Here is a 115343-nt window from a genome sequence, read left to right on the forward strand (position 1 = left end):
GCGCCGCCAGCGCCCGTGCGGACAGGTTGGCCCTGCCGTACAGCACGCAGAACACGACGGCCAGCAGAGCGCCCATCGCGACACTGAAGATCAGGACGCCGAGACCCATGCCGATGTTCGACTGCACACCGCGGGTGAACACCTCGGCGCTCTCGCCGCCGCCGTGCGAATGCCCACCGGCGCCATGTGAATGTTCTGCCGCCTCATGCGCTGCGCCGGCACTGTTCTCGAAGTCGATCGCCCGACCGATGATCGGTTCGATCAGCAGCTTGGCCCAGATGAAGGCGAGCACGCCTGCTAGGGCGCCGGCCAGAATGCCGCGCCCGATGATCTGCTTTTCCATTTTGTTCGGTATCTCCGCTGCGTATCAGTGGCAGGGGAAACCGAGAAGGTGGCGGGCGTCGTGCACGAACTCGTGCACGTAGGTGTTGTTGCCAAGGACCGAGGTCGCACCCTGGTCCATCCCGACGAAGTAGAGGGCCAGCAGCGCGATGAACGCCGTCAGGGTCAGCCAGAGCACCGCCTTGGTGGCCGACAGGTCGATCGCGGGGGCGTGGCTCTTGCGTGCCTCAGTGGGAGTCATACCGGTCCTTTCCGGGAATTCGCGTCCCAGTCCGTGTCGTGACAGGTAAGGGTCTGACTGTTAACAGTGGCGCGGCCGCCCTGGATTCTCACCAGGTTCCTCTGCCTGTCGATTACAGCAGCATCCTAACCACCGCGCAGGAGTTCTCTGCATCGGCAGGTATGAAACGGATATGAAAAATGCCCCCGCCATTGCGGCGGGGGCATTTTTCGTCTTGGACCTTATTCCGCGGTGGCTCCGGCCTTGGCCAGATCCGGACCGTCGGAGCCGGCTGCCTTGGGCGCACCGGAGAACGTGAACTTCGCGTCCTCGCCGGTGCCTTCGCCGTCCCAGCCCTCGACATCGACCGTGACCAGCTGACCCGGGCCGAGCTCTTCGAAGAGGATCTTCTCGGAGAGCTGGTCCTCGATCTCGCGCTGGATGGTGCGCCGCAGCGGGCGGGCACCGAGCACCGGATCGAAGCCACGCTTGGCCAGCAGGGCCTTGGCCTTGTCGGTCAGCTCCATGGCCATGTCCTTGGCCTTGAGCTGGTTTCCGACCCGGCCGATCATCAAGTCGACCATCTGGATGATCTCGTCCTGCGTCAGCTGGTGGAACACGATGATGTCATCGATGCGGTTGAGGAACTCAGGCCGGAAGTGCTTCTTGAGCTCGTCGTTGACCTTCTGCTTCATCCGCTCGTAGTTGTTCTCCCCGCCGCCCTGGCTGAAGCCGAGTCCGACAGCCTTGCTGATGTCGGAGGTTCCCAGGTTCGAGGTGAAGATCAACACCGTGTTCTTGAAGTCGACCGTGCGGCCCTGACCGTCGGTGAGACGTCCGTCCTCCAGGACCTGCAACAGGCTGTTGTAGATCTCCTGGTGGGCCTTCTCGATCTCGTCGAACAGCACGACCGAGAACGGCTTGCGACGCACCTTCTCGGTGAGCTGGCCGCCCTCTTCGTAGCCGACGTAGCCCGGAGGGGCACCGAACAGCCGCGACGCGGTGAAGCGGTCGTGGAACTCGCCCATGTCGATCTGGATGAGCGCATCGTCGTCGCCGAACAGGAAGTTGGCCAGCGCCTTGGACAGCTCGGTCTTTCCGACACCGGACGGGCCGGCGAAGATGAACGAACCGGAGGGACGCTTCGGGTCCTTCAGGCCGGCGCGGGTACGCCGGATCGCCTTGGAGACTGCCTTGACGGCGTCCTCCTGGCCGATGATCCGCTTGTGCAGCTCGTCCTCCATGCGCAGCAGGCGCGTGGTCTCGGCCTCGGTCAGCTTGAACACCGGGATACCGGTCCAATTGCCGAGCACCTCAGCGATCTGCTCGTCGTCGACCTCCGCGACAACATCGAGATCGCCTGAGCGCCACTGCTTCTCACGCTCACCGCGCTGGGCGACCAGCTGCTTCTCGCGATCGCGCAGGCTCGCGGCCTTCTCGAAGTCCTGCGCGTCGATCGCGGACTCCTTCTCCCGGCGGGCGTCGGCGATCTTCTCGTCGAACTCGCGCAGGTCTGGCGGAGCGGTCATCCGGCGGATGCGCATCCGGGCACCGGCCTCGTCGATCAGGTCGATCGCCTTGTCCGGCAGGAACCGGTCGTTGATGTAGCGGTCGGCCAGGGTGGCCGCGGCCACCAGCGCGCCGTCGGTGATCGAGACGCGGTGGTGCGCCTCGTAACGGTCGCGCAGACCCTTGAGGATCTCGATGGTGTGCTCGACGGTCGGCTCGCCCACCTGGACCGGCTGGAAACGACGCTCCAGGGCGGCGTCCTTCTCGATGTACTTGCGGTACTCGTCGAGCGTGGTGGCGCCGATGGTCTGCAGCTCGCCACGGGCCAGCTTCGGCTTCAGGATCGACGCGGCGTCGATCGCGCCCTCGGCAGCACCCGCACCAACGAGCGTGTGCAGCTCGTCGATGAACAGGATGATGTCGCCGCGGGTGTTGATCTCCTTGAGCACCTTCTTGAGGCGTTCCTCGAAATCACCGCGGTAACGGCTGCCTGCGACCAGTGAACCCAGGTCCAGGGTGTACAGCTGCTTGTCCTTGAGCGTCTCGGGGACCTCGCCGTGCACGATGGCCTGCGCCAGGCCCTCGACGACGGCGGTCTTGCCGACGCCGGGCTCGCCGATCAGCACCGGGTTGTTCTTGGTGCGGCGGCTCAGCACCTGCATGACCCGCTCGATTTCCTTCTCACGGCCGATGACCGGATCGAGCTTGCCCTCCATGGCGGCGGCGGTCAGGTTACGGCCGAACTGGTCGAGGACCAACGAGGTGGACGGGTTGCCCGACTCGCCGCCACGACCACCGGTACCGGCTTCGGCGGCCTCCTTGCCCTGGTAACCGCTCAGCAGCTGGATGACCTGCTGGCGGACCCGGGTCAGCTCGGCGCCGAGCTTGACCAGCACCTGCGCGGCCACGCCCTCGCCCTCACGAATCAGACCGAGCAGAATGTGCTCGGTGCCGATGTAGTTGTGGCCCAGCTGCAGCGCCTCGCGCAGGGACAGCTCCAGCACCTTCTTGGCACGCGGCGTGAAGGGGATGTGGCCGGACGGCGCCTGCTGTCCCTGGCCGATGATCTCCTCGACCTGGCTGCGCACGCCTTCCAGCGAGATGCCCAACGACTCCAGCGACTTGGCGGCTACGCCCTCGCCCTCGTGAATCAGACCCAACAGGATGTGCTCGGTCCCGATGTAGTTGTGGTTGAGCATCCGGGCTTCTTCTTGCGCCAGGACGACGACCCTGCGGGCACGGTCGGTGAATCTCTCAAACATCGGTGGTTACCTGCTCTCCATCGCTAGCGATACCCGCGTACGGCTGCATTCTGTCGGTTTTCTCGTAGCCCGCACGTAGTACCTACCGTCCACTCTAATGGGCGGCCGTCCCGGGCGCGGAGGTTGGCGGTCCGTTCCGGCGGCGACGCACCCAGTACGAGCTGTCCACATCTACTGCTGCAGATGAGCAACGCCGCCGGTCGGCGAATCGTTTCCGAAAAACGCCGCTTTCGGGTTCGCCACTAGCGAAAAACTCCGGACCGGGAATTCTCACCGGTCCGGAGCTGGCAACTGTCGGTTAAGTTGCGGTCGTTTATGTGGCGGCGTGGAAAGCGTCGATGACGTCTGCGGGGATACGGCCACGCGTCGACACGTTGTGCCCGTTGCGGCGGGCCCATTCGCGGATGGCGGCACTCTGCTCGCGATCGATGGCGCCGCGGCCACGGGCCGGGCCTGCCGCCCGTCCGCGCCGGCGCCCGCCGACCCGGCGTCCGGCCTCCACCCACTGCTTCAGGTCGTTACGTAGCTTGGTGGCATTCTTGGAGGAAAGGTCGATCTCATAGGTGACACCATCGAGGCCGAATTCGACCGTCTCATCGGCGGTGGCCTCACCGTCGAAATCATCGACCAACGTGACGGTCACTTTTTTCGCCATTACCCCGCACCGAACCCTTCTGCATACGCATTGGTGACTACGCCTGAGTATCCTGCACCTGCGCCCCAATGTGCCACAAAAACGCACACATTTCCAACGACGCGTGGATCGCGGCAAGTTCAGTTAGTCTGGCGGCGAACAATCGGGAACAAAACCGTCTCCCGAATAGACAACCCCGTCAGCGCCATCAACAAGCGATCGATACCCATTCCGGTGCCGGTGGTGGGCGGCATCGCGTACTCCAATGCGGCGAGGAAATCGTCGTCGAGAACCATTGCTTCGTCATCACCCGCTGCGGCCGCACGGGCCTGGGCTTCGAATCGTTCCCGCTGGATTACCGGATCGACGAGTTCGGAATATCCCGTCGCGAGTTCGAAACGCCGTACGTAGAGGTCCCATTTCTCGGTCACCCCGGGAATGCTGCGGTGAGCCCGCGTCAGCGGCGAGGTCTCGACCGGGAAGTCGCGGACGAACGTCGGGGCCCACAGCTTCTCCCCCACTGTGTGTTCCCAGAGTTCCTCGACCAATTTTCCGTGCCCGTAGCCACGGTCACGTGGAATCTCCAGCTCGAGTCCGTCGGCAATACGCCACAAGTACTCAACTGATGTGTCGGGCGTGATCTCCTCACCGAGAGCCTCCGACAGCGAGGGATACATTTCCAATGTGTCCCATTGCCCGTCGAGATCGTAGATAGTGCCATCGGGCAATGGCACCTGGCGCGTACCGATCGCTTCGTCGGCAACTTCTTGAATAAGTTCACGCGTGACTACCGCGGAATCGTTGTAGTCGCCGTACGCCTGATATGTCTCCAACATCGAGAATTCCGGTGAGTGTGTGGAATCGACACCTTCGTTTCGAAAGTTCCGATTCAACTCGAAAACCCGGTCAAAACCACCGACGATGCAGCGTTTGAGGAACAGTTCCGGCGCAATCCGCAGGTACAGATCGACATCGAGCGCATTGGAGTGGGTGATGAACGGCCGCGCCGCCGCCCCGCCGGCCAGCGTCTGCAGCATCGGCGTCTCGACCTCGAGGAAGCCGCGCCGTTCCAGCGCCGAACGCACCGCACGCACCACCGCGACCCGCTGCCGGGCGATGCTGCGCGCCTCCGGGCGCACGATGAGATCGACATAGCGCTGACGCACCCGGGTCTCTTCGCTCATTTCCTTGTGAGCAACGGGCAATGGCCGCAGGGCCTTGGCCGCCATCTGCCAAGAGTCGGCCAGCACCGAGAGTTCACCGCGCTTGGAGCTGATCACCTCGCCGTGGACGAACACGATGTCGCCGAGGTCGACGTCGGCCTTCCACGCGTCCAGCGACTCCTGACCCACCTGGGCCAGGCTGATCATCGCCTGCAGCTGGGTGCCGTCGCCCTCCTGCAGCGTCGCGAAGCACAACTTGCCGGAATTCCGGGCGAACACGACCCGGCCCGTGACACCGACGACCTCGCCGGTCTGGGTGTCCGCGGCCAGGTCCGGGTAGGCGCTGCGCAGTTCGGCCAGTGAATGTGTGCGCGGAACGGTTACCGGATAGGGCTCGCGGCCCTCAGCCAGCAGCCGCTCCCGCTTGGCCTGACGAATCCGGAACTGCTCGGGAAGGTCGGCCTGGGACTGGGACGCGTCGTCGCGATCGGCTGGGCTCACAAAATGCCAGCTTAAATGAACTCGCGGGCGGGCAATTGCATGCCGACAAGCCCGGCGGCCCTCGGCCACGAGCCAATGGACCGGCGGTTCAAGGGCATACCCGCGTCCCGGTGGGGTCAGGCTGCGACCCAGGTGTGCACAACCTCACACCGGGTCACCTTGCCGGTTTGAGCCGTCCACGTTGGCTGTCCCGATTGCGCTCGAACACCAGCCGCAGGCCGTCGAGGGTGAGATGGCGGTCGTAGTGCTCGACCGTGCGCAGGTCCGGCAGCACCAGCGGCGCGGTGTGGCCGGTGGCCACCACCGCGACGTCACTGCCCGAGAAGCCGTCGACGTCATCGCGGATCCGGCTGACCAGTCCGTCGACCAGTCCGGCGAACCCGAAAACCGCACCGGCCTGCATGCATTCCACGGTGTTCTTTCCGATCACCGAACGCGGCCGGGTCAACTCGACCCTGCGCAGCGCGGCCGAGCGGGCGGCCGCGGCGTCGGAGGACACCTGCACACCGGGTGCGATCGCGCCGCCCAGGAACTCCCCCTTGGCCGACACCACGTCGACACAGATCGACGAGCCGAAGTCGACGATGATCGCCGCGGTGCCGTATTTATGGTAGGCGGCAAGACAATTCACGATCCGGTCGGCGCCGACTTCCTTGGGGTTGTCGACCAGCAGCGGGATGCCGGTACGCACGCCCGGCTCGATCAGCACGTGCGGCACCGTCGGCCAGTACTGCTCGAGCATCAGACGCACCTCGTGCAGCACCGAGGGCACCGTGGACAGCCCCGCGGCTCCGGTCAGGCGCTCGGAATCGTCACCGATGAGGCCGTCGATGGTGAGCGCCAACTCGTCGGCAGTCACCTCGGATTCGGTCCGGATCCGCCACTGCTGCACCACCTTCGCGTGATCACCTGTACCGGAGATCAGCCCGACGACGGTGTGGGTGTTGCGGACGTCGATGGCGAGCAGCATCAGCGGGGCGACACCAGTTCGGACACGTCCTCTGGGACGTACGCCGGATCATGACCGTGTTCGCCGAGATCGATCTGTTTGTTGTCCCCGTCCACGAACACGATCCGCGGCTGGTAGGCGCGGGCCTCGGCATCCTCCATCACCCCGTAGGCGATCAGGATGACCAGATCGCCCGGGTGAATGAGATGCGCTGCGGCACCGTTGATCCCGATCACACCGGTGCCACGCTCGCCGGTGATGACGTACGTCACCAGCCGGGCACCGTTGTCGATGTCGACGATCGTCACCTGCTCGCCTTCGAGCAGATCGGCGGCCTCCATCAGGTCGGCGTCGATGGTCACCGAGCCCACATAGTGCAGGTCGGCCTGCGTCACCGTGGCGCGGTGAATCTTGGATTTCAGCATGGTGCGCTGCATCAGTTCCTCCAGGGCAGTTCGTGATTGTCGCCGTCGCCGACGCGAGGGTGTCCGTCGATTCCGGCGGACGCTCCGATATCTACAGAGATGTTGTCCAGCAGGCGGGTTCGGCCCAGCCGGGCCGCGACCAGCAGCCGGGCCTGACCCTCGCCCGGCGCGGGGCCCAGCATCGGGTCGCGCACCTCCAGGTAGTCGACGTCGATGGCGGGCACCTCGTCGAGCACGCCCCGGGCCGCGTCGATGGCGGCCGCCGCCCCGCCCGCCGCGGCGTACTTGCCTGCCAGCAGGGCCGCCGAGAGCGCTCCGGCCTGCTCCCGCTCGTCGGCGTCCAGGTAGCGATTGCGCGATGACATCGCCAGGCCGTCGGACTCCCGAACGATGGGCACCCCGACGATCTGCACGTCGACGTTGAGATCGGTGACCATCTGCCGGATCAATGCCAATTGCTGATAGTCCTTCTCGCCGAAGAAAGCACGGTCGGGCCGGACGATCTGGAGCAGCTTGAGCACGACGGTCAGCACGCCGGCGAAATGGCCGGGGCGCGAGGCCCCTTCGAGCTCACCGCCGACAGGCCCGGGCTCCACGCTGGTCCGCGGACCGTCCGGGTACATCCCTGAACCGGTTGGGGTGAAGGCGATCTCGACCCCTTCGGCACGCAGTGCGGCCAGGTCCTCGTCGAGCGTGCGCGGGTAGGCGTCGAGATCCTCCCCCGCGCCGAACTGCAACGGGTTGACGAAGATCGACACCACCACGACCGCGCCGGGAACGCGCTTGGCCGCGCGAATCAGCGTCAGGTGGCCCTCGTGCAACGCACCCATGGTGGGCACGAGGGTGACCCGGCGCCCGCTGGCGCGGAGGGCCCGGCTGACCGCCGTGACATCGGCCGGTGCCGAGTAGACGTTCAGTTCACCGGCGACGAACTTGGGAGAGTTGCTCTGGGTCATCCTTGACTCGTTTCAGGGCTGGTTTCCGGGCCTGTATCTGAGAGCACCGCGAAGACGTCCATGGGCGCATGTGCGCGTTGGGCGGTACGCAGCGAATCGGCCCGATATGCCTGGGCCAGTTGGGGATCCAATGCGCGCAGGGCTCTCAGGTGAGCGCCCACCGCTGCCGCGTCGCCGCGGGCAACGGGTCCGGTCAACGCCGCCTGGCCGCGTTGCAGCGCGTTTTCCAGCGCGGCCCGGGCCAACGGGCCCACCACCCGCTCGGGCAGACCGCCGGGCGCATCGCCGACGAGTTCCTGGCCGAGCAGTTCCTCACCGCGCAGTGAGGCCCGCAGCGTGTCGACGGCGTCGAGCACCAAGGTGACCAGGTGGTTGCTGGCATGCGCCAGCGCCGCGTGGTACTGCGTCCGCGCGTGCTCGGGCACCCGGAACGGCTCCCCACCGATCTCCAGCACCAGCGACTGACCGATCGCGTAACCGACTTCGTCGGTCGCGGTGATGCCGAAACATGTATCGGGCAACCGCGCGAGGTCCTCGTCGGATCCGGTGAACGTCATCGCCGGATGGATGGCGAGCGGGATACACCCCTGCTCGGTCAGCGGGGCCAATACCGCGACCCCGTTGGCACCCGAGGTGTGCACCACGATCGTGCCGGGCCGCACCACGCCGGTGGCAGCAAGACCGGACACCAGCGATGCCAGCTCCGCGTCCGGAACCGTCAACAGCAACAGCTCAGCCCGCTGCGCCACGTCGGGGACGGGAAGGATCGAGGTATCGGGCAGCCGGCGCTGTGCCCGCAGCCGGGAGGCCTCGGAGATGGCACTGCAGGCGACCACCACGTGCTCGACGCGTTCCAGGGCATAGCCGAGCGCCGTGCCCACCCGGCCCGCCGAAATGATGCCGACGCTGAGCCTGGCAGGACGCAATCCCTCAGGAGGGGACCACCCGTTTGCAGGGGGCTGCTCCATCGCAGACGACCTCACAGGATGAATAGGTTTCAGTCGTTCCAGTCCCGCGTTGCGGGTACCGGACGGTCGTCACGAGACTAGCTCACTCCTCGCGGCGCCTGCGACGCCCGCCTTCGGCAGGGGCGGACTGAAACCGTGCCAGCAGCTCATTCACCGACTGCCCGTCGGCATGGTGCCCGTTCGCCGGCTCGGGTTCCGGTTCGCTGCGGTGCCGTGATCCCCGCCGGGGCGGCTCGGGCGGTTGCGACGATTCGGTGGCCAAGGCCGGCGACGGCTGGGCCGGCGCGGGCCGGCCGGGATCGGAGGTCTCGGCCGCGGCGGAGTGCCGGCCACGAGGCGGCGGCTCGGGAGCCTGGCCTGCCGACATCGCGGGTGCCGGCGCCGGGGCCGGTTCGGGGGCCGCTGTCAGGACCGGTTCCGGGGCCGGTTCGGGGGCCGGCGCCGAGGTTTCCTCGGGTGTCGATTCGGGGGCGCGGCGCCTGCCGACGTACTCGGCCGAGGCTCCGTTCTGGGCCACCGGCGCGGCCCAGTTGCTGCCGGGGGCGCCCGCGGGGATCCACTGCCCCTCGGCGGGAGCCGGTTGCCAACCCGTGGCCGCGGGTTCGGCAACAGGCGCGGGTGCACTGACCGGCTCCGGTTCGGGGGCCTCGATCGTCGGTGACGGCTGCATCGGCGGCATGGCCGGTGGCGGTGGCGGTGGCGCCCACGTGGACGGCGGCTCGGGCTGCCTACGGGCGGCCGGTTGCTGCTCAGGCCTGGGCTGAGGCTGCGGTTCCGGTCGGGGCTCGGGCCGAGGCGCAGGTTGCGGCTCCGGCCGGGACACGGGTTGCGGCTCAGGCCGAGGCTGGGGTTCCGGCTGACGCGGGGGTTCCGGCTGGCGGGCAGCGTCCTGCTGACGCCGGCGGCGACGGGGCTGTTCACCGGCAGGCATCGGTCGCGACGGCAGGCGATGCGCACCACCCGAGGTCGCCCAGTCGTTCTCCGGCGGATGCGGCTCGGCCGGAACGTCGATGATCGGGCTTTCCTCGGTACGCGACGTCCGAATGTCGGTGACCTCGACGGGCGGCACATCCAGGCGGCTGGCGGTCACCCGGCCCGCGGTACGCACCGTGCTCTTGTCGGTCTCGATGGCCGGCCGGTGCACCAGGTCCGTGTCGAACAGGATTTCCAGGTTCGCCCGCAATGCGGCCAGCTCGGAACGCAGCGCGGCAACCTCGTCGGCCGCCTGCGCGCGCAGTTCGGAGGCCAGCTCCCGGCGCAGTTGGGTCTCGACGGTCAGCTCGTACTCCCGCCGCGCCGAGATCTCCCGATCCAGCTGCAGGTCGTAGACGAACTTCAGATCCCGGGCCTTGGCCTGGTCCAGGTCACTCTGACGCCGGTAGATGACGGAGACGAAGGCCGCCACCACGGCAGCCCACAGGGCCAGGATGACTGCGAGCTTCAGCAACTCGACGCGATCGGTGAACACCAATGCGGAACTGGCCAGAATGGCGAGTACCAGCAATACCGTTAAGAGCAGCCAGCCTGGCCTTCGGCCGCCGCGCCGTGGCCGACCACCGCGGGGCAGAACGGTCATGCGCCGACTGTACCCGTCACCGGTCATCCAGCCTGGCGACCACTACGGCGATTCGGGCAACTACCTCACACAATCCGTCACTCCGGCGCGGTGTCCCCGTTGTCCGGCGGTTCCTCGGGGGACTTGCAACAGTGCTGCAGCCACACCGCCGCGACGGCCAACGCCAGAGCACTGACCGCGGCCACCGCCGCGCCGGGGGTGTCCTCGCCTGCCACCCGCAGTTCGCCGCGCCGGGGCAGCAGGTACACCAGCACGCCGATCCACCAGCCCGCTACGACGGCGCCAACCCAGGCCGAGGCCTTGGCGATCACGACCGACCGGGCCACCGTGAGCGGGTGCAGCCGACCTGCGCCGACCCCGATCTGCCCGTCGTTGATCTTGGCCCGCACGTAGAACGCCCAGCCCGCCTCGACGAGCGCTACGGCCAGCAGCGAAAGCCCGGTCCACACCGTCAGCGGCGGGAACCACCGGTAGAGCACCCCGATCAGTACGTAGCCGACGATGGCGACGACAACGACCGCGCCGGCCAGGTCGCGCTTGCGGGTCGGACCCATCAGTCCGCCACGGGTTCCGTGTCGAAGTCCAGCGCCAGGTCGGTGCGCCTGACCCCGGCACGTTCGGCCGGGTCGATCTCCTCCAGCAGGTGCGCCACCCGCCGTGTTCGGCCGACCACCGTCAGCGTGGCATCCGGATCCACTGCCAACCACGGGATCAGGACGAAGGCGCGCAGGTGGGCCAGCGGGTGCGGCAATGTGAGGTCGTCGTCGCGGGAAAACACCTCGACGTCACCCTCGTGGCAGGTGACCAGGTCGACGTCGAGGGTGCGCGGGCCCCACCTCTGCTCCCGGACCCGGTCCGCCTCTTGCTCGAATTGTTGCCCCCGCCGCAGCCAGCCATGGCAGTCGAGGTCCGGGTCCTCGGCGATCAACACCGCGTTCAGGAACGGTCCCTGCTCGACTCCGCCCCAGGCGTCGGTCTCGAACACCGGCGACACCGCGCGCACCGCGGTCCCCAGCCCGTCGACCACCGACTGCAACCGGGCCAACCGGTCACCGAGGTTCGACCCGATCGAGAGCACTGTGGAAGTCACTGGCTGTTCCCCCTTCTCGAGCGCCGGGCCACCACCGCGACATCGTCGAACGTCAGAGGAATCGGGGCGCTGGGCTTGTGCACCACAACCTCGACCGCGTGCAGACGCTCGTCAGTCATGATGGCGTCGGCGATCTCGGCCGAGACCGTCTCGATCAAGTTGCGCGGCGGCCCCGCGACGATGTCCGCCGCCCGCTGGGCCAGCGCGCCGTAATCCAGGGTGTCCGCCAGCTCGTCGGTGGCCGCCGCCCGGCGCAGGTCGATCCACGCCGTGATGTCGACGACGAACTCCTGGCCATCGCGGCGCTCGTGGTCGAAGACACCGTGATTGCCCCGAACCCGCAAGCCGCGCAACTCAATTCGATCAGCCAACCCGACCTCCAGATTCCCAGGCTTCCAGCACGGCGAGCGCGTCGACGGAGGCCATCACATCATGCACTCGAACACCCCAGGCGCCGTGCTGGGCGGCCAGCATCGAGATCGCGGCCGTGGCGGTCTCCCGGCCGTCCGGTGGCCGCGGTGTCCCGTCCGCGCCGGCCAGCAAGGAACCCAGAAAACGCTTGCGTGACGCACCCACCAACACCGGGATCCCGGTGGCGATGAATTCGGGCAGCGCGTGCAGCAAGGCCCAGTTGTCTTGGGCGGTCTTGGCGAATCCCAGGCCCGGGTCGATGATCAGCCGCTGCGGGTCGACGCCCGCGGCGACCGCGGCATCGACGGCACTGAGCAGTTCGGCTCGGACCTCGGCCACCACGTCGCCGTAACCCGGGGCACGATGGGGCTGCTCGGCGCTGACCGAGCGCCAGTGCATCAGGATCCACGGCGCCTTCGCCTCGGCGAGCAGGGGTGCCATGTTCGGGTCGGCCAGGCCGCCGGACACGTCGTTGACGATCTGCGCGCCGCTTTCCAGCGCGACCTTCGCCACGTCGGCGTGCATGGTGTCGATGCTGACGGTGATCCCTTGGGAGGCAAGCGCTTCGATCACAGGAGCGACGCGGGCCGCCTCCACCGCGGGGTCGACCCGCACGGCACCGGGGCGGGTCGATTCCCCACCCACATCGATGATCGCGGCCCCCGCGGCGGCAAGCGCCAGCCCGTGTTCGACGGCGCGGTCGCGGTCGATGAACTTGCCGCCGTCGGAGAACGAATCGTCGGTCACATTCACCACGCCCATGACCTGCACGCGCGTTCCGCGAGGGACAATCGGGCCGGGTGGGTTCACTTCCGGAGGATGAGTTCCAGCGCCTCGGCCCGGGATGCCTTGTCGGTCTTGAACTGTCCCCGCACCGCGGAGGTGGTGGTGACCGCCCCCGGTTTGCGGACACCGCGCATCGCCATGCAGAGGTGCTCGGCCTCGATGACCACGATGGCCCCGCGCGGATCGAGCTTCCGCATGAGAGCGTCGGCGATCTGGGCGGTCAGGCGTTCCTGCACCTGCGGCCGCTTCGAGTACAGGTCGACAAGGCGGGCGATCTTCGACAATCCGGTCACCCGGCCGTCGACGCCGGGGATGTATCCGACGTGCGCCACCCCGTGGAACGACACCAGATGGTGCTCGCAGGTGGAGTACAGCGGGATCTGCTTGACCAGCACGAGCTCGTCGTGCTCCTCGTCAAAGGTGGTGTTGAGCACCGCGTCCGGGTCCGTGTACAGACCCGCCATCAGCTCCTTGTACGCACGCGCCACCCGAGCAGGGGTATCCAGCAGGCCCTGTCGGTCGGGGTCCTCGCCGATGGCGATCAGCAATTCACGAACGGCCGCCTCGGCTCGAGGTTGGTCGAACACCCGGGTGGCCGTATCGGTGTTGTTGTGATGCTCGCGCAGCGACTGCGACATCGAAGCCTCCGTTCTCGGATCAGCCGTGGGCCGGCGGGTTGGGCCGGTCGGCCCGCTCAGGGCCACCGTCCTGGCCCGCCTCATCATTCGGATTCGGCTGACCGGGATGAGGATAAGGCTGGTACGGGTACGGCTGGGGCTGTTGCCATCCCGACGGATGCGGCGGCGGGTACCAGTAACCCTGCTGTTGCTGGGGCGGCTGGTATCCGGGCTGTGACGGCGCGGGCGGCCAGCCCGGGGCGTGCCAGCCGGCCGGAGCACCGTAATCGGGCTGGGTCGAGCCATTCTGGTTCGACCCGTTCGGCGGCGCGCCGTTGGTCCCGGCCCCGTTGGTCTCGTTCACGCGCTCGGCCTCGCGGCTGGCGGCGGCGATGGCTGCCTTGAACGCGGGCTCCGGCACCGGCGGCGGCCACGGCTCACCGCGCTCGATGGCGATCTCGCCCGGGGTCTTGATCGGCGGCTTGTCGGACGGCACCCGGCCACCGAAGTCGTCGAACATGGTCAGCCGGGGACGCTTCTTGACGTCGGAGAAGATCGCCTCCAGCTCGGCGCGGTGCAGTGTCTCCTTCTCCAGGAGCTCACCGGCCAGCGTGTCGAGCACGTCGCGGTACTCGGTGAGGATCTCCCACGCCTCGGTGTGGGCGGCCTCGATGAGCTTGCGCATCTCGTCGTCGATGTCGCGGGCGACATCGTGGGAGTAGTCCGGCGTGGTGCCCATGGTGCGTCCCAGGAAGGGGTCGCCGTGCTCGGTGCCGTAGCGCACTGCGCCGAGCTTGGAGCTCATGCCGTACTCGGTGACCATGGCGCGGGCGATCTTGGTGGCCTGCTCGATGTCGGACACCGCACCCGTGGTGGGCTCGCGGAAGACCAGTTCCTCTGCGGCGCGGCCACCCATGGCGAACACCAGCCGGGCGATCATCTCCGAGCGGGTCATCAGGCCCTTGTCGTCCTCAGGGACTGCGACGGCGTGGCCACCGGTGCGGCCGCGGGCCAGGATCGTCACCTTGTAGATCGGCTCGATGTCGGGCATCGCCCACGCGGCCAGGGTGTGCCCGCCCTCGTGGTACGCGGTGATCTTCTTTTCCAGCTCGCTGATGATGCGGCCCTTGCGGCGCGGTCCGCCCACGACACGGTCGACGGCCTCTTCCAGCGCCGCACCGGTGATGACGGTGCCGTTCTCGCGGGCGGTCAGCAGAGCGGCCTCGTTGATGACGTTGGCCAGATCTGCGCCGGACATGCCGACGGTGCGCTTGGCCAGCCCGTCCAGGTCGGCGTCGGGGGCGATCGGCTTGCCCGCCGAGTGCACCTTGAGCACCGCGCGACGGCCGGCCAGGTCGGGGTTGGACACCGGGATCTGACGGTCGAACCGACCGGGCCGAAGCAGGGCCGGGTCGAGGATGTCGGGCCGGTTGGTGGCCGCGATCAGGATGACGCCCTGGCGGTCGCCGAAACCGTCCATCTCGACCAGCAGCTGGTTGAGGGTCTGTTCACGTTCGTCGTGACCGCCGCCCATGCCCGCGCCGCGCTGACGGCCGACGGCGTCGATCTCGTCGACGAAGATGATGCACGGGCTGTTGGCTTTGGCCTGCTCGAACATGTCGCGCACACGAGAGGCTCCGACACCGACGAACATCTCGACGAAGTCCGAACCGGAGATGGTGAAGAACGGGACCCCTGCCTCGCCGGCCACTGCGCGGGCGAGCAGGGTCTTGCCGGTGCCGGGCGGGCCGTAGAGCAGCACGCCCTTGGGGATCTTGGCGCCCAGCGCCTGATAGCGGCTGGGGTTCTGCAGGAAGTCCTTGATCTCGTAGAGCTCCTCGACCGCCTCGTCGACGCCGGCAACGTCGGCGAAGGTGGTCTTGGGCATGTCCTTGCCGAGTTGTTTGGCCTTGGACTTGCCGAAGCCGAAGCCCATCCGGCCGCCGCCCTGCATGCGGGAGAACATCACGAACAGGCCGACCAGCAACAGCAGCGGCAGCATGTAGATCAGCATCGAGCCGAGGAAACTGCCCTGGTTGACCGTGGTGCCGAACTTGATGTTCTTGGCGCCCAGCTGATCGGCCAGCTTCAGGGCGTAGCCGGTCGGGTATTTGGTGATGACCTTGTCGGAATTCTCGGTCTCTTCTTTGCCGCTCTTCAGATCGAGACGCAGCTGCTGTTCGCGGTCGTCGATCTGGGCGCTGTTGACGTTGTCAGCGCTGATCTGGGCCACCGCCACCGAGGTGTCGACGGGTTTGTAGCCGCGCGTGTCGTCGCTGAAATAGAAAAACGACCAGCCCAGCAACAGCACGACCGCGATCACGGTCAGCGTACGGATCACATTTTTGCGGTTCATCGATCACTCGGCCGAGTTCGGCCCGGTCCTTCCAACGTGCGCAGTTGAGACATTCAAGGCTACCGCTAGACCAACGTCCGGCAGTTCCCGACGGTATCCAGCCCTACCACTGGCACCTGGAGTGCCCTCACTCGTGGACGATGCCTGCCACTTCCGCGATGACATCGCCGTACCAGCGGAAGAGTTTCAAGGGCTCGTCCTGGTTGTCTTGCAGCAGGTCCGACCAGCAATCCACGACCGCGGCCCGGGCCGCGCCACCGATCCACGGCTGCGGCAACAGTTGGGGTGGCAGCAGCGGGTCCGGCTCCACGGCTCGGGTGAACTCCGCGGCCAGCTCGATCGCGATGCTGAGCCGGGTCGCCCGGGCGGCCCCCTCCAGCTCCTGCGCCGCTCGTCTCGCCGTTGCCAGGAGGCGATGATGACCGTCGGCGATGCGGTCGAGCGGCCACAGGCCTTCGGCGAGCGCCCGGGCCTCGCTGACACCACCGACCGTGAGGTCGGTCGTGGTGAGGGTGGTGACGCGATCGGCGACGCCGAAACGCTCGGCCGCGGCCTGCACGTATGGCTCCCATTCGTTGGGTGAGACGTACAGTCCGCCCTGCACGGGAGCACCGCCCAGGCGGAGGACGGCGTCGCGCATCGAGTCGCGCGCCGATCGCGCCGACTCGCCGATGGCGAAGGCCACCACGTGCCACCGGCCGTCCCAGTCGGCCTGCCCACGGTCCTGTGCGTACATGTAGCGGACGAACTCCAGATCCGGCTCAATGGTGCTGCGCATCTCCGGCGTCGCTCGCAACACCGCCTTGCGCCCGCGGCCGTCCTGGACGAACTGGCCTTCGGCCACCAGACGTTTGATGCACAACCGCACCTGCTGGTCGCTCATGCCGAGGGTGTTGGCGACGTCGTAGAGCTCGCCCGCGTCGACCGTGGCGTCCGCACGCAGCATGCTCTCGACCAGGATGCGGGTCGGGACAGCGTGGTCGGTGTCGGCGCGTACCTCAGGGCTCATCGGTACTCATGGTCCACCACGATCAGCGGTGGTGAACCGGTACGCCCGAGTTCGCGATCGAGGTCGGCGAAAAACCGGTCGCTGTCGATCACCCCGTCGGGCGGGTGCACGCCGGCCCGACGGGCGGTGCCGTCGGCGATCTGGGACATGCCGAGCGCCAACGGAATTCCGGTGGCGCGGGCCATGTCCGTCAACAACGCATCGATGCCGGCCGCCGGGTTGAGGTGGGCCAGCACGGCCGTGTCGCGGCCGCGGCGATCGCCGAACGCCGCGGCGAAGAAGGGTGGCAGGGTGCCCGGGCCCCTGGTGGTCAGGGCGCGCGGCAACGATCGGATGATGCCCGGGAGATCGGGTTTGGCTATGCGGCGGGCCGCGGTCTCGTTGGTGAGCCGGCCGCCGTCGATGCCCCGGCGCAGCACCTCGAGATAGGCGAGCGCCGACGGACTGATGACCATCAGGTTGGCTGATTCTCCGGTGGGTTTGAGGGTGCGTTGCAGCGTGACCGGTTCGGGGTGCCCGACGGTGTAGGCAGTGCCGCGGCGGCCGCCGGGGAGCTCGAGCGTCACGGGCCGCAGCGGCCGTTGTTCGGTCAGCGAGCCGGCCCGCACCGCGATGATGGTGCCGCTGCTCTGCTGCATCCAGTGCACGGCCGCGGCGGTCGGTGACCCGTCCGGGCCGATCAGTTGGTCGCGGCCGCCCTCTTCCCTTCCGGCTGTCACGTCGACCGGCCACGCGGTGTAGACATCGCGCACCGAGTCCAGCGGAGCGGCCGCCGCCGCGGCGAGCAGATTGCTCACCCCCGGGCTTGCACCCATGCCGATGACCGCGGTCACCCCCGCGGCACGGGCCGGTGCGTCCAGTTCGAGCATCTGCACGGTGGGTTCCCAGTCGTCGCAGATGTCGAGATAGTGCGTGCCCGTATCGATCGCGGCGCGCAACACCGTCAGTCCGAATCGGTAATACGGGCCGACGGTGTTGAGCACCAGGTCGGCCTCGCCGAGCGCATCGAGCAGTCCGGCTCCGTCGGTGACATCCACCCGGCGAGCACTGACCGGCACGGAGGCATCGGCCAACTCGCGGGCGAGACGCTCGGCCGCCGCGAGATCACGGTCGGCGATGACGATGTGCTCGACGCCGCCGCCGTACGCAGCGCTCCGAACGGCGACGGCGCCCATCGCTCCGGCGCCGCCCAGGGCGAGAACTCTCATGGCGTGGTCCTTTCGGGTTGTGTTTCGACAAACCGCCGGAGGGAGTCGAGGTAGCCGGGCGCATACAGCGAGCGCGGCGCGAAAACGGCCACCAGAAACGACCGGACGCCTTGGTGGTGGTCGAGCGGCGCCTTGGCGATGCTGTGCGAGGCATCGGCAAATGTCTGGACGGTCAGCTGGTTCGGTGACAGCCGCGCGCGGTAGACCCGCTCGGTTTCGGCCACGTCGACGTTCCGGTCCTCGGCTCCGAGCACCAGCAGGACCGGGACCTTGATCCTCTCCAACTGTGACGTCGCGTCAGACGTGTAGTTGGTGCGCACGAACCGCCACCGGTCGGCGGACATCGGCGGGTCGTCGATCCCACTCGCGACATACCGGCCGTAGTCGGCACCGGCACGCAGCAGCCGCACCGATTCGGCCCGGCGTCGCAGCGCGGCGGCGATCTCAGGGTCACCGGCGCGCTGCGCCCGCAGTTCGGCCAGCAGGTTGTACTCGCCTTGACGCAGCCAGTTGATCGCCGGTCCGACCAGGATCATGAACCGCAACTCGGGGTGGAGCGCGGCCACCTCGGGCAGCACCCAGCCGGCCTGGCTGATGCCCCACAACCCGATGCGGTGCGGATCGATGTCGCCGCGGCTGCGCGCCCAGGTCAGCACGGCCTCGGTCTCGACGGCACGGTCATGCATGCTCTGGTGCAGCCAATTGCCCTGCGCCCCTTCGACACCGGGCTTGTTCCAGGAGACCGAGGCATAACCGGCCCGGGCGAACGACTCCCACAGCGGCCGATAGAACGAATCGCGGGACGCGTCGGCCGGGCCGTCGCCGTGCACGAAGACCACCAGCCCGTGCGGCTTTTCCCCACCGGTCGGCAGGGCCAGGATCGCCTCGAGTGGCTGAGCCGAACCGGGTATCTCCACGTGCTCTTCGGTGATGGCGAAGTGGTTTGCGACGACGACGACGGCGCCGAGCGCGGCCGCGACGAGGCAGCAGACGGCGATTACCCGGAGGCAGACGCGGAGCATGTAACTATCATACTCAAAACGTCCGTTTTGCTTTCGATAGTTATTGATAGGCAGGCTTACGATGCCGCCGATCCTGTGCTTGGCTGAGACCGTGACCACACCGACCGAACGGTTAGTCGATACAAATGGCGTGACGCTGAAGGTGATCGAGGCGGGTGAGCGCGGAAATCCGGTGGTGGTGCTGGCCCACGGATTTCCCGAACTCGCGTATTCGTGGCGCCACCAGATCCCCGTGCTCGCGGCCGCCGGCTACCACGTTCTGGCTCCCGATCAGCGCGGCTACGGCGGATCATCACGGCCCGAAGACATCGACGCCTACAACATCGTCGAACTGACCGCGGACATCGCCGGCTTACTCGACGACATCGGCGCCGAACAGGCCGTGCTCATCGGCCACGACTGGGGTTCGCCCGTAGCGACCAACTTCCCGTTGTTCTACCCGGACCGGGTCAGAGCGGTCGTGGCCATGAGCGTGCCGCCGGTACCGAGAGCGCCCGCACCCCCGACGCAGATCTGGCGCAAGATCGTCGGAGACAACTTCTTCTACATCCTGTACTTCCAGGAACCCGGTGTCGCCGACGCCGCACTGGGCGCCGACCCGCGTGAGTCGATGCGCCGGGTGCTCTCGATGGAAGGCTTCAGTGCGCCCCCGGAAAGCCTGTCGGGACGACCGGTACCGCCGCTGCCGGACTGGATCACCGCCGACGAGTTCGAGCACTACGTGCAGGCGTACACCGAGAACGGCTTCACCGGGCCGCTGAACTGGTACCGCAACTTCGACCGGAACTGGGAGCTGACCGAAAACACTTCCGCAAAGACCATCACGGTGCCCACGTTGTTCCTGGCAGGCACCGCGGATCCGGTGCTGGGCTTCACCCCGCGCGACCGGGTGCACGAGGTGGTCACCGGCGATTACCGCGAGGTGCTGCTCGACGGCGCCGGACACTGGTTGCAGCAGGAACGGCCCGACGAGGTGAACGCGGCGCTGCTGGAGTTTCTGGGAGGCCTCAAGTGAGTCCTCTGAATTTCGGCGTGTTCATCACCCCCTTCCACCCCGTGGGCCAATCCCCCACCACCGCACTGCAATACGACATGGACCGGGTCGAGGCGCTGGACCGGCTGGGCTACGACGAGGCCTGGTTCGGCGAACATCATTCCGGCGGTTACGAACTCATCGCGTGTCCCGAGGTGTTCATCGCCGCCGCGGCGGAACGGACCAGACACATCCGGCTGGGCACCGGTGTGGTGTCGCTGCCCTACCACCATCCGCTCATGGTCGCCGACCGCTGGGTGTTGCTCGACCACCTCACCCGTGGCCGGGTGATGTTCGGAACCGGACCGGGCGCGCTGCCGTCCGACGCCTACATGATGGGCATCGACCCGGTGGACCAACGGCCGATGATGCAGGAGTCCCTGGAGGCGATCCTGGCACTGTTCCGCGCCGCACCCGACGAGCGGATCGACCGCAAGACCGACTGGTTCACGCTGCGCGACGCCGCCCTGCACATCCGCCCCTACACCTGGCCTTATCCCGAAATTTCCACCGCGGCAATGATTTCCCCATCCGGACCGCGACTGGCCGGGGCATTGGGCACGTCCCTGCTCTCCCTGTCGATGTCAGTGCCCGGTGGGTACGCCGCCATCGAGACCACCTGGGAGACGGTGCGCGACCAGGCCGCCAAATCCGGGCGGCCCGAACCGGACCGGAAGAACTGGCGGGCACTGGGCATCATCCACCTCGCCGACACCCGCGAGCAGGCCATCGAGGACTGCACCTACGGCCTGCAGGACTTCGCCAACTACTTCGGCGCGGCCGGCTTCGTGCCACTGTCCGAGAGAGTCGAAGGGACAGGTTCCCAATACGAGTTCGTGGAAAACTATGCGGCAGGCGGCAATTGCTGCATCGGCACCACCGCCGATGCCATCACCTACATCCAGGACCTGCTGGACCGCTCGGGCGGCTTCGGCACCTTCCTGCTCCTCGGCCACGACTGGGCGCCCCCGGCCGCCACCTTCCATTCCTACGAACTGTTCGCCCGAGAGGTGATCCCGCATTTCAAGGGTCAGCTCACCGCGGCCCGGGCGTCACACGACTGGGCCAAGGGCATGCGGGATCAGCTGCTGGGCCGCGCCGGGCAGGCGATCGTCAACGCGATCACCGAGGCTGTCACCGAGGACGCCTCCGGAGACGCCACCGAGGAGAAGAGTTGATGCGCGCCGCGGTCCTGCGCGGCGGACGGATCGTCGTCCGCGACGATGTGCCCGAACCGACGCCGGGCCCGGGCCAGGTGCTCGTCGAGGTGAAGGCCTGTGGAATCTGTGGCTCCGACCTGCATTTCGCCACCCACGGCGCCGACATGCTAGCCGCGAGCGCGGACCTGGAGGGCGTGCCCGACATCGACATCGACCTGGCCGGTGACGTCTTCATGGGCCACGAGTTCAGCGCCGAGATTCTCGACGCGGGCCCGGGCACCGAGGCGCCCGCGGCGGGCACCCTGGTGACCTCCGTGCCGGTGCTGATCTCGGCCGGCGGCGTCGCACCGATCGTGTACAGCAACACCACCCTCGGCGGATACGCCGAGAAGATGCTGCTGTCGGCACCGTTGCTGCTACCGGTACCCAATGGTCTGAGCGCCGAACACGCCGCGCTCACCGAGCCGATGGCCGTGGGCCTGCATGCGGTCAACGCGTCGCGCATCGAACCCGGCGAGGCGGCACTCGTCGTCGGCTGTGGCCCGGTCGGCATCGCCATCATCGCCGCGCTGAAGCTTCGGCACGTGGAAACCATTGCGGCGTCGGACTTCTCCCCCGCACGCCGTGAACTCGCCGCCACGATGGGCGCGCACGTGACGTTCGATCCGGCCGCCGATTCACCGTTCCATCAGTGCAAGCCCGCGGTGGTGTTCGAGGCAGTGGGCGCCCCCGGCGTCATCGACGACGTGCTGCGCCGGGCACCCGCGGGCGTCCGGCTGGTGGTGGCCGGAGTCTGCATGCAGCCCGACACCGTGCACCCGTTCTACGCGGTCACCAAGCAGATCAACATCCAGTTCGTGTTCGGCTACGACCCCGCCGAGTTCGCGGACTCACTGCGGGCCATCGCCGAGGGCGACATCGACGTCGCACCGATGATCACCGGGACCGTTGGCCTCGACGGCGTGGGCGCCGCGTTCGGTGAACTCGCCTCCCCCGACCGGCACTGCAAAGTCCTGGTGACACCGTGACGTCCCGGTAGGGTTTTGGTCATGCCGATCGCCGGAAATGCGAAATTGCGGGTCCTCGGCGTTGCCGCGGCGGGATTGATCGCCGTCAGCGCCAGCGCGTGCGACGCGACCTCAGGCCCCGCCGGGGGCGCACCGGACGGCGCCAGGCAGGTGACCGTCGTCGGATCCGGTCAGGTGCAGGGCGTACCGGACACCCTGACCGCCGACGTGGCGATGGAGTTCACCGCGCCGGATGTGTCGGGCGCGCTCAACCAGTCCAGCCAGCGCCAGCAGGCCGTGATCGACGCGCTGGTCGGATCGGGCATCGACCGCAAGGACATCAGCACCACGCAGGTCAGCGTGCAGCCGCAGTTCACCGACAGCAAGATCTCGGGCTACCAGGCCAGCAACGCGATCAAGGTCAAGATCCGCGACACCGCCAACGCCTCGGCGACCCTGGCACTGATCGCGAGCACCGGAGGCGACGCCACCCGCATCAACTCGGTCGACTACTCGATCGAGGACGACTCAGATCTCGTGCGCGACGCCCGCGCCCGGGCATTCGACGACGCCAAGAACCGCGCCGACCAATACGCCGGGTTGTCCGGAATGCACCTCGGCAAGGTGATCTCGATATCCGAGCAGTCCGGCGGTTCCACCCCGCCCACGCCCACTCCGATGCCGCGCGCGGCGATGGAAGCGGTGCCGCTGGAACCCGGTCAGCAGACGGTGAACTTCTCGGTGACCGTGATCTGGGAGCTGACCTGACCCCCGACTGATCCCCGTTGACTTTGAAACCACGCACACGGCTACCCGCAAAAATCCTGCGCCAGCTCAAAGTCAACAAGAAGTTTCTGCTCAGCCAGCAGGCGCGATGTCCACGGGGATGCCGTTGAGCACCGCGGTGCCCGACAGCGGGTCCAGATGGGTGCCGTCGTTGAGCTGGTTGACGTTCACGCCGGGCCGGCCGGCCGCGAGCTGCTGACCGGTACCGCCGCGGTCATGACCCCAACCGTGCGGCAGCGAGACCACGCCGCGCCGCATGCCGTCGTCCACTTCGATCGGGGCGAGCAGCTCACCGCCCGGGCCCTTGATCACGGCGATGTCGGTGAGCCCCAGATCCGCCGCGTCATCGGGATGGATCTGCAGCGTGCACCGGTTGGAACCGCCGGACAGCGCCGGGAGGTTGTGCATCCAGCTGTTGTTCGACCGCAGATGGCGCCTGCCGATCAACATGAACCCGCCTGCCGTGCGGCCGAGCGCCTCGCGCAGCCGCGCCACGTCGGCGACGATCGGCTCCGGCGCGAGTTCGATTCGCCCGCTTGGGGTTCGCAGAATTTCGGGGACCCGCGGTTTCAGCGGCCCCAGGTCGATTCCATGCGGGTTGGCCTTCAGCCGCTCCATGGTGAGCCCGTCGGGCTTGGTACCGAACGCGTCGCCGTAGGGCCCGAGCCGCAGCATCATGTCCAGGCGGCGTTCATAGCCGGGGCCGTCGTACAGCATCGAGGTGAGCTCCTCGACCTGGCGGCCCGCCACCGGTGAGTCAGTGTCGGCGACCTCTTTCGCCAGCGTTGTCGCGATCACCTGCGCGTCGACGAGCGCGGGATCACCATCGGCACCGATGCCGTAGAGGATCAGCGCGAGCCGGGACAGGATCTCGGGCTCGTCGGGCCGACCGTCGGTCGGCAGTGCCGGCGAGGAGTACCGGACGTTGTTGCGCACCGCGAGGTTGTTCAGTGCGACGTCGAAGTGCGCGCTGCGGGCCGGCGGGGGCGGCGGCAGGATGACGTCGGCGTGGCGGGTGGTCTCGTTGAGGTAGGGATCGATGGACAGCATGAAGTCGACGCGGTCCAGAGCCCGGTCGAGCCGGTCACCGTCCGGCGCGGACAGCACCGGGTTTCCGGCGATGGTGATCATCGCCTTGATCTGGCCCTCGCCGGCGGTGTCGATCTCCTCGGCGAGCGCGGCGGCCGGCAGCTCGGAGAGCACCTCCGGGTAGCCCGAGACCCGGCTGGCCCACCGTCCGGTCTTGAAGCCGCGACCGGGTTTCGGCGGCCGTGGTGCCGGCGCGGCGGCGCCGAGCGCGAACATCGCCCCGCCGGGCCGGTCGAGGTTGCCGGTGAGGATGTTGATGACGTCGACGAGCCAGCTGCCGATGGTGCCGAACTCGACCGTGGACGTGCCCATCCGGCCGTAGACGGCTGCCGTCGGGGCTGCCGCGAGCTCGCGGGCCAGTTCTCTGATCTCGTCGGCGCCCACTCCGCACGCCGGGGCGACCGCCTCGGGGGAGAACTCGTCAGCCAGCGCGCGGAGTTGTTCGACGCCGGTGACGTGGTCGGCGAGCCCACCGAGTGCGACGAGGTCCTCTTCGAACAGCACGTGCACGATGGCGAACAGGAGCGCCGCATCGGTACCGGGCCGGGGCGCGAGGTGGCGGTCGGCGAGTTCGGCGGTGCGGGTGCGGGCCGGGTCGATGACCGTGAGCCGGCCACCGCGTTTGCGCAGTGCCCTCAGCTTGCCGGGGAAATCGGCGGCGGTGGCCAGGCTGCCGTTGGACACCAGCGGATTCGCGCCGATGATCATCAGATAGTCGGTGCGGTCGAGGTCGGGGACGGTGAACGCGATCGGGCTGCCGAACGTCAGGCCCAGCGCGACGTGCTTGGGCATCTGGTCGAGCGTGCTGGCGCTGAACACCTGCCGGGTGCCCAGGGCCCGGATGATCAGTGGCGCATACAGGCTGCCTGCGATGGTGTGCGCGTTCGGGTTGCCGAGATACACCCCGACCGAGGCGCCGCCGTGCTCGCCGATCACCGCGCCGAGTCGCTCGGTGATGACGGCGTAGGCCTCGTCCCAGGTGCCCTCGGTCAGCACGCCGTCACGGCGGATCAGTGGTTGCGTCAGCCGGTCCGGATCGTTGTCGAGTTCACCGAAGCTGGCGCCCTTCGGGCAGATGAACCCGGCGCTGAACACGTCGTCCCGGTCACCGCGGGCGGCGGTCACCCGACCGTCGGTGATGGTGAGTGTCAGGCCGCAGGTGGCTTCGCAGAAGGGGCAGATCCGCAGGGCTGTGCTCATCCACGAATTCTGCGCCGGACCCCGGCCCTTTGTAAGCCCCCGGCTTACGGCGTTTCGTACACCTTTGGCTCGAGGGTGCCGATGTAGGGCAGGTCGCGGTAGCGCTCGGCGAAGTCCAGTCCGTACCCGACGACGAACTCGTTGGGGATGTCGAAGCCCACGTAGGCGACGTCGAGTTCGGTCTTGACGGCTTCCGGCTTGCGCAGCAGCGTGCACACCCGCAGCGATCGCGGGTGCCGGGTGGCCAGGTTGCGCAGCAACCAGGACAGGGTCAGCCCCGAGTCGATGATGTCCTCGACGATGAGCACGTCGCGGTCATTGATGTCGCGGTCGAGGTCTTTGAGGATGCGCACCACGCCAGAAGACGAGGTGGACGAGCCGTACGAGCTGACCGCCATGAACTCCAGCTGCGTGGGCAGCGGGATGGTCCGGGCCAGATCGGTGACGAACATGACCGCACCCTTGAGCACGGTGACCAACAGCAGGTCGTCGTTGCCCAGGTTGTCTCGGTATTGCTCGGCGATCATCTCGGCGAGTTCGACGGTGCGGGTCCGGATCTGCTCCTCGGACAACAGCACCGATTTGATGTCTCCCGCATACAGCTCTGCAGAGTCGACAGCCACTGCAACAGCGTGCCATGGGAGGGGGCCGCTTTCCAACGCGGATCGCTAGACCGGTTCGGTGTGCATCGTCAGCACGCCGTTGCGCCGCGCCGCGAACAACCGCTGTTTGCGCAGCCCGGAACCGACAGCCACGCCGCCCTGTCCGCGCCAGGCCGTCACCAGCCGGTCGACCCCGCGGATCTGGATGTCGGTCAGATCACACGCGCCGCCGTCCAGCAACCAGGCCCGGATCACCCGGCGCCGCAGCGCGTCGGGCAACGGCGCCAACCGGGCCGTGTCCAGTCCGGCCTCGGTACGCACCCCGGCCAGCGCCTCGCCGGCCAGCGCGTCGAGCGTCTCGGTGTCCTCGCGCAGCGCGGTGGCGGTGCGGGCCAGCGCCTCGGCCACGCCTCCGCCGAGCACGTCCTCCAGCAGCGGCAGCACCTCGTGCCGCAGTCGGACCCGGGTGAACCGGCGGTCGGCATTGTGCGGGTCCTGCCACGGGGTGAGGCCGAGTTCGTCACAGACCGCATGCGTCAGAGTGCGCCGGACCCCCAGCAGCGGCCGGTGCCACGGCGGGTCATGCGCGCGCATCCCGGCGATCGAGCGGGCACCCGATCCGCGGCCCAGCCCCAGCAGCACCGTCTCGGCCTGGTCGTCGAGGGTGTGGCCGAGCAGGACCGGCGCGCCGTCACGGGCCGTATCGAGTGCTGCGTAACGCGCTTGCCGGGCCGCGGCCTCGGGTCCACCGGAGCGGCCGACATCGACCGAAAGTACATGTGCCGCAACGCACCCCAGGGCCAGCGCTTGCCGGTGCGCGGTTTCGGCGACGGTGTCCGATCCGGCCTGCAGGCGGTGGTCGACGATCAGCGCGGTGGTGGGCCGCAGGCCGGCCGCGACCGCGGCCAGGGCCAGGGAATCCGGGCCACCGGACAGTGCCACACACCAGGCCGACCCGTCGATGCTCTGACCGGCGGCCGCCACCGCTTGCCGCAGCGCGGCTACAGCACCCGTTCGATCCATCGTTGCGGTTCGTCGATCTCGTCGGGCAGCGGCAGGGTGTCGGAGCTGGACCAGATCGTGTTGAAGCGGGCCATCCCGACCTCCCCCACCACGTGGTCGACGAATGCCTTGCCCCGGGTGTACTGGCTGATCTTGGCATCGAAGCCGAGCAGCGCGCGGACCACGCGCTGCAACGGAGGCTGCTTGCGCTGCCTGCGTTCGTCGAAGCGACGCCGGATGGTCGAGACCGTGGGCACCACCGCCGGGCCGACGGCATCCATCACGTGATCGGCATGCCCCTCAAGCAGCGTGCCCAGCACCAACAGCTGATCGAGCGCGCGGCGCTGCGGTTCGGCCTGCACGGCGCGCATCAGGCCGAGGACACCGCTCGAATTCGGGTCCGGGGCTGCCCCGTTGCGTTGATCGCGGACGAACTGCGCAAGCCGGCCCACCACCTCGGCGACGTCCTCACCGGCGTCCTGGGTGAGCACCGCCAGGGCCTGTGACATGTGGTCGGCCAGCCAGGGATTGGCCCGGAACTGCACCCGGTGGGTGACCTCGTGCAGGCATACCCAGAGCCGGAAATCAGCTGGGTTGACCCGCAATTGACGTTCCACCGCGATGACGTTCGGATACACCAGCAACAGCTCGCCACCGTCGGGGCCGAACGGATCGTACTGGCCGAGGATGCCCGAGGAGATGAACGCCAGCACCGCACCCGTCTGCGCCCCGGTCACCCGGCCGGTGATGAATCCCGGCTTGTGCTCGTCGCTTTCGTCACCGGGTCGGCTACCCGTGGTCATCACCCGCATCGAACGGGTGGCCGCGCGGATCCACTCGGGACGGTCCACGACGCGGGCCTCCGGCACTTCCGCGCCCTCGATCAGACCCGTCACCTCGCGCACCGGCAGCTCGGCGGCCTTCGAACTCTCCGAGAGCTGCTCGATCACCTGGTTGCGGGTGTAGTCGCTGGAAGCCGGGGCCGGCCGGGCCAGCTTCGCCCCGACCGTCGCCGCGAAATCCCAATCGACCGAGCGGCCCGCGGTCATGGTGACCCGGTCGCTCATGTCCCGCATCCACACGACCGCAGCACCGCGGCCAGCTCGTCGATCGCGGTCCGCCCGGTGGGCCCGGCGTTGTTGGAGATCAGCGCGAACGTCAGCACTCGCCCGTTGTCGTCGGTGACGATGCCGGCCAGCGCATTGGTGCCCGTCAGCGACCCGGTCTTGGCTCGTAGCCAGCCCGCGGCGTCGCGCCCGGCGTCGGTGTCGAGGTAGCGGTTGGACAGGGTGCCGCTGCCGCCCGCGATGGGCAGCAGGTCAACCAACGGCCGCACGGCAGGTTCGGTGTTGCCGGCTGCGATGTTGACCACCTCGTCGAGAATCCGGGCGGTCAGCCGGTCTTCGGTCGACAGGCCGCTTGAATCGACCAGCTTGGCGGCCGACATGTCGATGCCGATGCCTTCGAGTTGGCTCACCACCGCGTCGACACCCCCGTCGAAGCTCTGCGGCCGGTGTAGCTGGGCCGCTACCTCACGGGCGATCGACTCGGCCATCACGTTGTCGGATTCGTTCATCATCTGGCGCAGCCGCTCGATCAGCGGCGCGGACTGCACCGCGGCGATCTGCTTGCCGGAGACCGCGCCGGACAGAACGGTCACCGTCGCGGGGTCCACCTTGAGCGCGGCGGCCAGGGCCCGGCCGGCGTCGAGGGCCGGGGTGGTGGACCGCCTGGATTCGACCGTCACCGGCTGAATGCGCCCGCCGTCGAGCATCACCGATTCCATCGGCGCGATGTCACCGCCCTCGATGTCGGCGGGATCCCAGCCCGGCGCCATGGTCGGGCCGCTGTACTCGCTGGTGTCCACCCGGACCGCGGTGACCGTGATGCCGCTGTTGCGTACCTGCTGGGCCAGGTCACTGATGCGGGCTGCGCCCTTGTACCAGGTATCGGTGTCCTCGGGCGCCGCCGAGAGCGTGGTGTCCCCGCCGCCCTTGAGCACCACCAGGCCAGGCTGGGAGTCGACGGCCAGGACCGTGGTGGCCAGCCGGGCATTGCGGTCCAGCGTCAGCAACGCGGCCGCCGTCGTCAGCACCTTGTTGACCGAGGCCGGCTGCATCGGCACCCCGGAATTCTGTTCCCACAGTTCGGCACCGGTCTCGGCGTCGGTGATCCGGCCGGTCACCTCACCGAGATCGGGATTCGCCAGAGCCGGCGCCAGCGCGGCGGCCAGGCCGCTCACGGTGGGTGTGGGCGCCGACATGTCCACCGGGACGATCCCCGGGCTGGCGGTCGCGGCAGCGGGTGCCGGCGTCACCGCCTCGGCATCGCTGGACCGGTGCCCGGTGAGCACGGCAGCAACCGCGACGACGGCAGCGACCAGCACCAGGACCACGACGCCAACCGCCACATGGGTGGACTGCCGCCACCGTGTGGGCCGCATATTTCTCCTGCTCTGCCGGTGGTGGGGACGAGCCACCCGTTTAGGCCAGACTATCGCTCGATTAGGGTTGACCCGCGTCGTCGCCCGACGACCCAAGCCTGACCGCAGATGCGAAGGAGCCGCGACGGTGAAGTTCGACGTCGTCATCGAGATCCCGAAGGGTTCGCGCAACAAGTACGAGGTTGACCACGAGACTGGCCGGGTCAAGCTCGACCGCTACCTCTACACCCCGATGGGTTACCCCGCCGACTACGGGTTCTTCGAGGACACCCTCGGCGAGGACGGCGACCCGCTGGACGCGCTGGTCCTGCTGCCCGAGTCGGTGTTCCCCGGCTGCACCGTCGAGGCCCGCCCGGTCGCGATGTTCAAGATGACCGACGAGGCCGGCGGCGACGACAAGTTGCTGTGCGTGCCCGCCGGGGATCCGCGCTGGGACCACATCCAGGACCTCGGCGACGTGTCGCAGTTCGAGCTCGACGCGATCAAGCACTTCTTCGTGCACTACAAGGACCTGGAGCCGGGCAAATTCGTCAAGACCGCCGACTGGGTGGGTCGCGAAGAGGCCGAGGCCGAGCTGCAGCGTTCGGTCGAGCGGTTCAAGACCTCGGGTCACTAGATCTTCGGAGAGTTAGCCTCGCCGTAACACGGGGTAACGCCCCTGTGCCATACGCCTTTCATGCTTGACCAGGTGTTGATGCATCAGGGCGTGGGACTTGAGGCGTACAACGCACTGCCACTGCGGCGTGCGGTGCACGCTGTGTACGAGTGCTGCTACAGCGTGGTGCTCGCGACCGATCTGGCCGGTGGGCGCCCGTTTGCCGACCACGACTCGCTGTTCCGGCAGGCCGACGCCCTGCTGTTCAGCCTCGGCGAGGATTCCATCGACCGCGTGCTGCAGGCCTATCCGCACATCGGCAGGCGTCCGCGCAGCCCGAAGTCGGTGTGCGAACAGTGCTCGGTGTGGGACGACGATCCCGCGGTGATGACACAGCTCAACAACGAGGTTCTGAACTATGCCGACCGGTTCGGGTTCGGCTTCGTGATGTTCGTCGAGGACTGCTGCGCGCACCGGGCCATGGCCGGGATCGTCGACCGGCTGCACAACGACCGCGAGACCGAACGCAAGGTCGTCCGCAACGAACTGGCCCGCATCAACCGGGCCCGGCTGGAGCGCATGCTCGGCCCGGAGGGCGGCTACTACAACTGGTAGCCGTCGCTACACGGTGATCTCGCGTGCGGAACCCGGATGTGTGCTGACCGTGACCGCCACCCCGACCATGGCCTCGGCGCTGGTGGTTCCCGAGCAGCCCGGAAACACCCTGACCTGGGTGTCGTCGAAGTGGGCGTAACCCGCGGCCGACGCGGGAGACGCGCACACGACTGGCGCGAGGACGGACACTCCGAGCGGTACCGCGATGCCGGCTGATATTGGCGTCCCCTCCTGAATCGCCTACTCCCCTATGGGCTATCGAGGCGACGTCGGGGCGTGTTACACACCGTGCCGTATCGTGATGCAGCAGAACCGATTTCATCGCCAGACGTGCACCGACCGAGGACATCCATGCCCATTTCCGCACACCGCGTCCTGCAAGTCGGCCCGCTGAAGCCGTCACTGGCGGTGACCCTGCGTACCGACTACCAGGCCTACTCCCTGCCCAACGGAGACGAGCGCGATGCGTTTCTGGCCGAACACGCGGCCGAGATCACCGCGGTGGTGGTCTCAGGCGTCACCCGCGTCGACCCGGATCTGATGGCGGCATTGCCGAATCTGAAAGTGGTGGTGAACTTCGGCGTCGGGTACGACAACATCGACGTGGATGCGGCCGCGGCCCGCGGTATCGGGGTCAGCAACACCCCCGGCGTGCTCGACGACTGCGTTGCCGACACCGCGGTGGGCCTGCTCATCGACACCATGCGCCGGTTCTCGGCCGCCGACCGCTACGTGCGGGCCGGCCGCTGGCCGGCGGACGGGAACTATCCACTGACGCAACAGGTTTCGGGATCCAACGTGGGCATCCTCGGGCTGGGCCGGATCGGTGGGGCGATCGCCACCCGGCTGACGGCGTTCGGCTGCTCGATCAGCTACCACAACCGCAGGCAGGTCCCCGACAGCCCGTACCGCTACCTGGACTCGCCGGTCGAGCTGGCCCGCCAGGTCGAGGTGCTGGTGGTCGCCGCGGCCGGCGGCGCCGGCACCCGTCACCTCGTCGACCGGGAGGTGCTCGATGCACTGGGGTCCGACGGCTACCTGGTCAACGTCGCGCGCGGCACCGTGGTCGACCAGGACGCCCTCGTCGAGGCCCTGACTCACGGCCGGTTGGCCGGTGCTGGGCTGGATGTCTTCGCCGACGAACCGAACGTCCCCGCCGCGTTGACGAAACTGGACAACGTGGTGCTGCTGCCCCATGTCGGCAGTGGCACCGTGGAAACACGGGCAGCCATGGAGGCGCTGGTCCTGGCCAACCTGAACCGGTTTCTGCAATCCGGTCAGCTGGTCACGCCGGTTCGGTGAAACGGGGCCTCACCGCGGGTGGTGGCGGATCAACCTGCCTCAATCGCGCCCGTGACGGGTATCGGTGCGGCCATGATGTGCCGATGGATGACCTCGTGCACGGCCACTGTGACGACCGCTTTCACGCAGTACGCGACGCCCTGGCAGACGCGATCGCCGCCGGAGAGGAAACCGGCGCCGCCATCGCGATCGACATCGACGGTGTACTCGTCGCCGACATGTGGGGCGGGCACGCCGACGCCGCGCGTACCCGACCATGGGACGCCGACACCATCGTCAATGTGTTCTCGTCCACCAAGACCGTGACGGCACTGGCCGGGCTCATGCTGATCGACCGCGGACTGATCACCGCCGACGCCCGGGTCGCCGATTACTGGCCCGAGTTCGCCGCAAACGGCAAGCAGGACATCGAGTTCCGTCATCTGTTGACGCACAGCTCAGGCTTGTCGGGATGGGACCAGCCGTTCACCATCGAGGAAAGCTACGACTGGGAGAAGTCCACCGCCGCGCTGGCGGCCCAGGCACCGTGGTGGGAGCCGGGTACCGCGTCGGGGTATCACGCCCTGACCCACGGGCACCTCATCGGCGAGGTGGTGCGCCGAGTCACCGGCAAGTCGCTCAAAGATTTTGTCCGCGAAGAGATCTCGGAGCCGCTGGGCGCCGACTTCCAGATCGGGGCCGGCCCCGGGGACGCGCACCGCATCGCCGACATCATCCCGTCCGACGAACCGCTCGATCTGCCGTTGGACCAACTGTCCGAGATCGCGCTCAAGACGTTCATGGGGACGCCGTCACCGGCAATCGCGAACAGCCCCGCCTGGCGGGCCGCCGACATCGGTGCGGCCAACGGACACGGCAATGCGCGATCGCTGGTCCGGATCCTCTCGGCGATCTCGTTGGGCGGCACGGTGGACGGGGTGCAGCTGCTGCGGCCGGAGACCGTCGAGTCGATCTTCGAGCTTCAGCTCGACGGCCCCGACGTGGTGCTGCTCGGACACCCGCTGCGCTGGGGACTGGGATTCGGGCTGCCGCAGACGCAGACCGTGTCCTATGTCCCCGACGGCAAGATCTGCTTCTGGGGCGGCTGGGGCGGATCCTGGGAGACCTGCAACCCCGATCACCGCGCCACGTTCGCCTACGTGATGAACAAGATGGGGCCGGGCGTCGAAGGTTCCGCGCGCACCGCCCGCTACCTGAACCTGTTCTACGAGGCTCTGGCTGACGAGGTCGATCGGCGGCCTGCCGGGCGGGCTGCAACCGGCTGATTGGGCTCACAACGCTAGTATTTTGTCGACGCGTCCTTGGACACCGTCTCCATAGGCGCACGAACCACGTCGGAGGTAACCGGATGACCAGCCAACCGGACCCGGCAGGCTGCTCAGTAAAAGAGAGCCGTGTCGGTCAGGTCAGTGTGGTGACAGTGGCCGGAACGGTCGACATGCTCACCGCGCCCCAGCTCGAAGAGGCGATCAACTCCGCCGTAAAGAGCTCAGCCCCGGCCATCGTTGTCGATATGAGCGCCGTGGAGTTCCTGGCCTCGGCCGGGATGGGCGTCTTGGTGGCGGCACGGGAACAACTTGGAGACACCGCGCGGTTCGCGGTTGTCGCCGACGGACCGGCCACCAGTCGACCGCTCAAACTGGTCGGGATCGCCGAGGTCGTTGATCTGTTCGCGACGCTCGACGAGGCATTGGCCGCATTGAAGACATAGCGCAGGCGACTACGGGGTAGCCATTAGGTCGACATGACACACGCAGGCCAGTCAGCTCAGTTCGCCAAGGATGTGACGGCCGCACCCGAGGCTGCGGCCCAGATACGCCGTGAGTTCTCCAGTTGGCTGAGCACGCATTTCACGCTCGACCCAACCAAGGCCAATGATGTGGTGCTGGCCGTGAACGAGGCGCTGGCCAATGCCGCCGAGTTCGCGTACATGAATGCCCAGGCGCCCGGCGTGATGCACGTGCGCGCCGATTACGACGGGGACACCGCGGTACTCACCGTCACCGTCGCCGACGAGGGCGTCTGGCGCATCGATGAGACCGGCCAGAAGAACCCGGCCCGCGGGCGGGGGATCCCGTTGATGCGCGCGCTCACCGATCACGCCATGATCGACTCGAACCACGCAGGTACCGAAGTCCGCCTGCAATGGCGTCACATCGATCAGGACTGCGGAAGCCGCACCACCTGAACAAAGAACTCGTCGATCTGACGGACCGCGCTCATGAACTGGTCGAGGTCAACGGGTTTGGTCACATAGGCGTTCGCGTGCAGCTTGTAGCTGCGAAGGATGTCCTCCTCGGCAGAGGAAGTGGTCAGCACCACGATCGGGATGTAACACAATTCGGAGTCGGACTTGATCTTCTCCAGCAACTGCCTGCCGTCGTATTTCGGCAGGTTCAGGTCGAGCAGGATCAGATCCGGGCGCGGCGCGTCTTCGAAGGCGCCACGCCGATAGAGAAAGTCCAGGCCTTCCTCGCCGTCCCGAGCGACGTGCAAGTTGTTCTTGATCTTGTTGTGCTCGAAGGCTTCCCGGGTGATGAGTTCGTCACCGGGGTCATCTTCGACCAACAGGATGTCAATGGCTCGGTTGACCGATGCGGTCACTGTGGAGTTCCTTCCAACTGGGCTTTTGGCACGACGTCGGGCACGGTCGTGGGTGTCTCGGGCAGGGTGAACATGAACCGGGTACCGGGCGAGTATGCCGTGTCGATCCAGATGGATCCGCCGTGGTGTTCGACGATCTTCTTGCACAGCGCGAGTCCGATACCGGTGCCGCTGAAGGCGTCGCGTCCGTGCAGGCGTTGAAAAATCACGAACACCTTGTCCACGAACTCCTCGCCGATGCCGATCCCATTGTCCGAAACACTGAATACCCAGTTCTCTGCCAGTTCACCCGTACCGGGCCGGCAGTCGATGACGATCCGGGGCACAACCCCCTCGCGACGGAACTTCACCGCGTTGCCGATCAGGTTCTGCCACAGCATGGCCATCAGCGTGGGATCACCGTCTATCTGCGGCAACGGCTCATCCGGTCGTTCGATCTCGGCGCCCGACTCCCCGACCGCCGTCGCCAGGTTCTTCAACGCGCTGTCGAGTGCCTCGTCGAGGTTCACCTCGGTATGGGTGGCGTTGAGCCGGCCCACCCGCGAGAACGTCAGCAGGTCGTTGATCAGTGATTGCATACGCTTGGCACCGTCGACGGCGAAGCCGATGTACTCGAGTCCCCGCTCGTCCAGTTTGTCGCTGTAGCGCTTCTCCAGCAGCTGACAGAACGAGGCGACCTTCCGCAACGGCTCCTGGAGATCGTGCGATGCGACGTAGGCGAACTGCTCGAGTTCGGCATTGGATCTGCGCAACTCCTCGGCCTGCTGATCGAGGGCTTCCCGGGCAGACCGCGATGCATCGAGTTCATCGACAACCCGCTGCCGCATATCCTCGACGTCGGCGGCCATGGCCCGAATATCCTTGGGGCCCTTGGGGATGATGCGTTCGGAGAAGTTCCCCTCGGTGATCCGGCGACACGAGGCTGCCAACGCGGCAAGTGGCCGGGTGACGGCACTGCGCACCAGCATCGTCAACAACACCGCCATGATGAAGAAAGCCGCGATCATCGCGATCACCACGCCGTCACGCCAGCCCCGAACATGGGCCAGCTCATCCACGCTGGCCTGCCTGGCCTGACTGAGGTTGGTGTTCTGCACATCGAAAAGCCCACGCAGGCCGTCGAATTCCCTCTTACCGCGATCCGCGGAACGGGTGTCGACGACCGTGGGCCGGCCGACCTGGATGCCGGCGACGAGCGGCTCTGCATAGTTGGCCCGCCATGCCGCCGCCGCCGTCTCGATCGAGTCCAGATCGGCCAGCAGATCGTCGTGGCCGGCCAGGTAACCGCGGATGTCCGCTGCCGCCGCCGCTTCGGCGCCCTGCCCGTCGCCGTAGGGCTCCAGGAACCGAGGGTCGGCGGCAATGGCGTATCCACGCACGGCCGTCTCCTGGTCCCGCAGGGCGGCCTGCAGTTGGTACGCAGCAACCCGAGCGGGCTGAATGTTGGCGATCAGCTCTCGCGATACGGCGTCGGTGCGGCTCACCAGCGCGATACCGGCGACCGCACCGGTCAGGACGATCACACACATCACCGACACCAGCAGGTTCTGCCAGCCTTGCACCGTGAGTTTCATACCGGTGAACGCTCCACTCTGATCAGCGCGATGTCATCGCTGAGACCGCCGTGCGGACGCGCGCGGGATTCGACCTCGCCGATCAGTGCATCGATGAAGTCGCGTCCGGGCAGCTCCGCCAGCGAGTTCGCCAGTTCGAGCAGGCCTCCTTCACCGAGACGTTCGCCGCCGGGGCCCGCGTGTCCCTCGAACAATCCGTCGGTGAGCAGCACCAGACCGTGTCCTTCAGGCAGTGCCAGCCGGTTGACGGGCCACTCCTTGGCCCCCAGCCCGAGCGCGGAGCCCGCGGTGGGCTCAATCCATCGCACGGCATTGCCGCCGTGTAGCAGCAGACCCGGATGTCCGGCCCGAACCACGTCGTACTGCCCGCTGTCGGGATCGAGCGCCACGCTGAGCAGGGTCGCGAAGATTCCCGGTCCGTGGCGCTCGGTGGTCAGGATACGGTCGAGCTGACGCATCCGCTCGTTGCCCCGCAACCCGGCGAATGTGAGTGCGCGCCAACCGATCCGCAAAGCCACGCCGAGGGCGGCCTCGTCGGGGCCGTGTCCGGCGACGTCGCCCATCATCACGTGCACGGTCCGGTCGGGGGTCTGCACGATGTCGTAGAAGTCTCCGCCCAACAGCGCATCCCGACGGCTGGGCAGAGACTTGGTGACGATCTCGACACCCGGATCGTCCAGGAGCAACGCCGAGGGCAGCAGGCCGCGCTCGAGGCGAGCATTCTCCCGTTCACGCAGCCGGCTGGCGTGCAGGTCCACCGCCGTCAGCTCGGCGCGCTTGCGCTCGATGGCGTACACCAACGCACGTCGCAGCATCTCCGGATCGACGCGTCCCTTGACGAGATAGTCCTGCGCGCCCGAAGCGACCGCGGATACGCCGAAATGCTCGTCGTTGAGACCGGTGAGCACGATGACCGGAATAGCGGGGTCCAGTCTGCCCAGCCGGTGCAGCGCATCAATGCCCTGCGCGTCTGGCAGATTCAGGTCGAGCAGTACACAGTCGGGGCGGTCATCGACCAACACGCGTTCGGCGGCCGCCATGGACTGCACCCAGGCCAGGTCGATGTCAGCGGTGTCGGCCAGATCGGCGATCTGCTCTTCGACCAGCAGTGCGTCACCACGGTCGTCCTCGACCAACAACAGAGACAATCGCCGTCCCAGAGCGGGACCGGCGAGTGTGGCTGAGGGATACGGCTGCTCCGCGCGCATGGGATCACGTCCTTCACTCACTGAGGCCGCCCGGTCGCGCTGACCTCTGCATTAGTGACGACGTGGTCGAGAGTACCTAGACGCGGGCGTCAATTCCCCGGCAGTCGACCAATTACGGGCTTGAGATCAGGAGGCCCGGGCCTGCGAGCGCAGCTCCAGCCTGCGCAGCACGTCGCCGCCCAGAACCCGCGCATCCTGGCCCGGCGTGGCCGGGATGAGGGTGACGCCGTCGGCGACCTCGGCGGCCTCGATGTCGGCGATCAGACCGGTCAGGCCGTCAACAGTCCCGACGTACCGCACCTCGGCCTCGGGTCCGGCGACCGTCAGGCTGCAACGCGCTGAGCGGTAGTCCCCGGCCACCGCGACGGTGACATCGAGGATCACGGAGAGGGCCTCGTCCTCGGACTTGAGACCGGACCGGATCCGGCGCGCCTGGGCCAGGTCGGACGCAGAGATGCGCGCCGTCGGCTCGTCGCCGTCGGTCAGCTCGGTCCAGGTCTCGTCGTCCGCCACGAATATCCGCACCCCGGCCACGCTAAGTGCAAATACCGCACCTGCCCAGAGTTACGTTCAGGCGGAATGCAAGGAACTAACGCGCGTCCCGCACCCGCGTCTTGTACAGACTCGCGACGGTGGTGATGGCCAACGTCACCACGATCACGCCGAGGCTGGCCAGCGTCGGGATCTCCGGGACGTGCACCGGCTCGCCGCCGTTGATGAACGGCAGTTCGTTCTCGTGCAGTGCGTGCAGCACCAGCTTGACGCCGATGAAGGCCAGGATGAACGCCAGCCCCTGCGACAGGTACACCAGCCGCTTGAGCAGGTCACCGAGCAGGAAGTACAGCTGCCGCAGGCCCATCAGGGCGAACACGTTGGCGGTGAACACCAGGTAGGGCTCCTGGGTCAGCCCGTAGATCGCCGGGATCGAGTCCAGCGCGAACAGCAGGTCGGTGGTGCCCAGCGCGACGATCACCAGGAACATCGGCGTCATCAGCCGCTTGCCGTTCTCGTGCACCCACAGCTTCAGGCCGTCCCACTGGTCCGTGGTGCGCAGGTGCTTGCGGGCGAAGCGCACCACGCCGTTGTCGCCGTCGTCGTCGTGGTCGGTGTCACGGACCAGGTTGATCGCGGTGTACACCAGGAATGCGCCGAAGATGTAGAACACCCAGGAGAACTGGTTGATGGCCACCGCGCCGAGCGCGATGAAGACACCGCGGAAGATCAGCGCCAGGATGATGCCGACCAGCAGGGCCTGCTGTTGATACACCCTCGGCACCTTGAAGCTGGCCATGATGATCAAGAAGATGAACAGGTTGTCGACCGACAGGCTGTATTCGGTGAGCCATCCGGCGAAGAACTCCAGCCCGAACTGGCTGCCGTGGAAGTACCAGACCCATACGCCGAAGGCCACCGCCATGCCGATGTAGATCGACAGGTACGTCGCAGTCTCACGTGTGGTGGGTTCGTGTGGGCGCCGCCCGATCACGATGACGTCGAACAGCAGAACGGCGATCGTCACAGCGAGGGTGACAATCCATTCCAGCTGGGTTACCTGCATCAAAAATCCTCCGGTCGTCAGAACGCCGGAGGTCTCTTCCACCGGAAACACGCACCGGTCCGCGACACCGATCGATCATTGACGACCGACGTGATGACGACATCGCAGCGAAGGAATACTCCCCTCCGCCGACCAGTCTGCCTGACGGATCCCACGAACCGAAATCGAACCGGCACGCCGGGCCGACCCGCCGTGCGCCACTGGGCCGTCGCGGCGGGGGCTTAGTAGTTTGTACTCGTGACAGCTCCCGCCGGTCCGCACGAGATTCCTCCGCAGTACGTGCTATCCCCACTGGCCCCCGAGCCGCGCACGCTCGTCGACATCCTGCACGACACGGCCCGGCGTTTTCCCGACGCGCCCGCCCTCGACGACGGCGCCGTCCAGCTGACCTACGCCGAGCTGATCGCCGACGTCGCCGACAGCGTGGCCTGGCTGGCGGCGCGTGGAATCGGCCGCGGCGACCGGCTCGGAATCCGGATGCCCTCGGGCAGCTATGCGCTGTACGTGGCGATCCTGTCGGTGCTGGCCTGTGGTGCGGCCTACGTCCCGGTCGATGCCGACGACCCCGACGAACGGGCCGAGCTGGTGTTCGGCGAGGCCAATGTGGTCGGCGTGATCACCGAGGCCGGCCTGGTGCGCGGGCCCGGTTCGTCGCGGGGCTGGCGAGCCGCCGAGCCGCTGGGGCGCGATGACGCCTGGATCATCTTCACCTCGGGATCGACGGGCACTCCGAAAGGTGTGGCCGTCACCCATCGCAGCGCTGCGGCGTTCGTCGATGCCGAAGCACGAATGTTCCTGCAGGACAACCCGATCGGCCCGGGAGACCGGGTACTGGCCGGACTTTCGGTCGCCTTCGACGCGTCCTGCGAGGAGATGTGGCTGGCCTGGCGGCACGGCGCCTGCCTGGTGCCCGCACCGCGGTCACTGGTGCGCAGCGGCATGGACCTGGGCCCATGGCTCGTCTCGCGGGACATCACGGTCGTCTCCACGGTGCCGACCCTGGCCGCATTGTGGCCGGCCGAGGCGCTGGAAGCGGTACGGCTCTTGATCTTCGGAGGCGAGGCCTGCCCGCCCGAGCTGGCGGCCCGGCTCGCGGTGGACGGCCGCGAGGTGTGGAACACCTACGGCCCCACAGAGGCGACCGTCGTGGCCTGCGCCGCACAGCTGGACGGCCAGGGACCGGTCAGCATCGGCCTGCCGCTGGCCGGCTGGGACCTGGCGGTGGTGGACAAAGACGGCCTGCCGGTGGCGATCGGCGACGTCGGCGAACTCGTGATCGGCGGAGTGGGTCTGGCCCGCTACCTCGACCCCGACAAGGACGCCGAGAAGTACGCGCCCATGCCGACGCTGGGCTGGAACCGCGCCTACCGCAGCGGCGACCTGGTACGCCTGGAGGCCGACGGCCTCTACTTCCAGGGCCGCGCCGACGATCAGGTCAAGGTCGGCGGCCGTCGCATCGAACTCGGCGAGGTCGACAACGCGCTCGTTCACCTGCCCGGCGTGAGTGGTGGCGCGGCGGCGGTACGCAAGACCGCCAGCGGCACCCCGCTGCTGGTCGGCTACATCGCCAGCACAGACCCCGATTTCGACCTGGCCGCCGCCCGGGCCGCACTGTCGGAGTCGCTGCCGGCCGCCCTGGTGCCCCGGCTGGTGCTGCTCGACGAACTCCCCACCCGCACGTCGGGCAAGGTGGACCGCAACGCACTGCCCTGGCCGCCGCCGGGAGATGCCGATCAGGACGCCCCGCAGCTCGACGGCACCATGGGCTGGCTGGCCGGGCTGTGGCGCGACGTGCTCGGCACGCCCGTCGAAGGGCCGGAGGCCGATTTCATCGCGCTGGGCGGCGGTTCACTGTCCGCCGCGCAGTTGGTCGCGGCGCTGCGCCAGCGCTACCCGCTGGTGACCGTCGCCGACCTCTACGACCATCCTCGGCTCGGCTCACTGGCCGGCTATCTCGACGAGCTCAGGCCGCCGCCGCAAATCCAGATCCGCGAGGTCAAACCGACGCCGCTGCTCACCCAGGCCGCACAGGTCGCGTTGTCGCTGCCGTTGGCCACCCTCACCGCCATGCAGTGGGTGGTCTGGCTGGCGCTGCTGAACAATGTGGCCGCCCAGACGGGGATCGTGTCCTGGGCGCATCCGCTCAGCTGGTGGTGGGTGTTGGCCGGATTCCTGCTGTTCGTCACTCCCCTGGGTCGCATGGGCATCGCGGTGCTGTTCGCCCGGATGCTGCTAACCGGACTAGAGCCCGGCACCTATCGCCGCGGCGGGCTGGTCCACCTGCGGGTCTGGATCGCCGAGCGGTTGGCCGATGCCAGCGGCGCGGAGAACCTGGCCGGTGCGCCGTGGATGGTCTACTACGCCCGCGCCCTGGGCAACAGCGTCGGCAAGGGCGTCGACATGCACTCGGCCCCGCCGGTCACCGGGATGCTCAAGATCGGCCACCGCGCCTCCGTCGAGCCCGAGGTGGACCTGACCGGGCACTGGATCGACGGCGACCTGTTCCACGTCGGACCGGTGTCGATCGGCAACGACGCCACGATCGGTGCCCGCACCACCCTGCTGCCCGGTGCGAGCGTCGGCAAGAACGCCGACGTCGCCCCCGGATCGGCCGTGGTCGGCAAGGTGAAGAACGGTCAGTTCTGGAAGGGCTCGCCCGCCGTGAAATCCGGCAAGGCCCGCCACCCCTGGCCCGACCACCGGCCGGGGCGCGCCCCGGTGTGGGTCGCGGTGTACGGCGTGTCCTCGCTGCTGCTGGCCGGCCTGCCGCTGCTGGCCCTGGCCGCGGGCCTGGCCGTGATCGTCTGGGGCGTGCACGACACCGCCTCACCGGCCGACGCCCTGCTGCCCGCGCTCGCGTGGACCCCGGCCGCGGCGGCCGTCGCGCTGCTGACCTACGCCGCGCTGACTGTGATCGGGGTGCGCATCCTGTCGGTGCGGCTCTCGGAGGGGTATCACCCTGTGCGCAGCCGGGTGGGCTGGCAGTTGTGGACCACCGAACGCCTGATGGACGCGGCCCGCAACTACCTGTTCCCGATCTATGCCAGCCTGCTCACCCCGTGGTGGCTGCGGCTGCTCGGCGCGAAAGTCGGTAAGGACACCGAGATCTCGACCGCCCTGTTCACCCCCAAGTTCACCGAGGTGCAGGACGGCGCGTTCCTGGCCGACGACACCATGGTGGCGTCCTACGAACTGGGCGGCGGCTGGATCCACGTCGCCAAGGCCACCATCGGCAAACGCGCCTTCCTCGGCAACTCGGGCATCACCCAGCCGGGCCGCAAGGTGCCCGACGACGGTTTGGTGGCGGTGCTGTCGGCCACGCCGCACAAGGCCAAAGCCGGCTCGTCGTGGCTGGGCAGCCCACCGGTTCGGTTGCGCCGCAACGCCACCGCCGCCGATGCGCTGCGCACGTTCCATCCGTCGCTCCGGCTCAAGATCATGCGCTCGGCAGTCGAGACCTGCCGGTTGATCCCGGTGATCGTCACCTTCGCGATCGGCGTCGCCGTGCTGGGCGCGATACAGGCGGTGACGATCCGGTTCGGCTTCCTGTGGGCCGCACTGTCCGGAGGTGTCGTGCTGCTGGTCGCCGGGCTGGTGGCCGGAACCATCGCGGTGATCGCAAAGTGGTTGGTGGTCGGCCGGATTCGCGCGGTCGAACATCCGCTGTGGTCGTCGTTCGTGTGGCGCAACGAGGTGTCGGACACCTTCGTCGAAACCGTCGCCGCACCCTGGTTCGCCCGGGCCGCCAGTGGCACCCCGGTGATGAACCTGTGGCTGCGCGGACTGGGCGCCTCGATCGGCCGCGGCGTGTGGTGCGAAACCTACTGGCTGCCCGAAGCCGACCTGGTGGCGCTGGACACCGCCGCCACCGTCAACCGCGGCTGCGTCGTGCAGACGCACCTGTTCCACGATCGCATCATGCGGTTGGACAGCGTTGTGCTCGAAGAGGGTTCGACGCTGGGGCCGCACTGCGTGGCGCTGCCCGCGGCCCGGCTGGGTGCCGGCGCCACGGTCGGCCCGGGTTCGCTGGTGATGCGCGGTGACGAGGTGCCGCCGTCGACTCGCTGGCAGGGCAACCCGATCGCGCCGTGGAACATGTTCGGCAAGAAGCGTGCGGCCGACAAGGCCGCCGAAAAGTCCGCCAAGAAGACAGAAGACCCCGCCGCGTGACCCGATCGAAGAAGGCTGCAAAGAAATTGGCACCCGCGCCGGTTATTGACCCGTATCTGCCGCGCAACGGCAATTTCGGGTACCGGGTGTCGCGCTACGAACTCGACCTCGAGTACAAGGTGGCGATCAACCGGCTGGCGGGGACGGCCACGATCACCGCGGTGACCTTGGCCGCGCTGCGCAGCTTCACCCTCGACCTGTCCGACGCCCTGGCGGTGTCGCGGGTGTCGGTGAACGGCCGCCGCCCGGCCCAGTACCGATGTTCGGGCGGGAAGCTGTCGATCACCCTGTCCACGGCATTGCCGGCCGGGGCCGCGATGACCGTCGTCGTCCGCTACAACGGAACCCCGCGCCCCATCGAGTCCTATTGGGGGGACGTCGGTTTCGAAGAACTGTCGAACGGGGCCCTGGTGGCCGGCCAGCCCAACGGGGCGGCTTCCTGGTTCCCGTGCGACGACCATCCCAGCTCGAAGGCGAGCTACCGGATCCAGATCAGCACCGACAGCCCCTACTACGCCCTGGCCAACGGCGAATTGATCTCCCGCAAGGCGCGCGCGGGGCACACCGTGTGGACCTACGAGCAGGCCGAACCGACGTCGAGCTACCTGATCACCCTGCAGATCGGCCAGTACGAGAGCCAGCGTCTGACCAAGACCCCGGTGCCGATGCACGCCGTGCTGCCGGCCCGGTTGCGCCGCGAGTTCGACCACGACTTCGAGCACCAGCCGCAGATGATGAAGTTGTTCATCAAGCTGTTCGGCCCGTACCCACTCGCCAGCGGCTACACCGTGGTGGTCACCGACGACGATCTCGAGATTCCGCTGGAGGCCCAGGGCATCTCGATCTTCGGGGCCAACCACTGCGACGGGCACCGCGGCGCCGAACGGCTCATCGCCCATGAACTGGCCCACCAGTGGTTCGGCAATTCGGTGACGGCGCGACGCTGGCGCGATATCTGGCTGCACGAGGGTTTCGCCTGCTACGCGGAATGGCTGTGGTCCGAGCATGCCGGCGGCCACACCGCCGCGGAATGGGCCGAGCACTATCACGAGCGGCTGCGCGACAAGCCCCAGGATCTCCTGCTGTCCGATCCCGGGCCGGAGGACATGTTCGACGACCGGGTCTACAAGCGCGGCGCGCTGACCCTGCACGTCCTGCGCACCCGGATCGGTGACCGGAATTTCTTTGCGCTGCTGAGGGATTGGACGGCCCGCTACCGGCACAGCACCGCGTTCACCGACGACTTCACCGGGCTGGCCGCCGGCTACACCGACGAGCCGCTACAACCGCTGTGGCAGGCCTGGCTGTATTCCAAAGAGCTGCCGGACCTGTGACCGACGCCGGCGGCGCCCCCGCCACAGGACCCATCACGCGCAGCAGCGTCGCCCGCGTCGGACTGGCGACGGCGATCAGCGCGCTGTGCGGTTACGCCGTGCTGTACCTGGCCGCGCGGGACCTCGAACCCGCAGGCTTCTCGGTGTTCAGCGTGTTCTGGGGCGCGTTCGGCCTGGTGACCGGGGCCGCCAACGGTCTGTTGCAGGAGGCCACCCGTGAGGTCCGCTCGTCTCGGCACCGGGATCTCAGCGGCGGGCCCACCACCCACCCGATGCGGATCGCCGGGCTGGTCGGTATCGCCGCGGCCGTGGTGATCGCGGTCAGCTCACCGCTGTGGAGCTCGCACGTGTTCGTCGAGTCACGGGGCCTGAGCGTGGTGCTGCTCAGCGTCGGGCTGGCCGGATTCTGTCTGCACGCCACACTGCTCGGAATGCTCGCCGGGGTGAACCGCTGGACCGAGTACGGGGCCCTGATGGTCACCGACGCCGGGATCCGGGTGGCCGTCGCCGCGGCGACGTTCGTGCTCGGCTGGGGGCTGGCGGGGTTCCTGTGGGCCACCGTGGCCGGGGCGGTGGCCTGGCTGATCATGCTGATCGCGGCACCCGCCGCGCGTCTGGCGGCTGGGCTGCTGACCGCGGGCAATCCCGCGACGTTCCTGCGCGGGGCCGCGCATTCGATCGCCGCGGCCAGCGCCAGCGCGATCCTGGTGATGGGTTTCCCGGTGCTGCTCAAGGCCACGTCGGGTGATCTGGGTGCGGCCGGCGGTGTGGTGATCCTGGCCGTGACACTGACCCGCGCTCCGCTACTGGTGCCGCTCACCGCGATGCAGGGCAATCTGATCGCGCACTTCGTCGACCAGCGCGACAAACGGCTGCGGGCACTGCTGGCCCCCGCGGCCGCGGTGGCCGCACTGGGCGCGGTGGGTGTGGCTGCCGCCGGCCTGCTGGGGCCCTGGCTGCTGCGGGTGGGATTCGGCGACGAGTACCGGGCGGGCGGCGCCCTGCTGGCCTGGCTGACCGCGGCGGCCGTCGCCATCGCGATGCTGACCCTGACCGGCGCCGCGACCGTCGCTGCCGCCCTGCACCGGGCCTACGCGCTGGGCTGGATCATCGCCACGGTCGCCGCGGTGGCACTCCTGTTGCTGCCGCTCGGATTGGAGGAGCGCACCATCATCGCGCTGCTGTGCGGACCGCTGGTGGGAATCGCGGTTCACCTGGGCGCGCTGGCGAAGCTGGCCCTCAAATGACCGTGTAGTTTGGTGCCCATCGACATGCGCTTTCAGGACGTTTGGATCGTCATCCCCGCCTTCAACGAGGCGAGCATCATCGGCGACGTCATCTCTGACGTGCGCTCGGTTTTCCCTAACGTGGTGTGCGTCGATGACGGCAGCCGCGACGACACAGCGGATCTGGCATTCGCCGCCGGCGCTCACGTGGTCCCGCATCCGGTGAACCTGGGCCAGGGAGCGGCGATCCAGACCGGGGTGGAGTACGCCCGCAGCCGGCCCGGTGCCCGGGTGTTCGCGACCTTCGACGCAGACGGGCAGCACCAGGTCAAAGACGTGATCCGGATGATCGATCGGCTCGATACCGACAATGTCGATCTGGTGGTGGGTACCCGGTTCGCCGGCACGGTCACCCACGTCCCGCCACTCAAGCGCGTCATCCTGCGCGCCGCGGCGTTTCTCAGCCCGCAGAGCCGCAGCCTCGGCCTGACCGACGCCCACAACGGACTGCGGGTGTTCAACAGGAATGTCGCCGACGCACTCAACCTGACCATGAACGGCATGAGCCATGCCGGCGAATTCATCGCACTGGCCGCTGAAAACCATTGGCGGGTCGCCGAGGAGCCGGTCGAGATTCTCTACACCGACTATTCGAAGTCGAAGGGACAGCCGCTGCTCAACGGCGTCAACATCGTCTTCGACGGGCTGTTGCGCAGGAGGATGTCGCGGTGAACTGGATTCAGGCTCTGCTGATCGTCTCGGTGCTGGCGCTATTGGCCTACCTGCTGGGATCCCGCCGCAGCGCACGGTCCAAAGCGTGGGTCAAGGTCGGCTTCGTGCTGTTCGTGGCGGCGGGCATCTACGCCATCCTGCGGCCCGATGACACCACGATCCTCGCGAATTGGCTTGGCGTGAAACGCGGTACGGACCTCATGGAGTACGTGCTCATCATCGCGTTCGTGTTCGTCACGCTGTCGACGTACCTGCGCTTCAAGGACATCGAGCTGCGCTACGCCCGGCTGGCCCGGTCCGTGGCCCTGCAGAACGTGCGAGTGCCGGAAGACACCTAGCGGCTGAGCAACGCCGCCAGCATTTCGATCCTGGCGTCCTCCAGCTCGGGCATCGGCAGAACGCGGCGCACCATGGCTGCCCCGTCGAATGTGTTGATCACGATGGTCAGCATCACGGCGAAAACATCCTCGGGGAACTGATCCATCCCGGGCGCGGCCTTGGCGATTTCGTAGATGCTGGCGATGTACTCGGCAAGCACGGTCTGCAGTGCGGCCCTCAGCTTTTCGTCGGTGCGCGCCGCCATGAGCAGCTCGTGCCACACGGTGTTGGTGTCACTGCCCGCGATGTCGCGCAGGATCCTCAACTGCGCCGGCAACGGCGGCTGCTCGGCGGCGATGTCCGCGCCCAACTTGCTGCCCAGCTCCAGCTGACGCCGTGCCACCTCACGGGCGGTGGCCGCCATGAAGTCGCTCATGGTGGGGAAATGCCGGAACAGCGCGCCGTCGGAAACCTTGGCCCGCTTGGCGATCACCGCTGCCGAGGCCTTGGCGTAGCCCACCTCGATGATGGTGTCGATGGCGGCGTCGAGTAGTCGTGCGACGGTTTCCTCGCGGCGCTGCTGCTGGGTTCTGGCCATCTCAGACCGGCGTATGGTCCAGTTGCTCAGCACCGGCCCGCAGGTAGCGCCCTGATTTCACCGACACACCGTAGCCCTCCCGGAACTCGCCGTTGCGGAACACCACCACGCCGTTGACGGCGGTGGCGACAACGGCGTCGTCGCTGCGGTTGACCATGCGGCTCAACCCGCCGTAGAACGGGACCGATTCCTCGTGATACGCCTCGACCGTGTCGTTCAGACCGGCGGGGTCGATCACCACGAAGTCGGCCCGGTCACCTTCGCGCAGCGTGCCGGCCGAGACGCCGAACCAGTCGGCCACCTCGGCGGTCAGCCGGTGGACGGCGTGCTCGGTGGTCATGAACGGCTTGCCCGCCAATTGGGCGTCGCGCACCCGCTTCAGCAGCTTCACCGAGTAGTTGTAGAACGCCATGTTGCGCAGGTGCGCACCGGCATCCGAGAAGCCCATGTGCACCGACGGGTCCTTGGCCAGCCGGTCGAGATACTTGGGACGGTTGTTGGCCACGATGGTCGTCCAGCGAACATTGCGCTCACCGTTGTCGACGAGCACGTCGAGGAACGCGTCGAGTGGGTGGATGCCGCGCTCGTCGGCGATCTGACCGAAGCTCTTGCCGATCAGCGTCTTGTCCGGGCATTCGACGATCGTGGCGTCGTGGAAGTCGCGGTGCCACAACGTCGGTCCGAGCACGCGGCGGTCGAACGACTTGCGGAACCGGCGGCGGTACTCCGGGTCTGCCAGCAGCTTGTTGCGCTCGAATTGGTCCTTGAGGTGCAGTGCCGCGGTACCCGCACCGAACTCTTCGAACACCGGGAGATCGATTCCGTCCGAATACAATTCGAACGGCACGGGCAGATGCTGGAAACGCACATTGGCACCGAGGACGCGGTTGAGCAGTCGGACGCCCGGCCCCAGCACCCGCACCGCACCGGGCGAGGACTTCGCGTCGGCCGAGACCAGCAGACTCATCCGGACGCCCCGGCGACGGCCGAACAGGCCACTGCTCTCCAGGAAGAAGTTCAGCGCCTCATGGATTTTGGCGACGTTCGGCGCGCTCTGCAGCATCCGTCCACGCTTGCGCAGCACCTTGATCAGACGCCGGCGCTCACGCCAGGTCGCGAACGTCGACGGCAGCGCGCGGGACCGGAAGCGGTCCCCGTCGAGCTTGTCGATCGCCGCGTCCATCCCGGACATGCCGAGCATGCCCGCTTCGAGGGCCTCGTCCAGCCTGGCCGCCATGGTCTCCAACTCGGCGTCGGTCGGCATGACCCCGCGGGTGGTGGCCCGGTCCAGCCCCAGCACCGAGGCCCGCAGATCCGAATGCCCCAACAGCGACGCGATGTTCGGGCCGAGCGGCAGCTCGTCGATGACCTTCACGTATTCGGCCGGACCCGACCAGGTCTTGTGCTGCTGCAGGGCGCCCAGCACGAACTGACGCGGGACCGCCTCGACGCGGCTGAACAGGTCGGCAGCGTCCTCGGTGTCGGAGTAGACCGTCGACAACGAACACATGCCGAGCAGGACGGTGGTCACGCCGTGCCGCACCGATTCCCGCAGACCCGGATCGAGCAGGATCTCGGCGTCGTAGTGGGTGTGCACGTCGACGAAGCCGGGCAACACCCATTTGCCGCCTGCGTTGATGACATCCGGGCAGTCGGTCTCATCAAGGGGTGTGGCCGACACCGCGACCACTACCCCGTCGCGAATTCCCAGCGTGCGGACCTGAGGCGGGGCGCCGGTGCCGTCGAACCACAGGCCGTTGCGAACGATGACGTCGTAGGACATGACGCAACGCTAAACGAGAAAGTGAGTACTCACAATCTTTTAGCGAGAATTACTCCGGAAGTATTCGACCGTCTTGGGGATACCCGCGGCCAGATCCACCTGCGGCCGCCAGCCCAGCACATCCCGAGCCCGGCGGATGTCGAGCTGGGAACGACGCAGGTCACCGAGTCGCGGCGGGTGCATCTCCGGTTCGTCTGCGACACCGACGGCCAGGGCGATCGCGGTGTGCATCTCGCGGGTCGAGGTCTCCACCCCGGTGCCGACGTTGAACCGTTGGCCGCCGCCGTCCGGCCCGGACGCCTTCACGAAGGCGTCGACCACGTCGTCGACGTACACGTAGTCGCGGGTATCGGAGCCGTCACCGAAGATCTTGGTGGGCCGCCCGGCCAGCAGCGCCTGGGCGAAGATCGCCACCACGCCGGCCTCGCCGTGTGGATCCTGCCGCGGGCCGTAGACATTGGCCGGGGCGATGTGCGAGCAATCCAGGTTGTACAGATTGCGGAACATGTTGAAGTACACCTCGCCGGCCACCTTGCTCGCCGCGTACGGCGAGGCCGGATTGGTCGGGGTGTCCTCGCCCGTCGGATAGGACGGCGGGGTGCCGTACACCGAACCACCCGAGGACGTGTGCACCACCTTGCGTACGCCGGCCTGACGGGCCGCCTCGGCCAACCGGACCACGCCCACCACGTTCACCGTCGAGTCCAGTTGCGGATCGTCCACCGACCGCTTCACCGAGATCTGGGCGGCCAGGTGGAAGATCACCTCAGGCTGGGTGTCCTTGAGCAGGCCCAGCAGATCCGCATCGACGATGTCGGCCTTGACGAAGTCGAAGTCCTTGTTGCTGTCGGCGCTCTGCAGATTGTCGATGCGGCCCGAGCTCAGGTCGTCGAGTCCGACGACGCTGTGCCCGTCTGCCAGCAGCCGATCGACCAGCGTCGATCCGATGAAACCTGCCGCTCCTGTCACCAGTGTTCGCACGGCCACACCATACCGACGGCAACTAGGGCCCCGCTGTGTCCGTACAGTCGGCAAGAGTGAACAAGGTCGCCCGCACTGCTGCTGCGCTGATCGCGCTGCATCTGGTGGTCCGGGCGATCCTCGCCTTCGGGGGCTATTTCTACTGGGACGATCTGATCCTGATCGGCCGGGCCGGGACCCAGAATCTGCTGTCACCGTCCTTCCTGTTCGACGATCACGACGGCCACGTCATGCCCGCCGCGTTCCTGGTGTCGGGGGCCGTCACCCGGCTCGCACCGTTCTCCTGGGTGCTGGCCGCGGTGAGCCTGGTGGTGATGCAGCTGCTGGCCTCGCTGGCGTTGCTGCGGGCACTTTGGGTGATCCTGGGCTGGCGGCCGGTGCTGCTGGTGCCGCTGACGTTCGCGTTGTTCACCCCGCTGGCATTGCCCGGGTTCGCCTGGTGGGCGGCGGGGCTGAACACACTGCCGATGCAGGCCGCGCTGGCATGGGTGGTGGGTGAGGCCGTACTGCTGGTGCGGACCGGGTCGTCGCGGCACGCCGTCACCGGTGTGCTGGTTCTTCTGGGCGGGCTGCTGTTCTTCGAGAAGGCCGCGGTGATCCCCTTCGTGGCGTTCGCGGTGGTGGCTCTCCTGGGATACGTCACCGGGACTTTCAGCGTGCGTGAGGTGTGGCAGCGCGGCCTTCGGCTGTGGGTCGCGTCCCTGGCCCTGATCGTGGCGTGGATCGGGGTCTACCTCGTCGTCGTCGATCAGAAGCGGTGGAGCTTCGACCTGGCCATGACCTGGGACCTGCTGAGCCGCTCGTTCACGCACGGCATCGTGCCCGGACTCGTGGGCGGGCCATGGTCGTGGCAGCGATGGGCGCCGGCCTCCCCGTGGGCCACGCCGCCGGTTTCCGTGATGGTGCTGGGCTGGGCGGTCTTGGTCGTCGCGGTGGCGGTGGTGCTGGTCCGCAAGACCCGCATCTGGCCGGTGTTGGTCGTGGCCCTGGGCTACGCCGTGGCCTGCCAGATCCCGATTTATCTGATGCGCTCGTCCCGGTTCACGGCGTTGGAGCTGGCGCAGACTCTGCGCTATCTGCCCGATTTGGTCGTGGTGCTGGCGCTGCTGGCTGCCGTGGGGTTCTGTGCGCCGAACCGGGATTCACGGTTCTCCTCCTATCTTTCGGCCTCGCGGGCGCGCACTGCCGTATGCGTCGGTCTTGCAGTGCTTTTCGTGGCAAGCAGCCTGTATTCGACCTCCACCTTCCTGAAGGTCTGGCAGGACAATCCGGTGCCGGCCTACCTGAACAATGCCCGAGCGTCGCTGGCGTCCACCTCATCGGCCGCTCCGCTGCTGGATCAAGAGGTCGATCCGCTGATCCTGCAACGCGTGGCCGCGCCGGAGAACCTGGCCAGCCACATGTTCGCCCTCGCCTCACCGCGCCCCGAGTTCGCTTCGGCGACAACCGATCTGCGGATGTTCGACCGTACCGGGACGCTGCTTCCCGCGAAAGTGACGTGGGTGCGCACCATCGTCGAGGGTCCGGAGCCCAAATGCGGATTCCTGGTGCAGCCCGACGAGCCCGTCGTCATGCCGTTGGACGGGCCGCTGCTGCCGGCCGACTGGACCACCGAGATCAACTACCTGGCCAACAGCGACGGCTCATTGACCATGGCCCTGGCCGAAGGGCCTGAAGTGAAGGTGCCGGTGCGGCCCGGGCTCAACCGCGTCTTCGTCCGCCTGCCAGGCGCAGGGCAGTCCATCACCGTGCAGGCCAACACCGCCGCCCTGTCGGTCTGCATCTCCCCCGGACCCGTCGGATTCCTGGCACCGAGGTAGCTCAGGTGCTGAGATACTGAGCGTTGACTATCGGGATTTGTCGAGGGGGACGCTTCTGTGGGCGCGCTTGATGGCTTCTATTCGACGTGGAGCAAAGCCAAGGACACCTTCGGCGTAGGCACCCCCACCGACGGCAGCCAGTACAACGGCAGCAGCTCGCAGCTGCTGAAGATGAAGTCCTCGATCGAATCGGCCCAGCCTGACGACCGCTGGCAAGGCAAGGGCTCAGAGGCCTATGCCGCGGCCAACAAACAACATGCCGCCATCTACGAAAAGCTGGCTGACCTCGACAAGAAGATGGCCGCCGAAGTCACCAACGCAGCCAATGTCGTCACCAACGGGCGCAATCAACTCGACACCACGAAGTCCTGGGTCGACAGCGCAGTCAACTCACTGCCCAGTTCCCTCAGCGCCCAGGCTCGCGAGAAGAGCCTGATCCCGATCGCCAAGGAAGGCATCACCCAGGTCAACAACACCGTCAGCACCGCCAACGGGGACATGCTCAAGATCGGCTTCCGCGTCACCGACCTCAAGAATGCGTTTGATGAGCTCCAGAATCAGAAGCTCGGGCCGGGGGACGTGCTCAAGGCTGCCGGGGATCAGCCTGACGATAAGAAAAAAGAGCCTCAGCTCGATTCGAAGAACGGCCGCACAGACGCAGAGGCCCTTCAGAACGGCGCGGGCCGGCTACTTAGTCCTGAATACCGCGATCGACTCATTGAGGCTGGGACTCTATCCGAACAACAGTTGGCAGACTTGGCCGCGGGTAAAGACGTCATTGTTGGCGCGGACCGAATGGCATACCTATACCAATTGTCCCAAGGCCTCAATGGAATGTCTCCCGAGGACGTTAAGGCCATGTCCGCGAGCCTACCGCCAGACGAACAAAAGGCATTGGCCCAAGGCTTGGCAATCATCTCCAATCACCACGCATTGTCCGGTATCCCTAACTCCGAAGGGGTTACCGATGCCACGCGCGATAATTTCATACCCGCCGCAGGGAGCTTGATCAACCTTCCGGACGGGATCCATCAGGAACTATCGCGCGACGACAGGGTGGTGGTTCAACCCGGACATACGGTCGGGACGGGAACTATGTTCCCTACACATGTGCCCGAAAGCACCAAACTAAACGGCGTGGGCGCAATACAAGATATCTCAGACATCTTAAAGCCAGGTGATGGCAGATACTTCAACGGCAGCGAAGCAACAAAGTCGATGCTTGACGCATCGTCGCAGTATGCCAACGCAGACGCCAAGCACAACGCTACATCTGGAGACGCTCTGTCGCGGCCCAGTATTACTTCCGATCACCACGGTAAAGATCTACCCGGAGCCCTCGCCGATGTTATCCAAGTGTCAGGCAACGACCATGTCGGAGTGCACGACCTGAGTACCAATCCTTCTACGAGAGATAATTTCCTTCACGGACTCACCGCCGAGAAATGGAACGAGCATTCGGGCCAAGTCGGTGATGCTTTCCGTTGGACGGGTTCCGATCCGGGAAATCCCATCGCAGCGGAAACTGCCAATTCGGTTGCGCACTACCTCTCTGATAGCGCGGATGATCACCTGCGGCATATGCCAGGTGGCGGCTTCTTCGGCGAAGTCAATGGCGGATTACTTCAGGCCATGGCGGACGGTACCTCGCCATATTTGGCTCAACTAGCAGGCGCTGGTCCTGAATCAGGGTTCACGTCGCCCGGTATCGACGGATTCAACAAAGCTAGCGACATGAGCGCTCTGTTTTCCGTGTTCGATCAGGACCACACAGCGGGCACAGTCGCCAACAACGCCGCCTTGCAACAGAAGTTCTTCCTCGAAGTCAACGCCGCTGAACACGGCGATGTGCCAGGGAACAGCGTCGAGGTCGCTTCTCGTCTCAGCGAGGCAATGGCAAACGGCGCGACAGATGCAAAGAATGCAGGGATCGCAAACCACGCTTGGCAATTGCACGAGGACAACCAAAAGGCTGGGGTGATGTTCGACACTGTCTACGGCGGACTCACCGCCGTAGAAGGACTCGTGCCGGGCGGACAGATCCCCGCTGCCGTTCAAACAGTCCTGGGACCCATGTTCAAGGATCAACTACTGCCTGAAACCGATCCGACGACCGTGCATGGAGACGACTTCTTCACTAACCAGCTCAGCGAAAATAGGTTCAGCAATACAACGTCGAATTACGCTGTCGCCTTGCAGGGCTTGATAAATTCCCATCCAGAAATTGCACACGACGCAGCCTTGAAGGACCTTATGAACGGCGGCCATGTCGATCTCTACAACGTTGCCAACAAGAGCCTGAATGCGGATGACATACTCAGCGACTGGTTTGAGGCTAACGGCGCTCGTTACGGGTATGACCAAAGCACCTGGACGACTCAACGCCATGATGGCACAACGAATGACAACTGGAGTTATTGATGCGCACGTGCACAACCATGAAGCGCACAGTTGCGGCGCTACTGGCTATCTCAGTAATTAGCACCGGTTGTACGCAGCCAGAGCCCGCCGCACCCAATACCAGCCCAGCAACCTCGAGCGCCCCGAGCGCCCCGAGCGCTGATGACATCTTGCAATACTCCAACCGATGGATTCAGAATCCAAACATCGACCTGATGTCCCCAGAAGGGACCTTTGTCCGAGCTGCAGTGGAATCGCTCGACCGTGTCGGATACGGTCGCGGTACCGGAATTGAGGCGATTACAGATGCCGGCTATCCCGGATTTGCTCACGCCTTTAACAATGTTCGAAATCCCGACACATTCGGACTCCCTGGAGGTAAAGACCGGGATGAGGTTGGGACAATGTACTGGGAAGTAGTCGCAACGCACCGCAGCGGTGACCTAATTACTGCGGGAGTATGCGCCTACGGGTCGATGATCGCCGCAAAGGAATACGGCGGCGGCTACCGGAGTTCGGGACGTCAGCTCCCGGCAGGAAGTGCCAGATGGATCACGTTCGGGCCTGATCAAGCTCTGCCCGACATCAAACAGGTTTCACCGCCCTCAAACCAGCGAGGCCCACGACGCACCCCCGTAGACAACGTTTTCGGCACCTGGGTACTCGCGGATTACAAGGTTCTCGGCGCCGATACCGACCTACCCCAGTGCGGCAACACTCTCGCTCCAGGCACACCACCGGATGCGCCAAACGACTATTTCGTCCAATCCGAGCCGCTGCCGACGCTGCCGCCCGACCCGGGTTGGCCCGAGTCGTAATTGTCACGCGCCAAGCTGCAGGCGTGACTGACAGACGTGAAATGGTATGCGAGTCCCGCTAACCGCCGTCCCAACCGCGACACCAAGAGACCGCCTCGCGGTGAGAGATTCATTGGGGCGCGCATACGACGCGATTGCTTCCTCGCCCGCCAGCGGTGACGTGGACGTGTGTGGCGCGTCCAAGATCCATACCTGCCCCCCTAAACTGCTCGGACACGTGCAGGAGATCATGCACTCGGTCGCTGAATCGCCAAAGCCCGCACATGCGCTTGTTCGAGCGATCGGTTCCGCCGTGGTACTCGCCGCGTCGGTTTTCGTTGGGGCCTGTCACAGCCGTGACGAAATCGCACCGATGGAAACTTCGATGCACGACAACCCAATTCGCCATGCCCCCGAGCCCCTGACCAAACGCTTCCCTGAAATCGGTAAGCCGATCTCAGCCACCTGGATGAGCGGCACACTCGGCGCACAATCAGACAGCCGGGTCACGGTGCCTGGGCCCTCGGTTTACTGGATCGAAGCAATCATCGAACTTGAACCAGCCACTACAGACACGCTGCGGTCGAAGTACGCACCCACGGCAAGCGGCGAGACTCCGAACCTCAACGGCAATCTTCGGACCGAAGTACCTGCCGGCACGTATCTGACCAGCACGGCGTTGGATACCGCACTCAGCAACGACGATTGGCGGTCAATCGCTTATCTCCACAGCGGTTCACACACGCTCGTACTGCGGTCGGTCGACGATTGATTCGGGCCAGGTGCCAAGCTGGCAGGCATGACTGACGACGTACGCCAACAGGGCCTGCGGGTCCTCCAAGAGCTGGTTCCGCATCTGTCGGAGAAGAACGTCGAACCCGACGGGTCCTTCGGCGACGAGCTCCTGGCGATCGGCGTCGACAACGTCTTCGGCCGGCTGTGGAGCCGTGAGGGCCTGAGCCGGCGTGATCGCAGCCTGGTCACCATGGGCATCCTGATCGCCCTGCGGGCCACCGATGAGTTCGAGTCGCACGTCAGGATCGGCCTGCGAAACGGCCTCACCGAGGACGAGATCGCCGAGGTCATCTACCACTCCAGCGGCTATGCGGGCTTCCCGAACGCCAACACCGCGATGAAGGTGGCCAAGCAGGTAATCGAAGGGCCGGACTCGCTGTAGCCGCTCTCCGAACACCTACGCCGACTAGGGCAAAAAAATGGAGCCACCCAGGGGAATCGAACCCCTGACCTATTCATTACGAGTGAATTGCTCTACCGACTGAGCTAGGGTGGCACGCTCGGCGAACCGGGCGGCACGAGTCTACGGCAGGCCCCCGCTCAGACCCAACTCACCCGCGCAACGCCTGCCCGACGGTCGCCACCATGGCATCGACCGCGAACTTCGGCTTGACGTTGGTGGCCAGCGCTTCGCGGCATTCCAGGACCGCCTCGATGCAGCGCAGCAGCCGGTCCGGCGGCACATGCGCGGCCATGGCCTCCACTTTCTCGGCCATGTCCGGGTGATTGGCGGTCACCGCCGTGGCTCCCGATGAGACCAGAAGCGCATCGCGGAAATAGGTGGCGAGGTCGATCAGGGCCCGGTCGAGCGCGTCGCGTGAGGCCCGCGTCTGCCGGGACTTCTGCCGCCTCTCCAGCTCCTTGAGCGCACCGGCGGTGCCGCGAGTGGTGGTCGCGGTGCCTTTTCCGGTCCCGCCGGCGCCCAGGGCCGTCTTGAGCTCCTCGGTCTCGGTCTCGTTGCGCCCGGCGGTCAACGCCAGCGCTTCGGCCTCGGCGACGGCCACCATCTCCTCAGCGGCCGCGAATGCCCGCGCCGGGGTCGCGGCGTCCCGGGCCAGTCCCAACGCGCGTTTACGGCGCTCCCTGGCCTCCGGATCGGTCGCGAGCCGCCGGGCCCGGCCCACGTGCCCGCCGCTGACCGAGGCCGCCCAGCGAGCGTCTTCCTCGGGCAGCCCGTCACCGGAGATCAGCACGTCGGCGATGGCATCCACCGACGGCGTGGTCAGCGCGACGTGCCGGCACCGCGAGCGCAGCGTGATCGCGATGTCCTCCGGGTCCACCGATGGCGCGCACAGCAGGAACACCGTCGAGGCGGGCGGCTCCTCCACCACTTTCAGCAGCGCGTTGGCGGCGCCTTCGGTGAGCCGGTCGGCGTCCTCGATCACCACGATCTGCCAGCGCCCGGTCCCGGGCCGGCGCGATGCGATCTGGACGATCTCGCGCATCTCCTTGACGGCGATGGACAGCCCCTCGGGCACGATCCGCCGCACATCGGCGTGGGTGCCGGCCATCGTCGTGGTGCAGGCCCGGCATTCACCGCACCCCGGAGTCCCCTCGGACGTGCACTGCAGCGCCGCCGCGAAGCACAGCGCCGCGACCGAACGCCCCGATCCGGGCGGGCCGGTGATCAGCCAGGCATGTGTCATGGTCCCGACGGTGGTGCCACTGTGTGGTGAATCACCCCGGGCCGCCAAGGCGGCCGCCACCAGCTCCTGTTCCACCGCGTGCTGGCCAACCAGCCGCGTAAAAACCCCGCTCATCGCCCCCAACAGTAGTGGTCAAGCCGACACAACCACGTCACAGCAGGCGCTGAACGTCCCTGCGGCCCGATACGGTGAACGGGTGACCGCGGAGGCAATCCCTATGAGGCGAATCAACGCATTCGTCCGGTGGGTGGCGCGTACCCCGTGGCCGGTGTTCACGCTGGGCATGCTGCAGGCCGACATCATCGGCGCATTGTTCGTGCTGGGCTTCCTGCGCTTCGGTCTGCCGCCCGAGGACCGCATCCAGCTTCAGGATCTGCCGGTGTTCAACCTGGCGATCTTCCTGGGCTACCTGTTCGTGTCGTTCACCATCGGCGCTTACCTGGCCCTGCGGCTGCTGATCCCGGTCATCCGCTGGCAGCGCCGCGACACCCTGTTGTCCAAGTCGGACCCCAGAATGACCGAGCTGGCCCGCGTGCGGGCGCTCAAGATGCCCTTCTACCGCACCCTGATCAGCGTCACGAACTGGTTCCTCGGCTCGATCGTGTTCATCGTGGCCAGCTGGCCGGTTGCCAGTAAGTCCGCGCCCGTCGTCCTGGTCGCCACGGCCCTGGGTGCGACCGCCACCGCGATCATCGGCTACCTGCAGTCCGAGCGTGTGTTGCGGCCGGTCGCGGTCGCCGCGCTGCGCGGCGGGGTGCCGGAGAACTTCCGCGCCCCCGGGGTGATCCTGCGCCAGGTGCTCACCTGGGTGCTCTCGACGGGCGTGCCGGTCCTGGCCATCGTGCTGGCCCTGGTGGCCAGCAAGTTCTCGATCCTGACAGCATCCGCCGACCGGCTGATCACCCCGCTGTTGCTGCTGGCCATCGCCGCGCTGGTGATCGGGCTGTCCGGGACCATGCTGGTGGCGATGTCGATCGCCGACCCGCTGCGCCAGTTGCGCTGGGCACTGGGTGAGGTGCAGCGCGGCAACTACAACGCTCACATGCAGATCTACGACGCCAGCGAGCTGGGCCTGCTGCAGGCCGGGTTCAACGACATGGTGCGCGAGCTGGCCGAGCGGCAACGGTTGCGTGACCTGTTCGGCCGGTACGTGGGTGAGGACGTGGCCCGCCGTGCCCTGGAGCGCGGCACCGAGCTGGGCGGGCAGGAACGCGACGTGGCGGTGCTGTTCGTGGACCTGGTGGGCTCGACGCATCTGGCGTCGACCATCCCGGCCGGCGACGTGGTGAACCTGCTCAACGAGTTCTTCCGGGTCATCGTCGACACCGTCAACCGTCACGGCGGGTTCGTCAACAAGTTCCAGGGTGACGCGGCGCTGGCCATCTTCGGCGCCCCCATCGAGCATCCCGACGCCTCCGGCGGCGCGCTGGCCGCGTCCCGCGAACTACACGACGAGCTGCTCAGCGTGCTGGGCAGCGACACCGAGTTCGGTATCGGGGTCTCCGCCGGACGCGCGATCGCCGGCCATATCGGCGCTCAGGCCCGTTTCGAGTACACCGTGATCGGCGACCCGGTGAACGAGGCCGCGCGCCTCACCGAGCTCGCCAAGCTGGAGGAAGGCCACGTGCTGGCCTCGGCGATCGCCGTCAGCGGCGCACTCGATGCCGAGGCGCTGAGCTGGGACGTCGGCGAGATCGTCGAACTGCGCGGCCGCACGGTGCCCACCCAGTTGGCCCGCCCGATGAACCTGGTGCTGCCCCGCGACCTGGAGCGCCAGGCCGAGAGCGACGTCTCCAGCTAGAAGGCTAGGCCTTCTTGGCAGCGGCCTTCTTCGCGGGAGCCTTCTTGGCCGGCGCCTTCTTGGCAGTCTTCTTCGCGGCCTTCTTGACCGGCCCACGGGCCCGGCGATCGGCCAACAGTTCCGAGGCCCGCTCGTCGGTGATCGACTGCACGTCATCGCCCTTGCGCAGGCTGGCGTTGGTCTCACCGTCGGTGACGTAGGGACCGAATCGGCCGTCCTTGATCACCATCGGCTTGCCCGACGCCGGGTCGGTGCCCAGCTCACGCAGCGGCGGGGCCGCGGCGGCCTGGCGCCCGCGGCGTTTCGGCTCGGCGTAGATCTTCAGCGCCTCGTCGAGGGTGATGGTGAACATCTGTTCCTCGGTGGCCAGCGAGCGAGAGTCGGTGCCGCGCTTGAGGTATGGGCCGTAGCGGCCGTTCTGTGCGGTGATCTCCTCGTTGTTCGACGGGTCGACGCCGACCACCCGCGGCAACGACAGCAGCTTGAGCGCGTCGTCGAGCGTCACCGTCTCCAGATCCATTGAGCGCAAGAGCGATCCGGTGCGCGGCTTGGGGCCGGTCGGCTTCTTGCCCTTCTTGGCCGTCGTCCCGGCATCCGGCTCCTCCGGCGGCTCGGGGAGGATCTCCGTCACGTAGGGACCGAATCGTCCGTCCTTGGCGACGATTTCGTGTCCCGACACGGGGTCGACGCCCAGCACCCGGCCCTCTTGTGGTGTGGCGAAAGCCTTTTCGGCCAACTCCAGGGTCAGCTCATCGGGAGTCAGCTCATCCTTGAGGTTGGCGCGCTGCGGCTTGAGCTCGCCGGGATTGTCCGGATCAGCGATCATCCGCTCCAGGTACGGACCGTTGCGGCCCACCCGGACCACCACAGCGCGACCTTCTTCATCGTCAAAGAGCTTGATGGAGTTGACTTCTCGCGCGTCGATGCCTTCGAGGTTGCCGCCGACGAGATGCTTGAGCCCACCGGCGCGGGCGATCGAGCCCTCAACGCCGTGCTCGCCGCCGAAGTAGAAGTTCGACAGCCAGTTGGTGCGCTGCTCCTGGCCATTGGCGATCTCGTCGAGCTCGTCTTCCATGGCCGCGGTGAAGTCGTAGTCCACCAGGCGGCCGAAGTGCTGCTCCAGCAGCCCGACGACGGCGAAGGCGACCCAGGACGGCACCAGCGCGCTGCCCTTCTTCTGCACGTAGCCGCGGTCCTGGATGGTCTTGATGATCGAGCTGTAGGTCGACGGACGGCCGATGCCCAGCTCTTCGAGGGCCTTGATCAGCGAGGCCTCGGTGTAGCGGGCCGGTGGGCTGGTCTGGTGGCCGTCGGCGGTCAGATCGGCGGCGTCGACGCGCTGCCCCTGGGTCAGGTTCGGCAGGCGGCTCTCGGCGTCGTCGGACTCACCGCCGGCCAGTTCGTCGATGCTCTCGACGTAGGCCTTGAGGAAGCCCGGGAACGTGATGGTGCGACCGGAGGCGTTGAAGACGACCTGCTCGCCACCCGCCGCGGTGCCTGCGATGCGCAGCGACAGCGTCGTACCGCGCGCGTCGGCCATCTGCGAAGCCACGGTGCGCTGCCAGATCAGCTCGTAGAGCCGGAACTCGTCGGTATCCAGCTGCGCGTGCAGCTGGCCCGGGGTCTGGAACACGTCACCGGCGGGGCGGATCGCCTCGTGCGCCTCTTGGGCGTTCTTGACCTTGCGGGTGTACTGCCGCGGCGTCGGGTGCACGTACTCCGAGCCGTACAGCTGGCCGGCCTGGTTACGCGCGGCGTTGATGGCCGACTCCGACAGCGTGGTCGAGTCGGTACGCATGTAGGTGATGTAGCCGTTCTCGTACAGCCGCTGCGCGATGCTCATGGTGCGCTCCGAGGAGAACCGCAGCTTGCGGGCGGCCTCCTGTTGCAGCGTCGACGTCATGAACGGCGCGTACGGCTTGCGCGTGTACGGCTTCTGCTCGACGGAGCTGACGGCCAACTGGGCACCGCGCAGCCCGGCGGCCAGGGCCCCGGCACTGGCCTCGTCGAGCACGAGCACCTCGTCGGGCTTCTTCAGCTGGCCCAGCGAGTCGAAGTCACGACCGGCGGCGACGCGGCGGCCGTCGACGGTGTTGAGCTTGGCGGTGAACCGCGGCGGGGTGGCCTGCGGATCGGAGACAGATGCGTCCAACTCGGCGCTGACGTCCCAGTAGCCGGCGCTGCGGAACGCCATGCGCTCCCGTTCGCGCTGCACGATGATGCGCGTGGCCACCGACTGCACGCGGCCTGCCGAGAGCTTCGGCGCGACCTTCTTCCACAGCACGGGAGACACTTCGTAGCCGTAGAGCCGGTCGAGGATACGGCGGGTTTCCTGCGCGTCGACCAGCGCGATGTCCAGGTCACGCGGGTTTTCCGCGGCGGCGCGGATGGCGGGCTCGGTGATCTCGTGGAACACCATCCGCCGGACCGGCACCTTGGGCTTCAGCGTCTCCAGCAGATGCCAGGCGATCGCCTCACCCTCGCGGTCACCGTCCGTTGCGAGGTAGAGCTCGTCAACACCCTTGAGCAGGTCTTTGAGCTCGGTGACGGTGCTCTTCTTGTCGGGGCTGACGATATAGAGCGGTTCGAAGTTGTCGTCGACGTTGACCCCGAGGCGCGCCCACGGCTCGGATTTGTACTTGGCCGGCACGTCGGCGGCATTGCGCGGCAGGTCACGAATGTGTCCGCGGGAGGATTCGACCACGTAATTGGAGCCCAGGTAGCCAGCTATCTTGCGCGCCTTTGTCGGCGACTCCACAATCACGAGTCGCCGGACATTTCCCTTGCTACCGCTGCCGCTATCGCCAGCCAACTGTGCTTACGCTCCACTTCTTTAGTTGCCGCGCCACGCCCGGCAACTGACAATTTCGCATTACGCGCGAGCCTACGCAAACCGGCTCTCCGCGTGTGCACCATTAAATACGTGGCCAATGCGCCAACGCCGCCGCCTCCCCGGGTGGTTCCCCTACGTTCTCCACCAGGCGCGATAAGCGACGCCGCCCACTGATCCGCAGGGCTGGATGTGAGCCCCTGGTCCCGATCAATGTCGGGGCGATCCCCACCCGCATCATGGCCGCGGCCAGCACGGCGTGGGTATCGGGAGCATGTGGGTCCAGTCCCAGCAGGTAGCGGTCGTCGGCCTCGGGCGTGCCCGCCGCCAGCGTCCAGGCCCGCAACTCACGGGCACCGGGCAGCCATCCGGCCGGCACCGTCTTGACCGCACCCCTGGTCCACTCCCCCGCGATCAGCATCAACTGCGGATCCAGCGCGGTGCGCACCAGCGGATTGTTCTCGTCGGTCCGGGAGATCTCCGACACCAGGCCGGCCTCGCTGATCATCTCGGCCAGACCGTTGGCGCGCCACAGCTCGTCGACGACCACCGAAATCCGGGCCGCCTGCTGGCCGCCGTGGCTCGCCAGCACAACCTGCCCTGGCCCGGCGAGAACCCCGGTCAGGTCGGCCACCGCGGGCGGCACCGACTCGGCCGAGAAGAAGGACAGCTGGCTCACGAATCGACACTAAGCCAGCGCGGCCCGCAAAAACGAGAACACCCCCGCGGTGTCCGATGCGGACTCACACGGGGGTGTCTCTTTGGGTTTGTTTGGCTCAGATGGCCCGAACACCCGTGGCCTGCGGCCCCTTGGGGCTCTGGCCGACCTCGAACTCAACCTTCTGGTTCTCCTCCAGGGTGCGGAATCCGCTGCCCTGGATTTCCGTGTAGTGGACAAACACGTCAGCCGAGCCGTCCTCCGGAGCAATGAAGCCGAAGCCCTTCTCCGCGTTGAACCACTTCACAGTTCCCTGTGGCATCTTTTGTTCTTTCCTTCTCTTTTCAACCGGGTGCGGTCCACCGACTTCCGATGTACCGGGCCCGTTCCGACCGCCATACCTTCGTGGAGTCGCCCGGAACTTAGACCCGACCTACAACCCTCGCAGGAACCGCGATCGCAACGACGATCCTGCGAGTGCGAGTACAAACACAGAAGCTGCGACCGTGATCAGTCAATCATGTCGAAGGCTGCTGCGACAGTCTCGGGATGCGGCGCGTGGTGAACAATTCGTTTACAAATCCGAGCCGATGTCGGCGGGGTAGATCGCAGGAGGACCAGTGGTGCTCGATCAGGGGTCAGATTTCGGCCGTGAGCTGCTGGCTTGCGCTGTCGACGGCACCCCTTCCGGCGAAAATCCGCTACGCCATGTCGCGGATATCCCTCCGCGACAGGGCAAACCACATGAGTGGCCGCAATGGGCCCATTCGGAGGTCGTCCAGGCGTTGGTCGACCGCGGGATCGCCGCGCCGTGGTCGCACCAACTCGCCGCCGCCGAGTTGGCCCACGACGGGCGGCATGTGGTCGTGTCCACCGGAACCGCGTCGGGCAAGTCCCTGGCCTATCAACTGCCGATCCTGACGGCGTTGGCCGAGGATCGGCAGGCGCGGGTGCTGTACCTGTCCCCGACGAAGGCGCTCGGCCATGACCAGCTGCGCACGGCACAGAGCCTCACCGAAACCGTCGCCGCACTGCGCGACGTGGCGCCCGCACCGTATGACGGGGACAGCGCGACCGAAGTGCGCCGGTTCGCCCGGGAACGCTCACGGTGGATCTTCTCCAATCCGGACATGATCCATCTGTCGCTGTTGCGCAACCACGCGCGCTGGGCGGTGTTCCTGCGTCACCTCAAGTTCATCGTGATCGACGAATGCCATTATTACCGTGGCATTTTCGGTTCGAATGTGGCCATGGTGCTGCGCCGGCTCCTGCGGTTGTGCGAGCGCTATTCCCCTGACCATTCCGGGCCGACCGTGATTTTCGCGAGTGCCACCACGGCGTCACCGGCCGAGACCGCCGCCGAGTTGATCGGTCAGACGGTCGCCGAGGTGACCGAGGACGGCTCCCCGCAGGGCGCACGCACGATCGCGCTGTGGGAGCCGGCCCTGCTGGACGACCTCACCGGCGAGAACGGCGCGCCGGTGCGACGTTCGGCCGGTGCCGAGGCCGCGCGGGTGATGGCCGACCTGATGACCGAGGGCGCGCGCACCCTGACCTTTGTCCGGTCCCGCCGCGGCGCGGAGCTCACCGCACTCGGAACCCGGGCCCGGCTGGAGGACACCGCACCCGAGCTTGCGGATCTGGTGGCGTCCTACCGGGCCGGTTATCTCGCCGAAGACCGCCGCGAGCTCGAACACGCACTGGCCGACGGACGACTGCGCGGTCTGGCCACCACCAACGCGCTGGAGCTCGGCATCGACATCGCCGGGCTGGATGCGGTGGTACTGGCCGGGTTTCCCGGTACCGTCACCTCGTTCTGGCAGCAGGCCGGCCGGTCCGGCCGACGTGGGCAGGGCGCGCTGATCGTGCTGATCGCGCGCGATGACCCCCTGGACACCTATCTCGTGCACCATCCGGCGGCGCTGTTGGACAAGCCGATCGAGCGGGTGGTGATCGACCCGACGAATCCGCATGTGCTGGGCCCGCAATTGCTCTGTGCCGCAGCCGAGCTGCCGCTGACCGAGGCCGAGGTCCGGCTGTGGAACGCCGATGCAGTCGCCGAGACCCTGGTCGACGACGGGTTGTTGCGCAAGCGTCCGGGCGGCTACTTCCCCGCTCCCGGGGTGGATCCGCACCCGGCCGTCGACATTCGCGGATCCAGCGGCGGCCAGATCGCGATCCTGGAGGCCGATACGGGCCGGATGCTGGGCAGCACCGGCGCGGGCCGGGCAGCGGCATCTCTGCATCCCGGCGCGGTGTATCTGCACCAGGGCGAGACCTACCTCGTCGACTCACTGTCTTTCGAGGACGGTGTGGCGTTCGTGTACGCGGCCGACCCCGGGTACAGCACGTTCGCCAGGGAGCTCACCGACATATCGGTCACCGGGCCCGGCGAGCGCAGGACGTTCGGCCCGGTCACCGTGGGTCTGGTTCCGGTTTCGGTGACCAACACCGTGGTCGGCTACCTGCGCCGCCGCATCGACGGCGAAGTCATCGATTTCGTGGAACTGGACATGCCGCCGAGCACGCTGGACACCATGGCGGTGATGTGCACCATCACCCCGGAAGCCTTACAAGACAGCGGCATTGACCCTCTTGCGGTGCCGGGGAGCCTGCATGCCGCCGAACACGCCTCGATCGGTCTGCTGCCGCTGGTGGCCAGCTGCGACCGCGGCGACATCGGCGGGGTCTCGACGGCTGTCGGACCGGTGGACGGTCTGCCGTCGATCTTCGTCTACGACGGTTATCCGGGCGGTGCCGGCTTCGCAGACCGCGGATTCCGCAATCTGGGTACGTGGTGGGGCGCGACGGCCGATGCGATCGAGGCCTGTGAGTGCCCGCAGGGTTGCCCCTCGTGCGTGCAGTCACCGAAGTGCGGCAACGGCAACGACCCGTTGGACAAAACGGGTGCAATGAAAGTGCTCCGCCTGGTGCTCGGCGCGCTGAGTACTTCCTCAGCGTGATCCCCCGACCGCGTTGACGACCGACCCCTCGACGGCCGACTACGCGGATCGACAACTACGTGGCTGCATTCGGCCACGCCGAACACACAGACGTTGCGACGAACGGTCGGACAACGCGATCCGTTCCCAATCCCGGAGGCCGGGCGCAGTGGCAAATTACGTGAACTCACTCATGTTTGCAACCCGACAGACGGTACTTCCGGAAACCCGTGACCGTAATCCGCAGTTTTCCGGTGCGGATTCCGTCGCCCTCGGCGTGACGGCAGCTATGGGCAGCGCCGGTAAAATGCCGCGCATGACCCACGACTGGCTGCTCGTGGAGACACTGGGTAGCGAGCCTGTTGTGGTCGCACGAGGTCTGCAGACAAAGAACCTCGTCCCGATCAGTGTGTTTCTGCGCCGAAATCCGCACCTGATGGCAATTCAGAGTGCCATCAGGGAAACCGTGCAGGCCGGCCAGGGCCTCAGCAGCATCACACCCAAGAACGACCGCGTAATCCGCACCGAGGTGGTGCGGATGTCCGACGGACACATCCACGGGGTGCATGTCTGGATCGGGCCGGCCGATGCCGAACCGCCGCAACGGCCGGTTCCCGGCCCGCTGGTCTGGGATCTGACCGCGGGCGTGGCCACCGACACCGCCGAATCCCTGCACAACAGCGGCATGAACCCGGAGACCGAAGCCACGCACGACCGGACGTTCGCCGACGACCTGCCTGCCCGCGACCTCAACGGCACTGAGGCCAAGGTGCTGGCCATGACGATCAAGCCGGTGGTGGGCAACACCTTGTGCACCACCTGGGACGTCACCGATCATCGCGGGGAGACGATCACCGTGGGTTTCGTGGCCCGGGTGGTCACAGAACCGCACGACGACGGCTCCGACCGGCTGATCTGCCGGGCGATGAACTGGCGCAGTGAGCGCGAGACTCCCGTTGTCCGCCCGGATAACCTGGCGCAACGCATCCTCGACGGGCTCGCCCGGCCCGGCGTGCACCGGGCCCTGGTCGGCCTCGATGACTGGAAGCTGCTCAAGTGGCTCGACGAGCCCGCACCGTTCTTCGACTGGCGTAACCGCGACGGCGGGCCGGCCCGCATCCACCCGGCCGACGCCCGGCACATGGCCCGGATGACCACCGATTTCTCCGGCGGCGTCACCTCCGCCGTGCTGCGGATGCGCGCCGAGGACGGCGGCTGGCAACCGGTGCACATGACCATCAACCGGATCGAACTCGACGACGACACCTTCGCGGGGCTGATCGCCCTTCGGCTTCCGACCGACGACGAAGTCACCGCGGCAGATCTCGACGAACTCGACTAACCGGCCAACTCGGCTAGCCGGCGACCTCCACCGGCCCCGCGCGCGCGACCGCCCGGGCCGGACCAACTCCCCAACGACCGAGGCGGACCGGAACCGAAACCTCCAGCACCACATCGAGGCCGTCGATCCGGCAGTCCGCGAGAGCCGCCCGCATTCGGGCGGCAACCTGCGTGGCCTGTCGGCACGCCGCATCCGGACCGGACACCACCGCGCCCGCGGCGCCCAGGGCGGCCAGGTCCGCCGCGGCCTGCGCCCGGTGCCGGGCCGTCACCGCGGCACCGAGATAGGCGCCGCCGGCCGCGAACACGACCACCATGGCGATCATGGCCGCGGCCAGCAGCGTGGCCGATCCCCGCTCACCCGACGCCGGGTTCGGTGACTGCTGCCGCCTCGGCGGACACCGTGAACCCCGGCACCGCCGTGGCCGCACTGACCCGAGCCACCACCAAGCCGCCGTCCTGCCCGACGTGCACCACCGCGCCGGACGGGGCGACCCGGCGAGCGGCCGCCGCTGCCGCCTCACCCTCTCCGCGGGCCGCCAGGCGGGCGGCTTCGCGCGCGGCGTCGATGCAGCGGATCTGCATGCCCACCGCGCTGAGGCCGCCCACGCACAACACCAGGACCGCCACCAGCGATGCGATCGCGAAGGCGGCCTCGACGGTGACCGCGCCCCGGTCATCTAGACGTTGGTGTTCAGCGCCCGGCTGATGATGTTGGTCAGCGCGCTCACGATCGAGTCCCCGGTGACCACGGTGTACAGGATCGCCCCGAACGCCGCCGCGGCGATGGTGCCGATCGCGTACTCGACGGTGGACATCCCCGACTCGTCGAGCATCAACAGCGCCGCCTTGGCGTTCACCCTCCGAATCATGTTTCCTGCCATGGCCTTTCCTTCCTTTGCGATGTGTGTTCACAACAGACCCGAACCCAGCACGTCGCCGGCAAGGCCGGCGACCACAGGTATGACGCCCAGACACAGAAACGCCGGCAGATGGCACAGCCCCAGCGGGCCGGCCACCAGCACCGAGGCGCGTTCTGCCACCGCGTCGGCGGAGGTGGCGGCGTCGTGCCGGGTCTGGGCGGCCAGCTCGGCCACCCCGTCGGCCAAGGCGCTGCCGGAGGCGGCCGACCGGCGGGCCAAACGCAACAGGGCTTCGGCGTTCTTGTCCTTGGGCGCTGCAACATCTCCTGTGGCCCAGGCCGTGGCCGGGTCCGCCCCGAGTGCCAGGAGTTCGGCCGCGCGACGCAGCAGCGACGCCAGTGCCGGTGGAGCTGACGGGGTTACGGCCGCAGCCGCGGTCGACACCGCCATCCCGGCCGCCAGGCAGGCAGCGAACAGGTCGAACGTCGAGGCCGCGCCGAGCGGATCGTCAGCCCGCACCGGGCGCAGGCGTGCGCGAACGACTGGTCGGGGCGCGGCGCGGGCCCGCACACGGGCCGGATCTGCACCGACGAGCAGGGCGGCGGCGAGAAACACTGCTGCCCAGCTCATCTCAGGGTCCGTTCGGTGATCCGATCCGACCACATCAGCCCGGCACAGGCCAGCAGGACTCCGATGACCAGCAGCCAGCCACCCGCTCCCGCACCGCACAGGAACGCCAACGGCCGCGCCCCGATCAATTGACCCAGCGCAATCCCGGCCACCGGCAGCCCGGCGAGCACCGCCGCCGTCGCCCGCGGGCCGGCCATCGCCGCCTCGACATGCGAGGAAAAGCGTTCACGCTCAACGATGTCGCGTTGCGCGGTGCGCATCAGGGTGGCGATCGAGAGCCCATGCACGTGGGCCAGGCGCCAACACGCCGCGAGCCGTTCCCAGTGCATCGGCAACCGGGACGTTGCCGCAACATCATCCAGACCGGCCGCGACGTCGGCGCCCAGGCGCGCGCGAGCGGCCACGGCACTCATGCCCTGGCGCACCGAGCCGGAGATCTCGCCGGCCGCGGTGCCGAAAGCACTGACCGGGTGGGCTCCGGTGCGGAGTTCACCGACCAACACGTCCAGGGCGGCCTGCAGTGCCGCGGATTCCTGTTGTCGCCGAAGCCGGACAGCGCGGTGTCTGCGGCGTATCGCCACGGTTCCGGACACCACCGCCCCGGCGAGGGCGACCGGCAGCGGAACCAGCCAGGCCACAACGACTCCCACCACCACGATCGGTGTTGCCCGCACTCGACGCCGCCCCGGTGGGTCTGCTCTCCGCAGCGCGGCCGCCCGTCGGGGCGTGGCCGGCCACAGCAGAAGCGCGGCCGCCAGTGCCAGCGCGCTCGCTGTCACGACGCCGCCCGCTGTTCGATGAGGGCATCGAGAGTCTGCGCTCCGCAACCCAATCCACTGTCGGCATGCCATGCCGTCACCACCTCGAGATCGCCCCGGGTGGCTCGGCGCAGCACCGCGATCTCGACGAGCCTGCGCTGCCCGGCGCCGTCACGGCCGACGTGCAGGAGGACCTGCACGGCCGCCGCGAGCTGACTGACCAACGCGAAGCGGTCCAAGCCGCCGAGCGCACCGAGGGCCTCCAATCGAGCCGGTACCTCGGCCGGACTGTTGGCGTGCACGGTGCCCGCCCCGCCGTCGTGCCCGGTGTTGAGCGCGGCCAGCAGATCCACTACTTCGGCCCCACGAACCTCCCCGACGACGATCCGGTCCGGGCGCATCCGCAAGGCCTGCCTGACCAGGTCGCGCACCGTGATCTCACCGATGCCCTCGACGTTGGCACCCCGGGCCACCAGCTTGACCAGATGCGGGTGGGAGGGGGCCAATTCGGCGGCGTCCTCGACACACACGATGCGTTCATGGGCGGGGACGGCACCGAGCGCTGCGGCCAGGAGGGTCGTCTTGCCGCAGCCGGTGCCGCCCGAGATCAGGAAAGCCAGCCGGGCCCGGATGATCGCGCGCACCAGGTCGGCGGCCTGCGGCGGGATCGCCCCGGACCGGGAGAGGCTGTCGAGATTCTGCGTGGCCGGGCGCAACACCCGCAGGGACAGGCAGGTGCCCGCGGCGGCGACGGGAGGCAACACCGCATGCAGACGCACGGTGAACGGGCCGATGCCGGTGAGCTGACCGTCCACCCAGGGCTGCGCCTCGTCGAGCCGCCGCCCGGCCAACAGCGCCAACCGCTGTGCCAGTCGGCGGACCGCGGCTTCGTCAGGGAAACGTACTGTGCTGCGGTGCAATCCGTTGCCGTCGTCCACCCACACCGCGTCAGGTGCGGTGACGAGCACGTCGGTGGTCGTCGGGGCGCACAGCAGTGGCTCCAGGGCACCGGCACCGGTCAGTTCGGTCTCGAGCAGCCGTAGGTTGCTCAGCACCTCGGTATCGCCGAGCAGTCCGCCGGACTCAGCCCGGATTGCCGCGGCGACCGCACCCGGATTCAGTGGAGCGGCCTCAGCCGCGAGCCGTTCGCGGACCCGGTCGATCAGTGAGGCGCTCATGCCGCCTCCTGCACGGGATGACCGGCCAGGACCGCGAGCACCCGGCGCGCTGCCGCGCCCAACGGCGACCGCGGGCGCACCCGTAACCCGCCACGTTCCAGGACCTCCGCGATCCCGGCCTGTGCGCGCATCGCGGCCAGTATCGGCAGGTCCACGATGCGGGCCACCTCGGCCGCCCGCAGCCCGCCCGGCGACGGACCCCGCACCACGACACCGGCATTCGGGTTGCAGGCCAGCACCCACGGTCGCGCGGCTGCCGCCGCAGTGCACGACCGCACGTCGGCCGGTGTCACCAGGACCACCAGATCGGCGGCATCCAAAGCGGTTTCGGCCGCTTCGGTGGCACGTCGCGGCACATCGCACACGACCGTGACGCCACCGCGGCACCCCGCGTCGATGACGGCACCCAGCGGCCCGGCCTCGATATCGGCACCCGAGCGTCCGCTGGAGAGCACGCTGACCCCGTCACGACAGGGCAGCGCGTCGCGCAGCGCCGGATAGCCCAACCGACCGCCCTGCAGCGCCAGATCCGGCCACCGCAGGCCGGCCAGATCCTCACTGCCGGCCACCAGGTCGATCCCTCCGCTCCACGGGTCGGCGTCGACCAGCAGCGCGGACGGCGCAGATTGCGCCAGTGCCACCGCGAACACCGACGCCCCGGCGCCTCCTCTGGCACCCAGTACCGCCACTGCGGGACCTCGGCCCGCCTCGTCGTGAGAGGCGGCTTCGGACAGAGCAGCGACCAGCTCGGCGTCCTGTCCAGGAAGCGTCACCAGGTGTTGCGCGCCGATCGCGATGGCGGCCTGCCAGTCATCCGGCCGCGGGGCGTCGCTGCCTACCAAGATCACCCTGGTGCGCCTGGGCAGCGCCCGCGCGGCGCATCGCTGCGCGGACGGGGCATCGAGTACGACCGCGGCAGCCGCCATCCAAGCCTTCCGTCCCGAGGGTTCGTCGACGACGACGAGACCGACGCCGGCGGCAGCGGCCACCCGGGACACATCGTCACGCAGCAGTGGGTCGCCGACCAGTGCCAGCACCGTGCCGGTCGGGGTGATCGTGGGGTTCGGGACGGCCATATGCCCACCCTGCGGGCAACCACGGACTGGGCACCATCACCAATTCACGGATTGTGGATGAAGCGCGCGCTGGGGATGAACCACGGTCCGCGAACGTACCGCCGAGTTCAGGTGAAAATACGGTTCCGCAACCAATGCGGCCAGACGGCCAAGGATTCTTCCCCTGAAAAAGGGACGACCCCCGCCAGGGGGGGAGGAGGCGGAGGTCGTCGTGTATCAGCCCCGGGGGGTCGGGCTGATACACCCTCGGCATAAGCCGAGTAATGCTCACTATACACACGGAACTGCCAAAACATGCAAGAGACACCTGTGCGGGCTACCCAGCGGGTTTGCGTCGTCACCGCCCGGAAGAATGTGTCGTGAACTGCCATTTTGCGTCACCGGTCAGATAGCGGGGTGCACGTGCCTCTATGCTGGCGCTTGTGACCGCTTCCGATCGGGCTGCCGGGGAATTGATCGCACAGCAATCCGGGCCACACGACGGTCGACCAGTGCGTACGGCGGCCTTCTTCGACCTCGACAAGACCGTCATCGCCAAGTCCAGCACCCTTGCTTTCAGCAAACCTTTCTTCAACCAGGGCCTGCTGAACCGCCGCACCGTTCTCAAGTCGACGTACGCCCAGTTTCTGTTCCTGATGTCGGGCGCCGACCACGACCAGATGGATCGGATGCGCAGTTACATCACCAACATGTGCACCGGTTGGGATGTCGAACAGGTCAAGTCGATCGTCGGCGAGACCTTGCACGACATCGTCGACCCCCTGGTGTTCGCCGAGGCAGCCGAGCTGATCGCCGACCACAAGCTGTGCGGCCGCGACGTCGTGGTGGTGTCGGCTTCGGGCGAGGAAATCGTCGCGCCGATCGCAAGGGCACTGGGTGCCACCCACGCGATGGCCACCCGCATGGTGGTCGAGGAGGGCCGCTACACCGGCGACATCGCCTTCTACTGCTTCGGCGAGGGCAAGGTCGAGGCGATCCGCGCCCTGGCCGCCCGCGAGGGCTACGCACTGGACCACTGCTACGCCTATTCGGATTCGATCACCGACGTCCCGATGCTCGAATCCGTGGGTCACCCCACCGCGGTCAACCCGGACCGGGGACTGCGCAAGGAGGCCGCCTCCCGCGGCTGGCCGGTGCTGACATTCACCAGGCCGGTGTCCTTACGCGACCGGCTTCCGGCGCCGTCCGGAGCCGCGGTGGCCACCACCGCGGCCGTTGGGATCAGCGCTCTTGCGGCGGGCGCACTGACATATTCACTCCTGCGCCGCTTCACTTCCTGACCTACCGGATGCAGTAGCTGACACCCCGGCGTAACGATCAGAAGTCGGGTGCATTTCACCCTTGCTGTGACCGTGGTCACGTAGTACAAAGGAACCACGGAAGCTTGGATGAGGCCAAGAGTTAGCCGGAAGAGAAGGCTAGATCTCCCGAACCAGGCTCCCCAGCACGGGTCCCGGCACCCACGCGGAGCACATGCCGCGGAATAGGCAAAAGTGTTGCGGGCCTGCGTGATTGCGAAGAGCGGACGGCTACGACGGCCCTTTGGGTAGGGTTGCAGCCGAAGCGCATTGCAAGGACGCCGAGGCCACCCACGCAACCCATCTGGCACGCTTGGTAACCGGTATCCGTGCTAGCGGGCGACGAGCCGAAACTCGTTTCGGAACGTCGCCCGCTTTCGTTTGCTGAGAACCCTCTGACCGGGAGCGTCAGCCCGCTGCCGACTGGGCGATCTGCAACGCTTCCCGCGCTCCGCCCTTCAGTGCCTCGCTACTGAGCAGCAGCCATGCGGTCAGCCCGTCGGGCGTACCCGAGGCGAATCCCCGTGCGGCAGCCCGGTACTCCCCTGACTTCCGCATCCAGTGCACCTCGGGAACCCCGAGCCCGTGCGGATCCAGCCCGCTGGCGATGGTCACCAGGCGTGAGACCGCGCGGGCCACGACGCCGTCGGCGGTGCCGAACGGAGCCAGACTGAGTAGTTCGCCGTGGGCGACGGCGGCCAGGACCGGAGCGGGCACCTTGGAACCGCCGGCCAGGATCTCCGTCAGCAGCTCGAGGCGGCGGCCGACGTCGGGGTCGGTCCGCGGCCGGCCCAGGTGCTCTTCGTCGGTGAGGTCGGCGGCGGCCAGGGCGTGCAGCCGGGCCAGCGCCTGCATCGGGGCGCGCTGCCACACGCCGACCAGCGCGGTGGCGCCGCCTTCGAGTGCCTCGGCGACACGGATGGCGCCCGCCGTGACCGGATCGGGTTCACCGTCGGCGGACAGCTGGACGGCCCCGCCGTCGAGCACCGCCGAGGCCCGAGCCGCACGCAACGCCGCTTCGGCCGCGGTCTGCGGCCAGCCGCGCAGGTTGAACTTGTGTCGATGCGCCCGGCCCAGGGCCTCACGCGCCTCGTCACTGGCCGCAGAAACACCGGGCAGGTCGACCAGCGGTGCGAGTGGATCGGTCATAGGGCCAAACGCTAGCCGACCGCTGAACGCCGTCTCGCCGACCGTTGGGCGCATCAGGACAGCCGCCCGGCAACCGCCTTGTGAGCTCCCAACGCCGCTGCAACCTTTGGTGACTAGGCTCACACCCATGTCAAACGCGCCAGCGACGTCTACCGAAGTTCCGTCAGCCTATCCGCCGCCTGCCGATTTCGCGGCCAACGCCAACGCGACGGGCGAGTTGTACGCAGAGGCCGAGAGGGACCGGCTGGCGTTCTGGGCCGCCCAGGCCAACCGGCTGAGCTGGCAGACCCCGTTCAGCGAGGTGCTCGACTGGTCGCAGGCACCGTTCGCGAAGTGGTTCGTGGGCGGCAAGCTCAACGTCGCCTACAACTGTGTGGACCGTCATGTCGAGGCGGGCAACGGCGACCGGGTCGCGATCCACTGGGTGGGGGAACCGGTCGGCCCCGATCCTGCCCATGCCCGCGACATCACCTACGCCCAGCTCAAGGACGAGGTCAGCAAGGCCGCCAATGCGCTGGCCGCGCTCGGCCTGACCGCCGGCGACCGTGTCGCCATCTACATGCCGATGGTGCCCGAGGCGATCGTGGCGATGCTGGCCTGCGCCCGCCTGGGCGCCATGCACAGTGTCGTCTTCGCGGGCTTCTCGGCCAGTGCGCTCAAGGCCCGCGTCGAGGACGCCGCGGCCAAGCTCGTCATCACCACCGACGGCCAGTACCGGCGCGGCAAGGCGGCCTCACTCAAGGACGCGGTTGACGAAGCGGTCTCCGATCAGCCGTCGGTCGAGCATGTTCTGGTGGTGCGGCGCACCGGAATCGACGTGAACTGGACCGACGGCCGTGACCTGTGGTGGCACGAGACCGTCGATAACGCCTCCACCGAGCACACCCCGGAAGCCTTCGACTCCGAGCAGCCGCTGTTTTTGCTGTACACCTCGGGCACCACCGGCAAGCCCAAGGGCATCGTGCACACCTCGGGCGGTTACCTCACCCAGGCGGCCTACACCCACTACAACGTCTTCGACCTCAAACCCGAGACCGACGTGTACTGGTGCACCGCCGACATCGGCTGGGTCACCGGGCACACCTACATCACCTACGGCCCGCTGGCCAACGGCGCCACCCAGGTGGTCTACGAGGGCACCCCCACCTCGCCCACCGAGCACCGCCACTTCGAGATCATCGAAAAGTATGGCGTCACAATTTATTACACCGCGCCCACGCTGATCCGCACCTTCATGAAGCTGGGCCGCCAGATCCCGGCCGAGCACAACCTGTCGAGCCTGCGGCTGCTGGGCTCGGTCGGCGAGCCGATCAACCCCGAGGCCTGGCGCTGGTACCGGGAAGCCATCGGCGCCAACAAGACTCCGATCGTGGACACCTGGTGGCAGACCGAGACCGGGGCCATCATGATCTCCCCGCTGCCCGGTGTCACCGCGGCCAAGCCCGGCTCGGCGATGACGCCGCTGCCCGGCATCTCGGCCAAGATCGTCGACGACGACGGCAACGAGCTGGTGCCCGGCGCCGACGAAGCCGAACACGTCACCGGTTACCTGGTGCTGGACCAGCCGTGGCCGTCGATGCTGCGCGGCATCTGGGGCGACCCGGAGCGCTTCAAGGAGACCTACTGGTCGCGCTTCGCCGAGCAGGGCTGGTACTTCGCCGGTGACGGCGCCCGCTATGACGCGCAAGGCAACATCTGGGTACTGGGCCGCATCGACGATGTCATGAACATCTCCGGGCACCGCATCTCGACCGCCGAGGTGGAGTCGGCCCTGGTCGGGCACTCCGGGGTGGCCGAGGCCGCAGTGGTCGGCGCCAGCGACGACACCACCGGCCAGGCCATCTGCGCGTTCGTGATCCTGAAGGCGTCCGCGCACGGAGGCGCCGAGAACATGATCGACGAACTGCGCGCCCAGGTGGCCACCGAGATCTCCCCGATCGCCAAGCCGCGGGAGATCCACGTGGTGCCCGAGCTGCCCAAGACCCGCAGCGGCAAGATCATGCGCCGGTTGCTGCGCGACGTGGCCGAGGGCCGCGAGCTCGGTGACACCTCGACACTGGTCGACCCCAGCGTGTTCGAGGCGATCCGCGCCAGCAAGTAAGACGTCCGCCTAACCGACCGGGACGAAACCCGTTCCCGGTCGGTTCTTGGCGGTGATGTCGGCCAGCTGCGTGTTGAACGACATGGTCACGGCCGGCGTGTGCAGGGGCACGAACTTCACCACGCAGGTCGGCAATTCCTCGGTGTAGGCGCCGTGGAGCATGCCGACCAGCCGGTTGTTGACCGTGACGGGCGCGCCCGAGTCACCGGGCTGGCCGCAGACCTGGTTGACGATCGTGCCCGGGTCCTGTCCGGGACCCCAGGTAACACCGCACGAAGACCCCGTCGTGCGGCCCAGTTTGCAGGCGATGTCGCCGAACACCGGGTCCGGCCCGAGTCCGTCGATCTGGAATCCGTTCACGTTGTTGGTCGGAGTCACCTTGGCCGGATCGAACTGGATGACGGCGTAGTCCAGCAGATCGTTGCCGGCGACCATCGTGCCCACCACCCCGGCGCTCGGAGCACCTTCGGCTGACACCACGGCGCCGGGACCCCCGCAGTGCGCCGACGTGAAACCGATGAGGCGGCCGGCGCTGTCGTGCCCGATCGTGGTGAGCGTGCAGAACGCATCGCCGTTGACCACGATGCCCGATCCGCCGCCCAGGACCACCGGCGGATCAGCAAGCGCCGGGGCCGGGGTCAGCATCGCCACCACGGCGATGATCGGTGCGCCAATGAGCCACTGCCAGCGGCGTCTGCTCGTCAAGTGTCCTCCGATCGACGCGCCCGACCCGCGCAACTCAAGAATGCGGTCAGTCTACTAAGACGCGGATGTCGGCCGGGATCGTTAACGGCTTCGCCGCATGGCAACATGAACGCCATGAGCACAGGCGACCGCAGGGACGGCGTTCCGACGACGGTGACCTCGATTCCGCTCGTCGACCCGCATGCCCCCAAGCCGGACCCCTCGATCGGTGACCTGGTCAAGGACGCCACCGCGCAGGTATCCACCCTGCTGCGCGCCGAGGTGGAGCTGGCCAAGGCCGAGATCACCCGAGATGTGAAGAAGGGCCTGACCGGCAGCGTGTTCTTCATCGCGGCGCTGGTGGTCCTGTTCTACTCGACCTTCTTTTTCTTCTTCTTCCTGGCCGAGCTGCTCGACACCTGGCTCTGGCGCTGGGTGGCCTTCCTGATCGTGTTCGGGCTCATGGTGCTGACGACAGGGGCGCTCGCGGTGTTCGGCTTCCTGAAGGTGCGACGGATCAAGGGTCCTCAGCAGACCATCGAATCGGTCAAGGAGACACGCGAGGCACTGACGCCCGGCCACGACAAGGCCGCGCTGCCAGCTGTCCAAACCAGGCCGGCCACCGACCCGTCAGGCTGGTAATGCCCCCACCCGACCCGTCGATCACCAGGATCGAGGGGCCATGGCGGCATCTGCAGGTGCACGCCAACGGCATTCGGTTCCACGTGGTGGAGGGCGAGAGCGAAAGCCCGCAGCCCGACCGGCCGCTGGTGATCCTCCTGCACGGGTTCGGCTCGTTCTGGTGGTCGTGGCGTCACCAACTCACCGCACTGCCCGGCGCCCGGGTCGTGGCGGTCGACCTGCGTGGCTACGGCGACAGCGACAAACCACCACGCGGTTACGACGGCTGGACCCTGGCCGGGGACACCGCCGGGCTGGTGCGCGCGCTGGGGCACAAGACGGCGACGCTGGTCGGGCACGCCGACGGCGGCCTGGTGTGCTGGGCGACGGCCGTGCTGCATCCGCGCGTGGTCGACGCGATCGCCCTCGTCAGCTCACCGCATCCGGTGGCGCTGCGGGCCTCCACGTTGACCCGCCGTGACCAGGGCCGGGCCCTGTTGCCGTCGATGCTGCGCTATCAGGTGCCCGCGTGGCCCGAACACGCGCTGACCCGGCATGACGGCGCCGAGCTGGAACGCCTGGTCCGCGGCCGGGCCGGTGCCAAATGGCAGACCAGCCAGGACTTCTCCGACACCATCGGCCATCTGCGCCAGGCCATCCAGATTCCGGGAGCCGCGCACTGCGCGCTGGAATACCAGCGGTGGGCGGTGCGCAGCCAACTGCGCAGCGAGGGCCTGCGGTTCATGCACTCGATGAAACGCCCGATCAGCGTGCCCGTGCTGCACATGCGCGGAGACGCCGACCCGTACGTCCTCACCGACCCGGTGCACCGGACCCAGCGCTATGCACCGCACGGCCGATACGTATCGATCACGGGCGCAGGGCATTTCGGCCACGAAGAACAGCCCGAGGCGGTCAACGGGCAGCTGAGCCGTTTCCTGGCCCAGCTGCCCGCCAGGTGATCAGGAGTTGATGCACGTCCCGGTCGCCACCCGCTGGGTGTTGCCGACCTTGGCCAGCTGACGCTCGACTTCCTTGGCGGTCAGCACGAACCCGGTGTCCGCGTCGTCGACGGCCGCGCCGAACACCACGCCGAGCACCTTGCCCGCCCGGTTGATCATCGGCCCACCTGAATTGCCTTGCCGCACCGTGCCCCTGACCGTGTAGACCTCGCGGGTGACGGTGGTGCTCCGGTAGATGTCGGGTCCGTTGAGCTCGATGATCTCGCGCACGCGGGCCGGGGTGGCCAGGAAATCGCCGCCACCCGGGTAACCCATCACCACGGCGTCCGTGCCCTTCGGGGCCGGTTGTTCGGCGAACTGCAGCGGGGCGATCGGCAGATCCGGCACGTCGAGGATCGAGATGTCGGCGTTGGGGTCGTAGGACACCACGCCAGCGTCGTAGGTCTTGCCGTCGGCCTCGATGGTCACGCTGTCGGCGCCGGCCACCACGTGGGCATTGGACATCACCCGGTTGGGCGCGACCACGAATCCGCTGCCCTCCAGCACCTTCTGGCAGCTCGGCGCGATGCCGCGGATCTTGACCACGCTGGGCCGGCTCGTCGTCACGATGGGATCGGTGGCCAGCGCGGCGTCGGGGGCGTCGACGTTGACGATCGGGGTGCGGCCGAACGGTTCGAGCACATCGGGCAGCCCGGAAGTGTCCAGCAGTGCCGACAACCGGTTCGGCACCGAGCGCATCCAGTCCGGCGCCACCTTGTCGACCTCGGTGAGCACCCGCGAATTCTTCACTGCCGCAGCGAGATTGGGCTGATCCGAGGAGGTCAGCAGGCTACCCAGCAGCCAGGACGCCACCAGGACCGCGACCAGCATCAGGCTCACCCCGACCACCGAGTCCAACGCGCGGAACAGCCGGTTGCGGATGGTGCCGCGCACGGCACGGCCCAGCACCACGCCGGCGATCTCACCGATCACCACGAGCGCGAGGATCAGGAACAGCGTCGCGAACAGCTTGGTGCGGTCACCGCTCACGTGCGGGATCACGTGCGGCGCCAACAGCACGCCTGCCACCGCGCCGAGCACCACACCGATGAACGACAGCAGGGAGCCGAGCGCGCCGGAGCGCCAACCGGAGATGGCTGCGACGAAGCCGATGCCGAGGATTGCGAAATCGAGCCAGACCGAGGGTGTCATCTATATCCACTTCAACATGGGGCTTCACCGTAACCGTTGTCATGCCCGACGAGGGCCATTGCGTCATCGAGTCCGCGGACGTCCTCGGTGTTCCAGGGCTTGGCCCAGCCCGCGACGTCGAGGATCGCCGAGATGACCTGGCCGGTGAAACCCCACACCAGCATCTCGTTGAGCAGGAAGGCCGGTCCGGCGAACCGGCTGGTGTTGGCCTCGCGGTACACCATCAGCCGGTTCTCGGGGTTGATGAAGGCCCGCACCGGAACCCGCGCTACGACGGCGGTCTCGGATTCGTCGACGACGGCCACCGGGCCCGGGTCGGGCGAGTACGCCAGCACCGGGACCACATGGAACCCCGAGGGCGGGATGAACATCTTCTCCAGGGTGGCCAGCGGGTACAGCCGGCTGGTGTCGATGCCGGTCTCCTCCCACGCCTCGCGGAAGGCCGTGCCGACAGGACCCTGGTCGCCGGGATCGGTGGCGCCGCCGGGGAACGCGGCCTGCCCGGCGTGGTGGCGCAGTGTCGAGGCGCGGACCGTCACCAACAGGTCGGCGTCCTCGGGAAGCAGCGGGGGCGCGCCGTCCGGCGGGCCGGAGAACAGCACCAGCACCGCGGCGTCGCGGCGTGCGCCGGCCTGCGCGGCTTGATTGTTGGCTTCGACGATCCCGGCCAGCACGTCCTTGGGCACCCGCCGGCGGTAGGCGTCCGGCACCCGGTCGAGGTTGTCCACCAGTGGTTTGAGCCAGGCCGGGGCCGCATCCGGGAACAGCCCGTCGCGCGTCGATCTCACCCCGGGTGCTCCTATCGGCTAGAGCGGATCTTCTCGTCGACCGCCGCCGCGATCTCGTCGGCGCTGACGAACGAACGGGGGAGGGTCCCGGCCACGCTACCGTCCGCGCGCAGTACCACCGTCGCAGGCATGACGTTGGGCACCTTCAGCGCGGCCGCGACCAGTCGCCGGCCGTCCTGCAGCGTCGGCAGGTGCACTCCGAGTTCGGCCAGCCGCACCAACGCGGCCGTCTCGTTCTCGTCCTGGTGCACGGTCACCACCAGCACGTCGTCACCGACCCGGCGTTGGTATTCGGCCATCGCCGGGAGCTCGTCGGCGCACGGCCCGCACCAGTAGGCCCACAGGTTGAGCACCACGGTCCGGCCCGCGAGCGCGGACGCCACGTCGACAGGCTTCCCGTCACCGACACAGTCCAGGGTTATGCCGCGCAGCGGCCCGGAACCGGGAGCAGCGCCGGCCCCCTTGTCCTCACCGAGACAGGGCGCCAGATCCGCGCGGGCGCGAGGACCGGCCAGGGCCTCCGGGGTATCGGCGTCGCGGTGATCGCGCGACGTGGACTGCCCCGCCCCGGCCTGCGGCGCCGGCTCGTCGCGCAGTTCCATCCAGAAGGCGGTGCCCAATGCCACCAGGACCACGAGGACCACCACGGTCCAGCGGGCCGATCTACTCATCGTGCGTTCACAGCCCCGCCAACGCCAGCAGATGCTCGGTCTCGGGACCTTTGACCAGCGCGGCAGCGGTCTCCGGGTCGGTGGGCCCGAGACCGAACGACGGGCAGTCCTTGGCCAGCACGCACACCCCGCAGGCCGGCTTGCGGGCGTGACAGACCCGGCGGCCGTGGAAGATCACCCGGTGGCTGAGCAAGGTCCATTCCTTGCGTTCGATGAGCTCACCGATCGCGAACTCGACCTTGACCGGGTCCTCCTCCGTCGTCCAGTGCCAGCGGCGCACCAGCCGCCCGAAGTGGGTGTCGACGGTGATCCCCGGGATGTCGAAGGCATTGCCCAGGATGACGTTGGCGGTCTTGCGCCCCACCCCGGGCAGGGTCACCAGGTCGTCGATGTTGTCGGGCACCTCGCCGTCGAACCGGGCCACCAGCTCCTGGCCCAGCCGGATCAGCGAGTTGGTCTTGTTCCGGTAGAAGCCGGTCGGCCGGATCAGCTCCTCCATCTCGGTGCGATCGGCCTGCGCGTAGTCCAGCGCCGTGCGGTATTTGAGGAACAACGCGGGCGTCGTCAAGTTCACCCGCTTGTCGGTGCTCTGCGCCGACAAGATGGTCGCCACCGCCAGTTCCAGCGGATTGGTGAAGTCGAGCTCGCAGTAGACATGCGGAAATGCCCGGGCCAGTTCACGATTCATCCGGCGGGCCCGACGAACCAGGCCGAGGTGGGTTTCGTTGTCCCACTTCTTGGACCGGCGCGTTTTCCCAGTTGGGGCGGCAGTCGCAGTCACGTCAATCAGCGTACTGACCTCGCCGGACATTCTCCTGCGCGGACCGGTAATGATTCGTGACCCCGCTGAGACCTACGCCGTGTTAACTACTGCCTTGTGTCGTGGTTGCTGGTAGCGCTCACCCCGGGGTTGCTCATGCTGGCGGCGTTCGGGCTCGAGCGACTCGAATCGGGGTTGGACCGAAAACCGGCCCCGCCGGCGACCGTCATTCCACGCGTCAAGCCGGTGATCATCGACCTCGATAGTGAGCGTTTGCCGACGCGGTACTACGAGCCGCAGGCCATCAATACCGGGTTTCCTGCGTCTCGACCTGTCAATCGTGTGTAGCGTGGGCTAGTCGCGAAACCGCGTACCTCTAGACTGAGCAGGAAGTATCAGTAAGAGGACAACACACCCAATAGCTTAAGGGGCAACGTGGACGAGATCCTGGCCAGGGCCGGAATCTTCCAGGGCGTCGAACCGACCGCCGTTTCGGCGCTGACGAAGCAGTTGCAGCCCGTCGACTTCCCGCGCGGGCATACGGTCTTCGCCGAAGGCGAGCCCGGCGACCGCCTGTACATCATCATTTCCGGCAAGGTGAAGATCGGCCGCCGTTCGCCCGACGGTCGGGAGAACCTGCTGACCATCATGGGTCCGTCGGACATGTTCGGCGAGCTGTCGATCTTCGACCCGGGGCCCCGCACCTCGAGCGCCACCACCATCACCGAGGTGCGCGCGGTGTCGATGGACCGTGACGCGCTGCGCGCGTGGATCGCCGACCGCCCGGAGATCGCCGAGCAGCTGCTGCGCGTTCTCGCGCGCCGTCTGCGTCGCACCAACAACAACCTGGCCGACCTGATCTTCACCGACGTTCCCGGTCGCGTTGCCAAGCAGCTGCTGCAGCTGGCCCAGCGGTTCGGAACCCAGGAAGGCGGGGCGCTTCGCGTCACGCACGACCTGACGCAGGAAGAGATCGCCCAGCTCGTCGGCGCGTCGCGCGAGACCGTCAACAAGGCACTGGCCGATTTCGCCCACCGCGGCTGGATCCGGCTGGAGGGCAAGAGCGTGCTGATCAGCGACAGCGAGCGTCTCGCAAGGCGAGCCCGCTAAGCACGAAGGTAGTCCAGCTGGGCCTGCACCGACTTCTCGGCGGCATCCCACAGCTTCTGGTCGACGTCGGTGTAGACGTGCTCGACGACCTGTCGGGCCCCGGCGTCTTCTCCGAGTTCCCTCAGCGCTGCCCGTACCTGGTCCAACCGCTCCTCGCGGTGGGCCAGGTACATCGCGGTCACCGCGTGGAGATCGGGAAGGTCCGGTCCGTGCCCGGGAAGCACAGTGCGGGCGCCCAGCCCCTGCAGCCGGTGCAGGGATTCCAGGTAGTCACGCAGGCTGCCGTCCTCGGTGTCGATGACGGTGGTGCCGCGCCCCAGCACGGTGTCCGCGGTCAACACCGCGTCGTCGAGCAAGAACGACAGTGAATCGACGGTGTGCCCCGGAGTGGCCATCACCTTGATCCGCAGGCCGGCCGCATCGATCACCTCGCCGTCGGTCAATGGACCGCCCAGACCGCGCAGGAAGCCGCTGCCGACCGAGCGGACCACCGCCCCGGTGGCATCCACGAGCTTGTCGATCCCGCCGGTGTGGTCCTCGTGCTTGTGGCTGATCAACACCAGCGCGACGGTGCCCAACTCGGCGATACGCGCGATGTGGGCCTCGTCGTCGGGACCGGGGTCGACGACGACGATCTCGTCGCTGCCCGGGCCGCGCAGCACCCAGGTGTTGGTGCCCTCCAGCGTCATCAGACCCGGGTTGTCGCAGAGCAGAACGGACGCCGATACCGCGTCTGTTTCAATGACCGGCCGCAGCAGCCCGTAGGCCGGGTGTTCGGTCACGCTGTCACTCACGCGGTTTCGACGATGATCTCGACTTCGACCGGCGCGTTGCGCGGCAGTTCCGACACGCCGACGGCGGAACGCGCGTGTGCGCCTGCCTCGCCGAAGATCTCACCGAACAATTCCGAGGCGCCGTTGATGACGCCGGGCTGTCCGCTGAACCCGGGGGCGGAGGCGACGAACCCGACCACCTTGACGATCCTGACGACGGAATCGATGCCCACCAGCGCATGCACCGCCGCCAGCGCGTTGAGGCCGCAGATCCGGGCGAGCTCCTTGCCCTGCTCGGGGCTGATCTCTGCGCCCACCTTGCCGGTCGCCTGCAGCTCGCCGCCCTGGATCGGCAGCTGACCGGCGGTGTAGACCAGATTGCCGGTGCGCACCGCGGGTACGTAGGCGGCCAGCGGCGCGACCACGTCGGGCAGTTCGATACCGAGTTCGGCCAGCCGTGCCGTCACGGTCATTTCGGCCGCTTCAGGTAGGCGACGTGCTGCTCACCCGTCGGGCCCGGCAGCACGGAGACCAGCTCCCAGCCGTCCTGTCCCCACTGGTCAAGAATCTGTTTGGTGGCATGGGTCAACAACGGCACCGTGGCGTACTCCCACCGGGTTGGTTCGCTCATGGGCTGAGCTTATCGGTCGGACACACAGGCTTGGTTAGCATGCACTGGTGGCAACCACTGAGAGCGGCGCCAAACACGTCGGCTGGCCGTCGCGGCTGACCAAGGCCCGGCTGCATTTCGTAACGGGCAAGGGCGGCACCGGCAAGTCGACCGTCGCGGCGGCCCTGGCCCTGGCGCTGGCCGCAGGCGGCCGCAAGGTGCTGCTGGTCGAGGTCGAGGAGCGCCAGGGCATCGCGCAGCTGTTCGACGTGCCGCCGCTGCCGTACGAGGAAGTCAAGGTCGCCACGGCCGATGGCGGCGGTCAGGTCAACGCGCTCGCCATCGACATCGAGGCCGCGTTCCTGGAATACCTCGACATGTTCTACAACCTCGGCCTGGCCGGCCGGGCGATGCGCCGCATCGGGGCCATCGAGTTCGCGACCACCATCGCGCCCGGTCTGCGTGACGTGCTGCTCACCGGCAAGATCAAAGAGATCGTGACGCGGACCGCCAAGGACGCCAAGGGCAAGCGCGGTGTCTATGACGCCGTTGTCGTGGATTCTCCTCCCACTGGCCGTATTTCGCGGTTCCTGGACGTCACCAAGGCGGTCTCCGACCTGGCCAAGGGTGGGCCGGTGCACTCCCAGGCCGATGGCGTGGTCAAGCTGCTGCACTCCGAGCAGACCGCCATTCACCTGGTGACGCTGCTGGAAGCACTCCCGATCCAGGAGACGCTGGAGGCGATCGACGAGTTGACCGACATGGGGCTGCCGATCGGGAGCGTCATCGTCAACCGCAACATCCCGGCGTACCTGCCCGCCGGGGATCTGGCCAAGGCCGCCGAGGGCGACATCGACGCCGACGCCGTCCGCGCCGGCCTGGACAAGGCCGGAATCACGTTGGCGGACGATGATTTCGCCGGCCTGCTCACCGAGTCGATCCAGCACGCCACGCGGATCGCGGCCCGCGCCGAGAGCGCCGAACAGCTCGACGCCATCGACGTACCCCGCCTCGAATTGCCCGCGCTGGCCGACGGCGTCGACCTGGGCAGCCTGTATGAACTCGCCGAAGCACTCGAACAGCAGGGGGTCCGATAGTGAGTGCCAAACCGCCCGCCCTTGACATGCACGCGATCCTGTCCGATACCGCCAACCGCGTCGTAGTCTGCTGCGGCGCAGGCGGTGTCGGCAAGACGACCACCGCGGCCGCGATGGCCCTGCGGGCGGCTGAATACGGCCGCACCGTCGTGGTGCTCACCATCGACCCGGCCAAGCGACTGGCCCAGGCGCTGGGTATCAAGGATCTGGGCAACACCCCGCAGCGGGTTCCGCTGGCACCGGAGGTGACCGGCGAGCTGCACGCGATGATGCTGGACATGCGCCGAACATTCGACGAGATGGTGGTGCAGTACTCGGATCCCGGCCGCGCAGACGCCATTCTGGAGAACCAGTTCTACCAAACCGTCGCCACGTCGCTCGCCGGCACGCAGGAATACATGGCGATGGAGAAACTCGGCCAGCTCCTGGCCGAGGACAAGTGGGATCTGGTGGTGGTGGACACCCCGCCGTCTCGCAATGCGCTGGACTTCCTTGACGCCCCCAAGCGGTTGGGCAGCTTCATGGACAGCCGGTTGTGGCGCCTGCTGCTGGCGCCGGGGCGGGGCATCGGCAAGCTCGTCACCGGCGCGGTCGGCCTGGCCATGAAGGCCCTGTCCACCGTGCTGGGTTCGCAAATGCTTTCCGACGCAGCCGGTTTCGTTCAGGCGCTGGACGCCACGTTCGACGGTTTCCGGCAGAAGGCCGACAAGACCTACGAACTACTCAAGCGGCGCGGCACCCAGTTCGTGGTGGTGTCGGCGGCCGAGCCCGATGCGTTGCGTGAGGCGTCGTTCTTCGTCGACCGGCTCTCGAACGAGCACATGCCGCTGGCCGGGCTGATCCTGAACCGCACCCATCCCACGCTGTCCGACCTGCATGCCGAGAAGGCCGAGGAAGCCGCTGACGAGTTGGCGGCCGAGGATCCGGATTCGCTGGCCGCGGCGGTGCTGCGCATCCACGCCGACCGGGCCCACACCGCCAAGCGCGAGGTGCGGCTGCTGTCCCGCTTCACCGGGGCCAACCCGCATGTGGCGATCGTCGGCGTGCCGTCGCTGCCGTTCGATGTGTCAGATCTCGACGCGCTGCGCGCGATCGCCGATCAGATCACCGGAGAGGCGGCCGACGCCGCCTGACCGGTGTCCTCCAGATATCGGCGGATCTCGTTGCCCAGCAGCCCCATCGCCTCCAGACAGGGGTCGCGATGGTCTTCACCCCAGGCCCAGTTCGCCAGAACGGCGTAGCCCACGCGGCGTCCACTGGCAGCGTGCCCGACGCATCCGATGTCGATGCGCGCATCGGAGATGGTCCCGGTCTTGTTCCAGAGTTCGAAGCCGGCGTCGGGCTCGGTGTGGGCCAGTGGGTCCAGGCCGAATGCCCGCGCCACCATGGACAGATCGGTGTTGACGCCGAGCCATCGCCGCACCCGCTCGGACGCCGCGGCGCCGTGGATGTCACCCGCATGCAGACGTCCGACGAAGTCGCACAGTTCCGCCGCGCTGCCTGTTGAGAGGGTGAGCGGATCATCCTGGGATCGGTTCAGCCGCACCCGGTCCCGCAACCCGCTGACAGTGAACCCGAGGTCGCGGGTGGCGCGCTGGACCTCATCGAGTCCGAGCCGGCGAAGCAGCATGTTGGTGGCCATGTTGTCGCTGACCGCACCGATCAGCAGGCACAGGTCATCGATCCGGTGGTCCTGCTGCCGGAGCAGGTAGAGGATGCCGGAATCCGCCACCTGGTCCTCGGCCGTGGCGGCGACGACTTCACCGGGGTCCAGGGTCACGTCGTCGAACCGGCGTGCCACCTCGGCCAGCAGGAAGACCTTTCCCACACTCGCTGTCTTGAGCACGCGGTCGGGAGTGTGCTCCCACAAGGTCTGGCCGGTGCTCAGGTCCGTGACGCGGGCCGACCAGTTCGCCACGTCGGCCAGCCAGGACGAGGCCCAGGAGAAGAAGGCGCTCATGCCAGTTCGGCGACCTCGGCGTCGACGGGCACGCGCCCGAACCGCTTGCGCAGGACGTAGGCCACCACGACCACGACGAGGCTGAGCACGCTGGCCAGCAGCTGGACGCGCTGATCGACGTCGAACAGCATGGCAAGCAACACCAGGACGAAACACGCGATCACCACGATGGTCAGATACGGGAAGAACCACATCTTCAGCGTCAGCCTGGACGGGTCTTCACGTTCGATGGCCCGGCGCACCCGCAGTTCGGAGATGCCGATCATGATGTACATGAAGATCGCGACCACGCCGCACGAGTTCACCAGGAACAGGAACAGTGAATCGGGAGCGATGTAGGCGAGCACCACTGAGATCCAGCCGATGACCGTGCTGGCCAGTACGGCCCGGGTCGGTACGCCGCGGGAGTTGGTGCGCACCAACCACTCCGGCGCGTCGCCGTGTGACGCGAGGACCCGCAGCATGCGCGAGGACGTGTAGATCGACGAGTTCAGCACCGAGAGCACCGCGGTGAGGATGACGAAGTTCATGATCGCGCCGGCACCGGGAATCTCCAGTTTGTCCAGCGCGGCCACATACGGGCTGGACAGCACCGATGCGTCGTTCCACGGCAGGATGCACACGACGAGGAAGATCGACCCGACGTAGAACAGGATGATCCGCCAGATGACTCCGGTGGTGGCCCTGGCCACCGACTTCGCGGGCTCGGTGCTCTCCGCGGCTGCGATGGTGACGATCTCGGCTCCGCCGAAGGCGAAGATCACCACCACCACGGCGCCCAGGATCGCCCCGACGCCGTTGGGCGCGAAGCCGCCGTGGGACACCAGATTGCTCAGTCCGCTGGTATCGCCCGGCCACAACCCCAGGACCCACAGCAGGCCCAGCACGATGAAGGACACGATGGCGGCGACCTTGATGCCGGAGAACCAGAACTCGAATTCGCCGAACCACCGCACCGAGATCAGGTTGGTCACGGTCATCACGGCCATCAAAAGCATGGCCATGAGCCACAGCGGCAAACCGACCCAGACGGACAGGATCTTCGCCCCGGCAACGGCTTCCACCGCGATGATGATCACGTAGTAGTACCAGTACAACCAGCCGAGGGTGAAGCCCGCCCACGGCCCGATCCCCATCCGGGCGTAGTCGGCGAACGCACCGGTCCTCGGCTTTGCGACCACCATCTCGCCCAGCATGCGCAGGGTGCACAACACCAGCGCACCGGCCAGAACGTAGGACAGGATCGCGGCGGGGCCGGCGGTCTTGATGACCGCACCGCTACCGACGAACAGCCCGGCACCGATGGCACCGCCGATCGCGATCATCGTCATGTGTCTCGTTTTGAGCGACCTGGCCAGGCCGGAGCGGGGTTCGTCGGTGGAGGACGACTGGGATGTCGATTCGAGCATGTGGGCGGTCGCAATCAGTCGGAGGGTCAGGCGGACGGGAGCAGAGGCAACGGCACAAGAGACGGTTCGCCGGCCTCGGTGACGATCTGTTCGATCGTCTGGGCCCGACGGGCAAGCGACCAGCGTCGGTCGCCCTCGGCGTCGGTCCCCACGGTGTACACCGCGGGTCGGGGCAGCGCGTTGTACGAGAAGTGGGTGGAGAAGTAGTAGCCGCCGGTATCCGGAACGGCCACCAGGTCTCCCCCGCGGATGAACGGCAATTCGCGGCCGACGGCAAGCATGTCACCGGTGAAGCAGGCGGGCCCGGCCACGTCCTGTACTCGCATACCGCCGTCCCGGCGCCGCCCCTGCCGGTCGTAGATCTCGACCCGCAACGGCCACGCCTCGGGCGCGAAGATCGTGCGGGTGGCCACCTGCACACCGGCGTGGGTGATGGCGATCGGCCGGCCGCCGGTGACTTTCGTGTACTCGACGCGGGCGACGATGGTGCCGGCCTTGGCCGTCAGCGCCCGCCCGAACTCGGTCACCAAGGCGTACGTGCCGTCGAACAGTTGCGGCACCGCAGCCTCCAGCGCGGCGCGGTGATCGGCGAAACTTGGTGTGATGTCGTCGGATTCGAAGTTGACCGGCAATCCTCCGCCGATGTCGATCCGCTGGATCTGCCGGACGCCGACCCGTGCGGTGATCTCGGCGGCGAGCTCTGCCACCAGCCGTACGCCCTCGGCGGCGTGCGCGAGGCTCATGCCCTGCGATCCGCTGTGCACGTGCAGCTGGGTCAACCAGGGCCGGTCCGCAAAGGCGTCGACGATTTCGTCGCGATGGTCGGCCAGCCCGATCCCGAACTTGGAGGTGGTGGTGGCCGTGCTCATGGCGCCGATGGTGCCTGCGCCGGTCTGGGGATTCAGCCTCATCCCGATGACCGACCGATGCCCTTCCACCCGGGCGATCGCCTGATCGACCCGCGCCAGCTCCTCGAAGTTGTCGATGTTGAACGAGACCCCCAGTGCGAGGGCCCGCTCTATCTCGGTCGTGGTCTTGGCCGGAGAGTCGAACACGATGCGTTCTGCCGGGAAGCCCGCGGCCAGCGCCAGTTCGAGCTCACCGGGGCTGGCCACCTCGCATCCGAATCCCGCCTGGGCGAAACGCGCGAGCACCGGGCGCAGGGTGATCGCCTTGGCCGCGATGGTGTGCAACGCCGGCATGCTCGGCGGGTACGCCTCGGTCAGCGACCGCATCAGTTCATCGAGGGTGTCCAGGTCGATGACGCCGCACATCGGGTACAGGTCACCGATGAATCCCTGCCGAACCACACCGGCCACAATTTCGCCGCGCCGGCGCAGGAGCGTGTCCGGACCCGGCAGTGGTTGCCCGGTACGCAGTGGTGCATCAATCACAGATAAACCCTATGAACTCAGCCGTTGGTGGGGAGAGCCATGCGGGCTGAGGAATTTCGCGCGGATCTTCGTCGGATTCGGAGGAATCCCCCGAGACCCTGATGGCGGTATCTCCGAAATGCACTAACCGGATCCACGTTTCTTGTCGATGTCGACGGGCGGGTGGCCCGTGCGGACCTCACCGCGTCGTTCCCACACCAGCAGCCCCAGCGACGTGCGGAGCCGGGCAGCCGCCGATTGCAGGTCGATACCGGAGACCACACGGATCCGGTCCAGTCGGTACCGCAGCGAATTGGCGTGGATGCCCAGTTCGCGGGCCGCCCCGCTCAGATTGCCCGGGTGGTCGAGCACGGCCGCGACGGTGTCGATGAACGCGGTGCCGTGGTCGGTGTCGTGCCGGCGCAGGGCAGACAGCGGTTCGGCGATCGTGTCGGCCATCGGATCGAGCAGATCAGCCACCCGAACCAGGGTCAGCGCGTCCTGCACGTCGGCAGCGGTGAGCACAGGCCGCGGATCGCGCGGCTGGTGTGCGACGTCGAGTGCGGCTGCGTCGAGGACCTGACGGGCGACGATCGCGGAATTCCGCAAGTAGGCGATGGCGTCGACGACGGGACCGACCGCGACCGGGCCGGCGTGCGCAGCCGAGACCCGGGTCAAGTGCCTCGACAGGTTGTCAGCCAGATCCGCCTCGGCGGACTCGTCGTCCAGCACCGGGAGCACGGCGAGCAGATCGTCCCCGACCCGCGCCGTCCGGGCGCCGGCCCGCAGCGCCTGAACATGGAACATCAGGGAGCGCGACGCGGGCGTATCGGAGCCCAGCGCGACCACTGCATGTCTGCTGTCCGGTTGCAGCCCGAGCAACGCCGCCGGGACTCCGGGATCCACCCCACGCGAGAGCAGGTCGACCAGAGCCGACTCCTGGAGCCGGCGTTCGTATTGGTCGCGGTGGACTTCTCGCAGCATCATCGCCGCGGCGGTCTGACGCACCTGCAGCAGCAGCTGCCGTAGTTCTTCGCGATCGGTGTCGTCGTCCAACGCCGCCCAGATCGTGCCGAGCGTTTCGGTGCCCGATTTCATCGCGACCACCATGCGGGCCGGGTCGTCATCCTCGGCATTGCGCACGACCACGTCATCGGATCGCCAGACCGCAGGCAAGAACCCGGTGGACATCAGCCGCTCGACCCGCCACGCGGGTACCGCGCCACCCAGGATCGTCTGGTTCCGGATCGGGTCGACACCCGGTCCGACGACGGCGTACGCCAGGACCCGGGAATCCAGATCCTCGATCGTCACCGGAGCGCCGGTCTGGCTGCTGATCCAACGGGCCAGGGCCTGCAGGTTGTCCACCTGCGGGGCCGGGCTGACGATGCGGCCCGCACCGAGCAGCCGGACCAGGACCCGGAACAGCTCGCTCCAGCCCACCCATGGCGAACGCCGGAACAGTCTGGTGGAGTGGCTGGGCAACATCGACACGTCGGTCGTCGCGTCGGGTGGAAGCACAACGGCCGCAGCGGTTCCCACCTCATCGAGCAACGACCCGAGCGCGAAGCGGTCCTCGATGCGAGTGCTGACGAACACGATGGTGCCGGTGTAGTCCGCCGGGGTGCCGGGCTCGTGCAGGGCAACGTCGCTCAACAACGGATCGTCGCCGGTTTCCGCCGCGGGCAGCGGTATCAGCATGCCGGCGGCACCAGAAACCATCGCCGACAACGGAAGAACGCTGGCAGGCTCACTCACTGCTGCTGATTACCATGTGCCACAACCGAATACACTACCGTCGGCCGCACTTTGGCGCGCGCGGGCCAGTGAGCCCGCGTAAGGACACGGAGGCTAGACCGCGCTACGGTGGTGCTTGCGCTGGGCTGCGAAGAACTCGGACCAGGAGATGACTTCGGGATGCTGTTTGAGCAGGGCACGACGCTGACGTTCGGTCATCCCGCCCCAGACTCCGAACTCCACGCGATTGTCGAGTGCATCGGCACCGCATTCGAGAATCACCGGGCAGTGCCTGCAGATCACCGCGGCTTTGCGTTGTGCGGCACCGCGGACGAACAATTCGTCCGGATCGGCCTGACGGCACCTCGCCTGCGAAACCCAGGCGATCCGGGCTTCGCCCTCGCCTCGGTGGACCAGGTTGGCGGCTGGGGCGGAAGCGTTCATCTTGTCTGCGACAGTTCGTGTACCTGACACCAGCGATCCCTTCGTTCCAGCCATCTCCCCAGATGGCAGGCTTCGAACCTTCCGGTGTAGAACGCCGTTGCGATCTACGCCACATTGCGCCAGCCTGTGTTACCTGGATCGCACTGTGTGTCCAAGCTAGGTGGTCAGAGGGTATTAACGCAACAGTTTGCGAACCACTTTTTTGGGACGGCCGTGCCGTCTGACCCGCTTTCGGGCGCACCGCGGTATTTCTGCAGGCAAGCGCGATATGCCGGTGAGTCCCGCTCGCGGGAAGCCCGCCTCAACGAGATAGCTACTCTGTACCCATGCCGGAGCCGCCGACACGACCGCCCGCGCAGCCACCCCAAGCGGTCACCATCATCAAACTCGCATGGTGCTGCCTGCTGGCCAGCGTGTTGGTGGCCACGTTCATGTTCCCTGTCGTGGGTGGATTCGGCCTGATGTCCAACCGGGCCTCCGACGTGGTGGCCAACGGCTCGGCCGCCCTGGTGGACGGCGAGGTTCCGCAGGTCTCGACGATGGTCGACGCCAAGGGCAACACCATCGCGTGGCTGTATTCACAGCGCCGCTTCGAGGTGCCCAGCGATCAGATCGCCAACACCATGAAGCTCGCCCTGGTCTCGATCGAGGACAAGCGGTTCGCCGAGCACAACGGTGTGGACTGGCAGGGCACGCTCACTGGCCTGACCGGATACATGCGCGGCGACTCGGACACCCGCGGCGGTTCGACCATCGAGCAGCAGTACGTAAAGAACTACCAGCTGCTCGTCGTCGCCCAGACCGATGCCGAGCGCCGTGCCGCGATCGAGACCACACCGGCCCGCAAACTGCGTGAGATCCGGATGGCCCTGACGCTGGACAAGACGTTCACCAAGCCCGAGATCCTGACGCGCTACCTCAACCTGGTCTCGTTCGGCAACGGCGCGTTCGGCGTTCAGGACGCCGCACAGACCTATTTCGGTGTCAACGCCTCCGAGCTGAACTGGCAGCAGGCCGCCCTGCTCGCCGGCATGGTGCAGTCCACCAGCGCGCTCAATCCCTATACCAATCCCGACGGCGCCCTGGCCCGGCGGAACCTGGTGCTGGACACCATGATCGACAACATCCCTCAGGAGGCCGAGGCGCTGCGGGCCGCCAAGCAGCAGCCGCTGGGCATCCTGCCGCAACCCAACGAGCTGCCCCGCGGCTGCATCGCAGCCGGAGACCGGGCGTTCTTCTGCGATTACGCACTGGAGTATCTGGCCCGCGCCGGCCTGTCCAAGGAACAGGTCGCCAAGGGCGGTTATTTGATCAAGACCACGCTGGACCCGGATGTGCAGGGCTCGGTGAAGTCGGCGATCGACAGCATCGCCCGGCCGGATGCCCCCGGTGTCGCCAGCGTCATGAGCGTGATCAAGCCGGGTAAGGAATCTCATCCGGTCCTGGCGATGGGCAGCAATCGCACCTACGGCCTGAACACCGATGCCGGCGAGACCATGCAGCCGCAGCCGTTCTCGCTCGTCGGCGACGGCGCCGGGTCGATCTTCAAGATCTTCACCACGGCCGCGGCCATGGACATGGGGATGGGCATCAACACCCAGCTTCCGGTGCCCGGCTTCTTCCAGGCCAAGGGGCTGGGCAGCAGCGACACCCCGGGATGCCCGAAGGAAACCTGGTGCGTGAAGAACGCCGGCGGTTACCGGGGCTCGATGAGCGTCACCGATGCCCTGGCCACTTCGCCCAATACCGCCTTCGCCAAGCTCATCTCGCAGATCGGCGTGCAGCGGTCGGTCGACATGGCGGTCAAGCTGGGGCTGCGGTCCTACGCGTTGCCCGGCACCGCCCGCGACTACGACCCGGAGAGCAACGAGAGCCTCGCCGACTTCGTCAAGCGCCAGAACATCGGCTCGTTCACGCTGGGCCCCATCGAGGTCAACGCGCTCGAGTTGTCGAACGTGGCGGCCACGCTGGCCTCGGGCGGGACCTGGTGCCCGCCCAACCCGATCGGCCAGGTGCTCGACCGGCACGGCAATGAGGTGTCGGTGACCACCGAGACGTGCGAGCAGGCGGTGCCCGAAGGTCTGGCCAACACCCTGGCCAACGCGATGAGCAAGGACGACCAGGCCGGCGGTACCGCCTCCGGGTCGGCCGGTTCGGTGGGCTGGGATCTGCCGATGTCGGGCAAGACCGGCACCACCGAGGCGCACCGCTCGTCGGGCTTCCTGGGCTTCACCAACCAGTACGCGGCGGCCAACTACATCTATGACGATTCCACCACCCCCGGCGAGCTGTGCTCGTTCCCGCTGCGCCAGTGCGGGGACGGCGACCTGTTCGGCGGCAACGAGCCGGCCCGCACCTGGTTCACCGCGCTGAAGCCGATCGCCAACAACTTCGGGCCGGTCGCCCTGCCGCCGACCGATCCCCGCTATGTCGACGGCGGCCCCGGCTCAGTGGTGCCCACCGTGAACGGCCTGGACGAGACGGCCGCGCGCCAGCGGCTCAAGGAGTCCGGATTCCAGGTGGCCGACGGCGCCGCCTCGGTCAACAGCAGCTCGCGCTACGGCACCGTGGTCGGCACTTCGCCCGCCGGGCAGACGATTCCGGGCTCGATCATCACCATCCAGATCAGCAACGGGATCCCGCCGGCCCCGCCGCCGCCCCCGGTGGCGTTCCCGTTCCCGGGTGGCCCGCCGCCGGAGATCGGTCAGACAGTGGTCGAGATCCCCGGGCTGCCTCCGATCACCGTGCCGGTGCTCGGGCCTCCGCCACCCCCGTGACGGCCGGATCGCAGTAGGCTTGCCTGCATGTCAGTGAAGAAGGCAGCTGCCGTCACCGCCGGTTCGTTGGTTGCCGGGATCGGCTATGCGTCCCTCATCGAGCGCAATGCGTTCGTGCTGCGGGAAGCGACCATGCCGGTACTGGCCCCGGGCTCGTCGCCCCTGCGCGTGCTGCATCTCTCCGATCTCCACATGCGTCCCAACCAGCGCCGCAAGCAGGCCTGGCTGCGTGATCTGGCTCGCCTTGAGCCCGACCTGGTGGTCAACACCGGCGACAATCTGGCCCACCCGAAGGCCGTGCCTGCCGTCGTGCAGTCATTGAGTGACCTGCTTTCGGCACCCGGCCTGTTCGTGTTCGGCAGCAACGACTATTTCGCGCCGCGGCTGAAGAACCCGCTGAACTACGTCACCAACCCGCAGCACCGGACGCACGGTGAGCCGCTGCCGTGGCAAGACCTGCGCGCGGCCTTCACCGAGCGTGGCTGGCTCGACATGACCCACATCCGCCGCGACATCGAGGTGGCCGGGCTGCACATCTCGGTGGCCGGCGTCGACGATCCGCATCTCAAGCGCGACCGTTACGACACCATCGCCGGCCGGGCCAACGGAGCGGCCAACCTGACACTCGGCCTCACCCACTCCCCCGAACCTCGGGTGCTGGACCGCTTCGCGGCCGACGGCTATCAGCTGGTGCTGGCCGGGCATACCCACGGCGGGCAGCTGTGCCTGCCGTTCTACGGGGCCATCGTCACCAACTGCGAGCTGGACCGGTCCCGGGCCAAGGGCGCCTCGAAGTGGGGATCGCACATGCAGCTGCATGTGTCGGCGGGCATCGGCACGTCGCCGTTCGCGCCCGTGCGGTTCTGCTGCCGCCCCGAGGCCACTCTGCTGACGCTGGTCGCGGCGCCGACCGGAGGCGGGCACGTCGGGATCAGGGCCGGGCAATCCAGCCCGACCGTCTCGGCCCGGTGAGCGAACCTGGCTGTACCGCGTCGCGCCCCCGGCCCCGCCGGTGGGTCGACAATGCGGTGCGGCTGATCGAGGCCGATTCCAAGCGCAGCGCCGACACCCATCTGCTGCGTTATCCGCTGCCCGCCGGGTGGCGCGAGGAAGTGGATGTCGCGCTGTATCTCAAGGACGAGTCCACCCACATCACCGGCAGCCTCAAGCACCGGCTGGCCCGTTCCCTGTTCCTGTACGGGTTGTGCAACGGCTGGATCGGTGAGGGCACCACGATCATCGAGGCGTCCTCGGGGTCGACGGCGGTGTCCGAGGCCTACTTCGCGGCGCTGCTCGGTCTGCCGTTCATCGCGGTGGTGCCCGCCTCGACCAGCGGATCGAAGATCGCGCTGATCGAAGCCCAGGGTGGCCGTTGCCATTTCGTCGCCGAGTCGTCGCAGGTGTATGCCGAGGCGCACAGGTTGGCCGAGGAGACCGGCGGGCATTACCTGGACCAGTTCACCAACGCCGAGCGGGCCACGGACTGGCGCGGCAACAACAACATCGCCGAGTCGATCTATGAGCAGATGCGCCTGGAACCGCATCCGGTCCCGGAGTGGATCGTGGTGGGGGCAGGCACCGGCGGCACCAGCGCGACGATCGGCCGCTACATCCGCTACCGCAGGCATGCCACGCAGCTGTGTGTCGTCGACCCGGAGAATTCGGCGTTCTTCCCCGGCTACGCACAGGGCCGCGACGACGTCGTCACTGGTGCGTCCTCACGTATCGAGGGCATCGGCAGGCCGCGGGTGGAGCCGTCGTTTCTGCCCGGGGTCGTCGATCGCATGATCGCCGTGCCCGACAGCGGGTCGGTGGCCGCGGCACACCACGCGAGCCGGGTGCTGGGTCGCCGGGTCGGGCCGTCGACGGGAACCAATCTTTGGGGCGCGTTCCAGCTGCTGGCCGAGATGGTCGCGCACGGCCGCAGCGGGTCGGTGGTGACCCTGCTGGCCGACAGCGGCGACCGCTACGCGGACACCTACTTCGATGCGGACTGGCTCAGCGCCCAGGGGCTGGACACCTCGGAGTCCTCCGAGGTGCTCTCGGAGTTCGAGCGGTCGGGCAGCTGGTCCTGATCGGTCTCGGCCGTCAGGAACAGCCACAACGCTGCCAGGGCGAAGAACCCCAGGTAGATGAAGGCGCCCAAGACGGTCATGAGTACTCCAGTCGATTCCGGTGATGTCATTGTGTAGAACACCACCGACACGCCTATTGCTTCCCGTTCCCGGGCAGTGACGTACGCCGCGGGGACCGTTTGGCTTTCGAGGTACCCGGTGCGATAGGCTGTCGAAGCTTCACGCGGGGTGTGGCGCAGCTTGGTAGCGCGCTTCGTTCGGGACGAAGAGGTCGTGGGTTCGAATCCCGCCACCCCGACTCGTGGGTTCACAGGTGAGAGGCCCTGACTGGATATCCAGTTCGGGGCCTTCTTGCTTGCGGCTTCCTTGGACGCCTGCTGCACCGGAAAGGTGTGGCGTCGACTCTCTCTTTAGGATCTGGGGTGAGACCCGACGCGCGACCCAGCATCTCAGACCGCGCAGATCTGAGGATTGCATGGCTGTTCCCGCCTCCAAAGGCGAGCTCCTCTCCGCGATCGAGAAGACCTTCACACAGCTCAGCGGCGACCTCGACCGAGTTCCACCCGAGGCCGCCCGAGAGCCTGTCCTAGAGGGGCACGTCAAGAGCACCATGATGAGTCCCGCGGACTTGGTGGCTTATTTGATCGGCTGGAATCAGCAAGTCCTCACCTGGCATCGTTGCCGCGCTGCGGGATTGCCCGACCAGCTCCCCGCCCCCGGAATCAAATGGAACGAACTCGGACTGCTCGCCCAGCGCTACTACGCCGAACACCAAAATGACAGCTGGGACAGCCTGCGCACTCAACTCGTTGACGCGAAGAACCGGATCGTCACGCTGATTCAGAGCTACTCCAACGACGATCTCTACGGCGAACCCTGGTATGGCAAATGGACCATGGGCCGCATGATCTCGTTCAACACCTCATCGCCGTACACCAATGCCCGCGGCCGCATCAGAGCCTGGCTCGCCACCCTCTGACATCGGACAGGCGTTTACCTGATCAGAACCAGCGGGCGTGCATCTGTTCCAGGAACTGCCGGGTCACCGGATACCCCGAGCGGTCGGCGATAACGCTGTCGATTCCGCATCGGGGACACAGGGCCGTCCGGCCACCGTCGGTCCAGTCGGCAATCTCACTGGGCGGATAGATAGCCAGGCAGTAGAAGCATCCACACCCGGCCGAATCGGCGAGTAACGCACTGTTGCGGCTGCTGTGCCGGTGAGCGTCGTCAACGTCACTCATGCGGATGGCCCTTCTTCCCGTGGCCCTTGCCATTCCCATGGCCGTTGCCGATCCCGGGACCCTGGTCCCCCTCGTCCTCGGGCACCGTCGGCGTGAACGTCGGGATGCTCGTCGCGGCAGGCACGGTCGGCTCGACAGAAGTGGTCACCGGCGTGACCGGCGCGCGCTGCGGCGGCGGGTCGGCGATCAGCAGGATGGCCGCGAGGATGACGCCTGCCAGAAGAGCCTTGAGCTCCTTGTCCTCACTCGGCCGCGGCCAGAATGGTCACCGCGGCGCATCCGGTGCCGAACAGCAGGTCAATGCACTGTTCGGCCAGGGTCGCGCGCCCAACGGGACCATCGAGCGAGCCATTGCGTTCGCCAAAGCTCAGCTGGGTGAGCCGTATCGTCTGGGCGCGAATGGTCCTGATGTCTGGGACTGCTCGTCGTTGGTCCAAAAGGCCTATGCGAGTGCGGGGGTTTCGTTGCCGCGCACGACATATGAGCAGATTGGTGTTGGTATGCCGGTGTCGCGCAGCGATATACGAGCCGGGGACATCATCCTGCAGAATTTCTCGGCGCCCGGCGTTCCTGAGCATGTGGCGCTGGCCGTATCGCCGACGATGCAGATTGAAGCGCCGAATTCGCGCGAGGTAGTGAAGTACTCGCCGATACCCTCGGGCCCCATCGTGGTCAAGCGGGTCGCCTGACACCGATCAGCCTCGGTCACTGGGCGCAGTGATCGGGCGGGATTCGATGGATTTTGGTGTGGTTGAGGGTGCTGGCCACCGTTAGTTTGGGGATACGCGATTGCGTTCGCCTGGGGCGGACGGGGAGGTAGACGGGGTGGCTGAGCAGCAAGAACCGGATCAGAACGCGACTTCAGGTGGGTCGCGGTGGCGGGGCCGCGGGCTGGGCTATGCAACTCGGGTGCAGGTGACCGCGCACCAGTTCAATGCGCGGCGTGCCGTCACGGCATTGACCCGCTGGTATGTCGGTATGGAGTCCGATCAGCATCGCAGGCAGTCGATGGCTCATCTGGCCGGTGCGACCGTCGTGGTGGTGATCTGCCTGGGTGCCTTGTTTTGGTCGTTTCTGCGGCCGGCGGGATCGGCGGGGCAGTCCAAGATCATTGCCGACCAGAACACGAACGCGCTGTATGTGCGGGTCGGCGACACCTTGCGTCCTGTTCTGAATCTGGCGTCGGCGCGGTTGATCGCGGGATCTGCGGACAACCCTGTGCGGGTCCGCAACAGTGAGATCGAGTCGCGGCCGCGGGGAACACTGGTGGGTATCCCCGGCGCACCGGACCAGCTGGCTGTGACCTCGCCGCCCAAATCGTCGTGGCTGGTGTGCGATGCGGTCACGAAGGCGTTCGGCGCCGGCGCCCCAGAGCCGGTGACGGTGACCGTGATTGACGGTCAGCCTGACCTATCTGACCGCCGGCGGGTGCTCGACCCGCAGGATGCGGTGCTGCTGCGCTATGACGACGGTGTGTGGCTGATCCGCGACGGCCGCCGCTCCAAGGTTGACCCGGCCCAGCGCCCAGTCCTGCTGGCGCTGGGGGTGAGCGCCGACAACATCTCCTCGGCGCGGCCGATGAGCAAAGCGTTGTTCGATGCGATCCCGGTCGGATCGGCTCTGTCGGTGCCGATGATTCCCAAACTCGGTGAGCCAGCGGGCTTTCCGAAGGCCCCGGGCCCGGTGGGAACGGTGGTGTCGACTCCGCAGGTCGGCGGTGACCTCACGTACTCGGTGGTGCTGGCCAACGGAATGCAGACCGTCTCGCCGGTGGTGGCGCAGATCTTGCAGAACGCGAACGGAACGGGCGCGGGGATGCCGGTCCTGGCCGGCCCCGCGCTCGCTGACCTTCCTGTCACCGACAGCTTGGATGTCTCGGCCTATCCGGATCAACGGTTGCGGCTGGTGGACACCGAGGCGAACCCGGCTACGTGTTGGTGGTGGCAGAAGACGATCGGGGAGGGCCGTGCGCAGACGTCGCTGGTGTCGGGCCCGACGGTGCCGATCGCGGCCGACAAAGTGGACAGGGTCGTGGCCAGAGCCAAGCCTGATCCGTCCGGCGCATTGGCCGACAAGGTGTACTTCGGGCCGGATGCGGCGAACTACGTGGCCTCCACGGGCAACGATCCCGCCGCGGCAACCGTGGAAACGCAGTGGTTCATCTCGGAGTGGGGTGCCCGTTTCGGGGTGCCCCGCGATCAGGAGACAGAGCGCGCGCTGGGATTTGGCACAGCGACCATCCCGGCTCCGTGGGTGGTTCTCAAGTTGTTGACGCTGGGCCCGGTGTTGTCGAAAGCGGATGCGGCGGTAACCCATGACATTTTGCCGACAGATCAGCAGCCAGGGGAATTGAGGCAGCCGAAGTGAAAAAGAGTTTTGGTCGCGAAACGGTTCTTGAGGCCCCGCGCAAAATCACGCCCAGGCAGATCAATCTGCTCGCTCCGTTGAAAGTACCTGTGCCCGAGGGCAAGCCGTGGTGGCTGGTCGTGGTGGCCATCGGCGTCATCGGCTTGGTCGGTGGCATCGTGGTGGTCTCGTTCGCTAGCGGTGCAAGAACCTTCAACGGGGTAGGTGCGCTGTTTCCGATCATGATGGTCGGCGGCATCATCGCGATGCTGTTCGGTAGCCGGTTCGGCGGGGGCAACCAGATGTCGCGAGGCAAGATGGATGCCCTACGCGCCCAGTTCATGGTGAAACTTGATGACCTGCGGCGCGACTCGGACCGGGCCGCAGATGATCTGGATGAGAACTTCCGCTGGTATCACCCGCCGACGTCGACGTTGGAAGCCGCACTCGGTGGACGCAGGATGTGGGAACGCAGCCCGGCCGGCCGCGATACCTGGTTCGGCGTCATTCGGGTGGGTGTGGGTATGACGTCGTTGAAGCAGGCGCAAGCGGTGTCCTTCGCCGAGCCGGCCGACATGCCCACCGATATCGAGATGGAGCCCGCGACCGGGGTTGCGCTGCAGGAGTTCGTTCGCGCCCAGCAGGTCACCTATGGAACACCGGCGTTGATTTCACTGCTCGTCGAGCCGGGTTGGCGGCTGGATGGCGATCGTGAGCGCGCGCTGGCGTTGATGCGGGCCATTGTGTGCCAGATGGTGTTCTCTCATGGGCCCGATCACCTGCAGCTGATCGCTGTCACCGATGACGTCGAGGAGTGGGATTGGCTCAAGTGGCTTCCCCATGTCGCCGACAACCGCGTCCAGGACGCCGCCGGCGGGTTGCGGATGGTCTACCCGTCGGTGCGGGACTTCTACGATGCGCAATACGGTGCTGTTCTGCAGGGCCGCGACCGGTTCAATCCGCGCCACGGCGCGGCCAAAGATCAGATCCAGCCGCTTCCGCACACGGTGATCATCAGCGACGTGTCCGATGGGTCCACGTGGAGCTCGTTGATCAACCCTGATGGTGTCGCGGGTGTCACGGTATTCGACCTACGCGGCGTGGTGCCCACGAGCGCAAATCCGCAGCGGCTGCTGCGGGTGAGTCCGACCGGCGATGTCGACGCGGTCCCGCGCGATCTCAACACCTTCGCCCCCGAACTCGACAACGAGCCGACATTCTTCGCCCGCGCCGACCAGATGAACCGGGAAGAGGCAGAGAATTTCGCGCTTGGCATGGCGCGGCAGCGGCTCTCTCAGGCGTACGAAATGATCGATGTCGCTGAGGATCCGAGCAACGGGCCGGCTCGCGACATCCTCAGCTACTACGACATTGATGACCCCGCGAACATCAACTTCAACGCGTTGTGGGGTTCGCGCAGAGACATCTTGTCCGAGGACCGGATGATCGCTCCGTATGGCACGCGAGCAGACACCGGGGAGCTGCTGACACTCGACATCAAGGAGACTGCCGCCGGCCCACACGGAATCATGGTCGGCACAACAGGGTCCGGCAAGACCGAGGGCCTGAAAACGTTCCTGCTCAGTTTGATTCTGGGTCACTCGCCGGAGATCTTGCAGCTGGTTCTGGCTGACTTCAAGGGCGGGGCTGGTGTGAAACCGTTTTTCGGTGCACCTCACGTGTCATGTGTGATGACCGACCTTGAAGATGACCAAACGCAGCTGGGCCGGTTCGTAGACGCCCTGTTCGGCGAGATCGCCCGACGCAAGAAGATGTGCGATGACATCAATGCCGGAGATGCGGAGGACTACAACCGCCGTCGAGCCGACGCGGCCCGCAACCCTAACGGTCCTCAGCTGGATCCGATGCCTCGATTGTTCGTTGTGGTCGACGAGTTCACCGAGGGCTTCAAGATGGACCCGAACTTGCCGGTCATCTTCGACCAGATCGTGCGCCAGGGCCGCTCGCTGTGGGTCCATCTTCTGCTGGCCAGCCAGGAAGTGGACTCCCGAGCTGACAAGCTGACGACCAACATTCGGTATCGGCTGGCTCTGCGAACCGACTCAACGGCCAGTGCAGCTGCGTCCGGAGTGCCGGCGTCGGCGAACCTGCCGAACAAGAAGGGACTGGGCTATCTGCGTGTCGGGCTGACGGACGATCTGACCAAGATTCAGTTCGAGTACATGTGGCGCGACTACCGCAAACCCGGCGCGGTCAAGGATGACGACGGCGATACCGATCTGTCGACGAGCTCGCTGGAATACTTTGAGCCGCAGCTGTTCACGGTGGCACCGATCATTGTCGACGAGCCCGCCGTGGACGAGGGTACGGCGCAGCTCGTCGAGACCGACATCCCGCCGTCGTCCTCTTCCGACGACGACAGCGCTATTCGTAAGCCCAAGGTCGGTGAAGTCATCATCGACCAGCTCCGCGCGATTCCGTTCGAACCCCATCGGTTGTTCGGTCCGCCGTTGGACAAGCCGAGCACGATCGACGAGGTCGTCGAGATGTATCTGGGCCGACCGTGGGACGAGCGCTACGCTGCCCAGCCCGACCTGGTGTTTCCGATCGGCGTCGTCGACAGACCGTTCAAGCAGGACCAGCAACCCCTATTGGCAGATGGCACAGGCAATTTGATGGTGCTGGGTGGACAGAGCTCAGGTAAGACCACCACGCTGGTGGACCTCATCTGCGCCGCGGCGATGACGCATACGCCAGAACAGGTGCAGTTCTACGTTCTGGCCTTGTCGGGCACCTCCCTGGCGGCGAGCGTGCGCGACTTCCCGCACGTGGGCCGGGTCGCGACCATGCTGGAAGAAGACGCCATTCGACGGACTGTGGCAGAACTTCTGGAGCTGCTTACCGTGCGTCGTCGCGGATTCCTCGAGTGGGGTGTGACCTCGATGGAGGAGTTCCGCAACCGCAAAGCCGCTGTGCGCCGGCAAGCGGGGGAGCAGGCCTCCGACGATCCGGTGGCCCAGGACCGGTTCGGCGATGTCTATTTGGTCATCGACAACTTCGCAGCCCTGACCGATCAGGCGTCGACATTCCGCGGCAAAGAGGTTCTCGTCGACGAGATCAACAAGTTGATCCGCGAAGGTGGCAGCTTCGGCATCCACGTGGTGGTGGCGGTGAGCAAGCCCCAGGAGTTGTCGCCCCAGATGCGTGACTTGTTCAACGAGGGTCGTATCGAGTTGAAGGCTGACGAGACGAACGTGCGGCTGGTGAAGTCCTCGGAAGCCAAGAAGGTTCCCAGTAACCGCCCGGGCCGCGGCATGGTTCAGCAGAACTATCTGCGAGAGGGGTGGGATGTGGTCGGCCTGCACACCATGATGGCGCGCCCAGCGTTGCGCGGAACTGGAGAGCGGGTGTTCGAAGCACAGAGCGTGGTGGCGAGGGTGTCCCAGCTGGCCGAGGGTTACCGGCCTGCCCCGCGTGTGCGCCAGCTTCCCAATCGCGTCGAGCTCGCGCAGCTGCGCAAGTCCGCCGCATCTCATAACCATGCTGGTGCGGTGTGGGCGGTCAACGAGTTCTCGCTGCCAGTGGGGTTGGATAACGCTCGCTCGCCGTTCCTGGTGGTCACGGGCAGCCGGCAATGTGGTCGCACGACGACATGTGCGGCGATCATGTCCGAGATCGGCCGGGTTTATGCGCCCGGTTCATCGAAAGCGGTGCGGGCTGCTGACGACACCCGGCCGTCGGCGCAGGTCTGGTTGATCAGTCCGAGTCGTGAGCTGCTGCGGGTGCTCGATGACAGCTATGTGGAGGTCTTCTCCTACCGCACCGACACCACTGGACAGCTGGCCGAACGTCTCAGCACGGTTTTGGCTGACCGGCTCCCGCAGGCTGACCTGGCGATGGATGCCACGTTCGAGAAGTCTTGGACGGGCCCGGAGATCTTCCTGGTGATCGACGATGCCGAGCGCCTGCCGGCGGGTTACAACCACGTGTTCACGCCGTTGATGGAGGCGGCGAACGCCGCCGAAGATGTCGGACTTCACATCATCTACAGCCGTCAATTCGGTGGCTGGATGAGCGTGGCGGGACGCGATCCCCTGCTAGCAACAATGATGCAAGCAAACGCAGATTTGCTGGTGATGGATTCCGATTCGGACGAAGGGTTCGTCCGCGGAAGGTGGAAAGGTCATCCGATGCCTCAAGGGCGCGGATTCTTGATGGGTACCGGCGGATCGGGATCATACGTGCAGGTGGGATGGGTTCCGGTGGGTACTGAGAATGGTTGATTTTGGCTACGGCGCAACCTGCAGACCGCCGTTATGCTGAGTCTCACATCGTGACGTCGGGAGGAAATTCATGTTTGTCAACACCAGTCCGGCAGCAATGCTGGCAACCGCCGGAGAACTGCAGGGACTCGGCTCGACCATGACGGCAGCCAATGGCGCCGTCGCCGCTCCGACCACCGGTGTTCTCCCGCCGGCGGCCGATCCCACCTCGGCGCTGCTTGCGCTGTCGTTCGCCACTCATGGCGGGGTGTACCAGGCGGCAGGTGGGGTGGCGACGGCGGTCAATGAGATGTTCGTGACCACGATGGGTGTGGGGGCCGGCAGCTATGAAGCCACCGAGGCCCTCAACGTTCTTGCGTCGATGTAGCAGCGGCGAACCTTCGATCTGACTAGCAGATGACTGATTACGGTGGTCTTCCTCCGGAGATCAACTCCGGCCGGATGTATGCCGGACCTGGTTCGGGCGCGATGGTCGCGGCCGCGACGGCCTGGCACACTCTGGCCGCGGAGCTGGGCAGTGTCGGCGCGGCTTATCAGGCTGTCGTCGATGCCCTGCTGACCACCTCCTGGCAGGGACCGTCGTCACTGTCGATGGCGACCGCGGCCGCACCGTACGTGACGTGGATCTTGGCCACCGCGGCACAGTCAGAGGCGGCAGGTCTGGCCGCAACTCAGGCCGCCGCGGTGTTCGAAACCGCCCGGGCAGGAGTGGTTCCACCAGCGGCGATCGAAGCCAACCGCAATGCCCTGCAGACCCTCATCGCCACCAACTTCATGGGCGTGAATAGCGGCGCGATCGCGGCCACCATCGCGGCATACGACGAGATGTGGGTGCAGGACGCCACGGTCCTCTACGGATATTCCGCGGACGCCGCGGGGGTGTCTAGTGGTCTGGCGGCGACGCCGTTCATCCCACCGCCTCCGAACACCAACCCGGCGGGCCTGGCCGCGCAGGGCTTGGCGGTCACAGAGGCGGGCGGGAAGGCGGCCGGCAACGCCAGCGAGAAAGTCGCCAACGCGAGCCTGCAAACCACCTCGATGCCAGGCAACATGGATGCCCAGTCCATGCTGTCCATGGGCCCACAGTTCATGAGCATGATTCCGCAAGCGCTGCAAGGGCTTTCCCAACCTGCGACCGCACCGCTGCAGAGCATGGGCCAGTTTCAATCGCTGCTGAGCCCGCTCATGGGGGCGATGAACAACCCCGGCTTGACCAGCGCCGTCAACGCCTCAGGCATCACCGCCGCGCCTACGGGCGCCCTTTCGGCGCTCAGCGGCGGGGGTGGGGGCCTGGTCAGCGGGGGCGCGGGTCCGGTGTCAGCGGCCCTTGGGCGCGGCGGCAGCATCGGTGGGCTGTCGGTGCCGGCGACGTGGGCGGCCGGCACCCAGAACGGTGCGACGACGAACACCACGGTGGTACCAGCGTCGGCGACCACACCGACCGGCGCGGTGCCAGCATCCGGGAGTACCGGCATGGCCGGCGCCCCGGTGGGTGCGATGGGAGGCCGTGACGGCCAGGGGGACGGCGGGCAGCCCCGCTACGGGTCGGTGGTACGGGTTCTGCCGGATCCGCGATGACGAGCAGGCAAACTCGATCCTATGTGATTGACACAAAGAGGGGGTCAAAGATTTTTCCAACCAATTTCTTTTGACCGTTGCAGTGGCATATCCCGCCACTAGACTTCGAATTGCGGACAGCAAACACGAATTTGAACTGCCATTTCCGACAAGGAGATACACATGAGCACGGTGGCAAACTTCCTCAGCGATCCCGCGGCGATGCGCGACTACGCCGGCCGGTTCCACGGAAACTCCCAGACGATCGACGCCGAGTCGAAGAAGGCCTGGGCTTCGGCGACCGGTATCGCCGGCGCAGGCTGGACGGGCAACGCCAATACGACGTCGACGGGGACGCTCGAAGAAATGATGCGGGCATTCCGCAACATCGTCGACATGACGCAGGGCGTCAGCGACAAGCTCAATCGCAGCGCCGACGAGTACGAACAGCGCGAGCACGAGTCGACGCAGATTCTGTCGAGCTAACGACAACCCGGCATCCCTGAGGAGAAATCAACCATGTCACAACCGATGAAGTACGGATTCGAAGATGTCGACCATCACGGCATGACCCTGGCCGCCCAGGCCGGGCAGTTGGAGGCGGTGCATCAGGCCATCCTGCGTGACGTCGAAGCGTCCGCGGAATTCTGGGGCGGCGCGGGCAGCAACGCCTACCAACAGTTCGTCACCGAGTTGGGCCGCAACTTCCAGACCATCTACCAGTCGCTGAGCGAGCACGGAAACAAGGTGCGCACAGCCGGCAACAACATGGCGCACACCGACAGCGCCGTCGGCGGTTCGTGGATCTAGGCCCACGCCCAACGACTCATCGCGGCGAGAAGCGGCGGCACCCTGCGACACGGGTGCCGCCGCTTTGCCGTATTAACGACATCGAGAAACGAGAGCAACAATGAGCGCGACACGCGAGTCTGCGGCCGACGTGACCGTCAACATGCCAGCCCTGTGGGTGCTGCAAGCGATGCTCGGAATCCCACGTCTGGCACCGGAATTGGAGGCGTGGCCCTACGGCGCCGCCCGCAGCGACGAGTGGCTCAACGGCCATCCCGCGGTCGAAGGCCTACGCGAGCAAGGCATGGTCGGCCCTGACGGACGTGTCATCGAATCACTGGCCCGGCGGCTTCGCGTTCTGGCAGTTCCCGACGTCGAGGTGGCAGTTCAGGTGGGCCCGGGCGCGCGGCAACAGTCCATTCCCGATCTCGACGATCCGAGCACATGGCGATCGATCCCGGACGGGGAGTTGAGGGTGGTGCTCGCTCGACAGGACGGACACTGGGTGTCGGCCGTTCGCGCTGGCGACGACGTGACGATCGACGACGTCGACGGCGGCGGTGATGCTCGATGGCTGGTCGGCCTGGTCGTCGGCCTGCTCGACACTGTGCATCCTTGTGGCCCGTCACGGATGACCGCGATCAATGTGCCGTTGGAGGAGATCCTGACGGCCGCCGCCGAACGAGCCGGGCTTGAAGCGGATTCGCCGCAGCGTGACACCGCGTTGCGCACCATGGGCGTGCGGGCGGCCGACCTCGCCGAGCTCGGCGAGCTCATGGATGCGCCGGCGGCCGAGGCGGTGCTGTATGCGCGGGCCTACGACGAAGCGGCAGTACACACCAGTTCCTCCACGCTGGACGTCCGCGACAGCGATGCTGGCAGGGTTGTGCTCTATCAGTTGCCCTCGGTCCGCGGGGCTGCGCAGGAATGGATGACGATCGCCCCGGGCAGCGCAGCCCAGATCGAGCAGGGGGTGAAGACGGTGCTGACAGGGGTGGGGGTTCGGTCATGGGAGACGCATCGCCGCGCATGACATGCGATCCGATAACAGCTGGTCATGGTGGACAAAGCACGATCGGGCAAATGGATCACGGAAAGTCACGGTTGACCGTCGCTAACCGGTATTTGCGGGCCATAGGATTGGTGCAGAGCCCGTCACAGTGAGCAATTGGGGTGGATTAAGAAATGGACAACCAGGATTTCGCAACGCGCTATTTCAGCGATCAAGCCGGTAGCAGCGACAGCGCGGACGAGGCGGCCGAGGGGAAGAAGGATCCGTTGACCGAACCCGCACTGCCTCCCGAGCCCGAGGTCAGCGAGCCCAGTCGGCCCGTTGTCGACGACCCGACGATCGTCGGCCCGATGCCTGCCGAGGTCGCTGAGGTGATCGCGCGGCACGCGGCTCAACCAGACGCGGCCCGACGAGCCGACCAACGGCAGAACGATGCTCCAGCGAGCCGGCATCTACCAGCGCCATCTGCCAATGCCGAGGCTGCCCAGTGGCAGTACCAGCAGCCCCCGGTGCAATATCAGCATCCGGGCCAGCACCAGCCCGTCAACGGGCAGCAGCCACAGGCGAATCAGAGCTCCCAGACCGGGCAACAGTGGCACGCACGACAGCCGTACCCCGATGCCCACGGTGTTGCGGTCTCACGGCCCGGAACCGACAGTGAATCCTCATCGCCGCTGCAGATCGCGAGTTGGGCGGCGGCCAGTGACGGATCACTGACGCCGGCCTGGGCCACCGAGGCAACCCGTCATCTTCGTCACGACGATCTGGTCAAGACCCGCCGGATACCACCCGAGGAAGGCTGGCGGCACGCGGTGTACGTCGGCAGCGGGCACGTAGTGAACCTCGGAGCGGGTCCGGCCGAACGCCTGCAGCTGGAGCGCCAAGCCCAGATCGCAGGCAACATTCCGGGCAACTACCAAGTCGCGGTGCTCTCGATCAAGGGCGGTGTCGGCAAGACACGCACGACGGCGGGGATCGGCACGGTGTTCGCGACGTACCGCAATGAGCCAGTCATCGCCATCGATGCCAATCCGACCTACGGGGCGCTCGGCCGCGTCGTCGATCCCCGCGCCACCTCGACCATCCGCGAGTACTTCGCCGACGGCGAGGAGATCGCGAAGCGCAACTACACCGACACCTATCCGCAGTCGCGCGCACGCACAGGCCAGAACCCGCAGGGCCTGGAAGTTCTTGCCGGAAACCAGAATGTAGCCAACCCGTTGGGGTTGACCTCGGACATGTTCAACACGACGCTCGCTCGTACACGCCGGTTCTATCAGCTGGCGTTGATCGACTGCGGCGCCAATGTCGAGCACCAGGTGATGCCCGCGGTGTTGCGTGCGGCCAACGCATTGGTGATCGTCGGAACGGCGAACTTCGACGGTGCCGCGGCAGCCGAACAGACCATCGACTGGCTCACCGCCAGGGGTAAGCATGACCTGCTCCGCCGGTCGGTGGTCGTGCTCAACGACGTATACGACTGCGCGGAAAAGAAATTCGTCACCGCCGTCACTCACTCGCTGGAACAGCGGGTCGGTGCGGTGAAGTTCGTTCCGTTCGACGAGCACCTTCGCGACGGGGCGGTCCTGGACTTCGATGCCCTACGCAAGCCAACTCGGTTGGCCTACACCGAAATTGCCGCATGGGTGGCGGAAGGCTTTCCCACTCCCGGTGGGGTGAGCCCCCGATGACGGCTGTGCAGCCACACGTAAGCGGGGTGGCGGCCGACCCGTCGCCTTCGGCCAACCGGGTCCAGGTGGCGTTGATGGTCGCCGACGTTCAGTTCGGGGTCGTGCTCGATGCGGTGGCCCCGGTGTCGCGACACATGTCGGCCCTAGTCGATCTGTCCAACCAGCGACTCGACCAGATCGGACGTCCCAAGCTGCAACCGGCCGGCGCGACCGACGGCAAAGGAAAGGTCGTGCGGGGCCGGTGGGCGCTGTGCTGGGTTGACGGCACCATGCTGCGGCCGTCGCGTTCACTGGCCGAGCAAGGCGTGGTCGACGGCACCAAACTGTGGCTGCAGTTCGTCGACGACACCGAATCCCGCACCCCGGTTATCGAGAATGTGACCACGGCCGCGGCGACCGAGCTGCGCCGCAACCGGCAGAAGATCACCCCGGGCCTGGCCGCCCGCATCGGTGTTGGGTTGCTGTCGGCGAGCGTGTTCGTGGTGCTGGCCGTGCTGGCGCGCTGGCGCTACGGCCACGACGGGTTTGTGCCGGCCGCGGCAGCGGCCATGGTTGCGCTGGCGCTCCTGGTGTCCGCAACCGTGCTGGCGATGCGGGCCGGGGTGACGCGGCGGGCGCTCGTCGAAGACGACTCGTCGGATCGGCACGCGTGGTCGGAATGGCAGACCGAGGTCGCCGTGGCCGACACGTTACGGCTCACTGGCTGTGCTGCTGCAGCTGTCGCGGCTGCTCTGGTGGTGCCCGGTCCGCTTGGGGCTCCTCACGGTGCGCTGGGGGCCACGGTGGCGCTGGCCGCCGCAGCACTGACGTTGCGGTACACGGGCCGTCACATCTCGTTGTGCACGGCGGTGATCGTTCTTGGGCTGGTGGCGTTGGTGACCGGGGCGGTGCGGATGCTGTTGGTGACATCGGCTCCGGTGCTGCTGGCCAGTGTGCTTCTGGTGGCCATGGTCGGGATGAAAGTCACCCCGGGCCTGGCCCGTATTGCTGGCAAGATCCGGTTGCCGGTCATGCCGCCTCCAGGCCGGCCGTGGGTGTTTGAGACTCGGCCGTATCTGCCCAGTGAGGTCGTGGTGGTCGTGGGGGGCCGTCCGGTGCTGGAAGGCCCGGAGTCGGTACAGCAGGTGGCGCGCAACACCGAACGGTCCCGGGTCTACATCACGGGCATGTTGATGGCCTTCAGCATTCTTCTGGTGATCGCTTGCCTGGGGCTATGCGATCCACAGGCTCCCCGGCGGTGGCTGATGGTGGCGCTGGCCGGTGTAGTGGCCGCTGCGGTGCTGCTTCACGGCCGGTCCTACACCGATCGGTGGCAGTCGTCGATCCTCGCAGTGACCGCCGTGACAATCATCGTGGTGGTGGCGCTGCGCTACGTCTTGCAGCTGTGGTCGCTTCCCGCACTGCTCGTCGGATGCGGGCTGATCGTGGCGCTTCCGACCGTCGGCCTGATCGCCGCCGTGATTGTCCCGCGCAGCACCTACACGCCGGTGTTCGAACAGTTCGTGGAATGGATTGAGTACCTCCTGCTGGCGGCGGTGTGGCCGCTGGCGTTCTGGGCGATGGAAGTGTTCTCTGCGATCAGGTACCGCTCATGAACCGCCTTCTGGCGCCGATGGTTTCAGCCGTCGCCGCGATGAGTTTGGTGGCCACCTCCACGCTGTGGGGTGCGCCGACCGCCTGGGCGATCGAACCGCCCAGCGTCGACCCGGGCGCGTTGCCGCCTGACGGTCCGCCCGGGCCGCCAGAACCGATGCGCCAGGGCGCCTACTGCACCCGTGTGGCCACGCTTCCCGACACCGACTACAGGGTGCAGCCGCGTTACATGGACATGCTCAATCTGCCCGAGGCGTGGCGGTGGGGGCGCGGCGCCGGCGTCAAGGTCGCCGTGATCGACACCGGCGTCAGCCCACATCCTCGCCTGCCCAACCTCATCGGCGGGGGCGACTACGTCATGGAGGGCGGTGACGGTCTGTCGGACTGCGATGCGCACGGCACGTGGGTGGCATCGCTGATCGCCGCGGCACCGATGGACGGCAAGACCCCCTTGCCGCCGCCGCGCCAGCCCCGCCGGCCGGACACGGTTCCGACGAGCGAAGCGCCGCCGCCGCCACCGCCGCCGCAAACGGTGATCGTGCAAGTCCCATCACCACCACCTCCGCCGCCGCCGGCGCCTGCTGGCCCGCCCCCGCCAGGGGAACCGGGTATCGCGCCGTCTGCCTGGCAGCCGACAGGCACGACCCTGCGGGTGCAAGCGGTGAGCAACCGATTCAACATCCCGCAAGAACCGGTCGACGATATCGAGGTGCCGGCCGAGCCAGCCCCGCCGCCGCCACCACCACTGCCGCCGGCCGACGGATTCTCCGGTGTGGCACCGGATGTGGAGCTCATCTCGATCCGGCAGTCCTCAAAAGCGTTCAGCCCCAAGGATGCATTCAGCGGCGATCAGGATCCGGCCACGCGGAAGAAGGCCGGCGACATCCAGACGATGGCTCGCGCGGTCCGTCACGCCGCGGACATGGGCGCCCAGGTGATCAACATCAGTGCGGTGTCGTGCATGAACGCGTTGAATGTGATCGACCAGGGTGCGCTGGGTGCCGCCCTGCGCTACGCCGCGGTGGAGAAGAACGCGGTGATTGTGGCCGCTGCCGGCAATACCGGGTCGGGTGGCAACACTGACTGCGAGCAGAACCCGCAGTACAACCCGATGACACCGGATGATCCGCGCAACTGGGGCCAGGTCAAGACCGTGGTGACGCCGGCGTGGTTCGACCAGTACGTCCTGACGGTCGGGGCGGTGGACTCCGCGGGCAATCCGTTGACCGATCTCAGCGTCGCGGGCCCGTGGGTGGGTCTCGCCGCTCCCGGCACCGACGTTGTCAGCCTCTCGCCCCGCGACGACGGGCTGATCAACGCCACGGAAGGCCGCGACAACGCCATGGTGGCGCCGGCCGGCACGTCGTTCTCCGCGGCGATCGTGTCCGGTGTCGCGGCGCTGGTGCGAGCCAAATTCCCGGAGCTCACAGCTCATCAGGTGATCAATCGGCTCATCAGTACGGCTCGGCCGCCGGCCCGCGGCGTCGACAACCAGGTCGGTCACGGCATCGTCGATCCGGTCGCCGCACTGACGTGGGACTTGAAGGATCCGGGCGCTCGCGTTGGGCCGGAACGTCTTTCGTCGCCACTGTTCATCCCGCCTGCTCCGCCACCGCGGAACATGACACCGGTGTGGGTCGCTCTCGGCGGGATCGGTGGCGTGCTCGCACTGTGCGTGATCACTGTGGGGTTGACCGCGATGCGATCGAGGAGGGTCCGATGAAGCCGATGTTCGCACTCGGTGTGCGGGCGAGCTGGGCGCGGCTGGCCGTGGCGTTCCTCGCCGCTGTAGTGGTTCTGGCAGGGGTCTCCTCGACCCTGGCCGGTCCGGCCGCGGTGTGGGTGTCGATCGGGGTCGCCGTGGTGGTGGTCGCCGCTGTCCTGCTGACGTGGCGTCACGAGCATGTGTTGACCCTGGTCGGTCGTCTCCTGCGGCGACGGCCGGCGACGGGGTTGCTGGCGGTGACTGAGGCCGCTGATCACACGACGCAGTGGCCTCCGACGTCGGCGGCGGTGCGTGCCCACGGCGCAGAGCTGATCGCGGTGGTTGCGGTGGACGGGCGCTCACACACTCCGTCGGTGCTTGACCACAACCGCGTGCAATCACCGGCCAGTCTGCCGATCGCGGTTGTCGCCGAGGCCCTGCGGCAGTTCGATGTGACGCTGTCGGGGATTGACGTGCTCAGCGTCGGTCGGCGCCGGGCACCCAACCAGCACCACCCCTATGCGGCGACCTACTCGAGGAAGGTGGGCGATCACGGTGCGATGGGCAGTCGCCGCACCGTCTGCGTGCTGCGGATGAACAGCCATGACAACGTCGACGCGGTCCGGTGCCGAGAATCTGTGGCCGCCACGTTGACTGCATGTGCGCAGCGGTTAGCGGCCGAGCTGACCGCTCAGCACTGCCCTGCCCGGGTGGTCGATGCCGCCGAGCTCGCCGACATCGACACCGTATTGGGCTCCGGCATTGGCGAACCGTCGCGCCCGGGCTGGACGGGCCTGCATCATGATGGCGGCTCCGTCACTGCGTATTGGGTGTCCCCGCAGGACATTTCGAGCGAGACGCTCGACCGGGTCTGGGTTTCCGACTGCGACTACACCGCCACCGCCCTGCAGCTGCGGCCCGGACCGGACCAGTCCACCGAGGTCGGGCTGTTGGTGCGCTACGCCACCGGAGGTCCGCTACGCGAACCACCCATCCTTGGCCTCAACCCTCTGTCGGGGCGGCATGACCTGGGTGTGCGCGCCAGCGTGGCCGACGCGCCCACACCGCGTCTGAGAGTTCCCCATCGGCTCCTGCGCGCCGGCGAGGATCTGCGGGCACCTATCGGCTCGACGGGCGTCATCATCGGTTCCACCATGAGCGGGCACCTGCTGCTGGTCAGCCTCGCCAACGCGGTACCCGCATCAACGGCCAGCGTCACGGTGGCCAGTGAAGTCGCCCAGATGCTGCAACTGGCGATGAGCCACGCGGCGATCGGCTACCAGGTATTGGTGCGTTCGTCGCGACCGGACATGTGGCGCGATGCCACCGGCGCAGGTTTGCATGTCGTTCCCGGCCTGCCACCGAAACTGCCCAACAACGGCGACGGGGTGATGGTGATCTACGACGATCCGCGCTCCTCGGCAGGATCCAGCGCGGCCCGCGCTGCCGCCGGCCCGCGCGCTGCCATCACGGTACGGTTGGTGCCGGCGCGGACCGCCAGCGTCGCTGACGTTCACCTGGAACAGGACTCGGAAAATACGTGCGTCCTGCGCACCGCTGAGTTCACTCACCGGTTGAACTCCGACCTGAGCACCGAGCGGAATCTGATCCGGACACAGAAGCGGGGGCGGGTGGCCTGATGACCGTGGCGAACATGCAGAGCGCAGAGGCGGCCCGTCAGGCGCTCACCCGAGGGCTGTTGGCCTCGGGCGTGAGTGTGAACAACATGATGCCCAGTAACAATCCCGAGGTGGCGGCCAAGTCTTTCCGGATCGCCACCGACACCGACCCGTCGATGTGTGACGCCTGGCTGGCGCGCATCCACGCCGGCGACGACTCGGCCAAGACATTGGCGGGAGCCTGCGAGGCACGGTCAACGTTCGGGTGGGAATTTCAGCGTCTCGGTATCTTGCAGTCCTCTTTCTGCCCAATGGTTTTCGATGGACTGTTCGTGAGTCTGGAGATCACCTCCCGCGATTCCTTGCTGACCGGCTATGCGACGGCGCTGGCCCGCGAAGGCCGCTACGCCGATGCCAGCGAGGTGCTCGACGAGTTGTCGCCGACCGATCCGTTCGACGCCGACCTGCACGCCTACGCACAAGGGGTGCTGCAT

At 67.2% G+C, this 115343-nt stretch carries 104 protein-coding genes, 2 tRNA genes and 1 riboswitch (1 of these 107 only partly in view); of the genes, 47 read left to right on the forward strand and 59 right to left on the reverse strand.

Features of this window, described 5'->3' with window-relative positions:
• From EH231_RS34350 to EH231_RS19930, 19 genes are all read right to left on the reverse strand, one after another.
• The coding region (locus tag EH231_RS34350) for a CbtA family protein (protein ID WP_241177775.1) at positions 1 to 343 on the reverse strand (343 nt) is incomplete at its 3' end.
• A 24-nt stretch (positions 344 to 367) separates the two neighbouring features.
• On the reverse strand, positions 368 to 544 hold the full coding sequence (locus EH231_RS19845) for a CbtB domain-containing protein (protein ID WP_423425496.1): 177 nt from the start codon (positions 542 to 544) through the stop codon (positions 368 to 370).
• Positions 534 to 732, reverse strand: a riboswitch (cobalamin riboswitch). (Overlaps the previous gene by 11 nt.)
• Positions 733 to 804: 72 nt before the next feature.
• Positions 805 to 3333 (reverse strand): ATP-dependent protease ATP-binding subunit ClpC, encoded by a 2529-nt coding sequence (gene clpC1 / locus EH231_RS19850; RefSeq protein ID WP_090430434.1) that lies wholly within the window; start codon positions 3331 to 3333, stop codon positions 805 to 807.
• Positions 3334 to 3646: 313 nt separating this feature from the next.
• Positions 3647 to 3988, reverse strand: coding sequence for a histone-like nucleoid-structuring protein Lsr2 (gene lsr2 / locus EH231_RS19855; RefSeq protein WP_036442478.1), 342 nt, complete (start codon positions 3986 to 3988; stop codon positions 3647 to 3649).
• Between the two features lie 119 nt (positions 3989 to 4107).
• Complete coding sequence (lysS, locus tag EH231_RS19860; RefSeq protein WP_090430432.1) at positions 4108 to 5631, reverse strand: lysine--tRNA ligase; 1524 nt, start codon at positions 5629 to 5631, stop codon at positions 4108 to 4110.
• 154 nt (positions 5632 to 5785) lie between these two features.
• Positions 5786 to 6601, reverse strand: coding sequence for a type III pantothenate kinase (locus EH231_RS19865; RefSeq protein ID WP_090430430.1), 816 nt, complete (start codon positions 6599 to 6601; stop codon positions 5786 to 5788).
• Positions 6601 to 7017: an aspartate 1-decarboxylase gene (panD, locus tag EH231_RS19870; protein WP_124713138.1), complete on the reverse strand. Its 417-nt coding sequence runs from the start codon at positions 7015 to 7017 to the stop codon at positions 6601 to 6603. The genes EH231_RS19865 and panD overlap by 1 nt, the downstream gene beginning before the upstream one ends.
• Entirely contained in the window at positions 7017 to 7961 is a 945-nt protein-coding gene (panC, locus tag EH231_RS19875; RefSeq protein WP_124713139.1) for a pantoate--beta-alanine ligase, read from the reverse strand. Before panC ends, panD begins: the two co-directional genes overlap by 1 nt.
• Positions 7958 to 8929, reverse strand: coding sequence for a Rossmann-like and DUF2520 domain-containing protein (locus tag EH231_RS19880; RefSeq protein WP_124713140.1), 972 nt, complete (start codon positions 8927 to 8929; stop codon positions 7958 to 7960). The genes panC and EH231_RS19880 overlap by 4 nt, the downstream gene beginning before the upstream one ends.
• A gap of 82 nt (positions 8930 to 9011) precedes the next feature.
• Positions 9012 to 10505, reverse strand: a complete 1494-nt coding sequence (locus tag EH231_RS19885; protein ID WP_205867374.1) for a DUF6779 domain-containing protein — start codon at positions 10503 to 10505, stop codon at positions 9012 to 9014.
• 77 nt (positions 10506 to 10582) lie between these two features.
• Positions 10583 to 11059 (reverse strand): DUF3180 domain-containing protein, encoded by a 477-nt coding sequence (locus EH231_RS19890; protein WP_090430423.1) that lies wholly within the window; start codon positions 11057 to 11059, stop codon positions 10583 to 10585.
• On the reverse strand, positions 11059 to 11595 hold the full coding sequence (gene folK, locus EH231_RS19895) for a 2-amino-4-hydroxy-6-hydroxymethyldihydropteridine diphosphokinase (protein ID WP_124713142.1): 537 nt from the start codon (positions 11593 to 11595) through the stop codon (positions 11059 to 11061). The genes EH231_RS19890 and folK overlap by 1 nt, the downstream gene beginning before the upstream one ends.
• Entirely contained in the window at positions 11592 to 11966 is a 375-nt protein-coding gene (folB, locus tag EH231_RS19900) for a dihydroneopterin aldolase (protein WP_090430421.1), read from the reverse strand. The genes folK and folB overlap by 4 nt, the downstream gene beginning before the upstream one ends.
• Positions 11959 to 12768 carry a dihydropteroate synthase gene (folP, locus tag EH231_RS19905; protein ID WP_090430847.1) on the reverse strand — a complete coding sequence of 270 codons (810 nt, stop codon included), beginning with the start codon at positions 12766 to 12768 and terminating at the stop codon, positions 11959 to 11961. Before folP ends, folB begins: the two co-directional genes overlap by 8 nt.
• A gap of 44 nt (positions 12769 to 12812) precedes the next feature.
• The gene (folE, locus tag EH231_RS19910; RefSeq protein ID WP_044520882.1) at positions 12813 to 13430 is read right to left on the reverse strand and encodes a GTP cyclohydrolase I FolE; all 618 of its coding nucleotides are present in this window, start codon (positions 13428 to 13430) and stop codon (positions 12813 to 12815) included.
• 19 nt (positions 13431 to 13449) lie between these two features.
• Positions 13450 to 15765 (reverse strand): ATP-dependent zinc metalloprotease FtsH, encoded by a 2316-nt coding sequence (gene ftsH, locus EH231_RS19915; protein ID WP_090430419.1) that lies wholly within the window; start codon positions 15763 to 15765, stop codon positions 13450 to 13452.
• Between the two features lie 127 nt (positions 15766 to 15892).
• Positions 15893 to 16774, reverse strand: coding sequence for a PaaX family transcriptional regulator C-terminal domain-containing protein (locus tag EH231_RS19920; RefSeq protein ID WP_124713143.1), 882 nt, complete (start codon positions 16772 to 16774; stop codon positions 15893 to 15895).
• A complete protein-coding gene (locus EH231_RS19925; RefSeq protein WP_124713144.1) occupies positions 16771 to 17982 on the reverse strand; it encodes a saccharopine dehydrogenase family protein in 1212 nt (403 codons plus the stop codon). The genes EH231_RS19920 and EH231_RS19925 overlap by 4 nt, the downstream gene beginning before the upstream one ends.
• Positions 17979 to 19004 carry an alpha/beta hydrolase family protein gene (locus EH231_RS19930; protein WP_124713145.1) on the reverse strand — a complete coding sequence of 342 codons (1026 nt, stop codon included), beginning with the start codon at positions 19002 to 19004 and terminating at the stop codon, positions 17979 to 17981. Before EH231_RS19930 ends, EH231_RS19925 begins: the two co-directional genes overlap by 4 nt.
• 91 nt (positions 19005 to 19095) lie before the next feature.
• Between EH231_RS19930 and EH231_RS19935 the strand changes: the two genes are divergently transcribed.
• From EH231_RS19935 to EH231_RS19950, 4 genes are read left to right on the forward strand one after another with little or no spacing between them, the layout of a single operon-like run.
• Entirely contained in the window at positions 19096 to 20019 is a 924-nt protein-coding gene (locus tag EH231_RS19935) for an alpha/beta fold hydrolase (protein ID WP_205867375.1), read from the forward strand.
• A complete protein-coding gene (locus EH231_RS19940) occupies positions 20016 to 21215 on the forward strand; it encodes an LLM class flavin-dependent oxidoreductase (RefSeq protein WP_124713146.1) in 1200 nt (399 codons plus the stop codon). The genes EH231_RS19935 and EH231_RS19940 overlap by 4 nt, the downstream gene beginning before the upstream one ends.
• Positions 21215 to 22225 (forward strand): zinc-binding dehydrogenase, encoded by a 1011-nt coding sequence (locus EH231_RS19945; RefSeq protein ID WP_124713147.1) that lies wholly within the window; start codon positions 21215 to 21217, stop codon positions 22223 to 22225. The genes EH231_RS19940 and EH231_RS19945 overlap by 1 nt, the downstream gene beginning before the upstream one ends.
• Before the next feature lie 21 nt (positions 22226 to 22246).
• Positions 22247 to 22972, forward strand: a complete 726-nt coding sequence (locus EH231_RS19950) for an SIMPL domain-containing protein (protein WP_124713148.1) — start codon at positions 22247 to 22249, stop codon at positions 22970 to 22972.
• A gap of 90 nt (positions 22973 to 23062) precedes the next feature.
• Here the strand turns inward: EH231_RS19950 and EH231_RS19955 are convergent, their stop codons facing one another.
• The 5 genes from EH231_RS19955 to dacB are packed head-to-tail and all read right to left on the reverse strand — an operon-like array spanning position 23063 to position 29326.
• A complete protein-coding gene (locus EH231_RS19955; RefSeq protein ID WP_124713149.1) occupies positions 23063 to 25279 on the reverse strand; it encodes a molybdopterin oxidoreductase family protein in 2217 nt (738 codons plus the stop codon).
• Between the two features lie 44 nt (positions 25280 to 25323).
• Positions 25324 to 25902 (reverse strand): hypoxanthine phosphoribosyltransferase, encoded by a 579-nt coding sequence (hpt, locus tag EH231_RS19960; RefSeq protein WP_170856359.1) that lies wholly within the window; start codon positions 25900 to 25902, stop codon positions 25324 to 25326.
• 45 nt (positions 25903 to 25947) lie between these two features.
• A complete protein-coding gene (tilS, locus tag EH231_RS19965; protein ID WP_124713150.1) occupies positions 25948 to 26904 on the reverse strand; it encodes a tRNA lysidine(34) synthetase TilS in 957 nt (318 codons plus the stop codon).
• Complete coding sequence (locus tag EH231_RS19970; RefSeq protein ID WP_090430843.1) at positions 26883 to 27950, reverse strand: Rv3626c family coenzyme F420 biosynthesis-associated protein; 1068 nt, start codon at positions 27948 to 27950, stop codon at positions 26883 to 26885. The genes tilS and EH231_RS19970 overlap by 22 nt, the downstream gene beginning before the upstream one ends.
• A complete protein-coding gene (gene dacB, locus EH231_RS19975) occupies positions 27947 to 29326 on the reverse strand; it encodes a D-alanyl-D-alanine carboxypeptidase/D-alanyl-D-alanine endopeptidase (RefSeq protein WP_090430399.1) in 1380 nt (459 codons plus the stop codon). The genes EH231_RS19970 and dacB overlap by 4 nt, the downstream gene beginning before the upstream one ends.
• A gap of 127 nt (positions 29327 to 29453) precedes the next feature.
• On the opposite strand from dacB, the gene EH231_RS19980 reads away from it, so the two are divergent.
• From EH231_RS19980 to EH231_RS20005, 6 genes are all read left to right on the forward strand, one after another.
• A complete protein-coding gene (locus tag EH231_RS19980) occupies positions 29454 to 29942 on the forward strand; it encodes an inorganic diphosphatase (protein WP_090430398.1) in 489 nt (162 codons plus the stop codon).
• Positions 29943 to 30002: 60 nt separating this feature from the next.
• Positions 30003 to 30536 (forward strand): 2-oxo-4-hydroxy-4-carboxy-5-ureidoimidazoline decarboxylase, encoded by a 534-nt coding sequence (locus EH231_RS19985; RefSeq protein ID WP_090430396.1) that lies wholly within the window; start codon positions 30003 to 30005, stop codon positions 30534 to 30536.
• Positions 30537 to 30887: 351 nt separating this feature from the next.
• Positions 30888 to 31838 (forward strand): 2-hydroxyacid dehydrogenase, encoded by a 951-nt coding sequence (locus EH231_RS19990; protein WP_090430393.1) that lies wholly within the window; start codon positions 30888 to 30890, stop codon positions 31836 to 31838.
• 83 nt (positions 31839 to 31921) lie between these two features.
• Entirely contained in the window at positions 31922 to 33103 is a 1182-nt protein-coding gene (locus EH231_RS19995; RefSeq protein ID WP_124713151.1) for a serine hydrolase domain-containing protein, read from the forward strand.
• Between the two features lie 83 nt (positions 33104 to 33186).
• The gene (locus EH231_RS20000; RefSeq protein WP_044520918.1) at positions 33187 to 33549 is read left to right on the forward strand and encodes an STAS domain-containing protein; all 363 of its coding nucleotides are present in this window, start codon (positions 33187 to 33189) and stop codon (positions 33547 to 33549) included.
• A 33-nt stretch (positions 33550 to 33582) separates the two neighbouring features.
• Positions 33583 to 34026 carry an ATP-binding protein gene (locus EH231_RS20005; protein ID WP_090430389.1) on the forward strand — a complete coding sequence of 148 codons (444 nt, stop codon included), beginning with the start codon at positions 33583 to 33585 and terminating at the stop codon, positions 34024 to 34026.
• Here EH231_RS20005 and EH231_RS20010 read toward each other — a convergent pair.
• The 5 genes from EH231_RS20010 to EH231_RS20030 form a co-directional block, all read right to left on the reverse strand.
• Positions 33999 to 34442 carry a response regulator gene (locus EH231_RS20010; protein WP_090430387.1) on the reverse strand — a complete coding sequence of 148 codons (444 nt, stop codon included), beginning with the start codon at positions 34440 to 34442 and terminating at the stop codon, positions 33999 to 34001. The two genes, EH231_RS20005 and EH231_RS20010, sit on opposite strands and share 28 nt — an antisense overlap.
• Entirely contained in the window at positions 34439 to 36016 is a 1578-nt protein-coding gene (locus EH231_RS20015) for a sensor histidine kinase (protein WP_090430385.1), read from the reverse strand. The genes EH231_RS20010 and EH231_RS20015 overlap by 4 nt, the downstream gene beginning before the upstream one ends.
• On the reverse strand, positions 36013 to 37224 hold the full coding sequence (locus EH231_RS20020) for a PP2C family protein-serine/threonine phosphatase (RefSeq protein ID WP_090430383.1): 1212 nt from the start codon (positions 37222 to 37224) through the stop codon (positions 36013 to 36015). The genes EH231_RS20015 and EH231_RS20020 overlap by 4 nt, the downstream gene beginning before the upstream one ends.
• A 126-nt stretch (positions 37225 to 37350) precedes the next feature.
• Entirely contained in the window at positions 37351 to 37758 is a 408-nt protein-coding gene (locus tag EH231_RS20025; RefSeq protein WP_090430381.1) for a hypothetical protein, read from the reverse strand.
• A 55-nt stretch (positions 37759 to 37813) separates the two neighbouring features.
• The gene (locus EH231_RS20030) at positions 37814 to 38782 is read right to left on the reverse strand and encodes a TerC family protein (protein ID WP_090430839.1); all 969 of its coding nucleotides are present in this window, start codon (positions 38780 to 38782) and stop codon (positions 37814 to 37816) included.
• 237 nt (positions 38783 to 39019) lie between these two features.
• Here EH231_RS20030 and EH231_RS20035 point away from each other — a divergent pair, with 237 nt between their 5' ends.
• Genes EH231_RS20035 through EH231_RS20055 form a run of 5 tightly spaced genes read left to right on the forward strand, consistent with a single transcriptional unit; the run spans position 39020 to position 46582 of the window.
• Complete coding sequence (locus EH231_RS20035) at positions 39020 to 42952, forward strand: Pls/PosA family non-ribosomal peptide synthetase (protein ID WP_124713152.1); 3933 nt, start codon at positions 39020 to 39022, stop codon at positions 42950 to 42952.
• A complete protein-coding gene (locus EH231_RS20040) occupies positions 42949 to 44286 on the forward strand; it encodes a M1 family metallopeptidase (RefSeq protein ID WP_124713153.1) in 1338 nt (445 codons plus the stop codon). Before EH231_RS20035 ends, EH231_RS20040 begins: the two co-directional genes overlap by 4 nt.
• On the forward strand, positions 44283 to 45533 hold the full coding sequence (locus EH231_RS20045; RefSeq protein WP_124713154.1) for an MATE family efflux transporter: 1251 nt from the start codon (positions 44283 to 44285) through the stop codon (positions 45531 to 45533). Before EH231_RS20040 ends, EH231_RS20045 begins: the two co-directional genes overlap by 4 nt.
• Positions 45534 to 45557: 24 nt before the next feature.
• A complete protein-coding gene (locus tag EH231_RS20050) occupies positions 45558 to 46244 on the forward strand; it encodes a polyprenyl-phospho-N-acetylgalactosaminyl synthase PpgS (RefSeq protein ID WP_124714336.1) in 687 nt (228 codons plus the stop codon).
• Positions 46241 to 46582 (forward strand): DUF2304 domain-containing protein, encoded by a 342-nt coding sequence (locus EH231_RS20055; RefSeq protein WP_124713155.1) that lies wholly within the window; start codon positions 46241 to 46243, stop codon positions 46580 to 46582. Before EH231_RS20050 ends, EH231_RS20055 begins: the two co-directional genes overlap by 4 nt.
• Here EH231_RS20055 and EH231_RS20060 read toward each other — a convergent pair.
• The 3 genes from EH231_RS20060 to EH231_RS20070 are packed head-to-tail and all read right to left on the reverse strand — an operon-like array spanning position 46579 to position 49924.
• Positions 46579 to 47160 carry a TetR/AcrR family transcriptional regulator gene (locus EH231_RS20060; RefSeq protein WP_090430371.1) on the reverse strand — a complete coding sequence of 194 codons (582 nt, stop codon included), beginning with the start codon at positions 47158 to 47160 and terminating at the stop codon, positions 46579 to 46581. The two genes, EH231_RS20055 and EH231_RS20060, sit on opposite strands and share 4 nt — an antisense overlap.
• 1 nt (position 47161) lies before the next feature.
• Entirely contained in the window at positions 47162 to 48943 is a 1782-nt protein-coding gene (locus EH231_RS20065) for an N-acyl-D-amino-acid deacylase family protein (protein WP_124713156.1), read from the reverse strand.
• 39 nt (positions 48944 to 48982) lie between these two features.
• Positions 48983 to 49924: a GDP-mannose 4,6-dehydratase gene (locus tag EH231_RS20070; protein ID WP_170856358.1), complete on the reverse strand. Its 942-nt coding sequence runs from the start codon at positions 49922 to 49924 to the stop codon at positions 48983 to 48985.
• A 56-nt stretch (positions 49925 to 49980) separates the two neighbouring features.
• Between EH231_RS20070 and EH231_RS20075 the strand changes: the two genes are divergently transcribed.
• The 4 genes from EH231_RS20075 (at position 49981) to EH231_RS20095 (ending at position 56118) form a co-directional block, all read left to right on the forward strand.
• Positions 49981 to 51744, forward strand: a complete 1764-nt coding sequence (locus EH231_RS20075; RefSeq protein ID WP_124713157.1) for a hypothetical protein — start codon at positions 49981 to 49983, stop codon at positions 51742 to 51744.
• A 57-nt stretch (positions 51745 to 51801) separates the two neighbouring features.
• Positions 51802 to 54165 carry a TPR repeat domain-containing protein gene (locus tag EH231_RS34115; RefSeq protein ID WP_206429603.1) on the forward strand — a complete coding sequence of 788 codons (2364 nt, stop codon included), beginning with the start codon at positions 51802 to 51804 and terminating at the stop codon, positions 54163 to 54165.
• A 1014-nt stretch (positions 54166 to 55179) separates the two neighbouring features.
• The gene (locus tag EH231_RS20090) at positions 55180 to 55713 is read left to right on the forward strand and encodes a hypothetical protein (RefSeq protein WP_124713159.1); all 534 of its coding nucleotides are present in this window, start codon (positions 55180 to 55182) and stop codon (positions 55711 to 55713) included.
• Positions 55714 to 55740: 27 nt separating this feature from the next.
• Positions 55741 to 56118: a carboxymuconolactone decarboxylase family protein gene (locus EH231_RS20095; RefSeq protein ID WP_124713160.1), complete on the forward strand. Its 378-nt coding sequence runs from the start codon at positions 55741 to 55743 to the stop codon at positions 56116 to 56118.
• Between the two features lie 38 nt (positions 56119 to 56156).
• Here EH231_RS20095 and EH231_RS20100 read toward each other — a convergent pair.
• Both EH231_RS20100 and EH231_RS20105 read right to left on the reverse strand, forming a co-directional pair.
• Positions 56157 to 56232 (reverse strand) — tRNA-Thr (locus tag EH231_RS20100).
• Between the two features lie 55 nt (positions 56233 to 56287).
• Complete coding sequence (locus EH231_RS20105; protein ID WP_090430354.1) at positions 56288 to 57496, reverse strand: DNA polymerase III subunit delta'; 1209 nt, start codon at positions 57494 to 57496, stop codon at positions 56288 to 56290.
• Between the two features lie 82 nt (positions 57497 to 57578).
• On the opposite strand from EH231_RS20105, the gene EH231_RS20110 reads away from it, so the two are divergent.
• Complete coding sequence (locus tag EH231_RS20110; protein WP_090430352.1) at positions 57579 to 59183, forward strand: adenylate/guanylate cyclase domain-containing protein; 1605 nt, start codon at positions 57579 to 57581, stop codon at positions 59181 to 59183.
• 4 nt (positions 59184 to 59187) lie between these two features.
• Here EH231_RS20110 and topA read toward each other — a convergent pair whose 3' ends face one another.
• From topA to EH231_RS20125, 3 genes are all read right to left on the reverse strand, one after another.
• Positions 59188 to 61995 carry a type I DNA topoisomerase gene (topA, locus tag EH231_RS20115; RefSeq protein ID WP_090430350.1) on the reverse strand — a complete coding sequence of 936 codons (2808 nt, stop codon included), beginning with the start codon at positions 61993 to 61995 and terminating at the stop codon, positions 59188 to 59190.
• A 103-nt stretch (positions 61996 to 62098) separates the two neighbouring features.
• On the reverse strand, positions 62099 to 62692 hold the full coding sequence (locus EH231_RS20120) for a hypothetical protein (protein WP_090430349.1): 594 nt from the start codon (positions 62690 to 62692) through the stop codon (positions 62099 to 62101).
• Between the two features lie 97 nt (positions 62693 to 62789).
• Entirely contained in the window at positions 62790 to 62993 is a 204-nt protein-coding gene (locus EH231_RS20125; RefSeq protein ID WP_003882601.1) for a cold-shock protein, read from the reverse strand.
• A 301-nt stretch (positions 62994 to 63294) separates the two neighbouring features.
• Here EH231_RS20125 and EH231_RS20130 point away from each other — a divergent pair, with 301 nt between their 5' ends.
• Both EH231_RS20130 and EH231_RS20135 read left to right on the forward strand, forming a co-directional pair.
• Positions 63295 to 65634, forward strand: coding sequence for a DNA 3'-5' helicase SftH (locus tag EH231_RS20130; protein WP_124714337.1), 2340 nt, complete (start codon positions 63295 to 63297; stop codon positions 65632 to 65634).
• A gap of 295 nt (positions 65635 to 65929) precedes the next feature.
• Positions 65930 to 66955 (forward strand): PAS domain-containing protein, encoded by a 1026-nt coding sequence (locus EH231_RS20135; protein WP_090430837.1) that lies wholly within the window; start codon positions 65930 to 65932, stop codon positions 66953 to 66955.
• 13 nt (positions 66956 to 66968) lie between these two features.
• Here the strand turns inward: EH231_RS20135 and EH231_RS34355 are convergent, their stop codons facing one another.
• From EH231_RS34355 to ssd, 7 genes are all read right to left on the reverse strand, one after another.
• The gene (locus EH231_RS34355; protein ID WP_338134340.1) at positions 66969 to 67280 is read right to left on the reverse strand and encodes an Rv3654c family TadE-like protein; all 312 of its coding nucleotides are present in this window, start codon (positions 67278 to 67280) and stop codon (positions 66969 to 66971) included.
• Positions 67281 to 67311: 31 nt separating this feature from the next.
• Positions 67312 to 67563, reverse strand: a complete 252-nt coding sequence (locus EH231_RS34360; protein WP_241177776.1) for a TadE family type IV pilus minor pilin — start codon at positions 67561 to 67563, stop codon at positions 67312 to 67314.
• A gap of 71 nt (positions 67564 to 67634) precedes the next feature.
• Entirely contained in the window at positions 67635 to 67838 is a 204-nt protein-coding gene (locus EH231_RS20145; protein WP_090430343.1) for a DUF4244 domain-containing protein, read from the reverse strand.
• A gap of 27 nt (positions 67839 to 67865) precedes the next feature.
• Entirely contained in the window at positions 67866 to 68447 is a 582-nt protein-coding gene (locus EH231_RS20150; RefSeq protein WP_124713162.1) for a type II secretion system F family protein, read from the reverse strand.
• Positions 68444 to 69226 (reverse strand): type II secretion system F family protein, encoded by a 783-nt coding sequence (locus tag EH231_RS20155; RefSeq protein WP_124713163.1) that lies wholly within the window; start codon positions 69224 to 69226, stop codon positions 68444 to 68446. Before EH231_RS20155 ends, EH231_RS20150 begins: the two co-directional genes overlap by 4 nt.
• On the reverse strand, positions 69223 to 70383 hold the full coding sequence (locus tag EH231_RS20160; protein WP_124713164.1) for a TadA family conjugal transfer-associated ATPase: 1161 nt from the start codon (positions 70381 to 70383) through the stop codon (positions 69223 to 69225). Before EH231_RS20160 ends, EH231_RS20155 begins: the two co-directional genes overlap by 4 nt.
• The gene (ssd, locus tag EH231_RS20165) at positions 70380 to 71459 is read right to left on the reverse strand and encodes a septum site-determining protein Ssd (protein ID WP_124713165.1); all 1080 of its coding nucleotides are present in this window, start codon (positions 71457 to 71459) and stop codon (positions 70380 to 70382) included. Before ssd ends, EH231_RS20160 begins: the two co-directional genes overlap by 4 nt.
• A 422-nt stretch (positions 71460 to 71881) precedes the next feature.
• On the opposite strand from ssd, the gene EH231_RS20175 reads away from it, so the two are divergent.
• A complete protein-coding gene (locus EH231_RS20175) occupies positions 71882 to 72739 on the forward strand; it encodes an HAD-IB family hydrolase (protein WP_409545306.1) in 858 nt (285 codons plus the stop codon).
• Positions 72740 to 73165: 426 nt separating this feature from the next.
• On the opposite strand, the gene EH231_RS20185 is transcribed toward EH231_RS20175, so the two are convergent.
• Positions 73166 to 73906, reverse strand: coding sequence for a Fic family protein (locus tag EH231_RS20185; protein ID WP_090430331.1), 741 nt, complete (start codon positions 73904 to 73906; stop codon positions 73166 to 73168).
• A gap of 127 nt (positions 73907 to 74033) precedes the next feature.
• Here EH231_RS20185 and acs point away from each other — a divergent pair, with 127 nt between their 5' ends.
• On the forward strand, positions 74034 to 76007 hold the full coding sequence (gene acs / locus EH231_RS20190; RefSeq protein ID WP_124713166.1) for an acetate--CoA ligase: 1974 nt from the start codon (positions 74034 to 74036) through the stop codon (positions 76005 to 76007).
• A 9-nt stretch (positions 76008 to 76016) separates the two neighbouring features.
• On the opposite strand, the gene EH231_RS20195 is transcribed toward acs, so the two are convergent.
• Positions 76017 to 76652 (reverse strand): S1 family peptidase, encoded by a 636-nt coding sequence (locus EH231_RS20195; RefSeq protein WP_090430836.1) that lies wholly within the window; start codon positions 76650 to 76652, stop codon positions 76017 to 76019.
• A 174-nt stretch (positions 76653 to 76826) separates the two neighbouring features.
• Between EH231_RS20195 and EH231_RS20200 the strand changes: the two genes are divergently transcribed.
• Positions 76827 to 77333: a phage holin family protein gene (locus tag EH231_RS20200; protein ID WP_090430835.1), complete on the forward strand. Its 507-nt coding sequence runs from the start codon at positions 76827 to 76829 to the stop codon at positions 77331 to 77333.
• The gene (locus tag EH231_RS20205) at positions 77333 to 78274 is read left to right on the forward strand and encodes an alpha/beta fold hydrolase (protein WP_124713167.1); all 942 of its coding nucleotides are present in this window, start codon (positions 77333 to 77335) and stop codon (positions 78272 to 78274) included. The genes EH231_RS20200 and EH231_RS20205 overlap by 1 nt, the downstream gene beginning before the upstream one ends.
• Here EH231_RS20205 and marP read toward each other — a convergent pair whose 3' ends face one another.
• The 4 genes from marP to nth are packed head-to-tail and all read right to left on the reverse strand — an operon-like array spanning position 78275 to position 81705.
• Entirely contained in the window at positions 78275 to 79465 is a 1191-nt protein-coding gene (gene marP, locus EH231_RS20210) for an acid resistance serine protease MarP (protein ID WP_090430325.1), read from the reverse strand.
• An 11-nt stretch (positions 79466 to 79476) separates the two neighbouring features.
• Positions 79477 to 80253 (reverse strand): NUDIX hydrolase, encoded by a 777-nt coding sequence (locus EH231_RS20215; RefSeq protein WP_090430323.1) that lies wholly within the window; start codon positions 80251 to 80253, stop codon positions 79477 to 79479.
• Between the two features lie 11 nt (positions 80254 to 80264).
• Positions 80265 to 80924 carry a TlpA family protein disulfide reductase gene (locus tag EH231_RS20220; RefSeq protein ID WP_124713168.1) on the reverse strand — a complete coding sequence of 220 codons (660 nt, stop codon included), beginning with the start codon at positions 80922 to 80924 and terminating at the stop codon, positions 80265 to 80267.
• Positions 80925 to 80931: 7 nt separating this feature from the next.
• Positions 80932 to 81705 carry an endonuclease III gene (gene nth / locus EH231_RS20225; protein ID WP_124713169.1) on the reverse strand — a complete coding sequence of 258 codons (774 nt, stop codon included), beginning with the start codon at positions 81703 to 81705 and terminating at the stop codon, positions 80932 to 80934.
• 414 nt (positions 81706 to 82119) lie between these two features.
• Between nth and crp the strand changes: the two genes are divergently transcribed.
• The gene (crp, locus tag EH231_RS20235; protein WP_003883807.1) at positions 82120 to 82794 is read left to right on the forward strand and encodes a cAMP-activated global transcriptional regulator CRP; all 675 of its coding nucleotides are present in this window, start codon (positions 82120 to 82122) and stop codon (positions 82792 to 82794) included.
• Here crp and EH231_RS20240 read toward each other — a convergent pair.
• Genes EH231_RS20240 through EH231_RS20250 form a run of 3 tightly spaced genes read right to left on the reverse strand, consistent with a single transcriptional unit; the run spans position 82791 to position 84198 of the window.
• Complete coding sequence (locus tag EH231_RS20240; protein WP_124713170.1) at positions 82791 to 83588, reverse strand: MBL fold metallo-hydrolase; 798 nt, start codon at positions 83586 to 83588, stop codon at positions 82791 to 82793. The genes crp and EH231_RS20240 overlap by 4 nt on opposite strands.
• Positions 83585 to 84040, reverse strand: coding sequence for a RidA family protein (locus EH231_RS20245; protein WP_090430316.1), 456 nt, complete (start codon positions 84038 to 84040; stop codon positions 83585 to 83587). Before EH231_RS20245 ends, EH231_RS20240 begins: the two co-directional genes overlap by 4 nt.
• The gene (locus EH231_RS20250) at positions 84037 to 84198 is read right to left on the reverse strand and encodes a Sp36 family protein (protein WP_075908995.1); all 162 of its coding nucleotides are present in this window, start codon (positions 84196 to 84198) and stop codon (positions 84037 to 84039) included. The genes EH231_RS20245 and EH231_RS20250 overlap by 4 nt, the downstream gene beginning before the upstream one ends.
• A 44-nt stretch (positions 84199 to 84242) precedes the next feature.
• Between EH231_RS20250 and bagA the strand changes: the two genes are divergently transcribed.
• Complete coding sequence (gene bagA / locus EH231_RS20255) at positions 84243 to 85274, forward strand: ATPase BagA (RefSeq protein WP_164481227.1); 1032 nt, start codon at positions 84243 to 84245, stop codon at positions 85272 to 85274.
• Entirely contained in the window at positions 85274 to 86407 is a 1134-nt protein-coding gene (gene bagB / locus EH231_RS20260) for an ATPase BagB (protein WP_090430312.1), read from the forward strand. Before bagA ends, bagB begins: the two co-directional genes overlap by 1 nt.
• On the opposite strand, the gene EH231_RS20265 is transcribed toward bagB, so the two are convergent.
• The 5 genes from EH231_RS20265 to EH231_RS20285 form a co-directional block, all read right to left on the reverse strand.
• On the reverse strand, positions 86374 to 87234 hold the full coding sequence (locus tag EH231_RS20265; protein WP_090430310.1) for a serine hydrolase: 861 nt from the start codon (positions 87232 to 87234) through the stop codon (positions 86374 to 86376). The two genes, bagB and EH231_RS20265, sit on opposite strands and share 34 nt — an antisense overlap.
• Positions 87231 to 88565 carry an amino acid permease gene (locus EH231_RS20270; RefSeq protein WP_241177777.1) on the reverse strand — a complete coding sequence of 445 codons (1335 nt, stop codon included), beginning with the start codon at positions 88563 to 88565 and terminating at the stop codon, positions 87231 to 87233. The genes EH231_RS20265 and EH231_RS20270 overlap by 4 nt, the downstream gene beginning before the upstream one ends.
• 104 nt (positions 88566 to 88669) lie before the next feature.
• On the reverse strand, positions 88670 to 90037 hold the full coding sequence (locus tag EH231_RS20275) for a type III PLP-dependent enzyme domain-containing protein (RefSeq protein ID WP_090430305.1): 1368 nt from the start codon (positions 90035 to 90037) through the stop codon (positions 88670 to 88672).
• A 123-nt stretch (positions 90038 to 90160) separates the two neighbouring features.
• Complete coding sequence (locus EH231_RS20280; protein ID WP_124713172.1) at positions 90161 to 91774, reverse strand: PucR family transcriptional regulator; 1614 nt, start codon at positions 91772 to 91774, stop codon at positions 90161 to 90163.
• A 93-nt stretch (positions 91775 to 91867) separates the two neighbouring features.
• A complete protein-coding gene (locus EH231_RS20285; RefSeq protein WP_090430830.1) occupies positions 91868 to 92197 on the reverse strand; it encodes a WhiB family transcriptional regulator in 330 nt (109 codons plus the stop codon).
• Positions 92198 to 92523: 326 nt separating this feature from the next.
• On the opposite strand from EH231_RS20285, the gene ponA2 reads away from it, so the two are divergent.
• The 5 genes from ponA2 to EH231_RS20310 all read left to right on the forward strand — a co-directional run bounded on the left by ponA2 (position 92524) and on the right by EH231_RS20310 (position 98028).
• A complete protein-coding gene (ponA2, locus tag EH231_RS20290; protein ID WP_164480960.1) occupies positions 92524 to 94974 on the forward strand; it encodes a transglycosylase/D,D-transpeptidase PonA2 in 2451 nt (816 codons plus the stop codon).
• A 27-nt stretch (positions 94975 to 95001) separates the two neighbouring features.
• The gene (locus EH231_RS20295) at positions 95002 to 95946 is read left to right on the forward strand and encodes a metallophosphoesterase (protein WP_044521072.1); all 945 of its coding nucleotides are present in this window, start codon (positions 95002 to 95004) and stop codon (positions 95944 to 95946) included.
• Positions 95943 to 97049: an L-cysteine desulfhydrase Cds1 gene (gene cds1 / locus EH231_RS20300; protein WP_090430302.1), complete on the forward strand. Its 1107-nt coding sequence runs from the start codon at positions 95943 to 95945 to the stop codon at positions 97047 to 97049. Before EH231_RS20295 ends, cds1 begins: the two co-directional genes overlap by 4 nt.
• A 224-nt stretch (positions 97050 to 97273) precedes the next feature.
• Positions 97274 to 97347 (forward strand) — tRNA-Pro (locus EH231_RS20305).
• 177 nt (positions 97348 to 97524) lie between these two features.
• A complete protein-coding gene (locus tag EH231_RS20310; RefSeq protein WP_124713173.1) occupies positions 97525 to 98028 on the forward strand; it encodes a ClbS/DfsB family four-helix bundle protein in 504 nt (167 codons plus the stop codon).
• Positions 98029 to 98050: 22 nt separating this feature from the next.
• Here EH231_RS20310 and EH231_RS20315 read toward each other — a convergent pair whose 3' ends face one another.
• Positions 98051 to 98293 carry a cytoplasmic protein gene (locus EH231_RS20315; RefSeq protein WP_090430299.1) on the reverse strand — a complete coding sequence of 81 codons (243 nt, stop codon included), beginning with the start codon at positions 98291 to 98293 and terminating at the stop codon, positions 98051 to 98053.
• Positions 98294 to 98385: 92 nt separating this feature from the next.
• Between EH231_RS20315 and EH231_RS20325 the strand changes: the two genes are divergently transcribed.
• The 13 genes from EH231_RS20325 to eccA all read left to right on the forward strand — a co-directional run.
• Positions 98386 to 98982: a C40 family peptidase gene (locus EH231_RS20325; protein WP_124713174.1), complete on the forward strand. Its 597-nt coding sequence runs from the start codon at positions 98386 to 98388 to the stop codon at positions 98980 to 98982.
• A 136-nt stretch (positions 98983 to 99118) separates the two neighbouring features.
• Entirely contained in the window at positions 99119 to 100660 is a 1542-nt protein-coding gene (eccB, locus tag EH231_RS20330) for a type VII secretion protein EccB (RefSeq protein ID WP_124713175.1), read from the forward strand.
• A complete protein-coding gene (gene eccCa, locus EH231_RS20335; protein WP_124713176.1) occupies positions 100657 to 104883 on the forward strand; it encodes a type VII secretion protein EccCa in 4227 nt (1408 codons plus the stop codon). The genes eccB and eccCa overlap by 4 nt, the downstream gene beginning before the upstream one ends.
• A gap of 70 nt (positions 104884 to 104953) precedes the next feature.
• Complete coding sequence (locus EH231_RS20340) at positions 104954 to 105250, forward strand: PE family protein (protein ID WP_124713177.1); 297 nt, start codon at positions 104954 to 104956, stop codon at positions 105248 to 105250.
• 29 nt (positions 105251 to 105279) lie between these two features.
• Positions 105280 to 106461 (forward strand): PPE family protein, encoded by a 1182-nt coding sequence (locus EH231_RS20345; RefSeq protein WP_124713178.1) that lies wholly within the window; start codon positions 105280 to 105282, stop codon positions 106459 to 106461.
• 162 nt (positions 106462 to 106623) lie between these two features.
• Positions 106624 to 106926 (forward strand): WXG100 family type VII secretion target, encoded by a 303-nt coding sequence (locus tag EH231_RS20350; RefSeq protein WP_064880088.1) that lies wholly within the window; start codon positions 106624 to 106626, stop codon positions 106924 to 106926.
• 33 nt (positions 106927 to 106959) lie between these two features.
• Positions 106960 to 107250 (forward strand): WXG100 family type VII secretion target, encoded by a 291-nt coding sequence (locus EH231_RS20355; RefSeq protein WP_082941557.1) that lies wholly within the window; start codon positions 106960 to 106962, stop codon positions 107248 to 107250.
• 100 nt (positions 107251 to 107350) lie between these two features.
• On the forward strand, positions 107351 to 108262 hold the full coding sequence (locus EH231_RS20360) for an ESX secretion-associated protein EspG (RefSeq protein ID WP_124713179.1): 912 nt from the start codon (positions 107351 to 107353) through the stop codon (positions 108260 to 108262).
• 152 nt (positions 108263 to 108414) lie between these two features.
• Positions 108415 to 109932, forward strand: a complete 1518-nt coding sequence (locus EH231_RS20365) for a nucleotide-binding protein (protein ID WP_124713180.1) — start codon at positions 108415 to 108417, stop codon at positions 109930 to 109932.
• Entirely contained in the window at positions 109929 to 111527 is a 1599-nt protein-coding gene (gene eccD / locus EH231_RS20370; RefSeq protein ID WP_124713181.1) for a type VII secretion integral membrane protein EccD, read from the forward strand. The genes EH231_RS20365 and eccD overlap by 4 nt, the downstream gene beginning before the upstream one ends.
• Complete coding sequence (gene mycP, locus EH231_RS20375; RefSeq protein WP_124713182.1) at positions 111524 to 113248, forward strand: type VII secretion-associated serine protease mycosin; 1725 nt, start codon at positions 111524 to 111526, stop codon at positions 113246 to 113248. The genes eccD and mycP overlap by 4 nt, the downstream gene beginning before the upstream one ends.
• Positions 113245 to 114870 carry a type VII secretion protein EccE gene (gene eccE, locus EH231_RS20380; protein WP_124713183.1) on the forward strand — a complete coding sequence of 542 codons (1626 nt, stop codon included), beginning with the start codon at positions 113245 to 113247 and terminating at the stop codon, positions 114868 to 114870. Before mycP ends, eccE begins: the two co-directional genes overlap by 4 nt.
• Positions 114870 to 115343, forward strand: the start of a protein-coding gene (eccA, locus tag EH231_RS20385; protein WP_124713184.1) for a type VII secretion AAA-ATPase EccA. It continues 1371 nt past the right edge of the window; only the first 474 of its 1845 coding nucleotides appear in the window; it begins with the start codon at positions 114870 to 114872; its stop codon lies beyond the right edge, outside the window. Before eccE ends, eccA begins: the two co-directional genes overlap by 1 nt.

The sequence above is a fragment of the Mycolicibacterium nivoides genome (genome assembly GCF_003855255.1).
In the GTDB taxonomy this organism is placed as follows: Bacteria; Actinomycetota; Actinomycetes; order Mycobacteriales; family Mycobacteriaceae; genus Mycobacterium; species Mycobacterium nivoides.

Excerpts from the sequence above, each read along its gene's own strand:
- clpC1 (WP_090430434.1), bottom strand. The coding sequence starts at position 3,333 with ATGTTTGAGAGATTCACCGACCGTGCCCGCAGGGTCGTCGTCCTGGCG.
- lsr2 (WP_036442478.1), bottom strand. The coding sequence starts at position 3,988 with ATGGCGAAAAAAGTGACCGTCACGTTGGTCGATGATTTCGACGGTGAG.
- EH231_RS19865 (WP_090430430.1), bottom strand. The coding sequence starts at position 6,601 with ATGCTGCTCGCCATCGACGTCCGCAACACCCACACCGTCGTCGGGCTG.
- panD (WP_124713138.1), bottom strand. The coding sequence starts at position 7,017 with ATGCAGCGCACCATGCTGAAATCCAAGATTCACCGCGCCACGGTGACG.
- panC (WP_124713139.1), bottom strand. The coding sequence starts at position 7,961 with ATGACCCAGAGCAACTCTCCCAAGTTCGTCGCCGGTGAACTGAACGTC.
- EH231_RS19880 (WP_124713140.1), bottom strand. The coding sequence starts at position 8,929 with ATGGAGCAGCCCCCTGCAAACGGGTGGTCCCCTCCTGAGGGATTGCGT.
- EH231_RS19885 (WP_205867374.1), bottom strand. The coding sequence starts at position 10,505 with ATGACCGTTCTGCCCCGCGGTGGTCGGCCACGGCGCGGCGGCCGAAGG.
- EH231_RS19890 (WP_090430423.1), bottom strand. The coding sequence starts at position 11,059 with ATGGGTCCGACCCGCAAGCGCGACCTGGCCGGCGCGGTCGTTGTCGTC.
- folP (WP_090430847.1), bottom strand. The coding sequence starts at position 12,768 with ATGGGCGTGGTGAATGTGACCGACGATTCGTTCTCCGACGGCGGCAAG.
- folE (WP_044520882.1), bottom strand. The coding sequence starts at position 13,430 with ATGTCGCAGTCGCTGCGCGAGCATCACAACAACACCGATACGGCCACC.
- ftsH (WP_090430419.1), bottom strand. The coding sequence starts at position 15,765 with ATGAACCGCAAAAATGTGATCCGTACGCTGACCGTGATCGCGGTCGTG.
- EH231_RS19920 (WP_124713143.1), bottom strand. The coding sequence starts at position 16,774 with ATGAGCCCTGAGGTACGCGCCGACACCGACCACGCTGTCCCGACCCGC.
- EH231_RS19925 (WP_124713144.1), bottom strand. The coding sequence starts at position 17,982 with ATGAGAGTTCTCGCCCTGGGCGGCGCCGGAGCGATGGGCGCCGTCGCC.
- EH231_RS19930 (WP_124713145.1), bottom strand. The coding sequence starts at position 19,004 with ATGCTCCGCGTCTGCCTCCGGGTAATCGCCGTCTGCTGCCTCGTCGCG.
- EH231_RS19945 (WP_124713147.1), top strand. The coding sequence starts at position 21,215 with ATGCGCGCCGCGGTCCTGCGCGGCGGACGGATCGTCGTCCGCGACGAT.
- EH231_RS19950 (WP_124713148.1), top strand. The coding sequence starts at position 22,247 with ATGCCGATCGCCGGAAATGCGAAATTGCGGGTCCTCGGCGTTGCCGCG.
- EH231_RS19955 (WP_124713149.1), bottom strand. The coding sequence starts at position 25,279 with ATGAGCACAGCCCTGCGGATCTGCCCCTTCTGCGAAGCCACCTGCGGC.
- tilS (WP_124713150.1), bottom strand. The coding sequence starts at position 26,904 with ATGGATCGAACGGGTGCTGTAGCCGCGCTGCGGCAAGCGGTGGCGGCC.
- EH231_RS19970 (WP_090430843.1), bottom strand. The coding sequence starts at position 27,950 with ATGAGCGACCGGGTCACCATGACCGCGGGCCGCTCGGTCGATTGGGAT.
- dacB (WP_090430399.1), bottom strand. The coding sequence starts at position 29,326 with ATGCGGCCCACACGGTGGCGGCAGTCCACCCATGTGGCGGTTGGCGTC.
- EH231_RS19985 (WP_090430396.1), top strand. The coding sequence starts at position 30,003 with ATGCTTGACCAGGTGTTGATGCATCAGGGCGTGGGACTTGAGGCGTAC.
- EH231_RS19990 (WP_090430393.1), top strand. The coding sequence starts at position 30,888 with ATGCCCATTTCCGCACACCGCGTCCTGCAAGTCGGCCCGCTGAAGCCG.
- EH231_RS19995 (WP_124713151.1), top strand. The coding sequence starts at position 31,922 with ATGGATGACCTCGTGCACGGCCACTGTGACGACCGCTTTCACGCAGTA.
- EH231_RS20000 (WP_044520918.1), top strand. The coding sequence starts at position 33,187 with ATGACCAGCCAACCGGACCCGGCAGGCTGCTCAGTAAAAGAGAGCCGT.
- EH231_RS20005 (WP_090430389.1), top strand. The coding sequence starts at position 33,583 with ATGACACACGCAGGCCAGTCAGCTCAGTTCGCCAAGGATGTGACGGCC.
- EH231_RS20015 (WP_090430385.1), bottom strand. The coding sequence starts at position 36,016 with ATGAAACTCACGGTGCAAGGCTGGCAGAACCTGCTGGTGTCGGTGATG.
- EH231_RS20020 (WP_090430383.1), bottom strand. The coding sequence starts at position 37,224 with ATGCGCGCGGAGCAGCCGTATCCCTCAGCCACACTCGCCGGTCCCGCT.
- EH231_RS20030 (WP_090430839.1), bottom strand. The coding sequence starts at position 38,782 with ATGCAGGTAACCCAGCTGGAATGGATTGTCACCCTCGCTGTGACGATC.
- EH231_RS20050 (WP_124714336.1), top strand. The coding sequence starts at position 45,558 with ATGCGCTTTCAGGACGTTTGGATCGTCATCCCCGCCTTCAACGAGGCG.
- EH231_RS20060 (WP_090430371.1), bottom strand. The coding sequence starts at position 47,160 with ATGGCCAGAACCCAGCAGCAGCGCCGCGAGGAAACCGTCGCACGACTA.
- EH231_RS20065 (WP_124713156.1), bottom strand. The coding sequence starts at position 48,943 with ATGTCCTACGACGTCATCGTTCGCAACGGCCTGTGGTTCGACGGCACC.
- EH231_RS20095 (WP_124713160.1), top strand. The coding sequence starts at position 55,741 with ATGACTGACGACGTACGCCAACAGGGCCTGCGGGTCCTCCAAGAGCTG.
- EH231_RS20105 (WP_090430354.1), bottom strand. The coding sequence starts at position 57,496 with ATGAGCGGGGTTTTTACGCGGCTGGTTGGCCAGCACGCGGTGGAACAG.
- EH231_RS20125 (WP_003882601.1), bottom strand. The coding sequence starts at position 62,993 with ATGCCACAGGGAACTGTGAAGTGGTTCAACGCGGAGAAGGGCTTCGGC.
- EH231_RS20135 (WP_090430837.1), top strand. The coding sequence starts at position 65,930 with ATGACCCACGACTGGCTGCTCGTGGAGACACTGGGTAGCGAGCCTGTT.
- EH231_RS34355 (WP_338134340.1), bottom strand. The coding sequence starts at position 67,280 with ATGATCGCCATGGTGGTCGTGTTCGCGGCCGGCGGCGCCTATCTCGGT.
- EH231_RS20145 (WP_090430343.1), bottom strand. The coding sequence starts at position 67,838 with ATGGCAGGAAACATGATTCGGAGGGTGAACGCCAAGGCGGCGCTGTTG.
- EH231_RS20150 (WP_124713162.1), bottom strand. The coding sequence starts at position 68,447 with ATGAGCTGGGCAGCAGTGTTTCTCGCCGCCGCCCTGCTCGTCGGTGCA.
- EH231_RS20160 (WP_124713164.1), bottom strand. The coding sequence starts at position 70,383 with ATGAGCGCCTCACTGATCGACCGGGTCCGCGAACGGCTCGCGGCTGAG.
- ssd (WP_124713165.1), bottom strand. The coding sequence starts at position 71,459 with ATGGCCGTCCCGAACCCCACGATCACCCCGACCGGCACGGTGCTGGCA.
- EH231_RS20185 (WP_090430331.1), bottom strand. The coding sequence starts at position 73,906 with ATGACCGATCCACTCGCACCGCTGGTCGACCTGCCCGGTGTTTCTGCG.
- acs (WP_124713166.1), top strand. The coding sequence starts at position 74,034 with ATGTCAAACGCGCCAGCGACGTCTACCGAAGTTCCGTCAGCCTATCCG.
- EH231_RS20195 (WP_090430836.1), bottom strand. The coding sequence starts at position 76,652 with ATGCTGACCCCGGCCCCGGCGCTTGCTGATCCGCCGGTGGTCCTGGGC.
- EH231_RS20200 (WP_090430835.1), top strand. The coding sequence starts at position 76,827 with ATGAGCACAGGCGACCGCAGGGACGGCGTTCCGACGACGGTGACCTCG.
- EH231_RS20205 (WP_124713167.1), top strand. The coding sequence starts at position 77,333 with ATGCCCCCACCCGACCCGTCGATCACCAGGATCGAGGGGCCATGGCGG.
- marP (WP_090430325.1), bottom strand. The coding sequence starts at position 79,465 with ATGACACCCTCGGTCTGGCTCGATTTCGCAATCCTCGGCATCGGCTTC.
- EH231_RS20220 (WP_124713168.1), bottom strand. The coding sequence starts at position 80,924 with ATGAGTAGATCGGCCCGCTGGACCGTGGTGGTCCTCGTGGTCCTGGTG.
- EH231_RS20245 (WP_090430316.1), bottom strand. The coding sequence starts at position 84,040 with ATGACCGTGACGGCACGGCTGGCCGAACTCGGTATCGAACTGCCCGAC.
- EH231_RS20250 (WP_075908995.1), bottom strand. The coding sequence starts at position 84,198 with ATGAGCGAACCAACCCGGTGGGAGTACGCCACGGTGCCGTTGTTGACC.
- EH231_RS20265 (WP_090430310.1), bottom strand. The coding sequence starts at position 87,234 with ATGAGCGCCTTCTTCTCCTGGGCCTCGTCCTGGCTGGCCGACGTGGCG.
- EH231_RS20270 (WP_241177777.1), bottom strand. The coding sequence starts at position 88,565 with ATGACGATGATCGCGATCGGCGGTGCCATCGGTGCCGGGCTGTTCGTC.
- EH231_RS20285 (WP_090430830.1), bottom strand. The coding sequence starts at position 92,197 with ATGAACGCTTCCGCCCCAGCCGCCAACCTGGTCCACCGAGGCGAGGGC.
- ponA2 (WP_164480960.1), top strand. The coding sequence starts at position 92,524 with ATGCCGGAGCCGCCGACACGACCGCCCGCGCAGCCACCCCAAGCGGTC.
- EH231_RS20295 (WP_044521072.1), top strand. The coding sequence starts at position 95,002 with ATGTCAGTGAAGAAGGCAGCTGCCGTCACCGCCGGTTCGTTGGTTGCC.
- EH231_RS20310 (WP_124713173.1), top strand. The coding sequence starts at position 97,525 with ATGGCTGTTCCCGCCTCCAAAGGCGAGCTCCTCTCCGCGATCGAGAAG.
- EH231_RS20315 (WP_090430299.1), bottom strand. The coding sequence starts at position 98,293 with ATGAGTGACGTTGACGACGCTCACCGGCACAGCAGCCGCAACAGTGCG.
- EH231_RS20340 (WP_124713177.1), top strand. The coding sequence starts at position 104,954 with ATGTTTGTCAACACCAGTCCGGCAGCAATGCTGGCAACCGCCGGAGAA.
- EH231_RS20345 (WP_124713178.1), top strand. The coding sequence starts at position 105,280 with ATGACTGATTACGGTGGTCTTCCTCCGGAGATCAACTCCGGCCGGATG.
- EH231_RS20350 (WP_064880088.1), top strand. The coding sequence starts at position 106,624 with ATGAGCACGGTGGCAAACTTCCTCAGCGATCCCGCGGCGATGCGCGAC.
- EH231_RS20355 (WP_082941557.1), top strand. The coding sequence starts at position 106,960 with ATGTCACAACCGATGAAGTACGGATTCGAAGATGTCGACCATCACGGC.
- EH231_RS20360 (WP_124713179.1), top strand. The coding sequence starts at position 107,351 with ATGAGCGCGACACGCGAGTCTGCGGCCGACGTGACCGTCAACATGCCA.
- EH231_RS20365 (WP_124713180.1), top strand. The coding sequence starts at position 108,415 with ATGGACAACCAGGATTTCGCAACGCGCTATTTCAGCGATCAAGCCGGT.
- eccD (WP_124713181.1), top strand. The coding sequence starts at position 109,929 with ATGACGGCTGTGCAGCCACACGTAAGCGGGGTGGCGGCCGACCCGTCG.
- mycP (WP_124713182.1), top strand. The coding sequence starts at position 111,524 with ATGAACCGCCTTCTGGCGCCGATGGTTTCAGCCGTCGCCGCGATGAGT.
- eccE (WP_124713183.1), top strand. The coding sequence starts at position 113,245 with ATGAAGCCGATGTTCGCACTCGGTGTGCGGGCGAGCTGGGCGCGGCTG.